116 protein-coding genes, 4 tRNA genes and 3 rRNA genes (2 of these 123 only partly in view) are annotated in these 111645 nt (G+C 62.2%); 74 read left to right on the forward strand and 49 right to left on the reverse strand.

Translation table 11 applies throughout. The features are described 5' to 3' along the window. From MUY37_RS04325 to MUY37_RS04350, 6 genes are all read left to right on the forward strand, one after another. A 16S ribosomal RNA gene (locus tag MUY37_RS04325) occupies positions 1–298 on the forward strand (it extends 1188 nt beyond the left edge of the window). Between the two features lie 204 nt (positions 299–502). Next, positions 503–579, forward strand: a tRNA-Ile gene (locus MUY37_RS04330). A gap of 13 nt (positions 580–592) precedes the next feature. Further along, a tRNA-Ala gene (locus tag MUY37_RS04335) sits at positions 593–668 on the forward strand. 271 nt (positions 669–939) lie between these two features. Then, positions 940–3731, forward strand: a 23S ribosomal RNA gene (locus tag MUY37_RS04340). A 118-nt stretch (positions 3732–3849) separates the two neighbouring features. Continuing rightward, positions 3850–3964 (forward strand): 5S ribosomal RNA (rrf, locus tag MUY37_RS04345). Together the 16S, 23S and 5S rRNA genes with 3 tRNA genes alongside form the textbook arrangement of a ribosomal RNA operon. A 277-nt stretch (positions 3965–4241) precedes the next feature. Further along, a tRNA-Met gene (locus MUY37_RS04350) sits at positions 4242–4318 on the forward strand. Positions 4319–4349: 31 nt separating this feature from the next. Here the strand turns inward: MUY37_RS04350 and MUY37_RS04355 are convergent. Then, entirely contained in the window at positions 4350–4913 is a 564-nt protein-coding gene (locus tag MUY37_RS04355; protein ID WP_499194171.1) for a PilZ domain-containing protein, read from the reverse strand. Between the two features lie 181 nt (positions 4914–5094). Continuing rightward, on the reverse strand, positions 5095–5919 hold the full coding sequence (locus MUY37_RS04360) for a flagellin N-terminal helical domain-containing protein (protein WP_115417532.1): 825 nt from the start codon (positions 5917–5919) through the stop codon (positions 5095–5097). 220 nt (positions 5920–6139) lie between these two features. Here MUY37_RS04360 and MUY37_RS04365 point away from each other — a divergent pair, with 220 nt between their 5' ends. The 19 genes from MUY37_RS04365 (at position 6140) to MUY37_RS04455 (ending at position 21292) form a co-directional block, all read left to right on the forward strand. Beyond that, positions 6140–7393 carry a sigma-54 interaction domain-containing protein gene (locus MUY37_RS04365; RefSeq protein ID WP_499194172.1) on the forward strand — a complete coding sequence of 418 codons (1254 nt, stop codon included), beginning with the start codon at positions 6140–6142 and terminating at the stop codon, positions 7391–7393. After that, entirely contained in the window at positions 7390–7752 is a 363-nt protein-coding gene (gene fliE / locus MUY37_RS04370; RefSeq protein WP_499194173.1) for a flagellar hook-basal body complex protein FliE, read from the forward strand. The genes MUY37_RS04365 and fliE overlap by 4 nt, the downstream gene beginning before the upstream one ends. A gap of 3 nt (positions 7753–7755) precedes the next feature. Further along, the gene (fliF, locus tag MUY37_RS04375) at positions 7756–9366 is read left to right on the forward strand and encodes a flagellar basal-body MS-ring/collar protein FliF (protein WP_499194174.1); all 1611 of its coding nucleotides are present in this window, start codon (positions 7756–7758) and stop codon (positions 9364–9366) included. Further along, on the forward strand, positions 9363–10382 hold the full coding sequence (fliG, locus tag MUY37_RS04380) for a flagellar motor switch protein FliG (RefSeq protein ID WP_499194175.1): 1020 nt from the start codon (positions 9363–9365) through the stop codon (positions 10380–10382). The genes fliF and fliG overlap by 4 nt, the downstream gene beginning before the upstream one ends. Then, entirely contained in the window at positions 10375–10956 is a 582-nt protein-coding gene (locus MUY37_RS04385; RefSeq protein ID WP_499194176.1) for a FliH/SctL family protein, read from the forward strand. The genes fliG and MUY37_RS04385 overlap by 8 nt, the downstream gene beginning before the upstream one ends. Next, on the forward strand, positions 10944–12275 hold the full coding sequence (locus MUY37_RS04390) for a FliI/YscN family ATPase (RefSeq protein WP_499194177.1): 1332 nt from the start codon (positions 10944–10946) through the stop codon (positions 12273–12275). Before MUY37_RS04385 ends, MUY37_RS04390 begins: the two co-directional genes overlap by 13 nt. Next, positions 12256–12651, forward strand: coding sequence for a hypothetical protein (locus MUY37_RS04395; RefSeq protein WP_499194178.1), 396 nt, complete (start codon positions 12256–12258; stop codon positions 12649–12651). The genes MUY37_RS04390 and MUY37_RS04395 overlap by 20 nt, the downstream gene beginning before the upstream one ends. Positions 12652–12831: 180 nt before the next feature. Then, positions 12832–14265 (forward strand): hypothetical protein, encoded by a 1434-nt coding sequence (locus MUY37_RS04400; protein ID WP_499194179.1) that lies wholly within the window; start codon positions 12832–12834, stop codon positions 14263–14265. 32 nt (positions 14266–14297) lie between these two features. Beyond that, complete coding sequence (locus MUY37_RS04405; protein WP_499194180.1) at positions 14298–14885, forward strand: flagellar basal body-associated FliL family protein; 588 nt, start codon at positions 14298–14300, stop codon at positions 14883–14885. Continuing rightward, complete coding sequence (locus MUY37_RS04410; protein ID WP_499194181.1) at positions 14882–15778, forward strand: FliM/FliN family flagellar motor C-terminal domain-containing protein; 897 nt, start codon at positions 14882–14884, stop codon at positions 15776–15778. Before MUY37_RS04405 ends, MUY37_RS04410 begins: the two co-directional genes overlap by 4 nt. A gap of 5 nt (positions 15779–15783) precedes the next feature. Then, a complete protein-coding gene (fliN, locus tag MUY37_RS04415) occupies positions 15784–16074 on the forward strand; it encodes a flagellar motor switch protein FliN (protein WP_115417514.1) in 291 nt (96 codons plus the stop codon). Beyond that, positions 16074–16355 (forward strand): flagellar biosynthetic protein FliO, encoded by a 282-nt coding sequence (locus MUY37_RS04420; RefSeq protein ID WP_417322808.1) that lies wholly within the window; start codon positions 16074–16076, stop codon positions 16353–16355. Before fliN ends, MUY37_RS04420 begins: the two co-directional genes overlap by 1 nt. Continuing rightward, positions 16352–17119 carry a flagellar type III secretion system pore protein FliP gene (gene fliP / locus MUY37_RS04425; protein WP_499194182.1) on the forward strand — a complete coding sequence of 256 codons (768 nt, stop codon included), beginning with the start codon at positions 16352–16354 and terminating at the stop codon, positions 17117–17119. The genes MUY37_RS04420 and fliP overlap by 4 nt, the downstream gene beginning before the upstream one ends. 5 nt (positions 17120–17124) lie before the next feature. After that, positions 17125–17397, forward strand: a complete 273-nt coding sequence (locus MUY37_RS04430) for a flagellar biosynthetic protein FliQ (protein WP_499194183.1) — start codon at positions 17125–17127, stop codon at positions 17395–17397. Positions 17398–17407: 10 nt separating this feature from the next. After that, complete coding sequence (gene fliR, locus MUY37_RS04435) at positions 17408–18193, forward strand: flagellar biosynthetic protein FliR (protein WP_499194184.1); 786 nt, start codon at positions 17408–17410, stop codon at positions 18191–18193. Beyond that, entirely contained in the window at positions 18190–19347 is a 1158-nt protein-coding gene (locus tag MUY37_RS04440) for an EscU/YscU/HrcU family type III secretion system export apparatus switch protein (protein WP_499194185.1), read from the forward strand. Before fliR ends, MUY37_RS04440 begins: the two co-directional genes overlap by 4 nt. A gap of 2 nt (positions 19348–19349) precedes the next feature. Next, positions 19350–20768, forward strand: a complete 1419-nt coding sequence (gene fliD, locus MUY37_RS04445) for a flagellar filament capping protein FliD (RefSeq protein ID WP_499194186.1) — start codon at positions 19350–19352, stop codon at positions 20766–20768. Between the two features lies 1 nt (position 20769). Then, a complete protein-coding gene (locus tag MUY37_RS04450; protein ID WP_499194187.1) occupies positions 20770–21150 on the forward strand; it encodes a flagellar protein FliS in 381 nt (126 codons plus the stop codon). After that, a complete protein-coding gene (locus tag MUY37_RS04455) occupies positions 21122–21292 on the forward strand; it encodes a LuxR C-terminal-related transcriptional regulator (protein ID WP_499194188.1) in 171 nt (56 codons plus the stop codon). The genes MUY37_RS04450 and MUY37_RS04455 overlap by 29 nt, the downstream gene beginning before the upstream one ends. Here the strand turns inward: MUY37_RS04455 and MUY37_RS04460 are convergent. The 9 genes from MUY37_RS04460 to MUY37_RS04500 form a co-directional block, all read right to left on the reverse strand. Next, on the reverse strand, positions 21287–21691 hold the full coding sequence (locus MUY37_RS04460) for a hypothetical protein (protein WP_499194189.1): 405 nt from the start codon (positions 21689–21691) through the stop codon (positions 21287–21289). The genes MUY37_RS04455 and MUY37_RS04460 overlap by 6 nt on opposite strands. A gap of 139 nt (positions 21692–21830) precedes the next feature. Then, the gene (locus MUY37_RS04465; RefSeq protein ID WP_499194190.1) at positions 21831–22556 is read right to left on the reverse strand and encodes a sigma-70 family RNA polymerase sigma factor; all 726 of its coding nucleotides are present in this window, start codon (positions 22554–22556) and stop codon (positions 21831–21833) included. After that, complete coding sequence (locus MUY37_RS04470; RefSeq protein ID WP_499195112.1) at positions 22553–24586, reverse strand: flagellar biosynthesis protein FlhA; 2034 nt, start codon at positions 24584–24586, stop codon at positions 22553–22555. The genes MUY37_RS04465 and MUY37_RS04470 overlap by 4 nt, the downstream gene beginning before the upstream one ends. A gap of 65 nt (positions 24587–24651) precedes the next feature. Next, a complete protein-coding gene (locus tag MUY37_RS04475) occupies positions 24652–25506 on the reverse strand; it encodes a transglycosylase SLT domain-containing protein (protein ID WP_499194191.1) in 855 nt (284 codons plus the stop codon). Between the two features lie 76 nt (positions 25507–25582). Next, entirely contained in the window at positions 25583–25918 is a 336-nt protein-coding gene (locus tag MUY37_RS04480) for a hypothetical protein (RefSeq protein WP_499194192.1), read from the reverse strand. Continuing rightward, positions 25915–26202 carry a flagellar biosynthesis anti-sigma factor FlgM gene (locus MUY37_RS04485; protein WP_499194193.1) on the reverse strand — a complete coding sequence of 96 codons (288 nt, stop codon included), beginning with the start codon at positions 26200–26202 and terminating at the stop codon, positions 25915–25917. Before MUY37_RS04485 ends, MUY37_RS04480 begins: the two co-directional genes overlap by 4 nt. A gap of 80 nt (positions 26203–26282) precedes the next feature. Continuing rightward, the gene (locus MUY37_RS04490) at positions 26283–26741 is read right to left on the reverse strand and encodes a flagella basal body P-ring formation protein FlgA (protein ID WP_499194194.1); all 459 of its coding nucleotides are present in this window, start codon (positions 26739–26741) and stop codon (positions 26283–26285) included. 111 nt (positions 26742–26852) lie between these two features. Beyond that, on the reverse strand, positions 26853–27272 hold the full coding sequence (locus MUY37_RS04495; RefSeq protein ID WP_499194195.1) for a hypothetical protein: 420 nt from the start codon (positions 27270–27272) through the stop codon (positions 26853–26855). After that, positions 27269–27925: a MotA/TolQ/ExbB proton channel family protein gene (locus MUY37_RS04500; protein WP_499194196.1), complete on the reverse strand. Its 657-nt coding sequence runs from the start codon at positions 27923–27925 to the stop codon at positions 27269–27271. Before MUY37_RS04500 ends, MUY37_RS04495 begins: the two co-directional genes overlap by 4 nt. A 182-nt stretch (positions 27926–28107) precedes the next feature. Here MUY37_RS04500 and flgB point away from each other — a divergent pair, with 182 nt between their 5' ends. From flgB to MUY37_RS04565, 13 genes are read left to right on the forward strand one after another with little or no spacing between them, the layout of a single operon-like run. Beyond that, the gene (flgB, locus tag MUY37_RS04505; RefSeq protein WP_499194197.1) at positions 28108–28455 is read left to right on the forward strand and encodes a flagellar basal body rod protein FlgB; all 348 of its coding nucleotides are present in this window, start codon (positions 28108–28110) and stop codon (positions 28453–28455) included. Positions 28456–28457: 2 nt separating this feature from the next. Continuing rightward, positions 28458–28862, forward strand: a complete 405-nt coding sequence (flgC, locus tag MUY37_RS04510) for a flagellar basal body rod protein FlgC (protein WP_499194198.1) — start codon at positions 28458–28460, stop codon at positions 28860–28862. Then, the gene (locus MUY37_RS04515) at positions 28859–29143 is read left to right on the forward strand and encodes a flagellar hook assembly protein FlgD (protein ID WP_499194199.1); all 285 of its coding nucleotides are present in this window, start codon (positions 28859–28861) and stop codon (positions 29141–29143) included. The genes flgC and MUY37_RS04515 overlap by 4 nt, the downstream gene beginning before the upstream one ends. Before the next feature lie 15 nt (positions 29144–29158). After that, positions 29159–29971, forward strand: a complete 813-nt coding sequence (locus tag MUY37_RS04520) for a flagellar hook-basal body complex protein (protein ID WP_499194200.1) — start codon at positions 29159–29161, stop codon at positions 29969–29971. A gap of 5 nt (positions 29972–29976) precedes the next feature. After that, the gene (locus MUY37_RS04525; protein WP_499194201.1) at positions 29977–30717 is read left to right on the forward strand and encodes a flagellar basal body rod protein FlgF; all 741 of its coding nucleotides are present in this window, start codon (positions 29977–29979) and stop codon (positions 30715–30717) included. 19 nt (positions 30718–30736) lie between these two features. Beyond that, positions 30737–31525: a flagellar basal-body rod protein FlgG gene (flgG, locus tag MUY37_RS04530; RefSeq protein ID WP_499194202.1), complete on the forward strand. Its 789-nt coding sequence runs from the start codon at positions 30737–30739 to the stop codon at positions 31523–31525. An 11-nt stretch (positions 31526–31536) separates the two neighbouring features. Continuing rightward, positions 31537–32190: a flagellar basal body L-ring protein FlgH gene (locus MUY37_RS04535; protein ID WP_499194203.1), complete on the forward strand. Its 654-nt coding sequence runs from the start codon at positions 31537–31539 to the stop codon at positions 32188–32190. 11 nt (positions 32191–32201) lie between these two features. Continuing rightward, positions 32202–33299 carry a flagellar basal body P-ring protein FlgI gene (locus tag MUY37_RS04540; protein ID WP_499194204.1) on the forward strand — a complete coding sequence of 366 codons (1098 nt, stop codon included), beginning with the start codon at positions 32202–32204 and terminating at the stop codon, positions 33297–33299. Continuing rightward, entirely contained in the window at positions 33296–33601 is a 306-nt protein-coding gene (locus MUY37_RS04545; RefSeq protein ID WP_499194205.1) for a rod-binding protein, read from the forward strand. The genes MUY37_RS04540 and MUY37_RS04545 overlap by 4 nt, the downstream gene beginning before the upstream one ends. Continuing rightward, on the forward strand, positions 33601–34941 hold the full coding sequence (gene flgK / locus MUY37_RS04550) for a flagellar hook-associated protein FlgK (RefSeq protein ID WP_499194206.1): 1341 nt from the start codon (positions 33601–33603) through the stop codon (positions 34939–34941). The genes MUY37_RS04545 and flgK overlap by 1 nt, the downstream gene beginning before the upstream one ends. After that, the gene (locus MUY37_RS04555) at positions 34938–35849 is read left to right on the forward strand and encodes a flagellin N-terminal helical domain-containing protein (protein WP_499194207.1); all 912 of its coding nucleotides are present in this window, start codon (positions 34938–34940) and stop codon (positions 35847–35849) included. The genes flgK and MUY37_RS04555 overlap by 4 nt, the downstream gene beginning before the upstream one ends. Positions 35850–35877: 28 nt before the next feature. Beyond that, positions 35878–36741 (forward strand): flagellar motor stator protein MotA, encoded by an 864-nt coding sequence (motA, locus tag MUY37_RS04560; protein WP_499194208.1) that lies wholly within the window; start codon positions 35878–35880, stop codon positions 36739–36741. Between the two features lies 1 nt (position 36742). Continuing rightward, a complete protein-coding gene (locus tag MUY37_RS04565) occupies positions 36743–37570 on the forward strand; it encodes a flagellar motor protein MotB (RefSeq protein ID WP_499194209.1) in 828 nt (275 codons plus the stop codon). A gap of 29 nt (positions 37571–37599) precedes the next feature. On the opposite strand, the gene MUY37_RS04570 is transcribed toward MUY37_RS04565, so the two are convergent. Continuing rightward, positions 37600–38226 carry a TetR/AcrR family transcriptional regulator gene (locus MUY37_RS04570; protein WP_499194210.1) on the reverse strand — a complete coding sequence of 209 codons (627 nt, stop codon included), beginning with the start codon at positions 38224–38226 and terminating at the stop codon, positions 37600–37602. Between the two features lie 71 nt (positions 38227–38297). Here MUY37_RS04570 and MUY37_RS04575 point away from each other — a divergent pair, with 71 nt between their 5' ends. Genes MUY37_RS04575 through MUY37_RS04590 form a run of 4 tightly spaced genes read left to right on the forward strand, consistent with a single transcriptional unit; the run spans position 38298 to position 42565 of the window. Next, the gene (locus MUY37_RS04575) at positions 38298–39431 is read left to right on the forward strand and encodes an ABC transporter permease (protein WP_499194211.1); all 1134 of its coding nucleotides are present in this window, start codon (positions 38298–38300) and stop codon (positions 39429–39431) included. Then, positions 39431–40174, forward strand: a complete 744-nt coding sequence (locus MUY37_RS04580) for an ABC transporter ATP-binding protein (RefSeq protein WP_499194212.1) — start codon at positions 39431–39433, stop codon at positions 40172–40174. The genes MUY37_RS04575 and MUY37_RS04580 overlap by 1 nt, the downstream gene beginning before the upstream one ends. Before the next feature lies 1 nt (position 40175). Next, positions 40176–41159 carry an efflux RND transporter periplasmic adaptor subunit gene (locus tag MUY37_RS04585; protein ID WP_499194213.1) on the forward strand — a complete coding sequence of 328 codons (984 nt, stop codon included), beginning with the start codon at positions 40176–40178 and terminating at the stop codon, positions 41157–41159. Further along, positions 41156–42565: an efflux transporter outer membrane subunit gene (locus MUY37_RS04590; RefSeq protein ID WP_499194214.1), complete on the forward strand. Its 1410-nt coding sequence runs from the start codon at positions 41156–41158 to the stop codon at positions 42563–42565. The genes MUY37_RS04585 and MUY37_RS04590 overlap by 4 nt, the downstream gene beginning before the upstream one ends. On the opposite strand, the gene MUY37_RS04595 is transcribed toward MUY37_RS04590, so the two are convergent. The 4 genes from MUY37_RS04595 to MUY37_RS04610 form a co-directional block, all read right to left on the reverse strand. Further along, positions 42562–43326, reverse strand: coding sequence for an SDR family NAD(P)-dependent oxidoreductase (locus MUY37_RS04595; RefSeq protein WP_499194215.1), 765 nt, complete (start codon positions 43324–43326; stop codon positions 42562–42564). The two genes, MUY37_RS04590 and MUY37_RS04595, sit on opposite strands and share 4 nt — an antisense overlap. A 77-nt stretch (positions 43327–43403) precedes the next feature. Continuing rightward, positions 43404–46226: a TonB-dependent receptor gene (locus MUY37_RS04600; protein WP_499194216.1), complete on the reverse strand. Its 2823-nt coding sequence runs from the start codon at positions 46224–46226 to the stop codon at positions 43404–43406. A gap of 157 nt (positions 46227–46383) precedes the next feature. Further along, the gene (locus MUY37_RS04605; RefSeq protein ID WP_499194217.1) at positions 46384–48423 is read right to left on the reverse strand and encodes a 3-hydroxyacyl-CoA dehydrogenase NAD-binding domain-containing protein; all 2040 of its coding nucleotides are present in this window, start codon (positions 48421–48423) and stop codon (positions 46384–46386) included. 10 nt (positions 48424–48433) lie between these two features. Beyond that, positions 48434–49669, reverse strand: a complete 1236-nt coding sequence (locus MUY37_RS04610) for a serine hydrolase domain-containing protein (protein ID WP_499194218.1) — start codon at positions 49667–49669, stop codon at positions 48434–48436. 176 nt (positions 49670–49845) lie between these two features. Here MUY37_RS04610 and MUY37_RS04615 point away from each other — a divergent pair, with 176 nt between their 5' ends. Together MUY37_RS04615 and MUY37_RS04620 are read left to right on the forward strand one after the other, a co-directional pair. Then, positions 49846–51582, forward strand: a complete 1737-nt coding sequence (locus tag MUY37_RS04615; protein ID WP_499194219.1) for a class I adenylate-forming enzyme family protein — start codon at positions 49846–49848, stop codon at positions 51580–51582. After that, complete coding sequence (locus MUY37_RS04620; protein ID WP_499194220.1) at positions 51579–52805, forward strand: TetR/AcrR family transcriptional regulator; 1227 nt, start codon at positions 51579–51581, stop codon at positions 52803–52805. The genes MUY37_RS04615 and MUY37_RS04620 overlap by 4 nt, the downstream gene beginning before the upstream one ends. Here MUY37_RS04620 and MUY37_RS04625 read toward each other — a convergent pair. The 3 genes from MUY37_RS04625 to MUY37_RS04635 are packed head-to-tail and all read right to left on the reverse strand — an operon-like array spanning position 52794 to position 56394. Continuing rightward, a complete protein-coding gene (locus tag MUY37_RS04625; protein WP_499194221.1) occupies positions 52794–54098 on the reverse strand; it encodes an MFS transporter in 1305 nt (434 codons plus the stop codon). The two genes, MUY37_RS04620 and MUY37_RS04625, sit on opposite strands and share 12 nt — an antisense overlap. Beyond that, a complete protein-coding gene (locus MUY37_RS04630) occupies positions 54095–55165 on the reverse strand; it encodes an acyl-CoA dehydrogenase family protein (RefSeq protein ID WP_499194222.1) in 1071 nt (356 codons plus the stop codon). Before MUY37_RS04630 ends, MUY37_RS04625 begins: the two co-directional genes overlap by 4 nt. A gap of 17 nt (positions 55166–55182) precedes the next feature. Next, positions 55183–56394, reverse strand: coding sequence for an acyl-CoA dehydrogenase family protein (locus MUY37_RS04635; RefSeq protein ID WP_499194223.1), 1212 nt, complete (start codon positions 56392–56394; stop codon positions 55183–55185). Between the two features lie 106 nt (positions 56395–56500). On the opposite strand from MUY37_RS04635, the gene MUY37_RS04640 reads away from it, so the two are divergent. Further along, a complete protein-coding gene (locus MUY37_RS04640; protein ID WP_499194224.1) occupies positions 56501–57394 on the forward strand; it encodes an HpcH/HpaI aldolase/citrate lyase family protein in 894 nt (297 codons plus the stop codon). Here the strand turns inward: MUY37_RS04640 and MUY37_RS04645 are convergent. Continuing rightward, on the reverse strand, positions 57391–58125 hold the full coding sequence (locus MUY37_RS04645) for a 3'(2'),5'-bisphosphate nucleotidase CysQ (RefSeq protein WP_499194225.1): 735 nt from the start codon (positions 58123–58125) through the stop codon (positions 57391–57393). The two genes, MUY37_RS04640 and MUY37_RS04645, sit on opposite strands and share 4 nt — an antisense overlap. Positions 58126–58339: 214 nt before the next feature. On the opposite strand from MUY37_RS04645, the gene MUY37_RS04650 reads away from it, so the two are divergent. The 6 genes from MUY37_RS04650 to MUY37_RS04675 all read left to right on the forward strand — a co-directional run bounded on the left by MUY37_RS04650 (position 58340) and on the right by MUY37_RS04675 (position 64189). Then, positions 58340–58930, forward strand: coding sequence for a flavin reductase family protein (locus MUY37_RS04650; RefSeq protein ID WP_499194226.1), 591 nt, complete (start codon positions 58340–58342; stop codon positions 58928–58930). 59 nt (positions 58931–58989) lie between these two features. After that, complete coding sequence (locus MUY37_RS04655; RefSeq protein ID WP_499194227.1) at positions 58990–59964, forward strand: NAD(P)H-dependent flavin oxidoreductase; 975 nt, start codon at positions 58990–58992, stop codon at positions 59962–59964. Positions 59965–60026: 62 nt separating this feature from the next. Further along, a complete protein-coding gene (locus tag MUY37_RS04660) occupies positions 60027–60836 on the forward strand; it encodes a CPBP family intramembrane glutamic endopeptidase (protein WP_499194228.1) in 810 nt (269 codons plus the stop codon). Between the two features lie 72 nt (positions 60837–60908). Next, positions 60909–62051, forward strand: coding sequence for an acyl-CoA dehydrogenase family protein (locus MUY37_RS04665; RefSeq protein WP_499194229.1), 1143 nt, complete (start codon positions 60909–60911; stop codon positions 62049–62051). Between the two features lie 332 nt (positions 62052–62383). Further along, on the forward strand, positions 62384–63406 hold the full coding sequence (locus MUY37_RS04670; protein WP_499194230.1) for an aldo/keto reductase: 1023 nt from the start codon (positions 62384–62386) through the stop codon (positions 63404–63406). A gap of 105 nt (positions 63407–63511) precedes the next feature. After that, a complete protein-coding gene (locus MUY37_RS04675) occupies positions 63512–64189 on the forward strand; it encodes a response regulator transcription factor (protein ID WP_499194231.1) in 678 nt (225 codons plus the stop codon). Positions 64190–64262: 73 nt separating this feature from the next. Here MUY37_RS04675 and MUY37_RS04680 read toward each other — a convergent pair whose 3' ends face one another. From MUY37_RS04680 to MUY37_RS04690, 3 genes are all read right to left on the reverse strand, one after another. Further along, positions 64263–65411: an AAA family ATPase gene (locus tag MUY37_RS04680; RefSeq protein ID WP_499194232.1), complete on the reverse strand. Its 1149-nt coding sequence runs from the start codon at positions 65409–65411 to the stop codon at positions 64263–64265. A gap of 209 nt (positions 65412–65620) precedes the next feature. Beyond that, positions 65621–68368 carry a TonB-dependent receptor domain-containing protein gene (locus MUY37_RS04685; protein WP_499194233.1) on the reverse strand — a complete coding sequence of 916 codons (2748 nt, stop codon included), beginning with the start codon at positions 68366–68368 and terminating at the stop codon, positions 65621–65623. A gap of 125 nt (positions 68369–68493) precedes the next feature. Next, on the reverse strand, positions 68494–70062 hold the full coding sequence (locus MUY37_RS04690; RefSeq protein ID WP_499194234.1) for a beta-helix domain-containing protein: 1569 nt from the start codon (positions 70060–70062) through the stop codon (positions 68494–68496). 268 nt (positions 70063–70330) lie between these two features. On the opposite strand from MUY37_RS04690, the gene MUY37_RS04695 reads away from it, so the two are divergent. The 10 genes from MUY37_RS04695 to MUY37_RS04740 all read left to right on the forward strand — a co-directional run bounded on the left by MUY37_RS04695 (position 70331) and on the right by MUY37_RS04740 (position 81798). Further along, a complete protein-coding gene (locus tag MUY37_RS04695; RefSeq protein ID WP_499194235.1) occupies positions 70331–70714 on the forward strand; it encodes a hypothetical protein in 384 nt (127 codons plus the stop codon). 155 nt (positions 70715–70869) lie between these two features. Continuing rightward, complete coding sequence (locus tag MUY37_RS04700) at positions 70870–71499, forward strand: lytic transglycosylase domain-containing protein (protein WP_499194236.1); 630 nt, start codon at positions 70870–70872, stop codon at positions 71497–71499. Between the two features lie 4 nt (positions 71500–71503). Beyond that, the gene (locus MUY37_RS04705) at positions 71504–71803 is read left to right on the forward strand and encodes a TrbC/VirB2 family protein (RefSeq protein ID WP_499194237.1); all 300 of its coding nucleotides are present in this window, start codon (positions 71504–71506) and stop codon (positions 71801–71803) included. A gap of 1 nt (position 71804) precedes the next feature. Then, positions 71805–72089: a VirB3 family type IV secretion system protein gene (locus MUY37_RS04710; protein ID WP_499194238.1), complete on the forward strand. Its 285-nt coding sequence runs from the start codon at positions 71805–71807 to the stop codon at positions 72087–72089. Next, complete coding sequence (locus MUY37_RS04715; RefSeq protein ID WP_499194239.1) at positions 72079–74517, forward strand: VirB4 family type IV secretion/conjugal transfer ATPase; 2439 nt, start codon at positions 72079–72081, stop codon at positions 74515–74517. Before MUY37_RS04710 ends, MUY37_RS04715 begins: the two co-directional genes overlap by 11 nt. Continuing rightward, positions 74514–75689 carry a TrbL/VirB6 family protein gene (locus MUY37_RS04720; RefSeq protein ID WP_499194240.1) on the forward strand — a complete coding sequence of 392 codons (1176 nt, stop codon included), beginning with the start codon at positions 74514–74516 and terminating at the stop codon, positions 75687–75689. Before MUY37_RS04715 ends, MUY37_RS04720 begins: the two co-directional genes overlap by 4 nt. Beyond that, the gene (locus tag MUY37_RS04725; RefSeq protein ID WP_499194241.1) at positions 75686–76459 is read left to right on the forward strand and encodes a TrbG/VirB9 family P-type conjugative transfer protein; all 774 of its coding nucleotides are present in this window, start codon (positions 75686–75688) and stop codon (positions 76457–76459) included. Before MUY37_RS04720 ends, MUY37_RS04725 begins: the two co-directional genes overlap by 4 nt. A gap of 3 nt (positions 76460–76462) precedes the next feature. Next, the gene (locus MUY37_RS04730; protein ID WP_499194242.1) at positions 76463–77593 is read left to right on the forward strand and encodes a TrbI/VirB10 family protein; all 1131 of its coding nucleotides are present in this window, start codon (positions 76463–76465) and stop codon (positions 77591–77593) included. 14 nt (positions 77594–77607) lie between these two features. After that, positions 77608–78633, forward strand: coding sequence for a P-type DNA transfer ATPase VirB11 (virB11, locus tag MUY37_RS04735; RefSeq protein WP_499194243.1), 1026 nt, complete (start codon positions 77608–77610; stop codon positions 78631–78633). Between the two features lie 204 nt (positions 78634–78837). Then, positions 78838–81798, forward strand: a complete 2961-nt coding sequence (locus MUY37_RS04740; RefSeq protein ID WP_499194244.1) for a TonB-dependent receptor — start codon at positions 78838–78840, stop codon at positions 81796–81798. A gap of 53 nt (positions 81799–81851) precedes the next feature. Here MUY37_RS04740 and MUY37_RS04745 read toward each other — a convergent pair whose 3' ends face one another. Then, complete coding sequence (locus tag MUY37_RS04745; protein WP_499194245.1) at positions 81852–82580, reverse strand: queuosine precursor transporter; 729 nt, start codon at positions 82578–82580, stop codon at positions 81852–81854. A gap of 61 nt (positions 82581–82641) precedes the next feature. Here MUY37_RS04745 and MUY37_RS04750 point away from each other — a divergent pair. The 4 genes from MUY37_RS04750 (at position 82642) to MUY37_RS04765 (ending at position 86980) form a co-directional block, all read left to right on the forward strand. Next, positions 82642–82718: transfer RNA gene (locus tag MUY37_RS04750), tRNA-Arg, on the forward strand. Positions 82719–83034: 316 nt separating this feature from the next. Next, positions 83035–83688 (forward strand): TetR/AcrR family transcriptional regulator, encoded by a 654-nt coding sequence (locus tag MUY37_RS04755; RefSeq protein ID WP_499194246.1) that lies wholly within the window; start codon positions 83035–83037, stop codon positions 83686–83688. Between the two features lie 90 nt (positions 83689–83778). Then, positions 83779–86064, forward strand: coding sequence for a TonB-dependent receptor (locus MUY37_RS04760; protein ID WP_499194247.1), 2286 nt, complete (start codon positions 83779–83781; stop codon positions 86062–86064). A gap of 16 nt (positions 86065–86080) precedes the next feature. Further along, entirely contained in the window at positions 86081–86980 is a 900-nt protein-coding gene (locus tag MUY37_RS04765; protein WP_499194248.1) for an MBL fold metallo-hydrolase, read from the forward strand. Positions 86981–87147: 167 nt separating this feature from the next. Here MUY37_RS04765 and MUY37_RS04770 read toward each other — a convergent pair whose 3' ends face one another. The 3 genes from MUY37_RS04770 to MUY37_RS04780 all read right to left on the reverse strand — a co-directional run bounded on the left by MUY37_RS04770 (position 87148) and on the right by MUY37_RS04780 (position 91985). Then, positions 87148–89109 carry a flavin-containing monooxygenase gene (locus MUY37_RS04770; RefSeq protein ID WP_499194249.1) on the reverse strand — a complete coding sequence of 654 codons (1962 nt, stop codon included), beginning with the start codon at positions 89107–89109 and terminating at the stop codon, positions 87148–87150. A gap of 62 nt (positions 89110–89171) precedes the next feature. Continuing rightward, positions 89172–90797, reverse strand: a complete 1626-nt coding sequence (locus MUY37_RS04775) for an AMP-binding protein (protein ID WP_499194250.1) — start codon at positions 90795–90797, stop codon at positions 89172–89174. A 9-nt stretch (positions 90798–90806) separates the two neighbouring features. Continuing rightward, the gene (locus MUY37_RS04780; protein ID WP_499194251.1) at positions 90807–91985 is read right to left on the reverse strand and encodes an iron-containing alcohol dehydrogenase; all 1179 of its coding nucleotides are present in this window, start codon (positions 91983–91985) and stop codon (positions 90807–90809) included. 120 nt (positions 91986–92105) lie between these two features. On the opposite strand from MUY37_RS04780, the gene MUY37_RS04785 reads away from it, so the two are divergent. Continuing rightward, positions 92106–93269, forward strand: coding sequence for a CaiB/BaiF CoA transferase family protein (locus MUY37_RS04785; RefSeq protein WP_499194252.1), 1164 nt, complete (start codon positions 92106–92108; stop codon positions 93267–93269). Between the two features lie 19 nt (positions 93270–93288). Here the strand turns inward: MUY37_RS04785 and MUY37_RS04790 are convergent, their stop codons facing one another. The 9 genes from MUY37_RS04790 to leuC form a co-directional block, all read right to left on the reverse strand. Further along, a complete protein-coding gene (locus MUY37_RS04790) occupies positions 93289–94071 on the reverse strand; it encodes an NUDIX hydrolase (protein WP_499194253.1) in 783 nt (260 codons plus the stop codon). A 396-nt stretch (positions 94072–94467) separates the two neighbouring features. Then, positions 94468–94797, reverse strand: coding sequence for a Grx4 family monothiol glutaredoxin (gene grxD / locus MUY37_RS04795; RefSeq protein WP_115417415.1), 330 nt, complete (start codon positions 94795–94797; stop codon positions 94468–94470). 37 nt (positions 94798–94834) lie between these two features. Then, on the reverse strand, positions 94835–95068 hold the full coding sequence (locus tag MUY37_RS04800; RefSeq protein ID WP_499194254.1) for a BolA/IbaG family iron-sulfur metabolism protein: 234 nt from the start codon (positions 95066–95068) through the stop codon (positions 94835–94837). 4 nt (positions 95069–95072) lie between these two features. Beyond that, the gene (locus tag MUY37_RS04805; protein ID WP_499194255.1) at positions 95073–95399 is read right to left on the reverse strand and encodes a DUF1476 domain-containing protein; all 327 of its coding nucleotides are present in this window, start codon (positions 95397–95399) and stop codon (positions 95073–95075) included. Positions 95400–95545: 146 nt separating this feature from the next. Continuing rightward, complete coding sequence (locus MUY37_RS04810; RefSeq protein WP_499194256.1) at positions 95546–96544, reverse strand: NADPH:quinone oxidoreductase family protein; 999 nt, start codon at positions 96542–96544, stop codon at positions 95546–95548. Then, complete coding sequence (leuD, locus tag MUY37_RS04815) at positions 96541–97146, reverse strand: 3-isopropylmalate dehydratase small subunit (RefSeq protein WP_499194257.1); 606 nt, start codon at positions 97144–97146, stop codon at positions 96541–96543. The genes MUY37_RS04810 and leuD overlap by 4 nt, the downstream gene beginning before the upstream one ends. Further along, entirely contained in the window at positions 97146–97982 is an 837-nt protein-coding gene (locus MUY37_RS04820; protein ID WP_499194258.1) for an N-acyl homoserine lactonase family protein, read from the reverse strand. Before MUY37_RS04820 ends, leuD begins: the two co-directional genes overlap by 1 nt. Positions 97983–98008: 26 nt before the next feature. Next, a complete protein-coding gene (locus MUY37_RS04825) occupies positions 98009–98167 on the reverse strand; it encodes an isopropylmalate isomerase (protein ID WP_115417406.1) in 159 nt (52 codons plus the stop codon). A gap of 13 nt (positions 98168–98180) precedes the next feature. Further along, entirely contained in the window at positions 98181–99632 is a 1452-nt protein-coding gene (gene leuC / locus MUY37_RS04830; RefSeq protein ID WP_499194259.1) for a 3-isopropylmalate dehydratase large subunit, read from the reverse strand. 91 nt (positions 99633–99723) lie between these two features. On the opposite strand from leuC, the gene MUY37_RS04835 reads away from it, so the two are divergent. Genes MUY37_RS04835 through MUY37_RS04845 form a run of 3 tightly spaced genes read left to right on the forward strand, consistent with a single transcriptional unit; the run spans position 99724 to position 101134 of the window. Next, complete coding sequence (locus tag MUY37_RS04835; RefSeq protein ID WP_499194260.1) at positions 99724–100149, forward strand: acyl-CoA thioesterase; 426 nt, start codon at positions 99724–99726, stop codon at positions 100147–100149. Between the two features lie 51 nt (positions 100150–100200). Further along, positions 100201–100719, forward strand: a complete 519-nt coding sequence (locus MUY37_RS04840) for a sterol desaturase family protein (RefSeq protein WP_499194261.1) — start codon at positions 100201–100203, stop codon at positions 100717–100719. 22 nt (positions 100720–100741) lie between these two features. After that, a complete protein-coding gene (locus MUY37_RS04845; RefSeq protein WP_499194262.1) occupies positions 100742–101134 on the forward strand; it encodes a hypothetical protein in 393 nt (130 codons plus the stop codon). Positions 101135–101161: 27 nt separating this feature from the next. Here the strand turns inward: MUY37_RS04845 and MUY37_RS04850 are convergent, their stop codons facing one another. From MUY37_RS04850 to MUY37_RS04910, 13 genes are all read right to left on the reverse strand, one after another. After that, the gene (locus MUY37_RS04850) at positions 101162–101320 is read right to left on the reverse strand and encodes a YqaE/Pmp3 family membrane protein (RefSeq protein WP_115417400.1); all 159 of its coding nucleotides are present in this window, start codon (positions 101318–101320) and stop codon (positions 101162–101164) included. Positions 101321–101392: 72 nt separating this feature from the next. Beyond that, positions 101393–101743, reverse strand: coding sequence for a YbaN family protein (locus MUY37_RS04855; protein WP_499194263.1), 351 nt, complete (start codon positions 101741–101743; stop codon positions 101393–101395). A 1-nt stretch (position 101744) separates the two neighbouring features. Further along, positions 101745–102152 carry a SufE family protein gene (locus MUY37_RS04860; protein WP_499194264.1) on the reverse strand — a complete coding sequence of 136 codons (408 nt, stop codon included), beginning with the start codon at positions 102150–102152 and terminating at the stop codon, positions 101745–101747. Between the two features lie 41 nt (positions 102153–102193). Next, positions 102194–102370, reverse strand: a complete 177-nt coding sequence (locus MUY37_RS04865; RefSeq protein WP_499194265.1) for a hypothetical protein — start codon at positions 102368–102370, stop codon at positions 102194–102196. Further along, complete coding sequence (locus MUY37_RS04870) at positions 102367–102606, reverse strand: hypothetical protein (protein ID WP_499194266.1); 240 nt, start codon at positions 102604–102606, stop codon at positions 102367–102369. Before MUY37_RS04870 ends, MUY37_RS04865 begins: the two co-directional genes overlap by 4 nt. Before the next feature lie 31 nt (positions 102607–102637). Then, the gene (locus MUY37_RS04875; RefSeq protein WP_115417394.1) at positions 102638–102910 is read right to left on the reverse strand and encodes a hypothetical protein; all 273 of its coding nucleotides are present in this window, start codon (positions 102908–102910) and stop codon (positions 102638–102640) included. Further along, positions 102907–103218: a hypothetical protein gene (locus tag MUY37_RS04880; protein WP_499194267.1), complete on the reverse strand. Its 312-nt coding sequence runs from the start codon at positions 103216–103218 to the stop codon at positions 102907–102909. Before MUY37_RS04880 ends, MUY37_RS04875 begins: the two co-directional genes overlap by 4 nt. Further along, positions 103218–103526, reverse strand: a complete 309-nt coding sequence (locus MUY37_RS04885) for a hypothetical protein (protein ID WP_499194268.1) — start codon at positions 103524–103526, stop codon at positions 103218–103220. The genes MUY37_RS04880 and MUY37_RS04885 overlap by 1 nt, the downstream gene beginning before the upstream one ends. Then, the gene (locus tag MUY37_RS04890; protein WP_499194269.1) at positions 103526–103834 is read right to left on the reverse strand and encodes a hypothetical protein; all 309 of its coding nucleotides are present in this window, start codon (positions 103832–103834) and stop codon (positions 103526–103528) included. The genes MUY37_RS04885 and MUY37_RS04890 overlap by 1 nt, the downstream gene beginning before the upstream one ends. 24 nt (positions 103835–103858) lie before the next feature. Next, positions 103859–104236, reverse strand: coding sequence for an envelope stress response membrane protein PspC (pspC, locus tag MUY37_RS04895; RefSeq protein ID WP_236926140.1), 378 nt, complete (start codon positions 104234–104236; stop codon positions 103859–103861). Next, positions 104233–104529, reverse strand: a complete 297-nt coding sequence (pspB, locus tag MUY37_RS04900) for an envelope stress response membrane protein PspB (RefSeq protein ID WP_499194270.1) — start codon at positions 104527–104529, stop codon at positions 104233–104235. The genes pspC and pspB overlap by 4 nt, the downstream gene beginning before the upstream one ends. Before the next feature lie 3 nt (positions 104530–104532). Next, positions 104533–105423, reverse strand: coding sequence for a phage shock protein PspA (gene pspA / locus MUY37_RS04905; protein WP_499195113.1), 891 nt, complete (start codon positions 105421–105423; stop codon positions 104533–104535). 2 nt (positions 105424–105425) lie between these two features. After that, on the reverse strand, positions 105426–105578 hold the full coding sequence (locus MUY37_RS04910; protein ID WP_174223752.1) for a hypothetical protein: 153 nt from the start codon (positions 105576–105578) through the stop codon (positions 105426–105428). A gap of 167 nt (positions 105579–105745) precedes the next feature. Between MUY37_RS04910 and pspF the strand changes: the two genes are divergently transcribed. From pspF to infB, 5 genes are all read left to right on the forward strand, one after another. Beyond that, entirely contained in the window at positions 105746–106774 is a 1029-nt protein-coding gene (gene pspF, locus MUY37_RS04915; protein WP_499195114.1) for a phage shock protein operon transcriptional activator, read from the forward strand. Positions 106775–106910: 136 nt separating this feature from the next. Further along, positions 106911–107468, forward strand: a complete 558-nt coding sequence (rimP, locus tag MUY37_RS04920; protein WP_499194271.1) for a ribosome maturation protein RimP — start codon at positions 106911–106913, stop codon at positions 107466–107468. Further along, positions 107468–109132, forward strand: coding sequence for a transcription termination factor NusA (gene nusA, locus MUY37_RS04925; protein WP_499194272.1), 1665 nt, complete (start codon positions 107468–107470; stop codon positions 109130–109132). Before rimP ends, nusA begins: the two co-directional genes overlap by 1 nt. Further along, positions 109113–109838: a DUF448 domain-containing protein gene (locus MUY37_RS04930; RefSeq protein ID WP_499194273.1), complete on the forward strand. Its 726-nt coding sequence runs from the start codon at positions 109113–109115 to the stop codon at positions 109836–109838. The genes nusA and MUY37_RS04930 overlap by 20 nt, the downstream gene beginning before the upstream one ends. Positions 109839–109859: 21 nt before the next feature. After that, positions 109860–111645, forward strand: partial view of a translation initiation factor IF-2 gene (gene infB, locus MUY37_RS04935; protein ID WP_499194274.1) — the 5' portion only. The gene runs 749 nt beyond the window's last position; 1786 of the gene's 2535 nt are visible here — the first part of the coding sequence; it begins with the start codon at positions 109860–109862; its stop codon lies off the right edge, out of view.

Genomic DNA, 111645 nt, shown 5'->3' on the forward strand with positions numbered 1-111645 from the left:
TCTACAGTGAGCAGCGATCCCGCGAGGGTTAGCTAATCTCCAAAAGATGTCTCAGTTCGGATTGTTCTCTGCAACTCGAGAGCATGAAGGCGGAATCGCTAGTAATCGCGGATCAGCATGCCGCGGTGAATACGTTCCCAGGCCTTGTACACACCGCCCGTCACACCATGGGAGTTGGATTCACCCGAAGGTGGTGCGCTAACCTTTTAGGAGGCAGCCAACCACGGTGGGTTCAGCGACTGGGGTGAAGTCGTAACAAGGTAGCCGTAGGGGAACCTGCGGCTGGATCACCTCCTTTCTAAGGATGATTGCGAAAGCGCCGGCGCCAGTCGCTGGAAGAGCTTCGCAGTTTTCTACAGAACATTGCCGTCGTCCTCATGTCCTTTCATCAATCGGATACAGCCTAGCGGGTTTTTGTCTGCTCGGGCTGTTTGCCTGAGCTGGCTCATGCCGAGTAGCGGCCGTGCCTTTTCGTATGAGAAGGGGGCCTGCGCTGGCGTTTAGGCCCGTAGCTCAGTTGGTTAGAGCGCACCCCTGATAAGGGTGAGGTCGGTGGTTCAAATCCACTCGGGCCTACCATTTGCCTGGATACGGGGCCTTAGCTCAGCTGGGAGAGCACCTGCTTTGCAAGCAGGGGGTCATCGGTTCGATCCCGATAGGCTCCACCAGGCACTAACTGATCCGATTGTATGAAACGAGAGCGGATCTCGCGGTTTGCGCGAGTAGGCGATTTCGATCGCCGTCTTTGACATTGTGAATGGGTTTTTAAATCGATGCCGTGGCGCATGGATTTGCAAAGGTTGGTCTTCGGGCCGATCGATGCGATCGATGCATCACAAACAAGATCAATCAAATTGATTTATCTGGCTGAGATATTCCTCCGCACTATCGTGAGACTTCGGACTTTTATGCAGGTCTGTCGTTGATGGTGTGGATTCTCAAGCGTGAGGTAAGAGCATTTGGTGGATGCCTTGGCATGTGCAGGCGATGAAGGACGTGGCACGCTGCGATAAGCGTCGGGGAGTTGTGAGCAAACTTTGATCCGGCGATTTCCGAATGGGGAAACCCACCCTCACCATTTCCTTTCGATTGTTTTCGGACAGTCGGAAAGAGGTGGATAGGGTATCACCGAAGTGAATATATAGCTTTGGTGAAGCGAACCCGGGGAACTGAAACATCTCAGTACCCGGAGGAAAAGACATCAACAGAGATTCCCGTAGTAGTGGCGAGCGAACCGGGACCAGGCCAGTGCCTTCATTTCAACTAGCAAAACACTTTGGAAAGAGTGGCCATAGCGGGTGACAGCCCCGTATGCGAAAGTGATGATGAAGGACTTGAGTAGGGCGGGACACGTGAAATCCTGTCTGAACATGGGGGGACCACCCTCCAAGCCTAAATACTCGCACATGACCGATAGCGAACACAGTACCGTGAGGGAAAGGTGAAAAGCACCCCGATTAGGGGAGTGAAACAGTACCTGAAACCGGATGCTTACAAGCAGTTGGAGCCCCATAGGGGGTGACAGCGTACCTCTTGCATAATGGGTCAGTGACTTAATCTACCATGCAAGCTTAAGCCGTTAGGTGTAGGCGCAGCGAAAGCGAGTCTGAATAGGGCGACTGAGTATGATGGATTAGACCCGAACCCCGGCGATCTAGGCATGGCCAGGTTGAAGGTGCGGTAACACGCACTGGAGGACCGAACCGGTGAATGTTGAAAAATTCTCGGATGAGCTGTGTTTAGGGGTGAAAGGCCAATCAAGCCGGGAAATAGCTGGTTCTCCGCGAAATCTATTGAGGTAGAGCGTCGGATGTATGCCGATGGGGGTAGAGCACTGGATGGGCTAGGGCTGCGCGAGCGGTACCAAACCTAACCAAACTCCGAATACCATCGAGTCTTATCCGGCAGACAGACGGCGGGTGCTAAGGTCCGTCGTCAAAAGGGAAACAGCCCTAACCTACAGCTAAGGTCCCCAAGTCATATCTAAGTGGGAAAGCATGTGGGAATCCCAAAACAACCAGGAGGTTGGCTTAGAAGCAGCCATCCTTTAAAGAAAGCGTAACAGCTCACTGGTCTAAATAAGGGTTCCTGCGGCGAAGATGTAACGGGGCTAAAGATATGCACCGAAGCTTAGGGTTCAGAATTTATTCTGAGCGGTAGCGGAGCGTTCCGTAAGCGAGTGAAGGCGAAGGGTAACCGACGCTGGACGTATCGGAAGTGCGAATGCTGACATGAGTAGCGACAAACAGGGTGAGATGCCCTGTCGCCGAAAGACCAAGGGTTCCTGCTCAACGCTAATCGGAGCAGGGTTAGCCGGCCCCTAAGACGAGCCCGAAGGGGGTAGTCGATGGGAACCACGTAAATATTCGTGGGCCTGAAGATGTGTGACGGATCGTGGAAGTTGTTTTCTCTTATTGGATTGAGAGGGCAGCCAAGCGGTTCCAGGAAATAGCCTCTTCACTATAGACCGTACCCGAAACCGACACAGGTGGTCAGGTAGAGTATACCAAGGCGCTTGAGAGAAGTATCCTGAAGGAACTCGGCAAATTGCCTCCGTACCTTCGGAAGAAGGAGGCCCCATATCGACGCAAGTCTTTGTGGGGGGCACAGGCCAGGGGGTAGCGACTGTTTAGCAAAAACACAGCACTCTGCTAAGTCGGCTTCAAGACGACGTATAGGGTGTGACGCCTGCCCGGTGCTCGAAGGTTAAGAGGAGGAGTGCAAGCTCCGAATTGAAGCCCGAGTAAACGGCGGCCGTAACTATAACGGTCCTAAGGTAGCGAAATTCCTTGTCGGGTAAGTTCCGACCTGCACGAATGGCGTAACGACTTCCCCACTGTCTCCAGGATATGCTCAGCGAAATTGAATTCTCCGTGAAGATGCGGAGTACCCGCGGTTAGACGGAAAGACCCCGTGCACCTTTACTGCAGCTTCAGAGTGGCATTAGGAAATTACTGTGTAGAATAGGTGGGAGGCTTTGAAACTCGGGCGCCAGTCCGAGGGGAGCCAACCTGTGAAATACCACCCTGTGATTTTCTGATGTCTAACCACGCACCGTTAGCCGGTGTTGGGACCCTCTGTGGCGGGTAGTTTGACTGGGGCGGTCGCCTCCTAAAGAGTAACGGAGGCGCGCGATGGTAGGCTCAGGACGGTTGGAAACCGTCTGCAAGAGTGCAATGGCATAAGCCTGCCTGACTGCGAGACTGACGAGTCGAGCAGAGACGAAAGTCGGTCATAGTGATCCGGTGGTCCCTCGTGGAAGGGCCATCGCTCAACGGATAAAAGGTACGCCGGGGATAACAGGCTGATGATTCCCAAGAGCTCATATCGACGGAATCGTTTGGCACCTCGATGTCGGCTCATCACATCCTGGGGCTGGAGCAGGTCCCAAGGGTTTGGCTGTTCGCCAATTAAAGTGGTACGTGAGCTGGGTTCAGAACGTCGCGAGACAGTTTGGTCCCTATCTGCCGTGGGCGTCGATTGTTGAAAGGAGTTGCCCCTAGTACGAGAGGACCGGGGTGAACGTGCCTCTGGTGTACCTGTCATCCTGCCAAGGGTGCCGCAGGGTAGCTATGCACGGACGGGATAACCGCTGAAAGCATCTAAGCGGGAAGCCTCCCTTGAGATAAGCAATCTTCGAACCGTCATAGACCATGACGTTGATAGGCCGGGTGTGGAAGCGCAGTAATGCGTGGAGCTAACCGGTCCTAATAGTTCTTTTCGCGCTTGTAGGATCCATACCATCAACGACAGCCCTGCGCTGTCTGCGATCGGAGGAAATCTCCAAAGCCGGATAAGCCCTTAGAAGCTCAACAGCATCGATTTAAACCCTGACCGCCCGCTCTATTGCTTGGTGGCTATAGCGTCTGTGACCCACCCGATCCCATCTCGAACTCGGCCGTGAAACCGGACAGCGCCGATGGTACTAGTGCTCAAGCACTGGAAGAGTAGGTCGTCGCCAGGCATTACAGCAGGCGGTCAAGGTCGGGCCCCATCGAAGTACCACTTCGATGGGCACCGTATAAACCCATTCACATGTCTCAAAAGCCGCTGCCGGGATACCCCGAGCGGCGGCTTTGTCGTCTCCGGCGCATGCGTCCAGAGGCGAAATGCCATCGAAGCCCAAGGGGCTTCGCAAGGCCGACCGGCCGTCCGCAGCGACGCGACCTTCAGGTCGCATGAGCGAGGATAGCCAAGCCGACATATGTCGGCGCCGGCGCTTGAGGCAGTCAAATAGGTACCGCGGGGTGGAGCAGTCCGGTAGCTCGTCAGGCTCATAACCTGAAGGTCGTTGGTTCAAATCCAACCCCCGCAACCAAAACCAAATCAACACACAACAAACCGCAAACCTAACGCAGCTGATCGGCGAGCTTGCGTAAGGTCTGAACCGCGATGTCCAGCGTTTGAAGTTTGGTCAGAAAGCGTGCGACCACCGCGGGATCCTCTGCCAGCGCATCGGACAATGCCTCCATCGCTGCCGCCGTGTGGAGAACGTCCTCGCGGCACAGCTCGCTGGAAAAGAGCGGCGCTGGGATCTTCGCTTCCGGCGCCGAGACGAGCTCCGCCTTGGTCATCTTCACCGCGATGTCGACTTCGGATTGCGTGCGGCGCCCGGAAGGCAGCCATTGCCCGACATCAGCGCCGTGCAGAAACCGCAACCCGGCGCGGCCAGGACGTGCCCATACAACGCTCGCCTCGAGCGAAATTTCGCCCCGATGGAGGAGGCAGGGAGTTCCCGCTTTCGGCAGCCCGGCTCCTTCGACCAGCGCGCCGCCTGCCGACATATTGCGAACCTTAACCGATTCACGCGAAGTGGCGGTAACGAGCGCGGCCATGACGAACATATTCGTTCGCGGCTCCGCGCGGGCGCAACTGGGATGAGCTTTCGGAGTGTCGTATGCGGCTGTCAACATATCGGGTTCCTGCAACTGTCTTGCGCCTGCGATCGGCAAGATTGACTGTCTTTCCTGCTAGGTAGAATTACGGTCGGGGCCGGAAGCGGTGCGAAAAGACCCGGCGTATTCCGTTCAAACGTAAAGGCCCGCCCCTCTTTCGAGCGGCGGGCCATCTTCCCGTTGCTGGGTTTTAGGAGGTTTAGCGGAGCAACGAGAGGACGTTCTGCTGACTCTGATTGGCCTGAGCAAGCATGGCGCTCGAAGCCTGGCTGAGGATCTGCGATTTCGCGAGCGCCGTCGTTTCCGCCGAGTAATCGGTATCTTCGATCCGCGAGCGTGCGTCCGACAGGTTGGTCGCCTTGCTGGCTAGGTTGTTGACTGCCGATTCCAGGCGGCTCTGGCCGGCACCCAGGTTGGCGCGGGCGGTCGAGATCGTCTGAATGCCGGTGTCGATCGTCGCGAGGACGGTGTTGTCGGCGGTGGTCAGGTCGACCCCGGTGACGGCTGTCACGTTTGCATCGCCAGCGACGTTGCCGAAGGTGAGCGTGATGGCGTCGGACGCATTCGCGCCGGCCTGGATGCTGACGGCGCCGGCGGTGCCCGCGGTACCATCGAACAGGTTAACGCCATTGAAGGTCGTGTTGGACAGCGTCGAGGTGATCTGAGCCGAAAGCTGCGTGACTTCTGCCTGCAGGTTCGATTTGTCTGTCGCGGAGTAGGTCCCGCTGGTCGACTGGACGGCCAGTTCGCGGACGCGCTGCATCATGTTGGTGACTTCGCCCAGAGCGCCTTCGGCGGTCTGCGCCATGGCAATACCGTCATTGGCATTGCGGATACCCTGATTCATACCGCGCACCTGCGAGGTCATCGAGGTGGCGATGGCGAGGCCGGCTGCGTCGTCCTTGGCCGAGTTGATCCGCTTGCCGGTCGACAGGCGTTCCATGGCAGTGCCGAGCGCCTTGCCGGCGGCGTTCGAAGCGTTCGACGCCTTCAGCGCGCCGATATTGGTGTTGATGACGTTCATGGCATTGTTCCCTTTGGTCTACGGTCACTGCCCCCCGGTCAGGATGTGGCAGTCGAAACCAGACCGGCAGAATTCTTCCGAGATTAAGTGGGCGATCAACGAAGCGGCAGGAATCCATTAACCATACTCGTAAATCTACCAGCCCTAAAATTATCCAAATTTTGGCCGTGGACCTGCCATTTCCCGGTTCGTCGATAAGGATTGCCATGTGGGGGCACTGATGGACGGGATTACGAAGACAACGAATTTTTCGCGGGCACACGGGACGATCGAGGCCCGGATGGCGGGAATCGCGTCGTCGCTGTTCATGGAACGACCGGTGACGTTTGCAGACGAGAGCGATCTGTCCTCCAGCCGGGATGCGCGCAGCATCACGCTGGCGCGGGGCGAGAAGCCTTCCATCGTGCTTGCAGGTGCCGGCGGCACGCTGACCTATACCGATCCGATTGCGGAAAGCAGTATCGCGGCGCTGGTGGCGATGACCTATGCCGGGCAGGGACCCGTGGCAGCGGACCCTGCCTCCCTATCGGTTATTGCCCTTGCCGACCGTCTCGCCCGCACGGAAATTCCCGTGCTGATCAACGGCCCCACCGGCACCGGCAAGGAAGTTCTCTCAAACTTCATCCACCGCCGCAGCCAGCGTGCGGACAAGCCGTTCATCGCGGTTAATTGCGCGGCGATCCCGGAAACCATGCTCGAAGCCATGCTGTTCGGTCATGAAAAGGGATCGTTCACCGGCGCCAACGCGGCGGGTGAGGGTTTCTTCCGCGCCGCAGATGGCGGTACGCTGCTTCTCGACGAGATCGCGGAAATGCCGCTTTCGCTGCAAGCGAAACTCTTGCGCGCCCTGCAGGAGGGCGAGGTGGTTCCGATCGGCGCCACCCGGCCGGTCAAGGTCGACGTGCGCATCATCGCCTGCGCCAACCGCGACCTTCCGCACGAAGTCGAGGAGGGACGGTTCCGCGCCGACCTTTATTATCGCCTGAACGTCTTTCCCATCGACATGCTGCCGCTGCGCGAGCGCCGCGCCGATATCGCGCCGCTCGCCTTCGCCATGATGCTGCGTCACGTAGCCAAGGGTGAACGCATGCCGTGGATCAGCGATGCCGCCATCGCCGCGCTGACCCATTATGCCTGGCCCGGCAATGTACGCGAACTGGAAAATGTCATGCGCCGCGCCTTGCTGCTTTCGCAGGGCAAGGACGTTATTGAAATCGAGCATATCGTCTTCGACATGACGGCCAAGGCTGTCGAGAAGCCCGTACAGCCCGAACCGGTTGCCGAAACCGGGGAGCCAGCCAAGCTTTCGAAGATCGTCCAGATATCCGAAGCCCGGGCGATTATGGAAGCGCTCGACAAGGTCGGTGGACACCGCGCCAATGCGGCGCGGGCGCTGGGGATCAGCGAACGCACGCTGCGCTACCGCCTGGCCTCCTTTCGTGAAGCCGGTATTGCAGTGGGAGCAGGCCGATGAACCCGGTAAGCTCAGTGGGCGGAGGCGGTTCGCTCGAACAGATCATCGCCTTGCGTCAGCAGATCATCGAGCGGTCGAAAGTTCTGCAAGACGTTCACCAGCCCAAGACAGAGGCTCCGACGGAAGCAGCGTCGCCGACCCCCAGCTTCGGCGATTCGCTGCGCACCGCACTGGACAACGTCAATGCCGTCCAGGCTGAGTCCGGCCGAATGACCGCCGCATACGAACGCGGCGAGGAAACCGATATCGCGAAGGTGATGCTTGCCCGGCAAGAAGCCGGAGTCGCCTTCGAAGCAACCCTCCAGGTCCGCAACAAATTGCTTGCTGCGTATCAGGAAACCATGCGGATGGGGATTTAATCCATGAACGGTCTGGTTCCTGCTGATAGCCCCGGGGGCGGCGGAATGCTCTCGCCGCTGACAAACGGGACGGGTTCGTTTGGCGAGCGGCTGCGGGCCTTCACTGCGCAGCCGGCGGCCAGAAAAGTGCTGCCCTGGTTTGCCGGAACGGCCGGGCTCGGCCTGATGGCGTTGACCTGGGCGACATTGTCCCCCGCACCGCAGCGTATGCTCTACTCCTCGCTCGGCGATGCCGAACGCGCGAGCGTGGTGGCGACACTGGACCAGGCGGGGATCGACTATACGATCGACAACAATACCGGCGCGCTGACCGTCGGGGAGGACGATGTCTATCGTGCGCGTATGCTCGTCGCTTCGGACGGCTCGCTCGCCGCGCCTGAAAGCGGCACGGAACTGATCGAAAACCTCCCTATGGGTGCCAGCCGCACGCTTGAAGGGGACCGATTGCGCGCCGCGCAGGAGCGCGAGCTCACGCTGACGATCATGGAAATCGACGGCGTGGAAGCGGTCCGGGTCCATATCGCCAAGGCCGAACGATCCGTGTTCGTACGCGAAGACGTCGCGCCCTCTGCGTCGATAATGGTCCGCATGGCCCGTGGTCGCCAGCTTTCCGATGGACAGGTCACCGCGATCGCCAACCTCGTGGCAGGTTCGGTCCCCGGCCTTGCGATCGATGCCGTGAAGGTGGTCGATCAACATGGCAAACTGCTCAGCCAGGCGCGCGATTCCAATAGTGGTCGGATTGATCTGCAGGCCCAGATGGAGGCTAAGCTCAACGCGCAGCTCGATCAATTGCTCGCGCCGATGTTCGGCAGCAATGCCTTTTCCTCACAGGTCCAGGTCGAGCTCGATATGAACGAGGTCACATCGGCGCGCGAGAGTTACGACAAGGATGGTACGGTCCGCCGCGAAACGACGCAGCAATCGCAGAGCGGGGCAACGCAGGCGGGAGGGATCCCCGGGGTGCTTGCCAATACGCCGCCAGCCGATGCCGAAGCGCGTGAAGGAGCACCCGAGGATACGCAGGCGACCACTGCGGGCGGCGTGGGCGAAAGCAGCGCGACGAGGGTTTACGAACTCGGCCGCGAAGTCTCGGTCTCCAACCTGTCGCCCGGTTCGATCAAATACCTTTCGGTGGCAGTGGCCATCGACCAGGCAGCTCTCGAAAAGGCGAGCGCGGCCGACATCAACAAAGTGAAGGAACTGGTTTCGGCGGCGGTGGGCGCGCGCGAAGATCGCGGCGACACGGTGACCGTCGTCATGCGCGCCTTCGAGAAAACCGAAGCCGAAGAAATTCCGTTCTACGAGACGAGTTGGTTCGGCATGGCCGTCCGCAACGGCGTCGCCATTCTCGCGGTCCTGCTCGTGCTGCTGCTCGCCGTACGCCCCGCGATCAACGCCTTGCGGCGTCCTGCGAAGGATGACGCGCAAGGGCGGGACCTCGTCCCGGTGTCGGACGCGGCGGCAAGGGGCACGGATACATCCTTCGATCGGCAAGCGCTCGATGGCCAGATCGAGCTTGCCCAGCGCATTGCCCGCGAAAATCCCGATGATGCGGTACTGGCCCTGCGCCGGTTGCTGGCCGAAGATACGCGTCAGGGAGCTTCGGCATGACCGCGCCGACGCAAAAGCTCATGGGCGGCACCGACAAGGCTGCCATTATGGTCATGCTGCTCGCCGAAGAGGACGCATCGAAGATCCTTGGCCAGCTCACGCCCGACGAATTGCGCCAGCTTGCCGGTACGATGTGCGCCATAGGCGAGGTGGAACCCCAGGCGATTGCGGAAGCCATTGCGGGCTTTTCGCACTCGACCGAGAGCGGAGGCATCTCCGGGCATGGACGGGTCGACAATGTCCGCCGACTGCTCAACGACGCCGTGGGCGAAGTCAAAACCGACAATCTCATGCGCCAGGTCGCCCCCGAGGGGGAGGAGGAAAGCCTGCCCGCACTGGGGCTTCTGCGGTGGCTGGACCCCAAGATCATAGGCGAAATCCTCGCCGACGAACATCCGCAGGCGATCGCGGTGCTGTTGCTGCAACTCGATACCGATGTCGCTGCTGCCGCCCTGGCCGCGCTGCCCGAAGATCTGCATACATCCGTGCTGCATCGGGTGGCTCGCCTGGGGCCGGTATCGCGCCAGGCAATCGAGATTCTCGAGGAAACGCTGAATTCCAAGATCGAGAAGCTTCACGGGACCATCCCACTCACCATGGGCGGGATCCGGCATGCGGCGGAAATCATCAACCAGTCGCACCGCAGCCTCGAAAAGCGGGTCCTGCCTACGATCGGCAAGATCGACAAGAAGCTCGCCAAGGAACTCGAAAACGAGATGTTCAAGTTCGAGCATCTGTTCGCGCTCGATACGAAGATGACCGGTGTGCTTCTTCGCGAGGTCGAAAGCGACACGCTGATCCTGGCGCTGAAAGGCCTCGAAGAAGAGCAGCGCGAGCAGTTCTATGGAGCGATGTCCTCGCGCGCAGCCGATGGTCTTCGCGACGAGCTCGAAATGCGCGGCCGCGTCAAGAAGGCCGATGTAGAGACAGCGCAGAAGGAAATCGTAGCCATTGCGAAACGGCTGATTGCCGAAGGCGAGCTGGTGATGGGCGAGGGCGACGAAGATTATGTCTAGAATCGCCTATGCCGCGCTCGGCAAGCGCGGGAGTTTCGCGCGCAATGGTCGTTACACGATGCCGGTGGCCGAAGATCTGTCGGCGCCGGTCGAGGCCGAGGATGCGGCTGAAAAGGCTTATCGCGCCGGCTATGAGGACGGGCAGGTTTCGGCACGCGCAGATTTCGAGGCGCAACTCAAGGCGGAACGGGCGGAGAGATCGGCCATCGAACTCGCCTTTGCCCGTTTCGATGCCGACAGTGGCCGCGTGTTGCGAGACCGGATGCTCGCCACGGTCCAGGCGTTATGCGAAGAAGCTGTCCTGCCGCTAGCGCTCGACGCGGAAGGGCTTGCCCGGCGTGTCGAAGCGGCTGCCGCCATGCTCCAGCGCAAGCAGGACCAGCGCATCATCCATATTCATCCCGACGATCTGGAGCTCGTCCGCGATAATCTGTCGCAGGATCTCGAACTCGTGCCCGACGGTAGCGTCGAACGCGGCGGTCTGCGTGTCGAGACAGACGATGGCGGGGTGGAGGATGGCCCGCAACAATGGCGGCGCGCGCTCGCCGAAATCTTCGATACATGCAAGCCCTGATCGACACCACGTTCGCTGCCGTTGAAACGGCATCGCTCGATCTGGCTCCGCGCCGGTTCGGCCGGGTGGTGGCGTGCGACGGTGGCTTGATCGAGGTGTCCGGGCTCGGCGTGCCGATCGGATCGATCTGCACCATCGCCCAGGGCGCCTCGACCGAACACCGCGCAGAAACCATCGGTTTTCGCAACGGCCATACGATGATGATGATGATGGGCGACACGGTGCTGCTGCGACCGGGCGCCATCGTTCGCCCCGAGGGGCGACCCGGCATGCTCAGCGTCGGGACAGAATATCTCGGGCGCGCGGTCGATGGATCGGGCGAACCGATCGATGGCGGCGGCCCGGTCATGGCCACCTCCAGCTGGCCGGCCGGGGGCTACCGTGTGGGGGCGCTCGACCGCTCGCGCGTGACGCAAGTGTTCGACAGCGGTATCCGCTCGCTCAATGCGCTGACGACGTTCGGCGTCGGTCAGCGCATCGGCATCATGGCGGGATCGGGTGTCGGCAAATCGGTGCTAATGGACATGATTGTCGACGGCGCGCAGGCGGATGCGATTGTCGTCGGCCTGATCGGCGAACGTGCCCGGGAAGTCTCCGATTTCGTGACCCGTCATATGGCGGGAGAACGCGCGGCACAGACCGCGATCGTTGCCGTGCCTGCCGACTATGCGGCCAATCTGCGCCTGCGCGGCGCGATGCTGGCAACCTCGATTGCCGAACATCTGCGGTCGCAGGGCAAACGCGTCCTGCTCATCCTCGACAGCCTGACCCGCGTGGCCCACGCCGCGCGCGAGATCGGCATCCTGCTTGGGGAACCGGGCGCGGCGCGCGGTTATCCACCCTCCGCTCTCGCAACGATCACCAAACTGATCGAACGGGCAGGCAATTCCGAAGAATCCGGCGGCGCAATCACGGGGGTCTATACCGTACTTGCCGATGGCGACGACCAGAACGACCCCGTAGTGGATACCGCACGCGCCATTCTCGACGGTCACATCGTGCTCTCGCGCGAGATTGCGCAGCGGGGCCAATATCCGGCGGTCGATGTGGGCGCGTCCCTCAGCCGCGTGATGAACGATATCGTTTCTGCCGAACATGCGGTCGCTGCGCGCCGGTTTCGGGCACTGAGTTCGACCTATGAGGCCAATCGCGACCTCGTCATGATGGGGGCATACCGGCAAGGTGCCGATCCGCTGCTCGACGAAGCGATCGCCCTGCATCCGCGAATGTGCCAGTTTCTCTCGCAAGGGTTCAGCGAGAGCGTCGATCTGGCGACAGCGTTCGCGCAGATGACCGAGCTTGTCGGCAGTGACGCCTGAACGTCGCAAACTCAAGCGTGCGCACCTGATCCAGCGGATCCGTACCGTCGAGCGCATGCAATCGGCACTCGCCGCGAGCGAGGCCGAAGCCACGCGGACCCGATTGCTCGGTGTGGCCGAACGCACCCGCAGCCTGGCAGCGCATTACGCCCATCGGGAAGGCGATCTGGTTGGCGCCGACTTGCGCAGCGGCAAGGCGATGCGCGACCAATTGCAAAAGCTCACCGAATTGAGTGCGAAGCAGGCCGAAGAAGCGGAAGCGCAATCGCAGGCCAGGCGCGAAGTGCTGGCCCAGTCCGACATGCGCCTGCGCAAGGCCAAGGAAAGCACCAGGGATCTGGTGCGCACGATCATTGCCGGTCTGGAGAAAGGCTGATCCACACAAAGTTTGGCACGCTTCTTGATAGAGAGTCGGTAAATCAAAAACGGACACCCAATGACCCTCTCCTTTGCCCTGCCGAATGCTTCCGACGCTCAAACGCCGACCCCCGGCCTGGAAGGTGGTAGAGGGCGGAAAAACCTAGGTTCCGCAGGGGGGGACGGCTTTGCCGATTTGGTGAACGATCTCGAAATCTTGGCCCCCCTGGGCAAAATCGCCGCGAATAAGGCGGAAGTTGAACTGGGGGTGCGGCAAACCGGCAATTTGCCGACCGGCAAGAGTTTGCCGGTCGGGTTGCAGGACTTGCCGCAGACCACGCCGGGAGACCCGGAAGACGAGGGCGCTGATGCGCCTCAAGGCGCTCCGGTGTCAATGCTTCCCCTGGCCCCTCCCATGCTTGCCACCGGACCGGTGCCGCTCGCTGAGGCCGCCGTCACCGGCACGGTGAAATCGGCGATTGCCCATACCGCCGAACCTACTGTTTCGCGGCTCTCCACTTCTGCTGACATGGTGCGCGCTGAGCAGGGACAGACGGGACCGACCGCGCGCGGGCAAAGCGATGCTGCTACCGAAGCGACGTCGGCACGCGAAGCTCGGACCAAGGGGCTTTCCGTCAGCATCGCGGCAGCCACAACTCCGCGCGAGGTCGGTGGCGCGGCCATGAGCCCTTCGCTGCAAAACGGAATGGCCCGTATCGATCTTCCGACTGCTGGCACCGCAACAGCTCCGTCAGCGGACGGAGGCACGCGCTCTAAAACCCCGGCAAGCCCGCTGATGAGCATGCGTGACGGTGCAGCGGTTGGTGCTTTGCCGCCAAGCGCAGCGAAACCGGCTGCCAAACCAGCCCCGCCGGGCGGCCCTGATCTCGCTTCGAAGCGGCGCGACCCGCAAACCACCCAGGCGCAGCCCAGCACCCCCGTCATGCGTCCCGCAGCGCCAATCGATCAATCAGCCCGTATCAAAGCGGTTGAGACGAGCAGTATGGAAATCGCGCGCAACGCACAGGACGACAAGACGTCAGCCGACAAGCCTGTCCTCACGTCGCGGGCAAGCCTGACTGTCGAGACCGCGAAAGCCATGCCGCAAACCCTCGTTTCGCCGGTCGAGGATCCTTCAGCCGCGCTGCGTCCGATGACAGTCGCCCCGCGCCCGGTCGTAAGCGACCCGTTCGCCGATGTCGAACGCGTGGTCGAACACATTATGGCTGCCCGCCAGGTGGATCTCGCGAAACCTGCGGCCATCGCCGTGGCGCATCGTGAGTTCGGCGCGCTGACGGTGACCTTCGATCAATCGGCAAACGGTATGAATGTCGAAATCGCGGCAGAGAACAGCGAGGCGCAGCGTGCCCTGGCCGCCGCGATTGCGAACGATCGCACGACACACCGCCAGCAGGACCCGGCCACACAGGCGAATACGATTCAGAACCAGTCGGCGGCAACTGGATCGGATCGGGGCGGCTCGGCTGGTCACACCGGTTCGGGTCCGGGGCAGAGCAATGCCGACGACCAGCGATCGGCACATTCGGACCAGCGCGGTCGCCATGGTGAACGTGGCCCGAGCCCCGATCAGCCCTCCTCGCAGACACCTTCCGACGACGCGCTGTACGTCTGAACATCCAGTTTTAATTCAACCAGGAAACCACCATGTCGACTGAAAACGCTCCGCAGGAAACCCCGCCGAAGAAGAAGGGAGGCAAACTCAAGCTGGTGCTTTTCGCGGTCCTGCTCCTCGCTGCGGGCGGTGGGGGCACGTATGCCGCCTTCGCCAGTGGAATGCTGGGCGCTCACGGGACGCAGGAAGAGGACAACAATCCGAAGCTGGTGCGAAAGGGCGATGAAGACCCCTATCCCTTCACCGGCGGCGGAGAGACGAAGGATAAGGCACCGGTCGTCCACGGAGCGGGCGGCGGTGAATATCGGACCGCCTATTATAATTTCACCGAGGAGTTCACGTCGAACCTCGCCAACGGAAATGCTCTGGTTCAGGTGAGCATCGCCGCATCGACGCACTATGATGGACGCGTGCTGATGTGGCTCGCCGAACATGAGACGGCGCTGCGCTCGCGTATTCTGGCCGAACTCGCGGCGACCAGCGAGGAGGACCTTGCCAGTATCAAGGGCAAGGAGGAACTGCAGCAACGCCTGACCAAGGCGCTGAACGAGGTGCTGGAAGAGCGCGAAGGTTTCGGCGGCGTCGACAGCGTCTATTTCCGGTCGTTCATCGTCCAATGATCACCGGCCCCATCCCCGAAGCGGCGGCGCGGGCCGCGTGCCACTGCGAAGAGCTGCTGAGCAGGGCCGCGACACCGCCCGATCTGGACCTGGAATTCGCGCGCTTTGCCCGCAGCTTTACCGAACAGGCTGGCGCCGAGCTCGCGGTGCTATGCGACGACAGGGGGCTTTCGGCGGAGCTGGTCGAAACCGAATTGCTCCCCGTGGGCGAGTGGTACGCGCAGATCGGTGCCGCGCATCGCCACAGTTTCTTCGCTCTGGGTCAGGAACGCCGCGGGCTGCTGGTTTCGGTCCGCATCGGCGAGCTGATCGCGCAGTTCGAACGCATTCTGGGCGGTACGGGTGAAATCGACGAGACCTGTACTGCGCTTCCGGCATCGTCGAAACGTTTCGCACAGCAGTTCGAAGACCGTATGACAGCAGTCCTGCGCCGCGCCAGCGATCGCCGTGCCATCGCGGCAACGACGAATGGCGACGAAGTGGAGCAGGTTGCACCTTTCGCCGCCGATGAACGGATCTGGACCGCGACGCTGGCCATCTCCTCCGCGAAAAGCGCGCAGGTATGGAAGGTTCGTCTCGCTGCCTGCCAATCGATGATCGCCGAGATCGTCGGTACTCGCGCCGTTTCTCCTGCCACCGGGCGCACGATCGGCGCGCGCGGGATCGACGGTTCGGCCATCGCCGATGTCGATCTTCCGCTGCGCGCGGTGCTGGTCGATGTCCCGATGTCGGTTGCCCGGCTGGCCAGTCTCGAACCCGGCGCCGTTATCCCGGTTGCCGTCAATCGCAACGTCCCGCTGCTGACCGGCAACCTTACAATCGCACAGGGATGCGTCGGTGAACTCGACGACCGTGTCGCCCTCGAACTTACCCAATCCTTTCTTTCGGAGTAGAACACATGGCCTCGCATGCAGATGGCTTCGGCCTCATTCAGGATATCGATGTCCGCCTCACCGTGGAACTGGGGCGCAAATCGATGCGCCTGCGCGATGTGCTGGCGCTGGGCGAATCGAGCGTCATCGAACTCGACCGCTTGACCGACGAACCGCTCGACATGTTCGTCAATGGCAAACTGATCGCGCGCGGCGAAGTCATTGCGCAGGGTAATCGCTTCGCCATTCGCGTTCTGGAAATCGTGGGCGCCAGCGGTACCGCATCCGAGATGCCGCGTATCGAGGTGGCCCAGTAATGTTCTGGTACATTCTCAAGCTGCTGATTCTGCTCCCGCTCATCGGGGCGATGATCTGGGGTAGCCTTAAGCTGGCCAAGAAGATGCAAGGTCAGTTTGGCGGGCCGGAGAATGGCAGCAAGGCTGTGCGCGTTGTCGAAACCACCATGCTATCGCCGACACTGCGGCTCGCCGTGATCGAATTTCACGGGCGCGAAATCCTCGTGTCGACCTCGCGCAATGGCCTCACACGGCTGGCAGAGGCTCCGGCGCGGCCGCAAACGCAGGACATCGTCCAGTGATCGCTCGCCTTGCCAAATGCGCCGCCGGGATCGCGGCACTCGCCTATCCCGCACTGGCGCGCGCACAGACCGGCGAAGCGGCGGTGTCGGGCGCGCTCGACCGTGCCTTCGGCCAGATGGCCGGGGCGGGGGGCGAACCGCTGAGCCTCTCGCTCCAGCTCCTGCTGGTGATGGGGCTGCTGACAATTCTGCCAGCGCTCCTGCTGATGATGACCAGTTTCACGCGCATCATCGTTGTGCTGGCGATCCTGCGCCAGGCTTTGGGGCTGCAACAGTCACCGCCCAACCAGGTGTTGATCGGCATCAGCCTGTTCCTTTCGCTGTTTATCATGGCGCCGACACTGGAGCGCGTGAACGAGGCCGCCATCGCCCCCTATTCTTCGGGCGAGATCGGCGCCGAAGTCGCGATCGAACGCGCCGGGGATCAGTTTCACACCTTCATGATCCGCCAGACGCGCGAATACGATCTCGAAATGTTCGCGGATATCGCGGGGGCGGGCCAATTCGCCAGCCCGCAGGACGTGCCCTTTTCGATCCTGCTGCCCGCTTTCGTCACCAGCGAACTGAAAACCGCCTTCCAGATCGGTTTCATGCTGTTCCTGCCCTTCCTGGTCATCGATCTCGTCGTCTCCAGCGTGCTGATGAGCCTGGGCATGATGATGATGAGCCCGATGATCGTTTCGCTGCCTTTCAAGCTGCTGCTCTTCGTCCTCGTTGACGGGTGGGCGCTGCTGATGGGCTCGCTCGCCTCAAGCTTCGGATAGATATCATGGACGAAAGCGCCATCCTCCTTTCCATGGCCGATCGCATGTTGTGGATCGCCGCCCTTGTCGCTGCGCCGATCCTTCTGGCAAGCCTTGCCATCGGTCTGGTCATCGGTCTCGTGCAGGCCGCCACCTCGGTCAACGAACAGACACTCACCTTCGTCCCAAAACTGGGCGCAGTGGCTCTCGTGCTGGTCATCCTCGGCGCATCGATGATGGCGTTGGTGGGCGATTTCACACACGATATCTTCACCGAAATCGCGCGGATCGGCGACTGAGATCAACACGGTGAACGGTCTCGATCTCGGACTTGGCGCGCTTGAGCAGGATATGTGGCGGGTCGTTTTCCTGATGACTCGTCTTGGCGCCGCGCTGCTTGCCGCGCCTTTCTTCGGGGCGAGTTCGGTTCCGGCATCGGTACGCGTGTCGATTACCGGCGCACTTGCGATCTTCGTCTCGATCTGGATGCCCGCCATCGCCACGCCCCCGGCCTTGCTGTCGTTGGAGGGGATGCTCGCCATCGCAGGCGAAGTGATTGTCGGGCTGGCGCTCGGTTTCGTGCTGCAGCTCGCCTTTGCCGCCCCGACCGTGGCCGCCGAACTGATCGGGGGCGGGATGGGAATGAGCATGGCGGTTTCCCAAGACGCGATGGGTGGCGGCACGACCACATCCTTCGGCCAGTATTTCGTGATTGTACTGACGCTGATTTTCCTGGCGACTGGCGCGCACCTGCATTGGATCGCGCTGGTCGTGGAAAGCTACAATGCCTTCCCGCCGGGGCAGACCTGGCTCGGTGGGGACCGTTTTGCCGCCATCGCCGGGTTTGCCAGCTTCATGTTCGAAACCGCTTTGCGAATTGCCCTGCCGGTCACTTTGATCCTGCTGCTGGTGCAGGTGCTGACCGGTATATTGAGCCGCTCGGCCCCGTCGCTCAACCTTTTCGCGCTGGGCCTACCTGCCGGCGTGCTGGCGGGCATGGCCGCGCTGATCATTTCAGCGCCGTTGATCTTCGACCAGTTCACGGGCCTCGTCAGCGAGGCGCTCGACCAGACCGAAAGCGTGTTGGTCCGATGAGTGAAGAGACCGCCGGCGAAAAGACCTTTGCCCCGACAGAGAAGCGGCTGGCCGATGCCGCGAAGAAGGGCGATGTCCTCCGCTCGAAAGATGCCGGGACGGCAGCGGTCATGCTGTTCGGGGGCGCCTGGCTGGCGCTTGGCGGACCCTGGCTGCTCGATGGTCTGGCGCGGCTCGCGCGCGACGCCTTCCTGTTCGATGCGCGCGACATGAATGATTTCGGGGTCGAAGACCTGTTCATGCAGGGGCTGTTGCTCGGCGTGCCGGCGATCCTCACTCTCGCAGTACCGGTCATCATCGTCACGCTGATAACCCAACTTGGCTTCGGTCGTGGCCGATGGGTTGCCGACAATCTCAAGGCCAAGGGGCAGCGGATCAACCCGCTTCAGGGCTTGAAGCGTATGTTCGGTCCGCAGGGCCTGATCGAAATGGGCAAGGGCATCTTAAAGATCATTCTGCTCGGCGCTATTGCCGCTGCCTGGTGGTGGACCAGCATGGAAACCGTGATCGGTCTGGGTCGCGGCAATCTGTCCGCCCAGCTCACGGCTGCATGGCAGGCGATCGTTTCGCTGATCTTTGCCCTTAGCGCGGGACTGGTGGTGATCGCTTTCGTCGACCTTCCGATCCAATGGCTGCGCCAGCAAAAACGCCTGAAAATGAGCCATCAGGAAATGCGCGACGAGAACAAGGAAACCGAAGGCTCGCCCGAAATGCGCGCCGCCCGCCGTCAGCGCCAGCGCGATATCGCCACTGGTTCGGTTGCGGGCGCCATGCGCGAAGCCCAATTCGTCATCACCAATCCGACTCATTTCGCGGTGGCGATGACATACGATCCGGCCAAAGCTTCCGCGCCGATCGTGCTGGCCAAGGGGCGCGGCGACAAGGCTCTGGCGATGAAGGATTTGGCCCGAGAGCTCGACCTGCCGACGCTTGAAATTCCGCAGCTTGCCCGTTCGGTCTATTATACCACGCGCGAGCGGCAGATAATCTGCGAGGACCTCTATGGCGCAGTGGCTTCCGTGCTCGCTTACGTATTTTCGCTCAAGCGCGGCGAGACCCCGCTGCTGCCCGACATCGAAGTCCCCGCAGCTCTACGTTTCGACGCCGAAGGCCGACTGGCTGTTAATTCCGGCCCTCTTCAGTCGTTATCATAGCGATGAGTATTTCGACCACCTCCATCGCCACGACCCTCGGGATCGGCAGCGGCATCGATATGGCGGGGCTGGCCACACAGCTCGCCGAAGCCCAGTTCGAGGGCCGCAATCAGCGCCTGACCAACCAGTCGGAAACGCTCGAGCGCCGGATTTCGCTGGCGGGGTCGATCCGTAGCAGCTTCTCGACATTCGCCAGTGCTTTGGGCGATCGCCTGCGCAGCGGCGATCTTGCGCCATTGCCTTCGATCAGCAATGCGGCAGTGGCTGCCGTCTCCAGCCCTCTCGGTTCGATCGGCAAGGGAAGTTACTCGCTCGAAGTCACTCAGCTGGCCAGCTACCAGACACTCGCCGGGCCGACTTACGCCAGTGCCGAGGATACGGTCGGTACGGGAACCCTGACGATCCGCTTCGGCGAGACGACCAATGCGAGCTTCACCGAGGATACGGGCAAGACCCCGTTGACGATCGATGTCGCTGCCGGGGCGACGCTAAACGATGTCGCTGCCGCGATTAATGGGAAAAATGCAGGGCTCAATGCCTATGTCGCGCAAACCGACACCGGGGCTCAGCTCGTCATCAAGGGGGGCGAGGGCCTGCAGAACGGCTTCACAATCGAAGCAACCGAAGATGCCGGTGATCCGGGTCTCGCCGCCCTCGCGTGGCAGCCTGGTGGCGATCCGTCACGCCTTATCAAGACCTCGGCGGATGCGGCATTCACGCTTGATGGTCTTGCCCGCACCAGCGAGACGAACAAGATCGACAATCTCGCGCCAGGCCTTTCGCTGACGCTCACGGCCACCAATGCGGGATCGCCAGCAACCATCACCTTCGCCAACCCGTCCAGTGCGATTTCAAGCGTTATGCAGGATATCACCGGGGCGCTAAATGAGATAATCAACGAGCTGCGCACGGCGACCGATCCAAAAACCGGCGATCTCGCCAGAGACAGCGGAGCGCGGGCTCTTAGCCGTACGCTTTCAGGCCTGGGCTCTGTAGTCATCATGCCGGATGCACCCGAAGGGGCGCCGAGAACGCTGGCCGAACTCGGACTCGCGATTGAGCCCGATGGCAGTTTCCGCTTTGATAATGCGACGCTGACAGAGGTCATGAACCGCGACCCGTCATCTGTTGCGGCCATGTTTACGACGGGGCTCAACGGGGTTTACTCGACGATCGATCGTATGGCTCGTTCGAACAGCATATCCAGCGATCCCGGATCGCTTGCCGGGTCGATAGCCCGCTACAAGAAGCAATCGCTCCAGATCACGCGCGATCTGGAGAAACTGGCAGACCAGCAAGAAGACCTGCGGGCGAGCATGGTTGCACGCTTCGCCAAGGCCGATAGCCAGGTTGCGGCTTCCAAATCGACCCTGTCTTTCCTCCAGTCCCAGATCGACATCTGGAATTCGCAGGGAGACTGATATGCTGGCGCGTGCCCAACCCGGCGAAGCCTATCGGCAAAGCAATTTCGATGCGCGTTTGATGGTGAGCGAACGCGACGACCTCGTGCTGTTCTGTCTGGACGATCTGGTCGAAAACCTCGGTGGATTGGAAATCGCGGAATCGCGTGGCGACCGTGCTGCTCGCAGCCGATCGCTGACGCGATGCGTGACCGCGTTGACCGCTCTCGAGATCGGCATCGACCGCGAGGCGGAAATGGCGTCCACCCTGATGCAGTTTTATGGTGCGGCCAAGGGCCTGCTGCTCGATTCCGTTCGCACTGTCGATTTGGAAAAAATCGCGCAATTGCGGGCTGACATGCGGGAAATAGTCAGTGCGTTCCGGGCAGCGCGGATCGGGTGATTATTGGAAATACGCGCTCGACCGGGGGCAATTGTCGATCAGCACACGCACCGTCGAGAACCATCGACGCAACTTGATCGCCAAGCTCGAGGTGGAAAGCCGCATCGGGGCAGGGCGTGTCCCCGTGGAAGCGGCGCTATAGAGCCGTTCCCCCTGTGATCCTGACCGTGGCGAGAATGGCGACCAGCGCCCGGCCATACGCGCCCAACAGGGCTATTGCAGGGTCCGAAGCGAAGAAGTTGCCCTCTTCGACCTCGTCGATGATCTTGACCAGCCCCGACGAAGAACCGATCGGCGACGAGGTAAGCAGAATACCGCATGTTGGCCCAACCAGTTCGATGGCCGCGTTGATCTGAGCATCGACATCCAGCAGCTCTGCCAGGCGGTCGTTGTCGGCCCTTTGCGAAACGATAGGTGCGACTTCGGGCGGAGCCTCGTCGAGAATGGCAGCCAGTGCCCAGATTGCCTCATCGGAAGTCTCGAAACTTCCCGCAGAGCAAGAATCGACGAAAGTCAGTATTTTGGTTTCCCAAAGGGACATTTGGTCGGTCCTCACGAAGCACGCGAGCCGTGGCACACGTTATGGTGCGATTACACAGTATACACGATGAATGTCATCCGTATCGACGCGTACATTGGGTGGTTTTCCGCGTGAAACCCATCGCCTGGGCGCTCGGGGTCTAATTGCCCTCGTTTTCGACTATGGCAATACGCAGTTTCGCAAGGGCCGCCGATTTGAGCTGGTGGACCCGTGGAACGCTGACATCGAGAATTGCGGCAATCTCGGTGAGATTGAGTTCTTCGATGAAATGCAGTTTGGTGATGAGCTGCAACCGTTCGGGGAGGCTGGCAATGGCCTCGGCCAGCATGGCGCGATCACCCTGTTCGAGCAATCTCGTTTCGGCATCAGGTTCTTCGGTTCCGAACGCCGGATTGGAATCCGAATAGCAGTCTTCCAGGTCGACGACCCGTGTGGCCAGTTGTGCACGCATTTCGTGATATTCCTCGAGGGACATCTGCATGGCCCGGGCCATGTCCTGCGCGGAGGGATCATGCCCCAGTTCGCCGCGTAGCCGGTCCATCGTATTTTCCATTCGCCGGCGCTGGGCTGCGGCTCCACGGGCATGTGGCGATTGCGAACGCAGCAGGTCGATCATGGCCCCGCGCACCCGCATTTTCGCATAAGCGGCAAAGCCGTCTTCCCCCGGCCGGTCGTGCCGCTGCGCGCATTCCGTGAACGCGATCATCCCGGCTTGCAGCAGATCGTCGACATCGACCGAGGCCCCGCAACTGGCTTCGTAATACCATGCGAGCTTGCGCACCATGGGAAGGAAATTGCCGATGCGCTGGTTGATTTCGCTCGTATAGGCGCGCTGCGCATTGAAATGGGAGTGGTCGTATCTCATGCCGCAAGGGCCTCCGTTTCATGGCCGAGTTCAGCAGGTGGTTCGGAAGATTCGTCGCCCACCACCGCGATCACTTCGATCGGCTGGGCGGCGGGCAGTTCGTTGATCGACAGCACCAGGCATTGCGGCGCGCGCAGGCGCAGCAGGGCGGTCAGCGCACGCCGTGCGCGCGGTTGGACGATGAGGGCGGGACGCGTCGCCGAAGGGTCGCGCTGCGAGACGATGGCGGCGATGCGTTCGCCGATCGACCGCGCAAGGTCGGGTTCGATCACGATCTCGCCCGATGCAGGGTCCTGCAGCCCGCCGACGACCATGTCCTCTAGCCCTGCCGCCAAGGTGATTACCGGCAGTTTTGCGTCGGGCGGGCAGGCTTCGCCCACGATCATCGCGCCAAGGTCGGCGCGGACGATGTCGACCATGCGATCGTGCTCCGCGGTCTGCTGTGCGGCGAGCGAGATGCTCGAGAAGACACGCAGCGAATGGCGCAGCGAGATGCCGTCGGCGAGCAGCGCCTTGAGCAGGCGGGTCACGGCGGCAAGCGTCAACGGCTGCGGGGTGAAGGATTCGATTAGCTGGCCATGGCGCGCACGCAGATGGTCGAGCAGGTCGCGGACCTGGTCGGGGCCGAGCAGGTCCTGCGCCCGCGCTGCCAGCAATTGGTGGATCTGCGTGGCTATAACGCTTTCCGGATCGACCGCGAGGTAGCCCTCGGCCACCGCCAGGTCCCGGGTGCCCGGATCGATCCACAGCGCCGGGCAGCCGAAGCTCGGATCGACCGTCGCCTCGCCGGGGACGGCCTGGGAATGCATGACCTCGCCCGTGTCGATCGCCAGCAGGTGATCCGGCTTGACCTTGCCGCCCCCGATCGTCGCACCGCCCAGCGTGATGCGATAGGCGTCAGGTTCCACCTCGAAGCTGTCCTCGATGCGGAACTGGGGAACGATGAAGCCGAAGGTCTGGCACATCTGCTTGCGCAGACCGGTCAGCCGGGCAACCAGTGTCGCACCGCGTTTCTCGTCGGTCAGATGGATCAGGCCGTAGCCGAGCTGGATCGTCACCAGAGTCTGGTCGGAAACCTCGTCGATCGCGATATACGCCGGATCCGGCGTGACGACGGGTTCGGGAATATTGGCGGCCGCTTCCTGGCGCTTGCGCAGATTGAACCACAACCAGAACGCCCCCGCCGATAGCGGGAGGATGATCGATTGCGGCATCGCCGGAATACAGCCGATCACGAACAGGATGCAGGCGACGGGCAACCAGATCTTGGGATCGGCGAGCTGGCCGCCGATCTGGCCGGTCAGGTCGCGCGCATCGGATACGCGGGTGACGATGACGGCGGCGGCGATCGACAACAGCAGCGCGGGCACCGAGGCGACGAGCGCATCGCCGACTGCAAGCGTAACGTAGAATTCGGCCGCTTCGCCTGCGGAAAGGTCGTGTGTCGAAACACCCAGCACCAGGCCAGCGATGACATTGATCAGCAGGATCAGAAGGGCAGCGACGGCATCGCCTTTCACGAATTTGCTGGCACCGTCCATCGACCCGTAGAAATCGGCTTCGGTGGCGATTTCGCGCCGACGTGCCTTGGCCTCGTCGGCCGTCAGCAGGCCGGCGGCGAGATCGGCGTCGATCGCCATCTGCTTGCCGGGCAGGGCGTCGAGCGTGAAGCGGGCGGAAACTTCGGATACGCGCCCGGCACCCTTGGTCACCACCATCAGATTGATGATCATCAGGATAAGGAAGACGAAAATACCGACCGCGAAATTGCCGCCGATGAGGAAGGCGCCGAAGGCTTCGATCACCTTGCCCGCAGCGGCTCCGCCCTCATGCCCATTGAGCAAGACAATGCGCGTCGAGGCCACGTTGAGCGCAAGCCGCAATAGCGTGGCGAACAGCAGCACCGAGGGGAAGGATGAAAAGTCCAGCGGCTTCTGCGCATTCATGGCCGCCATCAGGATCGACACCGACAGCGCGATGTTCATCACGAAGAACACATCGAGCAGCATTGCCGGGATCGGCATGACCATCAGCAGAATGATGGTCAGAATACCGATCGGCAGGGCGAGTCCGGGGTTGAAGAACTGACGCGCGCTCACAGGCCGAGCGCCTTGAACTTGCCATAGGCGGAAGCGATGTGCCGGTTCGCCCGGCTGTCGGCCACGCCCGCATCACCGAAGGTAGAGCGCAGTGTATCGGCCATGGAGGGGCGCTGGACGGCATCGGGTGGCAGCAGTTGGGGAGAGAGCCTTCTGCGATTGGGGCTGGCAGGCTGAAATTCCGGCCGCGCTGCAACGTTGGCGAATTCGGCAACGATATCGGGCGTCCTGCCAGGTATCGATGGTGCGCCATAGGCCGCATCGACCTTGCCGCGCATCAAGGACATCACTTCGCCGACCGAACGGGGCGCGCCATCGGCGTAGAAGATCGGGCGGTTGGCCCTTGCGGCTTGCGGCATCAAGGCAGCAGCCGATTGATCGGGATTGCTGGCAAGCGCGCCGAGGAATTTCCGGGCTCCGCCAAGACCGAGAAAGTGGGCGAGATAGAGTTCGGCGGGTTCCGGTTCGCGGCCCAGCGTCGTGCGCAGCCCATCGGCATTGTCGCGCGTGAGCTCGGCCGCCATCAGGGAAGATGCATCGGCATCATAGCGCAGCGAGAGCAACTGGTCGCGGGTCGCTGCATCGGCAACGCGACCATTGGGCGCGATGGCGGCGTCGGCCCAGTCCATCCCGTGTTTCGCCCCGTGCCTGTCGAGCGTGCGCAGCCAGGTGGAATCGATGAACTGATAAAGGCCGGTGGCGCTCGACGTCCGCGCCTTGGCGCTGGGGTCCAGGCCGGATTCAAGCCGTGCCTGGGCCAGCAGGTAATCGAAGTCGACACCTGTCCGCGTTGCAGCGCGGGCGATGGCACCCTGCACTTCGGCGGTCTGGACGGGGCTGATTGTAGGCACGAAACCTCCGGGATTGGTTGTCCCGGTGTTTCAGCAAGAGGCGTGCCAAATTTGAAAGGTAATGCGACCCGAGGGGTCAGGCGAGTGCTACGCTCATCTTATTTCGGGGGAGAGCGGAATAGGGGGAGCTATTCCCGCTCAATGTGCCGAGCCGGTTCTGCACGTTGCTGGCGATAAGGTTCCGCAGGCGGCGATTGATCTCGTTGAGGCGGCGCACCGCGTCGAGAATACCAAGGCACTCTTCGTCGAGGCTCGCCTGATCGACGGTTTCCAGCTTGCTGCACAAATCGATTTTGCCGGTTGTACAGGTGACGATCCGATCGAGATCGAGGGCGGCAAGAGCCTGCCGCTCACCCTGCAAAAGTGCGAGCAATTGTTGCAGGGTAGAAAGAGTGTCCTGTTTGCGGGTCATTTCCCGACCTTTCCGTACAGGCCCGCCGCAATGATCGCATCGGCGATCTCGGTGGGGATCAGCGGGTAGGAGTTGGTTTCAATAGCCTTGCGGATCTCGGCCACGCGGTCATGATCGACGGGGATGTCCTGGCCTGCCGATACGCGCATGGTCGACATCGGCGCTTCCGCTTCGCGCGGCCCGATCGCAACCTTTTGCGTGGGGGTGATTTCCCCCGCAGGCGTCACACCGGCACTTGGGCGCACAATAGACCCCTGAAATTCCGGCAATCCGACAATACGCATCGTTTCGCTCCATAAGCTGGTTGTCCAACAGAACGGCGAAACATGCGCGGGTTTAACTCCCCGGCAATGTTTTTTGCCGGTTACGGCAAATCGATGCCGACCTGCCCAGGCCGGATCACCCTTGCGCGCAGGGCTTCGGCTCTTTTTCCGTTGGCGCGGACCTTGATCCACTCGCCTTGCGCACCGTCTTCCACGGCCGAACCTTGCCGGGTCAGGGTGAAGCCGTTGCCGCGCACCAGAATACTGACGTTTTCCCCGCGCTTGACGATCGTTTCCCCGTGGCTCTGACCGAAACGGCTGGCCGCGCCCATCCGACTGTCTACAGCGACATAAATGCGCCAGCCGGCAGTCGGACACGCAATCTGCACCGATCGCTGGTCGCGCCCAAACCACTGGAGGTCGAGAGGAGTCTGGCAATCGTCCAGGCGCAGGCGCCGATCCACCGGCAGTTTCGCGCCGCCCGGCTGGCCGATGCCGGCTCCGGTGAAATCGGCGACGGCACGATCGATGATCGACAGGTCCATGGGAGACGCCGCCATCGCGGATGTCGCGAAAAATGCGGCTGCAATCGATCCTAGAAACTGTTGGCGCATGGTTGGTACTGGCTCCGGTTCACGATAATCGCCTCCTGAAAGAGAGGCTCGTACCCGTTATTCAGCAAAATCCGTGCCATTCATCGGGGTGCGGAGGTAATCGACCGAAATCACGATTTCGTCCCTGATATTCGGCATGGCGATGAGCCGGGCGGCAACGCCCGCATCCTCCGCGTCTTCCAGCAGCCTTTCGCCTTCGGCCAGCGCCTCGGCCCGCCGGGTGGGTGCATAGCCGACCGATATGGTCGCAACCTGTCGATCATCGCTGGCGGCGGCAAGCAGCCATTCGCGAGTGCTTTCGCCCGACCCCGGCCTGTGCAGGGCGAGGGCCGAAGATCCCTGCGCCGCAGACTGTCGCGGTTCGGGTGGCGCCGCCTTTTCCGGCGTTTCATTCGCAGCCTGAGCGGTAATGAGAAACAGAATGAGGGCGAGATCGGCGGTAATCGTCTGCCACCCCGACGCGGCGCGCAAAATCATGCTGCTTCCTTTTCGGGTTCCGGTGCCATGCCGGGCGCGCCCGCGCGCCGAATACCATGGGCCAGCCATTCTAGCACTTCGTCGCGGTCGATTTCCTCGCGGCGCGATCTCCGCGCGATCGCGCCCCCCAGGGGCGAGAAAAGAAAGTTGGCCGCGACGAGACCATAGAGCGTCGTCACGACGGCCATGGAAATCGCTCCGACGATACCGGCGTCTTCGGGGGCGGCGCCCCGCGCATGCCCCAGCGCGACAAGAGTGCCTGCCAGGCCCAGAACCGGGGCGAGATCGGCAGCGCAATCGAACACGCGTATCGCGGTCTTCGCATTGGCAAGCCGTGCTTCCTTGAACTTGGAGTGTTCGCCATGCAGCGACTGGATCGACCGCTGGCTGATCATGAGATCGGAAAGGCTGTCGAACTCATTATCGCCGAAGTGGCGCGGTTCTGCGCGGATGAAGCCGTCATCGGCGATTTCGCGGATCTGGATGGCGAGGCTGGCCTTGGCCTTCGCCACATTGAAAGGCGCACCAAGCAGCCCGCGCAGGGCGCCGGCGGCAACACGGCTGTCCGCGACCCCGCAGCGCAGGATCGTCGCGGCGATCGTGCCGACAAGGACGATGGTAATGGCCATCGGATCGTACCAGGTGTCCAGCATGAATTTGCTACTCCTTGCCGCCAAGAACGACCGGCATGGGGCCAGATTTATCCGGCGGACGAACTTTGCCGCATCCCGGCAAGGGCTTGCCACATTCTGCCGGTTTGCCCTGTTTCCGCCCTCCAGATCGATTTTGGCACGCCCCTTGCTTAACATCTCCCGTAATTCTTGCGGAGGCTCAGATGAGCGACAGATTGTTCGGCATTCACGGGGCAGCACTGGAAATCCGGTCGCAGCGCATGGGTGTGCTCGGCTCAAACATCGCCAATGCGGCAACGCCTGGCTACAAAGCACGCGACGTGGATTTTTCCGCCGCGTTGCAGGCCCGCCTGGGGGGTGCCGATAGTGCGCGCGCCGCCGATAGCGCGGTCCAGTATCGCGTGCCGACCATGGCGAGTCTCGACGGGAACACCGTCGAAATGTCCACCGAACAGGCGGCATTCGCCGAAAACGCGGTCGCGTACACGGCCACTCTCAACTTCCTGCGCGGGCGGGTCGAAACCGTAACCCGCGCGATCAGGGGCGAATGACGATGGCCGGTCCGACTTCCTTCTTCGACATCGGCCATCGTGCCATGTCCGCGCAGCTCGTGCGGATGAACACCGCCGCCTCCAATCTCGCCAATGCCGGTTCGGTGTCAGGTACCGAGGAAGAGGCCTACCGTCCGATGCGCACAGTCTTCGAGCAAGAGCTCGACCGTGCGAGCGGCCTTTCATCGGTCCGTGTGGGCGGAGTGGTGCGCGAAGATGTCGCGCCGATCCGCCGTCACGATCCGGGCCACCCGCTCGCCGACGAGAACGGCGACGTGTGGGAGGCTCCCGTCGATGAGAACGCCGAAATGGTCGAGATGCTCGAAGCATCCCGCCAATACCGCAACATGGTTGAGGCCATGTCCACCGCCAAGCAGCTCATGCTCGAAACGATGAGAATGAAATGATTACTTCGACCACCAACCAGGCGGCCAACCCCGCTACACCGAATGCGCCCGTTGCCGGTCGTGGAATGAGTTCGCTGGGGCAGGGTGACTTCCTGCGCCTGCTGACTGTCCAGATGCAGCAGCAGGACCCCTTCAACCCGGTCGATAACAAGGAAATGCTGGCGCAGATGGCGCAGTTTTCCTCGCTCGCGGGTGTCACCGAAACAAATGCCATGCTCGAGCGGATCGCGGACAAGCTCGACCAGTTGATCGTCACTTCCCAGTCCGCGTCCGATACCTGACCAAGGAGACTTTTCATGTCCTTCTACACCTCACTCAACGGTATGAAAAACGCGCAGACCTCGCTCGGCGTCATCGCGCATAACATCTCGAATTCGGAAACCTACGGTTTCAAGCGCAGCCGGACCGAATTTTCGGAAATCGTTGCCGGATCTGCGCTAACCAACCCCCGGATGATTAAGGGCATCGGTGCATCGGTGGAATCGATCACGCAGAACTTTGCCCTTGGCCCGGTGGAGCAGACCGGTTCGGCACTGGATCTTGCGATTACCGGTGACGGCTTCTTCACCACGCGCTCTGCGGTGGACGGAACGACCCTTTACACTCGTGCAGGATCGTTTTCGATGAGCGATACCGGCCATATCGCCGACAGCGCCGGCAATCGGCTGCAAGTGTTTCCGGTCGATGCTAATGGCCAGGTGACCGGCAACGGTATTTCCGATGCGCAGGTGCCCGCGGTCAATGCAGCCGGTTCGGAATTCGCGGGCGTTACCATTACCGAGACGGGCCTTGTTCAGGCGTCCTATGCCGATGGATCAGTCGAACCGATCGGTGCGGTGGCGCTCGCCAGCTTCATTTCGCCAAACGGGCTCAAGAAGGTCGGTTCCGCCAATTGGGAAAGCACCGGACTGTCTGGTGCTGCGAGCTATGGTTCCCCGGGATCGGGTGCCTATGGATCGCTGCTTTCGGGCGCACTCGAACGCTCGAATGTCGACATCGCCGAGGAACTGGTCGGTCTGATTACCGCGCAGCGTAATTTCCAGGCCAATGCCAAGGCTATCGATACCGCCACCCAGATCTCGCAGACGGTCATCAACCTGCGGAGCTGATTGCCATGGATCGCCTCATCCATACCGCGCTATCGGGCATGCGGGCGTCGATGGACAGCCAGCGCGTCATCGCGAGCAATATGGCCAATGCCAATACGCTCGGGTTTCGCGCGGAAATGCTCGATCAGCGCGCCGTCACCATCGAGGGGCAACCCAACGAGGCGCGCGCGATGCAGACTGCCAGCGTGCGCGGTGCGAACATGGTTGCGGGCGAAGTCGTCGATACCGGCCGCGATCTCGATATCGCGATCGAGACCGATGCGCTGATGGCAGTGCAGGCGGCCGATGGTACGGAAGCCTATACCCGCCGGGGCGATCTTTCCGTCTCGGCTACCGGCCTGCTCGTCAATGGCGAAGGACGACCGGTATTGGGAGATGGCGGCCCCATCACCATTCCGCCGGTCGGCATCCCGGCGATCGCGCCCGATGGCACGATCACCATCGCCGATCCGGCCGCGCCCGAGCAGGCCCCGACCGAAATCGGACGGATCAAGCTGGCGGCGTGGGAAGGCTCGCCGGTCAGCAAGGGGCTGGATGGCCTGTTCCGCGTCGAAGGCGGTGGCATCTTGCCGACCGACGAAGCGGCCACGGTCAAATCCGGCGCGCTCGAACAATCGAATGTGAAAACCACCGAAGTCCTGGTCGACATGATCGATGCGCAGCGGCTCTTCGCCATGCGCAGCAAGGTCATCTCCACCGCACGCGAAATCGACGAAAGCGGCGCGCAGCTCATGCGCCTCGGATGATCAGGGGAAAGGATAAGCCATGCCCACTTCAGCCCTTCAGGTCGCCCGCACCGGGCTCGAGGCACAGGATGCGCGCATGCGCGTCATCGCCAACAACCTGGCCAATGTCGGCACCACCGGCTTCAAGCGCGACCGCGCCAATTTCGCCACCCTCGCCTATCAGGACGCGCGCGTTGCCGGACAGCGTTCCTCTGGCGAAACCGCTTATGCCACCGGGCTCAACCTCGGCACCGGCGTGGCGGTCCAGTCGACCAGCCAGATCATGACGCAGGGCGCGCTCAACAACACCGACAACGCTTTCGATCTGGCGCTCGACGGCGATGGATACTTCCAGATCGAGATGCCTGGGGGCCAGATCGGCTACACCCGCGCGGGCAATTTCACCCTTTCCGCCGAAGGGCAGTTGGTCACCCAGCAGGGGTATGCCGTGCAGCCCGCGATCACCGTCCCCCAAGGCGCCACCGCGATTGCGGTATCGCCCGATGGCATCGTGTCGGCCACGCTGGCCGGGGAGGCCGAACCGGCCGAGCTGGGTCAGATCCAGGTTGCCCGCTTCACCAACCCTTCGGGCCTGCAGGCGATCGGCGATAACTTCCTCGTCGAAACCGCAGCCAGCGGCGCGGCCGAATTGGGAATCGGCGGCGAGAATGGCCGCGGTAATATCCGCCAGGGCATGCTCGAGGCGTCGAACGTCAACATCGTCCAGGAACTGGTCGACATGATCGAAGCCCAGCGCGCTTACGAGATCAGCTCGAAGATGGTTTCCGCCGTCGACGAGATGCTGCGCAACGCCAACCAGACGCTGTGAGGACCACTCCCATGAAACCCGCACTCTATCTCGTCCCTATGACGCTCGCCCTTGCAGCGTGCGGTGGGGGCTCCGCGCGGCCCGAAGGCTTTTCGGCCGCGCTCCCACCAGCCCCGCAGGCGGTCCCAACGCAGCATCGGGACGGCGCGATCTATCAGGCCAGTCACGGCTATGCGCCGCTTTATTACGGCAATCGCGCGGCGCGGGTCGGCGATATCGTAACGATCGTGCTGGTCGAGCGCACACAGACATCGAAATCCACCAGCGGATCGACCAAGCGCGACGGCAATATCGGGCTCTCTCTTCCGCAATTTGTCGGCATCGACGACGCCGATCTTAATGCCTCCGGCGGTTCGTCGTTCAAAGGGTCGGGTGATGCATCGCAGGCCAGTTCGATCCGGGCAGACCTGACCGTGACCATTGCCGAGGTTCGTCCGAACGGGACGGCACTGGTGCGCGGAGAGAAGGTCATGCAACTCAGCCAGGGCGAGGAATGGGTCCAGCTTTCCGGCATCATCCGCCTTGCCGATATCGATCAGGACAACCGCATCCCGTCGATCCGGGTGGCCGATGCGCGCATTTCCTATTCGGGCGCCGGCTCGGTCCAGCGCGCAAGCCGCGAAGGCTGGCTGTCGCGTTTCTTCGGCGCGATTTCGCCTTTCTGAGGATGTCGATCATGATCCGCCGCCTCGCTATTTTCTTCCTCGCGCTGCTTGCGTCGCTACCGGTTCCGGCAGCGGCCGAGCGGGTTCGCGACCTCGGCCAGTTTCAGTCTGTCCGCTCCAACCAGTTGACTGGCTATGGCATCGTCGTCGGCCTGGACGGTTCGGGCGACGACAATTTCGCCTATCTGACCCAGGCCATGCGCGGCGTATCGGGCCGTCTTGGCCTGCAACTGCCGCCCGGTGTGAACCCGGCGCTCAAGAATGCCGCGGCAGTCATCATCACCGCCGAACTGCCTGCTTTCGCAAAGCCCGGTCAGCGGATCGACGTCACGGTTTCGACCATGGGCAAGGCCAAGTCGCTGCGCGGCGGCGCGCTGGTGATGACACCGCTTTACGGTGCCGACGGCCAGATATACGCCATGGCGCAGGGCAACCTCGCCGTGGGCGGGCTCGGCATATCGGGCAAGGATGGTTCGAAGCTGACGGTCAATGTGCCGACAGTGGGACGGATTGCCGATGGTGCGACCGTCGAACAGGCGGTGACCAGCAATTTCGATTTCAGCGAAGTCCTGCGCTGGAACCTCTATTATGCCGATTTCCTGACCATCTCGCGCGTGCGCGATGCGATCAACGGTGCCTATCCGGGCATGGCGCAGGTCGAGGACGGAGTCACGCTGGCGCTGATGCTGCCGCCGGGCGCCAATACCCGCGCGGAAATCATGGCCCGTATCGAAATGCTCGAAATCAACCCGGCCGAGCGTGCTGCGAAGGTCGTCATCAACAGCCGGACGGGCACGATCGTCATCTCCAGTGCCGTGCGGCTGGCCCCTGCAGCGATAAGCCACGGTAGCCTGGTGGTGCGGATCGACGAGAACCCGATGGTGGTTCAGCCAGCGCCTTTCTCGCGCGGACGCACGGCGCTGGAACCCGACAGCACCATATCGGCGAGCCAGCAGGACAACGTCGTCTCACGCATTGGCCCCGGTGCATCGCTGGCCGAGGTTGTCGACGCTCTCAACGCACTCGGTGCGAGCCCGGCCGATCTCGTCGCCATTCTCGAAGGCCTGAAGCAGGCCGGATCGCTGACGGCGGAGCTGGTAATCATATGACCCTCGACCCGATCAATCTCGGTGGCGCCAGGCCACTGGCGGACCGCGAACCCGCGCCCGCCCGCAATGAACTGCGCGATGCCGCGCAGCAATTCGAGGCGATCCTGCTGCGTCAGATGCTGGCGAGTGCGCGAAGCACCGATTTCGGCGGCGAGGATCTGTTCGGCGGGCAGGGCGAGGAGACGTTTCGCGAGATGCGCGATTCGCAATTCGCTGACATGGCGGCAAAATCGGGCCAGCTCGGTTTCGCCGCGGCGATCGAGAACCAGCTCGCACGTTTTCTTCCGCAGGGTGACGGCTGATGGCATCCGACCTCCTCTCCATTGCCACAAGCGGGGCGCGTGCCGCGCGCGGTGCGCTGGATGTCACGGCGCAGAACATCGCCAATGCGTCGAGCGATGGCTATGTTCGCCGCAGCCTGCGTATCGAGGAAGTCTCGGCCTCGGGCGGGGCCGGACGGATTGGCGACATCTCGCTGTCGGGCGCGCGTATCGCGGAAATCCGCCGCAATGCGGATTCCTTTCTGCAGGGCGAGGTTCGTCGTACATCGGGCGACCTTCAGCGGGCCAATGTCGAATTGTCGGGGCTGCGCAACATCGAAAGCGCGGTCGAGCAATCGGGCGCCTTTTCCTCGGCTGTCGAATTCGAGGCGGTGCTCCAGCAGCTCGCCAGCGATCCGGTGGATCCTTCCCGGCGCGCGGCGGTGATCGCCGAAGCCTCCACGCTGGCGGACAAATTCAACATCGCGGCGTCGAGCTTCGATGCCGTGGGCAATGGCCTGCGTTTCGAAGCCGATGCGCAGGTTTCCGACGCCAATGTCATCGGCGCCGAGCTGGCCCGGGTGAACCTGCGTCTGACGCGGGCAGGCACCGGCAGCAGCGACCGCGCCGCCCTGCTCGACCAGCGCGACCAGATGCTCGAACGGTTGGCGGGGTTCAGCTCGTTGACCACCAGTTTCGCCAGCGATGGCACCGTAGTCGTATCGCTCGGCTCCAACCCGCCCCGCAGCTTCGTGCAAGGCGGCACTGCGGGAACCCTCACATCGTCTGTCGCAGCCGATGGAACCCTGAGCTTCGCTGTCGATGGTCAGGCGATGCAACCCGGATCGGGCAGCCTGGCCGGTGCTTCGCTGGCCCTGACGGAACTGGCATCGACCCGCGGCCGGCTCGATGCGATCGCAGCCGGGCTGGCCGATGCAGTCAACAATGCGCAGATGGCGGGCGTCGATCTCGACGGGGCTCAGGGGCAACCGATCTTCGCCGGAACGACGGCGGGAACTCTGCGCGTTGTCATGACCGAGGGCCGCGGGATCGCGACAGCACCTGCCGGTGCAGGCGTCGGTAGTCGCGACGATGCCAATCTCAACGCGCTGCGCCAGTCGCTGGCGGGCCTCGATCCCGCGCAAAAGCTCAGCGGGCTGTTGTTCGACGTTTCCAGCAAGGTCGCCGGGCGGGACGTGACACAAGGCGCGCTCGAAACGATCGCATCTTCTGCGCGCGTGTCTCTCGAAGCGCAGTCGGGAGTCGATCTCGACCAGGAAGCCGCCAATCTCATTCGCTTCCAGCAGGCTTTCCAGGCCTCGGGCCGGGCCATGCAGACAGCGAGCGAAATTTTCGACACTCTCTTGGGGATCGGGCGATGATCAATCTCAGCACCGGTGCATTCTATGAACGCGGCTCTCGCCAGATCGGGGCCTTGCGTGCGCAAGCAGAAACGCTCCAGCAGCAGATCGGTACCGGTGAGCGCCTCGAACGCTCCTCGGACGATCCCGTGGCCGCCGCGCGTCTGCGCATGCTATCGCGCACCGAGCGCATCGCCAGCGTTGATACGCGCAACTCGCAACTCGCCGAAGCCGATCTTTCCCTCACCGACCAGACGCTGACATCGATCGGTGATCTCGTGGTGCGTGTGCGCGAACTGGCGGTTAAGGCTTCCTCGAGCACGCTGAGCGATGAACAGCGTGGAGCCATTGGAGTGGAAGTCGCCAGCCTGCGCGAAAACCTGGTCCTGCTGGCGAACAGCCGCAATATTTCGGGCCATGCGCTACTCGGCGGACAGACGAGCGGATCGGCTTATGTCGAAAACGGCGCACAAGTGGATTTCGTCGGCACGACAACGGTTACCCCGCTGGAAATCGGCGAGGGGCAGTCTGTCGAAGCGGCGCTCACCGGACCGGAAGTCTTCGAGTTCGAAGCCCCGAGCGGTCCGACCGATCTCTTTGCCGTTCTGGGCGGCCTCGCCGCCGCGCTTGCCAGCGGCGGTCAGGCGGCAGCCGACGCGAGTTCCGCAGCCCTGGCGGATATCGATGCTGGCCTCGAAAAGGTGACTACCGCGCAGACGGTGGTCGGTGCCCGTCTCAACTGGATCGACCTGATGAGCGAGCGGCGGGAAAACAACGCCGAACGTATCGCGGAGGAACGCTTGAATGTCGGGGGGGCAGACATCGCCACCACGATGACCCGCCTCCAGGAAACGATGACCGTTCTAGAAGCAAGCCAGGCCAGTTTCGTTCGTCTCGCCAACCTTTCGCTGTTTTCAATGCTGCGCTGATCGCGCACCCTATCGGAGGAACTGCCCTATGTACGCGATCATCGGCATCGTAGTCCTAATCGTCATGGTTTTCGGCGGGTTCATGCTCAGCGGCGGCGCTATGGGCCCCGTTTTGGCGGCCATGCCCTATGAAATGCTGATCATCGGGGGTGCTGCGGTCGGCGCAATGGTTGCAGGCAATTCGCTTGATGGGCTCAAGGCGCTGGGCGGGGCGTTCAAGAAAATTTTCAAGGGGCCGCAGCACAACAAGCAGGACCATATCGATGCCATCGCGCTGACCACGCAATTGATGCGCATGCTCAAGAACGACGGACCCGTGGCGCTGGAAAGCCATCTCGACGATCCGGCCAATTCTACCGTGTTCAGCGAATATCCGAACCTGCTCAAGAATACTGCGCTCATCGCGCTGATCTGCGATACGCTGACCCTGCTGGTGGTGTCTTCCGGTACGCTGGAAACGCATGCCGTCGAAGAGGTGATGGACAATGCGATGAAGACGCATTTTCACGAACTGCACGAACCACAGCACAACCTTCAGACCCTGTCGGATGCGCTGCCCGCGCTCGGTATCGTCGCGGCGGTTCTGGGGGTGGTCAAGACCATGGGCTCGATCGACAAGCCGCCCGAAATCCTGGGCAAGATGATCGGTGCGGCGCTGGTGGGCACCTTTCTCGGGGTATTGCTCGCCTATGGGATCGTCGGCCCGCTCGCCGGGCGTCTCAAACAGGTGCTCGAACAGGACGAACAGATATTCCATGCGGTCAAGCAGGTAATCATCGCTTCGCTCTACGGGCATCCCCAGCCGCTGGTGGTGGAAAGCGCCCGGTCGAGCCTGGGCCATGCGGTCAGGCCCGGCTTGAACGAACTTCTCGACGCGTTGCGGGGGCGCTAACATGGCCAGCAAGGCAGACGGCCGCAACGATCCCGTTCCGATCATCGTCAAAAAGGTGACCGTCGTGGAGGCGGGGCATCATGGCGGTGCGTGGAAGGTGGCCTATGCCGACTTCGTTACCGCGATGATGGCCTTCTTCCTGTTGCTCTGGCTGCTCGGCGCGACGACGGAGGATCAGCGCAAGGGGTTGGCGGACTATTTCACGCCGACGCTGGTCAAGACCAAGGAACAGAGCGCGGGCGCCGATGGCGTGTTGGGTGGATCCTCGCTGGTGGATGTGGACAATTACCCGCATGCCGCCGGGCAGACCGGAACGAAGACGCTTACCGTGCCGCGCGACGCCACCGGCGGCCCGAAGGAAGGCGCCGCGACCATCAAACGGATACAGATCCGCGTTACCGAGGCGATCGCCGACAAGGAACGGCTCAAACGGCTGATGCGCCAGGTGCGGATGATCGATACCACCACGGGTATCAGGATCGACCTGGTCGACGATGCGGATTTTTCGATGTTCGCTCTGGGCACCACGGTGCTGACCCCGGACGCACGCGATCTGCTCGATATCGTGGCCGAAGCCATCGGACCGGAAGGTGGCCAGATTACCGTTCGCGGTCACACGGATGCTCTGAAATACCGCGATCCGACCAGGGTCAACAACTGGTCGCTTTCGGCCGGGCGCGCCGAGGCCACTCGCCAGACGCTGATCCGCCATGGCATTTCACGCGGCCGTTTCCGCCGGATCGAAGGCGTCGCGGATACCGAACCGCTGATCTCCGATGACCCCGCCGATCCGCGCAACCGCCGGATTTCGATCTCTCTCGAAGACTGAGCTGACGCAGGAGTAGGGCGGGCGCCCGACTAGCTGCGCGCATAGGCGCGGCAAAAAACCTCGACGGCGCCATCGATGCGGCGGCGGTCACACGCCGGATCGGCGGGTTGGCCGAAGCGGCGCTCCAGATCGCCCATGCCCTTGCACATCGAGACGAATTGTTCGACCGCCAGCTCGGTATCGGCGATATCGAGTTCGCCACCTGCAACCATGGTGTCGAGCAATGCGGCGAAGGCAGAGCGCATGCGGTGCGGCCCTGCGGCAAGAAACGCCTCGCCGATTTCGGGCTCGGTTTCGGTTTCCGCGGCAATCCGGCGGTCGAAACGCACCATTTCCTCGCGCGACAGGAAGGCGACCATCGCCTCTGCGATTGCCGTAAGGCGTTCGCGCAGCGTACCGGTAGGCGCGGGCTCGAGCGCGAAACTCGCCCGCATGGCAGCGCATTGATCGTCGACCGACGCCGCGAACAACGCCCGTTTGTCGCCGAAATGATTGTATATCGTGACCTTCGAAACACCCGCATCCGCCGCGACCTGTTCGATTGACGTTGCTGCGAAACCTTTGGTGAAGAAAGACTCCGCCGCCGCCGCGATGATCGCGTCGCGCTTTGCCGTGACTATCGGCCGACCTGGTTTTTTCGAGCTGTCGCTTGACAAATTGAACGGTCCCGTTCAGTTGAACGCTATCGTTCACTAATGGACGAGTCGAAAGGCGAAGGCAAGCAAGCATGCTCTGGATTGCGATCAGAATGCTTACCGGGGACGCCCAGAAATTTTACGGACTGGTGTTCGGCATTGCGTTCTCCACTTTGCTCATCACGCAGCAATTGACCATTTTCGTCAATCTGATCGAGCGCGGGGCGAGCGGCGTTTACAACGTCTCCAGCGCGGATGTGTGGGTGATGGACCCGGTCAGCCGGACGAGCGATGTCGCTTACGCCCTGCCGTCCACCGCGCTCGACAAGGTGCGCAGCGTACCGGGCGTGGAATGGGCGGTGCCGCATATCCGTGCGCAGGCCAGCGTTCGTACCAAGGATGGCGATCTCGAAGGGGTGGCGGTCATCGGGGTCGACGATGCGACGCTGATCGGCCTGCCCAAGCGCATGCTCGAAGGGTCGTCGGACGTTCTTTCACGGCCTGACAGCGTGATTATCGACGATGTCGGCACCACGCGCATGTTTCCCGGCCAGTCCCCGATCGGCGAACGTTTGGAGCTGAACGATCAGCGCGCGGTGATAAGGGGAATTGCCGATGCGATCCCCAGTTTCACCAGCACCGTCGTGCTCTACACCAAATACAGCCAGGCGCTGAATTACGTGCCGGGCACGCGCAATCGCCTGTCCTTCGTGCTGGTGGGTGCAGAAGATCCGATGCAGGCCAAAGCCCTGTCGGAACGGATCGAACGCGAAACCGGCCTCAAGGCCCGGACCCGCGACGAATTCGCGCAGGACGGGATCGATTTCATTATCGAGAACACGGGTATCCCGCTGAATTTCGGGATTACCGTCGCGCTCGGCTTCATTGTCGGCGTGGCAATCGTGGGGCTGACCTTCAGCCTGTTCATCCGCGACAACATCAAGCAGTTCGGCGCGCTGAAGGCGATCGGCGTCACCAATCGGAAAATCCGCCGGATGGTCGCGGTGCAAGCGGGGCTGGTGGGCCTGGTCGGTTACGGTCTCGGCGTGATCGGAACGGTGTTCTTCATCTGGGGTTTCTCGAGCAATCCGACCTTCAAGGGATTTTACATTCCGTGGCAGATCCCGCTGGTCAGCCTGGTTGCGGTATTTCTCATCCTCGCGTTGACCGGCTGGCTGGCGCTGCGCAACGTGCTCAAGACCGAGCCGGCATCGGTGTTCCGCTGATGGGCACGCCGATCGACACCAGCGCCATCGGCGGATGCAAGCCCGAAGCGGCGATCTGCACACGCGGTGTGACGCGCGATTTCCAGGCGGGGCAGCAGACGATCACCGTGCTGCACGGGATCGATCTCGATATCCGCGCGGGCGAGCTGACTTTCCTCGTCGGCGAAAGCGGTTCGGGCAAGACGACTCTTATCTCGATCATGTGCGGCATCTTGTGGCCGACGCTGGGCGAGGTGAAGGTATTCGGGACCGACATCTACGAGCTGGGCGATACCGAGCTGGTGGAATTCCGCCTGCAAAACATCGGCTTCATCTTCCAGCAGTATAATCTGATCCCCTCGATCGACGCTGCAAACAACGCGGCGGTGCCGCTGATCGCCCAGGGGATGGATCGGCTCGAGGCGCGCGAAAAAGCGGTCGCCATGCTGAAAAAGCTCAATATCGCAGACCAGGCCGACAAGCTGCCGCGCCAGCTATCGGGCGGGCAGCAACAGCGCGTCGCCATTGCCCGCGCCTTGGTTCACGAGCCACGCCTGGTGGTCTGCGATGAACCGACGGCGGCGCTCGACGCGTCATCGGGCCGTCGGGTGATGGACCTCCTGCGCGATGTCGCGGTCGCGGAAGACCGCGCATGCATAATCGTGACTCACGATAACCGGATTTTCGACCTCGCCGACCGTATCCTCGTGCTTGAGGACGGGCGGATCACCCACGACGGCACGGACGTGCCCGAAGGACACTGACATGGCATTCAACTGGAAAAACCTGAGCTTTTCGCGCCAAATTCTCCCGGTGATTGCCTTGCTCGGTTTGCTCGCGGCGGTGCTGTTCATCTTCGTCGGCCTGCCCGACCGGGAACTCAGCGAACCCGGGCGCGAGCCCCCGCGCGCACCGGCAGAGTTGGCGGCGCAGGCGCGTGTCGCGGGCGCGGGCGTGGTCGAACCCTCGAGCGAGACGATCCAGATCGGCTCGGCGCTGTCCGGTCTCATCACAGGCCTGTCCGTTCAGCCGGGTGACCGCGTGAGCGAGGGGCAGGTGCTGTTCACCGTCGATGACCGCGCCGTGCGGGCACAGCTACGCGAGGCCAATGCGGCGATTGCCGAGGCGCGCGCTGCGATTGCCGAAGCTCGCACTGCGCGGGCCACCGCAGAGCAGCAACTCGCGCTCTATCGCAATGTCGACGACCCCGCAGCGGTCAGCCGTGCCGAAGTGATCCGCGCGGAGGGTGACGCCTCCACCGCACGCGAGCGGCTGAGACTGGCGCAGGCGCGCCTGCAGGCCGCACAGGCTCGCGCAGGTTCGGCGCAGACCGAGATCGGCCGGCTGACCGTGCGCGCGCCTATCGCGGGCGAAATTCTGGCGGTGAACATCCGCAAGGGCGAATATGTCAGCACGATGGGCGGCGGCGGATCGCAACCCTTCATCGAGATGGGGCAAACGCAGCCGCTGCATGTGCGTATCGATATCGACGAAGAGCAGGCGCCGCGCGTTGCGCTTGGAGCCCCGGCAACAGTCAGCCCGCGCGGTGCATCCGACCGGCGGGTCAAAGCCAAGTTCGTCCGGGCCGAGCCGCTCGTGGTGCCCAAACGCTCGCTTACCAACAGCGCAGCGGAACGCGTCGATGTGCGTGTGCTGCAGCTTATCTATGAACTGCCCGAAACCAACGGCCTGTTCCGCGTCGGCCAGCAGGTCGATGCCTATATCGCCGCGAAGGGGGATGGGGAATGATGCCGCGCGCATTCTTCCTGACCGCTAGCGCGCTGGCGCTTGCGTCCTGCGCGGCCGGTCCGCCGCCCGAGATCGCAACACCGGTGCCGGTCCTGCCCGACAGTTTCCTTTTCGCGCCCGATACGCAGCAGGAAACGACCCTGGCCGGATTGCTTCCGGTCGACGATCCCGCGTTCGATACGCTTGCCGCACAGGCGCTCGCCTCTTCGCCCACTTTGGCAGAGGCAGCGGCGCGGGTTGAACAGGCCCGTGCCGGAGCCGCTCGTGCGGGGGCTGAGCGCCTGCCCGATATCGGCGCGAACGCCTCGGTAACCGGAACGCGCACCAACCCGGCCTCTTTCGGCGGCGATCTGCCGCCGGGGGTGACGTTCGACACCGAGCGCGTGTCCTATGCGGCCAATCTCACGGCACGCTGGGACCTCGACCTGTTCGGTCGCCTGCGCGCGCAGGAACGCGCCGCACTGGCCCGGATCGATTCCGCGAATGCCAGCCGGCGGGCAGTGCGCAACGCGCTGCTCGCGGAGATTGCGGCGAGCGTGATCGACTGGCGGACCGTCGAAGCACGCGATGCCGAAGTGCGCAGCGATCTGGCTTCGGCCCGGGAACTTGCGCGGCTTGCCGACGTGCGCGAACGCGCCGGGATCGCGCCTGGCTTCGATCGGGTGCGTGCGGAAGGTTCCGCAGCCAGTTCGCGCAGCCGCCTGGCGGCCCTGGAGAGCGAGCGGACGCGGCTGTTGGGACGGCTCGTAACGCTGACGGCCCAAAGCGGGGCGCAGGTTCGCGCCGCGCTGGCGCAGGGCGAAGCCGATGCGGATCTGCCCGCTCCGCCCGAAACGCTTCCTTCCGCGCTGCTCGCCAACCGCCCGGACGTGCTTGCGGCGGCCGCTACCCTGGCGGCGGAGGATGCGGAGCTTGCCGCAACGGCGCGCAGGCGGTTTCCGACCTTCGACCTGTCGGGTGCGATCGGCCTGCTGGCGTTCGGGATTGGCGATTTGTTCGACAGTGAATCGGTGGTCGGCTCGCTCGCCGCGACGATTGCCGGTCCACTGCTCGATTTCGGGCGGATACAAGCCGAAATCGATGGTGCCGCAGCGGAAAAGAAGGCCGCTTTCGAGGCCTATCGGGGCACGGTCTATACTGCTTTGGGCGATGCCGAGGCGGGTTATGGCCTGGTGTCCGCCGCCGATATCGAAGCACAGGCCGCAGCGGCGGAGGCTGCAAACCTGCAACGCGCGGCGCGGCTCGCCAATACGCGCTATGAAGCCGGGTTGGCGGATTTCCTGACCGTTCTCGAAGCGCGGCGGGCGGCCGATGCCAGCGGAGAACGCGCGGCGGCTGCGCTTGGCCGCGCCCGCCGTGCGCGTGTTCTGTTGTGGCAGGCGCTGGGCGGAAGCGATCTCCCCTAGATCATCGCTCCGCCATCGACCACGATGGTCTGACCGGTGGTCCATTTCGCTGCGGGTGAGGAGAGATAGATGGCCGCACCGGCGATATCCTCCGGTTCACCGATCCGGCGCATGGCAAGCCGCTTTTCGGTCGCGGCGAGCGCTTCGGGATTGTCCCACAGCGCTTTGGCGAAGTCGGTCTTCACCAGTCCCGGCGCGATTCCGTTGACGCGGATGCCGTGCTTGCCATTCTCTGCGGCATAATTGCGCACGAGCTGGAAATCGGCGGCCTTCGAAACGCAATAGGCCCCGATCGTGGTCGAGGCGCGCAGGCCCCCGATCGAACTGATGACGACGATTGCTCCATCGCCCTTCTCGCGCATGGCAGGCAGGGCCAACTGGATCAGCCAGTGGTTCGACAGGATATTGTTATCGAGGACCTTGCGGAATTGATCGTCGGAGATCCCGTCCATCGATCCATAATGGGGATTGCTCGCCGCATTGCAGATAAGGATGTCGACCGGGCCGAGTTTCTCCCTGGTCTGTGCGAACAGATCCTCGAGCTGGGCTTTCTCGGAAATGGAAGCGGCGATCGCCACCGCGCTGCCTTGGCCATGCTCGGCATTGATTGCCGCGGCGACCTCCTCGCAGGCATCCTGCTTGCGGCTGGAGATCACGACACGCGCGCCTTGCGCCGCAAGGCCTTCGGCAATGGCACGGCCGATCCCACGGCTCGATCCGGTTATGACAGCAACCTTTCCGGTCAGATCGAATGACGACATGGCTTTTCCCCTTGGCTCAAGAAAAAGGGTCCGGCATCGCGAGACGCCGGACCCCTCTGTGGCTCAACCGATATGTATCAGAAGCCGGCGCGAACGGTCACGCCGTAGGTGCGCGGTTCGGCGAGGAAGGCCGAATAGGTCTGCTGCGGAGCCACGAATGGTGTGTTGAACGCCACCTGAGTGTAGTCCTTGTCGAACAAATTGTTCGCCCAGAACTCCAGACCCCAGCGCCGGTCGGGACCGGTGATGCCGATGCGGCCGTTGACGATGACATAGGAATCCTGTTCCTTGCCGAAGAGCAGATCGGAACCGGTGTTGAAATCGTCGGTCGCGCGGGCATTGACGAAGAACAGGCCCGACAGGCCGGAATTGCCGATCGGCGGAGTCCAGCTGAGCGAAGCCGTGCCGACCCATTCGGGCGCGTTCGACAGGTTGTCGCCCGGCAACAGGCGCAGCGCCGGATCGAGCGGGGCGCCCGTATCGGTCCCGATCAGGTTGTCTTCGTAGCTGGTGTCCGAATAGGTGATCCCCATCGTCATGGTCAGATCGCGGACCGGGCTGAGCGAGGTTTCGAACTCGAAACCCTGCGCGATCACGCCGGGTGCCACGTCGTCGACCGCACAGGCCCCGGTCGCCGGATCGCCATCGCGATCACCGCCGCCAAGATCGGTGTCGCAGCCATTGACATTCTGCACCAGGAAGACCGAACCGTTGAAGGTGTTCAGTTGGAAGTTGCTGAATTCCTGGCGGAAGGCCGCGATGCTGAAGCCGAATTTGCGGCTCGAATACTTCACCCCGACCTCGAAGGCGTCGACCGTCTCCGCGTCGAACTGAAGGTTCGCCGTATTGAGGTTGGTCACATCGAGGAACAGCGGGTTCGACAGCGCCGAGCGGTCGAGATTGAAACCACCCGCCTTATAGCCCTTCGAATAGGAACCGTAGAGCAGCCAGTCGGGATCGGGCTTCCAGCTCAGGATCGCCGTGCCGGTGAACTCGTCTTCGTCCCGCGTATCGGAAATCGACACACCGTTGAGTTCGGCAGTCGAGTTGCCCTGGCAGGACAGCGCCAGCAGACCACCGCCCAGCGCCTGAAGCGTACCGCGACTTGTGGCAGGGAAATTGGCCAGGAAAGCAGGGTTCAGTAGCGTTGCACCCTGCAAGGCCCGCTGCTGAGGGCAGAAGACATTGTCGTTCCCGAAGGTCGCATCAAAATCCTTGGTTTCGCTGGTGTAGCGTACACCCAGGGTCAGATCGACCGTATCGGTCAGATGGACGATGTTGTGCGTGAAAACCGCGAAGTTTTCGCTCTTCTGATTGTAGATGTCGCCGGTTCCACCGACGTCCTTGACCTGCGACAAGATGTTGAGGCCATTGACGACGACGTCACCAGCCGGGCCAAGGGCGCCGTCCAGCGGGTTGGCGGGATCGCCAATCAGGGCTCCTTGTCCACCAGCGCTTAGGCAATTGGCATTGCCAGGATTAACCGCGGTCGGCCCCAGAAGACCCGCCAAGGCAAGCGCCACGCGGCAACTGGCGAAGGTGCCGTAATCGTTGCCGAACCGCAGATTGTCGCGGGTCTCGAGTTTTTCGTTGGCGTAATAGGCGCCCACCAGCCAGTCGAGCCGGTCGTTGAAGGCGGTGCCGTTGACGCGGAATTCCTGCGTGAAGGTCTTGAACTCGCGCGCGCCGGCATTGGGGCCGGGGGCACGGTACAGCAGGTCGACCTGCGTGTAGTCGGTATCCGATGCCTGGTTGTTCGAATATTCGCGATACCCCGTGATCGAGGTGAGCGTGACATCGCCGAGCGTCCAGTTGAGCTCGCCCGAGATACCGTAATCCTCGGTTTCACCCTCATAGCTGCGTCCTGCCGTGGGATAGATATTGCGGTTGAACGTCGATTGCGAAAGCGCGCGCGGATCCTGCCCGAGGCCGAGCAGGATCGGAACGATCGGGTTCGACGTGCTGGTCAGCGCCGGGCCGCCATTGGGGCGATTGAAAAGATCGAGATTGGGGCGGCCCGTAAGCGGATTTATGCTCGTATCGATACGCGCAAGCGGAGCGAAGTCAGGCTGCACGAAGGTCGCTGCGCAGCAGGCTTCGTCCTTCTTCGAATAGTCGCCGACCAGGCGGAAGCTGACGTCTTCGGTCGGTTCGAACAGAACTTGGGCACGAACCAGGTAGCGGTCGCGATTGTTGACGTCGGTGTTGTTGGTCACATCGTTGTAAAAGCCGTCACGCTTGAAATACACGCCGTCGATACGCGCCGCTACCGTTTCGCCGAGAGGGGCATTGATGCCCCCTTCGACCTTGATCGCATCGTAATTGCCATAGGTGAAAGCGCCGTAGCCGGAGAATTCGAATTCGGGCGGGGCGGTGTAGATGTTGATCAAGCCTGCGGAGGAGTTGCGCCCGCCCAGCGTGCCTTGCGGGCCGCGCAGGATTTCCACACGATCGATCGGGCCGAGTTCGGACAGGGCATTGCCCGAACGCGAACGATATACGCCATCCACGAAGACCGCGACCGAGCTTTCGAGGCCCGGATTGTCGCCGACCGTTCCGATACCGCGGATACGCGCAGAGCCATTGGCTTCGTTGCCGGTCGAGGAGACGAGCAGGGACGGGGCAACCTGATTGAGGTCGCGAATATCGGAAACACCGGATTTCTCCAGCAATTCGCCCGAAACGGCCGACACGGCGACCGGTACGTCGGCCAGTGCCTGTTCGCGGCCCTGGGCGCGCACGATGATGACATTGCTGTCATCGACATCCGCGGCATCGACAAGACCGGTTTCCTGATCGGTTTCCGCCTGGTCCTGCGCCTGCGCCGCAACGGGCACGAAGGCAAGCGCCCCTGCCAGTGCTCCCAGCGCACATTGATGACGTAGTCCGAATCTCTGCATGGGTTTCTCCTCTCCTTTGGGTCGCCCGCTCTGGGTGCATACCCTTGCATCGAATTTGAATGCGTATTGCCCGATTATGTCAAGGGACAACGGTCAAACGTGTTATTGCAATCGTCGAATTGCGTACCGATGTTTCGAAAATGCCGCAGTTTCGCGCTTACTGATTGAAGCGCTTGCCGGTTTCGGCTTTCTCACGCAGAAATTCGCTCACGGGCAGGCCATGGCGCTCCAGTCCCGCGACGACCGTGTCGAGCCCGATCGTATCGGCCCAGAACATCGGGCCTCCCGTGTAGAGCGGCCAGCCATATCCGTTGATCCATACGACATCGATATCGCTCGCACGCTGCGCCATGCCTTCCTCGAGGATCTTCGCGCCCTCGTTGACCATGGGATAGAGCAGGCGTTCCCGGATCTCGTCCTTGGAGATTGCGCGCTGCTCCCTGCCTTCCTTGGCGGCGAAATCGGCGATGATCGCCTTCACTTCGTCCGAGGGCGTGCGATTGCGCGCTTCGTCGTAGTCGTAGAAGCCCTTGCCGTTCTTCTGGCCGAAGCGCTCCTTGGCGCAGAGCGCCTCGCGGATCGTGGTGACCTTTGTCGGGTCGCGGTGCCAGCCGATGTCGATCCCGGCCAGGTCGCCCATCTGGAACGGTCCCATGGGGAAACCGAATTCGAGCAGTACGTCGTCGACTTCCCAATAATTCGCGCCTTCCATGATCAGCTCGTTCGCCTGCTCCTGACGCTTGGAGAGCATGCGGTTGCCGATGAAGCCCGGGCACACGCCCGAAACGGCGGCCACTTTGCCGATTGTTTTCGACAGCTTCATCACCGTCGCCAGCACATCGTGGCGCGTTTCCTTGCCGCGCACGACTTCGAGCAGCTTCATGATGTTGGCGGGCGAGAAGAAGTGCATGCCCACGACATAACCGGGGCGCCCTGTCGCCGTGGCGATCTCGTCCACATCGAGATAGCTGGTGTTGGAGGCAAGGATCGCGCCCTGCTTCACCACTGTGTCGAGCTTGGCGAAGACCTCTTTCTTGACGTCCATGTTTTCGTAGACCGCTTCGATCACGAGATCGCAATCGGCGAGGTCGCCATAGGACAGCGTGGGCGTCAGCAGGCCCATGGCCTGTTCGACCTGCTCGGCCGTCATGCGGCCTTTCTTGGCCGTGTTTTCATAGTTCTTGCGCATTACTCCCGTGCCCCGGTCGAGCGCGTCCTGCGTCATTTCGAGGATCGTCACCGGAATACCGGCGGAGAGGAAATTCATCGCGATCCCGCCGCCCATCGTTCCGGCACCGATCACGCCGACTTTCTTGATCGGGATCAGCGGCGTATCCTTGGGCACGTCGTCGATCTTGTTGGCCGCGCGTTCGGCGAAGAAATAGTGGCGCATCGCCGCGCTTTGCGTGCCGCTCATCAGTTTCATGAACAGCTCGCGTTCCTTTTGCACGCCTTCGGCATAGGGCAGTTCGCCAGCCGCCTTGACCGCTTCGATCGCCGCATTGGGGGCATCGAAACCGCGAATCCGGCGGGCTTGGCTGGCGCGGAAGCGGTCGAACAGGTCGGGATCGCGCACGCCATCCTCATTGGCATTGCCTTCCGACGCACGCGGGACCGGCTGGCCGATCTTCGACCTGGCGAAGGCGATGGCATCGGCCTCGAGGCTGTCTTCACCTACGAGTTCGTCGAGCAGACCGATGGCCTTGGCTTTCTTGGCCGGGATCGGATTGCCGCCGACGACTAGGGGCAAGGCGGCTTCCGCCCCAACGAGGCGCGGCAGGCGCTGCGTGCCCGCAGCGCCGGGGATCAGGCCGAGCTTTACTTCGGGCAGGCCGAGTTTGGCACTGGGCACCGCGACGCGGTAATGGCAGGCCAGCGCCACCTCGCAGCCGCCGCCAAGCGCGGTGCCGTGGATCGCGGCGACCACAGGCTTGTCGCTCGCTTCCATTGCGTCGAGCGTTTCGGGCAGGCTCGGGCCGACCGGCGGCTTGCCGAATTCGGTGATGTCCGCACCGGCAAAGAAAGTCCGTCCGTCGCAGCGAATGACCACTGCCTTGACCGCGTCATCGCCGATCGCTTCTTCGATCGCGTCCTTCAGCCCGGCGCGCACGGCCTGTCCCAGGGCATTGACCGGCGGATTGTCGGAAATGACGACAAGGACATCGTCGTGGCGCTGTGTGCGGATGGGGGAGGTCATCGGTGTCTCCTCAGACGTAGGTTTCGGTGAGGGCGGAATAGATCAGCGTCTTGAGCTGACGGCGGATGGGATAGGTCGACGAGGGATAGACCTGCGTCATGAAAACCATGGTGATGCGTTCGACCGGATCGACGAAGAAGGCGGTCGAATAGGCGCCGCCCCAGTAATACTCGCCCAGACTCGACGGGATCAGCGTTTTTGCCGGATCGATCACCATCGCGAATCCCAGGCCGAAACCCGTCCCGGCATTGTTCGCTTCGGAAAACAGGCTGCTCGACATCTCGGTGAGATCGGCATTGCCCGGCAAATGGTTGGTTCGCATCAGGCGCAGGGTCTTGGGGCTGATGATGCGCGCGCCGTCCAGCTCGCCGCCGTTCAGCAGCATGGTCGCGAAGCGATGATAGTCGGCGATGGTGCCGACCAGCCCTCCGCCGCCGCTGTCGAAACTCGCGGGCTTGGCAAGCTTGCTCGTCGCGCCGGCGCTGATCATGCGCGGCGACTGGCCGGGGCGATAGGCGTAGGCATCGACCAGCCGATCGAGATCGCCTTCGCGAACGCCGAAGCGCGTATCGGTCATGCCGAGCGGGGCGAAAATGTGCTTCTCGAAATAGTCGCCCAGCCGCATTCCGCTGATCCGTTCGACCGCAATGCCCAGCACATCGGTCGAGACCGAATAGTTCCATCCCTGCCCGGGCGCGAATTCGAGCGGGAGCTGGGCCAATTTGTCGATGAACCCGTCACTATCCAGATTGTCGCGCGCGAAATCGAAATTGTGCTCGCGGTAGACCGCATCGATATTGTTGCGGTTCTGCAAGCCGTAGGTGAAGCCCGACATATGCGTGAGCAGATCGACGAAGCGCATCGGATGCGCGGGCGCGCCCGGCGCGAAGGGGATCGAGCCGCCGCCGCCCGCATAGACATGCAAATTGGCGAATTCGGGAAACACTTTGGTCACCGGCTCTTCCAGCGCGACCTTGCACTGTTCGACGAGCTGCATGAAGGCGACCGAGGTCACCGGCTTGGTCATGCTGGCGATGCGAAACAGCGCGTCGTCGCGAAGCTCGCGGCCATCGTCGCCCATCGTGCCGAGCCTGGTGTAATGGACCGGTTGTCCGTCGCGCGCGATCAGCAATTGTGCGTTAGGCAGGCGGCCATTGTCGACATACGTCTCTGCCAGGAACGGAGTGATTCGCGATAGCCTCCCGGCATCGAAACCCAGTGCTCCGGCGTCTGCCAGTTCGACCATTCCGTTCTCCTCTCCCGTACATACCTATGCTTCGGTTTTACACGAATAGCGAATTCATCTGTTCTTGCCACCCTCATACCTTTCCTTCGAAGGCGGCTTGCACATCCATGACAAGCAGGGTTAGATCGCGGGTGGAGAGAGTCGCCCCGGAAGTGGCGGCAGATGAGGGGATACCCATGAACGACCTCGCGCAAGCGATCGATTTCGTGCCGCCGGCAAATTGGCCAGCCATGTCGCGGCAGGAGTGCGTCGAGCGCCTGACTGCACCGGGGCAGCGCTTCGAAATGGAAACGATCGACATTCGCGGTGTGCCCACGCGTGTGTGGAAGAACGCGCCCGGCAATTTGCGTCAGGTCGCCATGGCCGGGCGCGTGCATGGCGACCGCCTTTTCGCCATCTATGAGGATGAGCGCGTCACCTATGATGCCTGGTTCCGCGCGGTCGTGCGGCTGGCCGCCGAATTCCGCGCGCGCGGCATTACCAAGGGCGACCGGGTGGCCTTGGCGATGCGCAATCTGCCCGAATGGCCGGTCGCCTTCTTCGCTGCGACCGCGATCGGCGCGATCTGCGTTCCGCTCAATGCGTGGTGGACGGGGCCGGAACTGGCCTTCGGGCTCGCCAATTCGGGCTCGAAACTGCTCGTCTGCGATGCCGAGCGGTGGGAGCGGCTGGCCGACCACCGCGCCGAGTTCCCGGGATTGGAAACGGTGTTCGTCGCGCGCAGCGGAAAACCGGTGGAGGGAGGCGAGCGGCTCGAGGATGTCATCGGCACGCCTCACGACTATGCTGCGCTGCCGCAAGGCGAATTGCCGCACGAGGAGATTGCACCCGAGGACGAAGCGACGATCTTCTACACCAGCGGCACCACCGGCCAGCCCAAGGGCGCGTTGGGAACGCATCGCAATCTGTGCACCAATATCATGTCGAGCGGCTTCAACGCCGCCTATGCCGCTCTGCGACGGGGTGACGTTCCGCCCGAGCCGGTGCAGAAGGTGGGGCTGATGGTTATTCCGCTGTTCCACGTCACTGCCTGTTCGGCCGGGCTGATGGGTTATGTCGTGGCCGGGCACACAATGATTTTCATGCACAAATGGGACCCGGTGAAGGCGTTCCGGCTGATCGAGCGCGAGAAGGTGAATCTGACCGGCGGCGTGCCGACCATCGCCTGGCAATTGCTCGAGCACCCCGAGCGCGGAGAGTACGATCTCTCGAGCCTGGAAGCGATCGCTTATGGCGGCGCGCCCGCAGCCCCCGAACTGGTGCGCAAGATCCACGAGGAATTCGGCGCGCTGCCCGCCAATGGCTGGGGCATGACCGAAACCATGGCGACGGTGACGGGGCATTCGTCCGAGGATTATCTCAACCGCCCCGACAGTTGTGGGCCGCCCGTTGCCGTGGCCGATCTCAAGATCATGTCCGAGGATGGCGAGACAGAGCTGCCCACCGGCGAAGTCGGCGAGTTGTGGGCGCGCGGGCCGATGGTGGTCAAAGGCTATTGGAACCGGCCCGAAGCGACGGCGGAAACCTTCGTCGACGGTTGGGTCCGCACCGGCGATCTGGCCCGGCTGGACGAGGAGGGGTGGTGCTATATCGTCGACCGCGCCAAGGACATGGTCATCCGCGGCGGCGAAAACATCTACTCCTCCGAGGTTGAAAATGTGCTCTACGATCATCCCGCAGTGACCGATGCGGCGCTGGTAGGCATCCCCCACCCGACCTTGGGCGAAGAACCCGCTGCCGTCGTCCATCTCGCGCCCGGCACTTCGGCGAGCGAGGAGGAACTGCGCGAGTGGGTCGCCGCGCGGCTGGCGAAATTCAAGGTGCCGGTGCGCATTGCCTTCGTCCGCGACACTTTGCCGCGCAACGCCAACGGCAAGATTCTGAAAAAGGATCTGAAGGGCTTTTTCGCGTGAACGTTCCCGCCGCCACCCGCAAATTCGGCGAGAAGCGCGAGGCGATCGTTCACGCAGCCGCCGTGCTCATCAATGAAGTCGGCGTGCAGGCGACCACGCTGGCAGAGGTCGCGCGCGCAATCGGGCTGAATGCGACCAGCGTCACCTATTATTTCCCGCGCAAGGAACAATTGGTCGTCGCGGTCTATGACGAGACGCTGGCCCTGATGGAGCGCATGGCGCGCGAGGCGCTCGAACAGGCGGAGCCTGCCGCACGGTTGCGGCATTTCATCGCCGCCCATGTCGCGCTGAGAAAACGCATCCGGGCTGGCGAGCGTGGCCTCGTTACCGCGCTGTCGGAAATCCGCACGCTCGAGCCCGAGGTGCAGGACCCGCTGATGGCGCATTATCTGCGGATCGTCGACCTCGTGCGGCGCTTCTTCGGCGAATGGCGCGACAAGGACGAACGGGCGCTGTTCTCGGCCCGCGCCCATATCCTGCTCGAGGCGATGATGTGGTGGCCGGTATGGTCGATACGTTACTCCGTTCTCGATTTCCCGCGCATTGAAGAGCGGCTGTTCGACGTGCTCGCTCATGGTCTGCCCGCCCGGCGGGGGGCCTTCGATCCGCAACAACTGGTGGGCAATTGGCGCACGCCGGAAGAGGAGGAGGCCGGGCAGAACGAAGCCTTTCTGCGCGCCGCGACGGTGACGATCAACGAACGCGGCTATCGCGGCGCATCGGTCAACCGTATCGCCGAAAGCCTCAACGTCACCAAAGGCAGTTTCTACCATCACCACCAGGCGAAAGACGATCTGGTGCTGGCCTGTTTCCAGCAGAGCTACGATCGCCTTTCCGCAGTGCAGATCGCGGGGCGCGATATCGAAACCGATTACTGGACCCGGTTGTCGAGCGTGCTGGCAGAGCTGGTCGATGTGCAGTTCTTCGACCGCACGCCCCTGCTCAGAACAACCGCGCTGCAGGCGCTTGATGCGGAACACAAGATCAACGTAGTCACCCGGTCCAACCGGCTGGCGCGGCGCTTTGCCGGGATGCTGATCGACGGCATCGCCGACGGTTCGGTGCGCGCGATCGACCCGCTGGTGGCGGGACAGGTAATCATGTCTACCATCAATTCCGCCTATGAGGCGCGCCATTGGGCGGCCCGCTTCGAACGACCCGACCAGGCGATCCAGACTTATCTGTCGGTCATGTCCGAAGGGATGCTCGCCTCATCGGATTGAGGCGCGCGGCTCGCGCACGCGCCAGGTCATCAGCGCCAGGCTGGCGATGAGCGAGGCGAAGGCCGCGACAATCAGCGGAGCATAGCCCAGCGCGGCGATGCTCAGGCCCACGAGGATCGGACCGATCGAGGATACGCCGCCCTCGACCGTAGTGGTCAGCGCAAGGCGCATGGGAATGTCTTCGTGCTCGCCGAATTCGAGCACCAGCGTGACCGCCGCCATCATCCATCCCGAAAAGCCGAAGCCGAGAAAGGCGAAGCTGGCATAGATCAACCAGCCATCGCCGAACACCAGCAGCAATATGCCCGTCAAACTGCTTGCCAGTGCTCCGAGATAGACGGCGCGAAAGCCGATCCGGTCACCGAGCGAGCCCCAGACGAGATTGGACATCGTGTCCGCAGCAAGGAAGGCGAGGCTCAAGCTGCCGATCAGCGCCCCGTCGAGGCCCAGCCGGTCGCCGACATAGAGCGTCCAGAAGGGCAGGCCGACACGTGCGACCGCGGCGAGGCCGTGGGCCATCAGAAAGGCGCGAAAATCGCGGTGCTGCAACAGCTCGCCGAATTGCCCGATCCGCTCGCGCAAGGGCATGACCGGGCGCAGGCGCGGCGCATCGGGTTCGCGAATGCCGAGCTTCAGGACCACGAGACCGATCGATGTCAGCATGAAGGCGAGCAGGAAGGTCGTGGCATAGCCATTCCCAAGCCATTCGCGTTCGATAAAATAATGCCCCGCGACCCAGGCGAGACCGGCGGCGATCAACCCGCCCACCATGTTGCGGATGCCCTGCAGCCGCCCGCGCCGGTCGATCGGGATGAGCTTGGCCATCAGCATCTGGAACGCCACACGCTGCGCGCCGCTGAAAAAGCCCAGCAGCAGGAAGCTGGCGAGCGTCACCACCAGCAGCGCCGTGCCTTCCAGCATCCATGCCGCAAGGGCCAGCGCCAGCACCATAACCCGCATCATCGAACCGACGCTGATGGCATAGGGCAGGATGCGCTTGCGGCTTTCGACCTGCGCGCCCGACAGGATCGGAGAGACCGTGCCTCCCAGTTGCAGCAATGCGGTGCCGAGCCCGACCGCCGCTGCGCTGCCGGTCAGCAGATAGAGATAGGCAGGGATGATGGTGGGGGCATAGATCAGACGGAAGCCCGTCATCCCGAAGACGCCATGCGTCAGATTGGTCGCGTAATTGCGCTTGAGGTTCGCCTCCATAAAGGCGTGATGGCGCCCCCAGACATCGGTGTCCGGGAGCGCCTCATTATCTTCGCCCGCTGAGGCGAATATTTCGCTCAATAGCTGGCGAGCTTGGCGTATCGATCCTTAAGATAGCTCGAAGAGCCCCAGGCCGATTCCAGCACGCGGGCGCGCTTCAGATAAAAGCCGACATCGTATTCGTCGGTCATGCCGATGCCGCCATGCAGTTGGATGCCCTGATTGCTGATCGTGTGCAGCACGCGGTTGGCCTCTGCCTTGGCGATGGTCGCGGCGTGCGCGACGCCGAAACCGCCATCGACCGCCTGCAGCCCCGCCTCGACCGCGCTGCGCATCTGCGCGAGATCGGCGAACAGATCGGCCATGCGGTGCTGCAACGCCTGGAAGGTGGCGAGCACTTGGTTGAACTGCACGCGCTGCTTCAGATAATCGAGCGTGGTGTCGAACACCTGCTGCGCCATGCCGAGCATTTCGGCCGCAGTCAGCACGCGCGCCCGGTCGAGCACATCGTCGAGCAGGCTGTCGCCGCCACCTTCGAGCTTCTCCGCCGCAGCGCCGTCGAAATTCATGTCGGCATGACTGCGCTGATCGGTGAGCTTGCGCGTCGTGAGCGAGACGCCGTCACCCTTTTCGACGAGGTAAAGCCCGTCTTTGGCCGCGACCACGAACAGGTCGGCCCCGTGCGCTTCGTGCACGAAGGCTTTCTTGCCGGTCAGCTTGCCACCCGAAACGCTCGTTTCGATGGCCGAGGGATCGTGATGCGCCCCTTCGTCGATGGCGAGCGTCGCTACCGTCTCGCCGCTGGCGAGCTTCGGCAGCCACTTGGCCTTCTGCTCATCGCTTCCGCCGAGCACGATCGCGCTGGCCGCGATGGTCGTGGCGACGAGTGGGCTGGCGGTCAGCGTCTTGCCGAGTTCCTCGACGACGAGCCCGGCCGATAGGAAGCCGAAGTCCGATCCGCCGTGCTCCTCGGGAATGATGACCCCGGCCCAGCCCATCTCCGCCATCGTGGCATAGGCGTCCGTGTTGTAGGCATGCGGCTCGCCGCTGGCGCGGACCTTGCGAAACTCGGTCACCGGGCTTTCATTGGTCGCCCAGTCGCGCGCCATATCGCGCAGCATTTCCTGTTCTTCGTTGAGAACTGCCATTTTCCGTGCTCCCTCTCTTACTGGTGGTCGAGCATGCCGAGCACGCGCTTGGCGATGATGTTGTTCTGGATTTCGGTGGAGCCGCCATAGATCGTGGTGGCCTTGCCGAAGAGCCAGCCGCGCACCGCCTCGAGTTCGCCGTCGGTGAACTCCTCGCCTTCCCAGCCGAGGCCCTGAAGACCGCGGATTTCGATCAGCAGCTCGCTGCGTTCCTGGCTCAATTTGGTGCCGAGCTTTTTCAGCACCGAGCTGATTTCGGATACGCCGCCCTGCGCCTTGCTCTCCTCGACGGCGCGGCGCGCGGTGAGCAGGAAGGAATTCCAGCGGATCTCGAAATCGGCGATCTTGTCGCGCAGAACCTTGTCGGCGAGTTCGCCCGCCGCATCGGTTTCGCCATACTTCTTGGCGATATCGCCCAGGCTCTGGCCCATCATGCTGGCCAGACGTCCGCCGCCCGATATATTGGTACGCTCGTGCTGGAGCAAGCGTTTGCCGATGGTCCAGCCCTGGCCTTCCTCGCCGACGAGGTTGGCCTTGGGCACCTTCACATTGTCGAAGAAGGTTTCACAGAACGGGCTGGTGCCGCTGATCATGGTAATCGGGCGGACTTCGACGCCGGGTGCGTCCATGTCGATCAGCATGAAGCTGATGCCGCGGTGCTTGTCGCTCTTGTCGGTCCGCACGATGGCGAAGCACTTGTCGGCCCACTGGCCGCCGCTGGTCCAGGTCTTCTGGCCGTTGACGATGTAATGATCGCCCTTGTCCTCGGCGAAGGTCTGCAGGTTCGCAAGGTCGGAGCCGGCATTGGGTTCGCTATAGCCCTGGCACCAGCGGATTTCGCCGCGGCAGATCGGCGGGATATGCTCCATCTTCTGCTCTTCACTGCCATATTCGAGCAGGGTGGGGCCGAACATCATCACGCCCATGCCGCCGATGGGATTGTAGGCCCCGGCCTTGGCGAATTCCTGGTCGATGATCTTTGCCTGCGCCTTGGTCAGGCCGCCGCCGCCATATTGTTTGGGCCAGGTGGGCGTGCCCCAGCCGCGTTCGCCAACCGCCTCGCGCCATGCAGTCATCGCGGGGGTTTCATCGGTCGGGCCATCGACACCGGCCAGCGCATTACCCTTGTTTTTGAGCTCGTCGGGGAAGTTGGCGGCGAGGAATTGCTGCACTTCGGTGCGGAAGGCATCCTCGTCGGCATGGATGTCGGGTTCTAACTGGGTTGCCATGAGTCTCTCCTGAATCTCGGCGACAGGCATACCGCAAAGTTTACGTGCACGGAAATACGCTAGGGCATGCTTGACGAATACCGGCCTTTGCGTCTCAAGCACGCGTATGAGCGAAAAAACAGAACCGACATTGCGGATGCGCAGCTGGCTGTTCGCCCCCGGCGATAGCAACAAAAAGATGGCCAAGGCCGCCGAGGGCGAGGCCGATATCGTGATCTTCGATCTGGAAGATGCGGTGGTCGAAAGCGGCAAGGCGGATGCCCGCGCTGCGATCGCGGAATTCCTTGGTTCGAAAAGCGAGCAGGAACGCGCCCGGCTATGGGTCCGGGTCAATCCGCTCGATGGCGAGTGGACGGCCGATGATCTCGCGGCGATCATGCCCGCGCGCCCCGGCGGGATCATGCTGCCCAAATCGCGCGGGCGGCACGATGTCGAGGAACTCGATCGCCGGATAACCGCGCTGGAGGCGGAGCACGGGATCGAGCCGGGTTCGACACCGGTCATCGCGCTGGTCACGGAAACGGCGGCGGCCATGTTTACCACCGGCGATTATGGCGGCGCACCGCGACTGGCGGCGATGACCTGGGGTGCCGAGGACCTCGCCGATTCGCTGGGGGCGCAGAGCAATCGCGATTTCGATGGCGATTTCGCCTTTACCTACAAGCTGGCGCGCAGCCTGTGCCTGCTCGGCGCGGTGGCGGCGGATGTCATGCCGATCGAGACGATCGACACCAATTTCCGCGATCTGGAAGGATTGCGCAAGCGCGCCATCGAGGTTCGCCGTCAGGGTTATCGCGGAATGCTGGCCATCCATCCGGCGCAGGTGCCGGTAATCAACGAGGCCTTTTCTCCAAGCGAGGAAGAGATCGCCGAAGCGCGGGAAATCATCGCGCTGTTCGAAGCCAAGCCGGACGCGGGAACGATCGGCTGGAAGGGCGGCATGCTCGACCGCCCGCATCTGTCCCGCGCACGCCAGCTTCTGGCGCAGGTCGAAACCTAGGCCTGGAGCTTCGTGACCTCGGTCAGTACCCGCTCGGCCCATTCGGGGCGGCAAATCAACAGATCCGGCATGTAGGTATCGGAATTGTTGTAGATCAGCGGGCTGCCGTCGACACGGCTGGCGTGAAGGCCGTGCGCCAGGGCCACGGCGGCGGGGGCGGCGCTGTCCCATTCGTACTGCCCGCCGGTGTGGAGGTAGATTTCCGCTTCGCCGCGCACCACCGCCATGGCTTTCGCACCGGCCGATCCCATGCCGACCAGTTCCGCACCGATGGCTTCGGACACGGCGACGGCTTCGGCTGCGGGCCGCGTGCGGCTGACGACCATGCGCGGCTTTTCGGCGGCGGGGGGCACCGCGATCGGTGCGTCGGTCCGCAGCACGGTGCCGAGGCCGGGTAGGGCGACCGCGCCGATCTCGGGCTTGCCGTTCACGCACAGCGCTACATGGACTGCCCAGTCGGTACGCGCTTCGCCATATTCGCGGGTGCCGTCCACCGGGTCGACGATCCACACGCGTTCCTTGGAAAGGCGCTCGGCGGTATCCTTGCTTTCTTCGGACAGCAGGCCGTCTTCGGGCCGCTGTTCGCGCAGCGCGTGAACGAGAAACTGGTTGGCGGTCTGGTCACCCGCCTGGCCCAGCGCCTTGCCTTCGAACATGCAGCTTTCGCGGACTTCGATCAGAATCTTGCCCGCCACTTGGGCGAGGTGAGCGGCCAGTTCGGCGTCGGTCATGCTGGAGTATGTCCCCTATTCACAATGCTTGCGGCCCGCATGACAGAGACGGGCCGCCTTGCGAACCCCCGATTTGTTGCGAGTGCGAAATCGGGCGGCGGGGAGCCCTTGCGGTCCTCGTCGATCGCATGGCCGCGCATGACATCGCTCGAAATGCTGTTCGGTGCCCGCCTGGCACTTGCCCTTGCCCGCCCGCACGCCTAGCCAGCCGGGGATGTTCGATCCTCAGGCTTTCCGCGATGCGCTCGGCAGTTTCGTTACCGGCGTCACGATCGTGACCGCGCGCGATGGGGAAGGTCGCCCTTTTGGCCTCACCGCCAACAGCTTCAATTCGGTCAGCCTCGATCCGCCAATGGTACTGTGGAGCCTTTCCTTGCGGTCGCGCACGCTGCCCGTGTTTCGCGACGCGACGAGCTGGGCCGTCCATGTTCTTGCCGCGGACCAGCAGCCTATGTCCGATCGCTTCGCACGACCGGGTGACGACAAGTTTGCCGGACTGGCGGTGATGGATGGGCCTGAAGGGGCGCCTCTGATCGAAGGCTATGCGGCCCGCTTCGGCTGTCGCGCCCGCTTCGAATACGAAGGCGGCGATCATGCGATTTTCCTCGGCGAGGTCGTCGATTTCGACCGTCGCGAAGCTGCGCCGCTGATCTATCACGGCGGGCGCTATGGGCGGGTCATGCGCGCGCCCACGGGCGAGGACCTGGAGCGCGAAGGCCTTGCCGAAACGCTTGGTGGAGAGCTTTCCCTTACGGCGAGCGGTGCCGAGCTGCTGGCGGCGCTCGAGAGTTTGGCGAAGCGCTAGACACCGGGCCTCCGCGCCGATACCCGTTGCGAAAAGCAACCAAGGGAAGAGGCAGCATCATGAAGACCCGTATCACCGAAATGTTCGGCATCCAGCATCCGATCATCCAGGGCGGCATGCATTATGTCGGCTTTGCGGAAATGGCGGCGGCGGTGTCCAATGCGGGCGGTCTCGGTATCATCACCGGCCTGACGCAAGGCACACCCGAAAAGCTGGCCGACGAAATCGCGCGCTGCAAGGACATGACCGACAAGCCCTTCGGCGTGAACCTGACCTTCCTGCCCACCGTCAATGCGCCAGACTATCCCGGGCTGGTGCGCGTCATCATCGAAGGCGGGGTGAAAGTAGTCGAGACCGCCGGCAACAATCCCGCGCAGGTGCTGCCCTTCTTCAAGGATGCCGGGGTCAAGGTGATCCACAAGTGCACCAGCGTGCGCCATAGCCTCAAGGCGCAGTCGATCGGCTGCGACGCGGTCAGCGTCGACGGCTTCGAGTGCGGCGGCCACCCGGGCGAGGACGACATCCCCAATATGATCCTGCTCCCGCGCGCGGCGGACGAGCTGGAAATCCCCTTCGTCGCCAGCGGCGGCATGGCCGATGCGCGCAGCCTCGTCGCCAGCCTCGCAATGGGCGCGGAGGGCATGAATATGGGCACGCGCTTCATCGCCACCAAGGAAGCGCCGGTGCACGAGAATGTGAAGAAGGCGATCGTCGCTGCCAGCGAGCTGGACACCCGCCTCGTCATGCGCCCGCTGCGCAATACCGAGCGTGTGATGACCAATGATGCGGTCGAGGAACTGCTCAGGATCGAGAAGGAAAAAGGCGCCGATCTCAAGTTCGAGGATATCATCGAGCAGGTGGCGGGCGTCTATCCGCGGATCATGATGGAAGGCGACATGGATGCAGGTGCCTGGTCCTGCGGCATGGTGGCGGGCCTCATCAACGATATCCCGACCTGCCAGGAACTGATCGACGGCATCATGACCGAAGCGGAAGAAATCATCCGTGGCCGCCTTGCCGGTTTCCTGAACTAGGGGGCGGATACCGCCATGCTCGACGGCTGAGACGTCTTTTTCAGTACAAGGATACGATCCGGATGAATTCGATTGCTTCGGCCGACCGGCCCGCATGGGCGGCGCTGGTTCTGCCGATCGCCTTGCTGGCGGCTAGCATGCTGTTGTTAGTCGCCGTCGGGGCGGCGGACTATCCCGGAAAGATTGCCAAGAAGATGGGCCACAGCACCGCGCAGGTGGCGATCGCTGCTGCGCTGGTGGTGCTGCTGCACCGGACCGGACTTGCCCGCGAGGCGGGGCTCACGCGGCCCGTGCGTGAGTGGCCACGTGCCTGGCCGCTTGCAGTAATCCCCATGGCGCTCATCGGGCTGATCAATGTGCTGTCGGTCGACTTGCAATCGCTCACGTTCGACCTGCCGAGGACCGCGGGTTGGCTCTACAGCAGCATATCGACCGGTCTGTTCGAGGAAATCCTGCTGCGAGGGTTCTGTTTCTATTACCTCTATCGTGCCTGGCAGGCGCGGCCCAATGCGCTGCTCAAAGCGGGGCTGGCGCAGGCGCTGATCTTCGGCCTCGCGCATGCCTACAACATCTTCCAGGCGCCGCTCGGCGATGTTGTCCCGCAGGTCATCTATGCCACCTTGCTGGGGATCGGCTTCGCCGGGATTGCAGCCTATACGCGCAGCCTGTGGCCGGTGATCGGCATCCACGCCTTTATCAACGCGATGGGCGATCTCGATGTGTTCTTCGGCGTCGAAGCACCCGCGGAGGCGGGCAGCGCGTCAGGCTATCTCGCCGCGATTGCGGTTATGTTCGTCGTCTCGACAATTCCCGGCCTGGCTATGCTGCGCCGCCGCCAGGCGCAGATGAATGAGGCACCGCACCATGCATGATTTACTGGCTCGTCGGCGTCGGCCATTGTCGGCCACGGCCCGCTACCCGCACCAGAATTGAGGAGCTCTTCCATGCTCGATACCAGCTATCGCACCGCCTATAACGAGGACCACGAGGCGTTCCGCGACACCGTGCGCAAGGTCTTCGCCGAGCACATGACGCCCTATCTCGACCAGCACGAGGAAGAGGGCATCGTCCCCCGTTCTGCTTGGAAGGCGCTCGGCGAGGCGGGGATGCTGTGCCCGACGGTCAAGGAAGAGAATGGCGGTCTCGGCCTCGACTTCGGCTTCAACTGCGTGCTTTGCGAGGAACTGTCCTATCTCGGCAGTTCGGCCGGTTTCACGTTGCAGAACGATATCACCGCCAACTACATCGAACGCCTCGGCACCGAGGAGCAACGGCAGAAATATCTTCCCGGCATGGTTTCGGGCGATGTCATTTCCGCCATCGCCATGACCGAGCCGGGGGCGGGCAGCGATTTGCAGGGTATCCGCACCACGGCGGTGAAGGACGGCAACCATCTGGTGGTGAACGGGTCCAAGACCTACATCACCAATGGCCAGAACGCCGATGTCATCATCGTCGTCGCCAAGACCGACCCCACGCAGGGTGCCAAGGGCACGACGCTGGTGCTGGTCGATGCCGATACGCCGGGGTTCGAGCGCGGACGCAATCTCGACAAGATCGGGCAGCATTCTGCCGATACCTCGGAACTGTTCTTTACCGACTGCCGTGTGCCGATGACCAATATCCTGGGCGGCGAGGGGCGCGGTTTCATCCACCTGATGGAGGAATTGCCGCAGGAACGGCTTGGCATAGCCGTGGGCGCACAGGCGGCGGCGCAGCGCGCTTTCGACGAGGCAGTGAACTTCACCAAGGATCGCAAGGCTTTCGGCAGAACCGTGTTCGAATTTCAGAACACCAAATTCGTCCTCGCCGATCTAAAGGCCAAGCTGCAGGTCGGCTGGGCGCATCTCGACTGGGCGATCTCGAAACACCTGCGCGGCGAGCTGACCACCGACGAGGCCAGTGCCGCCAAGCTGTGGCACACCGACCTCCAGTGGGAGGCCTGCGACACGGCCCTTCAGCTGCATGGCGGCGCAGGCTATATGAACGAATATGCCATCGCTCGTCTGTGGCGCGATGCGCGCGTCACCCGCATCTTCGGCGGCACCAACGAAATCATGAAGGAAGTGATTTCACGCTCCATCTGAGAAGGCTCCGCCACTGACCGATCCGTTCGGCTGTTCCGGCAAGAGGGGCTTCGTCCGCGGCGGGACGAGCGGTATCGGCAAGCGTTTCACACATGGCTTTCGCCCGCGGGGCGGGGGGCGGGCTTTCCTACAGGACGCCCGTCTGCGATAACCATGGTGCAGGGCCGCCGATCGCGCCCCCCCCCCCCCGCGGGCAGCCCGGTGTCACCCGCCGATTATGTGAGATATACCCTTTGAATCAATAGGTAAGCGACGAAAGATGCGGGTGACACACTGTCGCCTTTGTCACCCGGACAAGGCATGGATCGCGGACTTGCAGGAAGGATTTGCCAATGGACTACGTCAATCTCGGTCTTTCCGGCCTCAAGGTCTCGCGCCTGTGCCTCGGCTGCATGAGCTATGGTGACACGACACGCGGCTGGCATGGCGACTGGGTGCTGTCGGAGGACGAGAGCCGGCCCTTTATTCGTGAGGCGCTGGAAGCCGGAATCAACTTCTTCGATACGGCCAATATGTATTCGCTCGGCGCATCGGAGGAAGTCGTCGGCAGGCTGCTGGCCGAACATGCCAGGCGCGACGAGATCGTGCTGGCGACCAAGGCTTTCCTGCCCTGGCGGCAGGCGCCCAACACCGGCGGCAATTCGCGCAAGAGTCTGATTCAGGCGCTGGACGACAGCCTGACGCGGTTGAAGATGGATTACGTCGACCTGTTCCAGATCCACCGCTGGGACGACACCACGCCGATCGAGGAAACGATGGAGGCGCTCAACGACATCGTGAAATCGGGCAAGGCGCGCTATATCGGCGCGTCGAGCATGTGGGCGTGGCAGTTCGCCAAGGCGCAGGAAGTCGCCCGGGCAAATGGCTGGACCCGCTTCATTTCGATGCAGAACCACGTCAACCTGCTCTACCGCGAGGAAGAGCGCGAGATGCTGCCGCTGTGCGCCGATCAGGGCGTGGGCGTCATCCCGTGGAGCCCGCTCGCACGCGGCAAGCTGGCGCGCGCCTGGGACGAGAGCACCGTGCGCAGCGAGACCGACGGGTTCGGCAAGACGCTCTACCGCCAGCATCGCGATGCCGACCGCGCGATCGTCGAGGCGGTGGGGACGATTGCCGAAGAGCGCGGCGTGTCGCGCGCCACGGTCGCGCTAGGCTGGCACTTCGCCAAGGGCGTGACCGCGCCGATCATCGGGGCGACCAAGGACGGGCATATCGCCGCAGCCGTCGCCGCGATGGACCTCGGACTGTCCGAGGAAGAAGTGGCCTGGCTGGAAGCGCCTTATCTCCCCAAGGCGCCCGTCGGCGTGGAAACCACCGCGCCGCGCAACTGGTCGCTTTCTGTACTGGACGGCTGAGCGCACGGCCGCTTTCCTACCGAGTGTTACAATCGCGCGCCGGGGGTCACAAACAAGTCACATCACTGCGCCATCGCTCCCCGAGACAGGGTGGGGCGAGACCACGTGCGAACGATCAATATCTTCCTGACCGATCCGATTGTTGGCGAATGGACCGATTTCGAGAACGGCGATATCCGCTATGCTTTCGGGCGCCTCTATCCCGACGGGCCACGGCGCCTTGTCGAAGGGCCGGTCTGCGTCTTTGTCGACTGGGTGATGGACGACCTTTCGGGACTGGAGATGTGCCGACGCCTGCGCTCGGACGGGCGGATGGAAGATGCGCATGTCACCATCCTGCTCGAAGAGGACGATCCCGACGACAAACGCCGGGCCTTGCGCGCGGGCGCCGACGATTATCTGATCGGGCCGATCGACCGCACCACCATTCTCGACCGCGTGATGGCCCTGGAGTCCGGCGGCGGAAGGACGCGCGTGACCGAACGCCTCGAACTCGGACCGCTGCTGGTCGATCTCGCCGCGCTGCAGGCACGGTGGAACGGCCATCCGCTGAACCTTCGCCCCAATGAGTTTCGCCTGCTGCATTTCCTGGCCCAAAATCCCGACCGGGTCCTGTCGCGCGCGGAACTGATTGCCGCCCTCGGCAAACAGGAACCGCCGATCGACGAGCGCACCGTCGATGTCTGGATCGGCCGCCTCCGCCGCGCGCTGCGGTCGGTATCGGCAGGCGAAAGGGTGCGAACCGTCCGCTCGCTCGGTTATGTCTATGACAGCTACGACTGAGCGGCGTTAGAAGCCGAAACCGGTTCGTCCGGTAACGCCCCTCTCTTGGGGTGTTTCTTGTCGAGCAGACGATTCAACGGGTCGGCCACTTCCAGTCGATATCTTGCGAGCCTGCAATGAAGGTTTCGCCCAGATCCTTGTGAAGTTCGATCGATGTGCTTGCCGGGCCTTTTTCGAGTGCCGACACAAGATGTGTCGAATGAGACACCACGAGGATCTGGCTTCGCTCGGCCGCCTTGCAAAGCAGACGCGCCAGCGGCGCAAGCAGTTCGGGATGGAGGCTGCCTTCCGGCTCGTTCAAAATCATCAGTTCTGGAGGACGCGGCGAGAGAAGTGCAGCGACGAGCAAGATATATCGGAGTGTTCCGTCGGAGAGTTCTGCCGCATTCAACGGGCGGAGAAGCCCATATTGCCGCATCTCCACTTGGAAATGTTCGTTCACCTGTAGCGATGCCCCATCGAAAGCATCCGAAATTGCTTCTTCAAGCGCAGCGGAATCGCCGATCTCGACAATGGTCTGTATCGCGGCTCCTACATCCGAACCGTCGCTGGCCAGGATCGGGGTAAACGTTCCAATTCTTGGACGGCGCGCCGGAGCATCGCGGTCCGTGCGCAGATCGTCATAGAAGCGCCATGCACGCATGCGCTCGCGCAAGAGTAGAAGTTCGAGGCCATCGACGGGGTCGGCGCAGTGCGTCATCATACTGTCGCAGGCGGACAAGTCCTTCATGCTGTCCCGCCACACGCCGCTATCGTTGCTGCGAATGCGGACAAGAGAGGCACGCCGATCCGCCAGCAAGTTCGAGGGTTTCAGGTGCGACCCTGTCCAAAGAGCTTCGCTCTTTATCTCGGGATCGTGGCCAAATCGCGTGGTAGACGGCCTCGGCAATCCGAGGTCGATAGCGTATCCGTAATCCTCCGACGAAAAGCCGAGCTTAAGGCTTACCGGGTCGCGCCTTACCGTTCCCTGGACCGGCACTTCGCCCGTACGCATCCGGGAGCTGATTTTTTCCGGGCCGGCCCATAAGGTTGAAGCTAGTCCACCCTCCGCCGCCAATGAGGCGATCGCTCGGCCCTGCGCGATTTCCGATAGCAGCCGAAGCGAGCGATAGAGACTGGACTTGCCGCTACCGTTCGCTCCGGTAACGATGTTCAACGGTCCCAGCTCCAGCTTTACGTCTCGAAGCGAGCGATAGCCAGAAACAGCAAGGCAGGTAATCATGCCATTGAGCTAGCGCTTCATGCCCGGTTGAGCCAGCGTCAAAGAGCCTGTGAAGTCGCGGCGGGAGTGTCTGCCTAGGCGATGGGCGTTTCGATGGTGGTCCGGCCGCTTCCAACCCACAGGGCAGACAGTTCGCGCAGCTGATTTCCGCCTTATATCAAGAAGGGCCGCCCCCCGGCGGCCCTTCCAGGTGTGAAGTCCAGTTCGGCCTAGAATTCGGCGGAAAGTGACACTGCGAAGCTGCGGCCGACGTCGTAGCTGTTGATCTCGATCCGGTTGGTGCCGTTGGTCTGGAACTCGAAATGATCGCGGCCGGTGATGTTCCGGGCTTCGAATTTAAGCTCCATATCGGCTCCCGCCAGTTCGAAACCCTGACGTACCACGAAATCCAGGCGCAGGCCCGGATCCTCGACGATATCGGGCAGCGCGGCGGTTCCGCGGCTGGTCACGCGCTCGCTGGCATAGCTGAGCAGCAACGTCGCTTGGCTGACCTTGTCGAGATCTTCGATCCCCAGTTGCAGGTTTACCAGGTGGTCCGACTGGCCGGTCAGCGGCACACCGTCGCGGAAGAAATTGGTCGCGGGCTGGTCCGCGAAGGGGAACACCCTGGCAATGTCGTCGGCCCCGACCTGCAGATCGGACTTGGTGTAGGTGTAATTGGCAATCGCCACGAGACGCTTGCTGTCCCACCAGTCACCCAGGCTGTAGAGGTCCTTGTTCCACTGGAATTCGAACTCCGCACCATAAAGCTTGGCCGATGGTGCATTGGCGAAGCCGCTGATCTGGTCGTTGTCCGAAAAGCTGGAGAAGACTTCGATCGGGTTCTCGATATCCTTGTAGAACCCGGCAAGGCTGGCCTTGCTGCCCGACCCCCAGTAATATTCGGCGCGCGCCTCGTAGTTCGTCAGCTCGCTGTCGATGAGCGAGGGGTTGCCGTTGAACTGACGGTTGGTTTCCGGATCGAAATAGGTCTGGAAGATCAGTTCACGGAATTGCGGGCGGGCAATGGTCCTCGATGCGTTGAACCGCAACTGGAAGCTGTCGGTTACTTCCCAGGTGAGGGTTGCGCCCGGCAGGAAATAATCGTTTTCGAGCAGGGTCGAATTGCCGGACCCGCTAGGCGCTCCGTCGAGCCCGAGGGGAACCACCTGCTGCGTGGCATCTTCGTAGCGCACGCCGAGATCGAGCGAGACGCCCAGCGTCGGCTCGATCCGCGCCTGAGCGTAACCGGCGACGATTTCCAGGCCAGCTTCGAAGGCCGGGTCCGAGCCCGTGGTATCGAAGATGGTGTAAGTGAACGGCCCGATACCCGCCGCGTCCTGCGCATCGGGATCGTAGCCGAGTTCGATCAGCGAATCGCCGAGCAGGGCATCGGGACGGAACGCACCGAAAACGTCGGGGTAACCGCTCGATGCGCGGATATCGAATTCGCGGCGCGAGGATAGACGCTGCGTGTCCGTATAAGCACCGCCGACCGTCACACCCAGCCAGTTGGCGAACTGGTAGCTGAGGTCGATCCCGCCGTAATAAAGGTCTTCCGTCAGGTCCGAGAGCGCGACGACCGCGCCGCCGCGCTGTGGATCGAGCGTGTTAAGGAAGAGATTGCCGAGCGGATCGTTGTCATTGTTGGTACGGGTATAGGTGAACTCCCACTCATACGGGGCTTCACGCTGTGTCTGGGCATATCCGGCTCGCAGGTCGAGCGAGAGGTCGCCGAATTCCATTTCTCCGGTGAACTGGGTGTCGAATAGCTGCCGTTCGTACCAGCCGGTGTTCTGCACCTGATCGGTATCGTCGTTCTGGAAGTCGGTTCCTTCCGCGAGCGAGGCGCGCTTGAGACTGTCGCGAATGAACAGGTTGACCACGCGGAAGCGATGCTCGCCAACTTCCAGGCCGAAGCCCAGCATGGCGTTGGCAAGAATGCGCTGGTCGGTGGTGAACTGGCGGAAATCGGTGTCGAGATCGAGATCGGTGTTGACCGCAGTCTGACGGGTAATGAAGCGGTTGCGCCACTTATTGCTGAGCGATGCCGTTGCGATGATCCCGAAGCGGCCATCGGAAAAGACATCGAAACTGGTGCCTGCGGTTATGCCCGCCGACCAGTTGACGGGAACAGCATCCGTGCTCTGGAGCAGGATCAGGTTGGGATCGCCCAGCTCGAGCAGGATCGCCTTCTGATCAACATTCGGATCGGACAGGGCAAGGCCGCTGTCGAGATAGTTCTGCAAGGCCGGGCGCGTGGTGCGCCGACCGTCATCGAAACCGAACCAGTCGTAGCTCGATCCGTAATAGCTGTAGCCGGTCCCCAGGGTCGTTTCGCTGTCGCCGGAAATTCCGGCACTGATCTTGACGAAGCTTTCGTCGGGAACGGCGCGGGTGGTGAGGTTGATCACACCGCCGCCGAATTCGCCGGGGAAATTGGCCGAATAGGTTTTCTGAACCAGGCTGGAGGCGATGATGCTGGTCGGAAAGATGTCAAGCGGCACCACGCGGCTCAGCGGCTGGGGCGAGGGGAGCGGGAGGCCGTTGAGCAGCGCGAGCGAATAGCGATCGCCCAAGCCGCGAACATAGACAAGGCCATTGCCCACGGTCGAAAGACCGGTGACGCGGGTCAGCGCGCCGGCAATGTCGCCTTCACCCGTGCGGGCGATGCTGGCGCTGTCGAGCACCGAGACCACCTGCGAAGAGGCACGGGTCACATCCTGCCTGCGGCGGCCGGTCACGACGATGGCTCCGCCGGGAACCGAGATTTCGGGCTCTTCGAACTGCTCCTCTTCGGGCGTATCCTCGATGCCTTCGACCTGTTGTGCCTGAACGGCATCGGTCGCGGGATCGGCTTCGGCGGGAACGCCTTCGGCGCCAGTGCCCACACCGGTATCCTGGGCGAAAGCGGTCCCGGGAATAGTGAGCGCGGTGGTGAGCAGGAGCAGCGCGGTAAGCTGCTTGCCGGTCGACATGATACGAGACCCCCTCATGTTCAGGCCTGGAAAACTGATGCGGAGCCCAGCGATGGCTCCTGTGCGAAAAGCGAATGAGACCGCGGGGTGCGCCGTGGTGCGCATCCCGCGGCCTTTGGAACCGATCAGTAGACCGGCAGGCTCGAGCAGTCGGTGACGTTCGAGTCGAAAGTCACCGTGGCCGAGTTGCAGGTCCAGCCCTGAACCCAGGTGTCGTTGCCCGGATAGGCGGCGCCGATATTCGTCGGGGTGTTGAAGAATGCAGCCAAGGCCTTCGGATCGAAGACCGCGACACCGTTTTCGTTCGAACCGTTGACGAAGGTCATCGTCAGCGTGTTGGTGAAGGCTGCATCGTTGTTCGAACCGCCATCGAAAATCGACTGGGTCTGTGCAGCAGTGACACCGCCGCTACCGTCACGGAAATCGGCGGCACAATCCATCACGAAGCTTTCGAAGACCGGCGGGCCGTCTTCGTCCGGACCGGCACCGGCCGCACGGATCGTTTCCGGAAGGTCGAGACGCAGGCAGGGTGTGCCGCCCGTTGCATCGACCAGAACCGAGTTCACGATCGCGAAATCGGTCCCGCCACGGATACGGATGGCCTGGTCCTGCTCGGCACCGTTGTGGATGAAGGTCGCATTCGAGATTTGCGTTTTCTGGCGTGGGGTCTGCTCTTCCAGGCCGTTATTGGAATCGGCCTCGATGATGGTATCGCCAACATTGGGGCGCTGGACGGCGATCACGTTCTGCATGTTGATCTTCACGCCGGTATCGGTGTCGAGGCTGTCGTCTTCCGCCCCGACGACGATCAGGTTGCGGACGTTGAAGCTACCACCGAAGAATTCGACGCCGTCATCCGAGCTGTTGTAGCTCATGATGTTGTTGATCGTCGTACCGCTGCCGACGCCGCCTGTGGTCAGCGCCTGCAACTCGTTGTCGCCCGAGAGAACGAAGCCGGAATAGCGGAGCTGGACGAATTGCAGGCTGCCCGAGCTGTCGTCCGAGGTTGCGCCGCCGAACAGGGCGGGTTGTACCGCGCCTTCCACCTGGCGTTCGCAGGCTGCCGTGCCCGGCGTCGCGCCCGGAGCGACACAATCCGTAACCGGAGCGCGACCGGAGAGAACGAGACCGCCCCACTGGCCGGACGAGTTGATCGTGTTGAGACCCTGGACATTGTCGCGGCTGGTGAAAATGATCGGACGCGATGCGGTGCCGTTGGCCTGGATCGTGTTGCCACGGTTGACGTTCATCCAGCCCGAACCCTGCGAGAACAGGATCACGCCCGGTTCGATGGTCAGTTCGACATCGGTATCCGCACCGGTGTCGACCGGGCCGCCATCGGTGCCGACATCGACACGGCCGTCAATGCGGTAGAGCAGGCCTTCGATATAGGGCAGGGTCGACGACGCGGTGAAGCGCGAAGGCAGCGTGCAGACGCGGTATTCACCGGTCGGACCATTGATCGTGCCGCTGTCGGTCAGGCCGACCGGATCGGAAATGGTCGGGCAACCGGCCGCCGGGGTGACCAGCGTGGCCGTGGGCGTCGGGGTCGGGGTCGGCGTGGGTGCAGGCGTATTGGTGTTGTTGATGGTGATGTTCCCGCCGGTGCCCGGCGAGACGATTTCGTCGGCGCCGCAACTGGCGAGAGCCAGAGCCGAGCAGCCGAGGACGAGCGAACGATGAAGATTGGTCACGGGTAACGGTCCCCTCAAAAACCGGATGAACTGGATTCGCGAATTCGTTGATCGCGACTCGTCCGCTAGGGGGGCTTCGTGACAGTTTTTGTCGCTTCATGACCGTTGTGTTGCAGTTTCGACCACTAATGCGACGAGACCTGGGGGTTTCGTTGAAAACCGCATCCCAAGCCCATGGATTGCAGAAATATGACAATGTTACAGTTTTGTTGCGGAATGCGGCGAGGCAGGGCACCCATAGTCGCAGAACAGATATGGGAGAGCCGAGATGGCGATCATCGCAAGTGTAACATTGGCGCTTCTGGCGCAGGGTCCGGTCGAGGCAGTCGCAGGCCCGCATTCGGACTACGACGTCGGCTATGAAGAGCTGGTCGCGAACGACAATGCCGCCGCCCGTGCGGCCATTGAGAAATGCGACGAGCTGGCTGCGGACGACCCGGCGCGCCTGATCAATCACGGCATCGCGCTCGCGCGCACGGGCAATTATGAGGCGGCGCGCGCCGATTTTGCGGCTGCCGCGAATGCGCGTGACAGCGTCGAACTCGAGACCGCCAATGGGAAATGGGTGGATTCGCGCCGTCTCGCGCGCAAGGCCCTGGCCATGCTCGACAAGGGCGAATTCGCTCGCTATTATGCATTATCGCTCCGCTAATTCTTCGCAAGACTGCAGAGCCACCCGGCCCGCCTCCTTTGGAAGGCGGGCTTTTTTTATGCGTGTTGTAACCTAGCGACAGTTCGACAGCACAATGCCCTTCCTGTCACTCGCTTGTCATGTATCATCGCCATCGGGACCGGACGGAGGGTGCAATGATTCTCGCACGCTTGGCGCTGGTGATGGGATTGTCCTGCGCGGCGCTGACTGCCTTCCCGGTGAAGGCGGATGTCATGGAAGTCGACGCTGACGGAGCGCGCTGGATAACCGGCGGGGGCACCGCGTCGGCTGCCGCCCAAACCGAATTGGCATCCGCAGGACCGCTGACCGAAGTCCCTGCCGAAATCGTGATTCCGGATGCCGCGGTCGCCGATCCGGGGGAACATGCGCGCCTGGTGCCCGAAAGCTACAAGGCCAAGGTGGCCGAACTCGCCGCTCGCTTCGACCTCAGTCCGACACTCATCGAAGCGCTGGTGTGGCAGGAGAGCCGCTGGCGCGCGAACGCGGTTTCGCCCGTTGGCGCACGCGGGCTCGCCCAGTTGATGCCGGGCACAGCGCGTGATCTCGGTGTCGATCCGGATGATCCCTTCGCCAATCTCGAAGGCGGCGCACGCTATCTACGCGAACAGCTCGACCGGTTCGACGGCGATCTCGAAAGGGCTCTGGCAGCCTATAATGCGGGGCCGGGGCGCGTCATTCGAGCGGGCGGCATTCCCCGCATTCGCGAAACACAGCATTATGTGGCGGCCATTATGGGCCGTCTATCCGACCATTCACGGGAGTAGTTACTTGAGTCGCAAAATCACCCTTCCGGCGGCGCTTGCCGCACTGATGACCCCGAGCGTCGCTATTGCGCAAGGTACCGATCCGGCCGGATCGGGTCCGATCGTCGCCGCGCTTGGCTGGCTACAGGGTACCCTGCTCGGCAATGTCGCCACCGCCGTAGCTGTCATGGCTGTTGCCGCAGTCGGCTTCATGATGCTGACCGGACGCCTCAACTGGCGCTTCGGGGCGACCGTCATTATCGGTGTGTTCATCCTGTTCGGCGCGGCATCGATCGTCGCCGGCATCCAGGGCGTGGCGGGCTGACATGACCGCGCTGGTCCGCCATCCCGTTCACCGCGCGCTGACGCGACCGCAGATGTTCGCGGGGGTGACGTATAATTACTTCATCATCAACGGGATGGTGACGACCGAGGCATTCCTTATCACCGGAAGCTGGCTGGCCTTGCTGGTTTTCGCCGTCATGCACGGCATCGGCTATTTCGCCTGCCTGCGCGAACCGCGGGTCTTCGACTTGTGGATCACCAAGGTCAGCAAATGCCCGCGGGTGGCAAACAACAAGCGCTGGGGGTGCAATTCCTATGCCGCGTAAGGAGAAGTGGAAGGGCGCCGCTGCCTGGAGCGCGAAGGAAGCGCGGGCGGGCGATCGCCTTCCCTATCTTCGCCTGATCGATGAAAGCACCATGCTGCTGCGCGACGGCAGCGTGATGACCGCGATTCAGGTTCCCGGACTCTTGTTTGAGACCGAGGACAGCGAAGCGCTCAACGCCCATGCGGCAACGCGCGAGGTGGTGCTGCGCTCCACGCTCGATGCGCGTTTCGTTCTCTACCACCACGTCATCCGCCGCCGCGTTTCGGTGGAGCTGGAGGCGCAGTATCCCGATCCGATCAGCCGCCATATCGACGAGCGCTGGCGCGAGCGGCTCGGCTCGGGCCAGCTATTCGTGAACGACCAATTCATTACGCTGATCCGCCGGCCCGCACGCGGCAAGGCGGGGCTGGCCGAACGCATGAGCAAGAAGTTCAAGCGCGGTGGCGGCGAACGGCTCGAAGCCGATCCCAAGGATTTGCGATCCTTACGCGCCGCCTCGCAAGGGCTGGTGGCTTCGCTATCTGCTTACGGTGCGACCCCGCTCGGCGATTACGTCGGACCGCAGGGTCATACCAATTCGGAAATGCTCGAGCTCTTGAGCGCGCTCTACAACGGCGAAATGCGCCCCGTGCGCAAGCCTGCCGACGATGTCGACCTGGGACACATGCTGCCCTATCGCCGGGTCAGCTTCGGCCTCGATGCGATCGAGATGCGCGGCTCGGGCGCGCCCGATTTTGCCGCGATCCTGGGCCTCAAGGACTATCCCGAAGCGACCTCGCCGGGGTTGCTCGACAGCCTGCTGCGCCTGCCGTTCGAAATGGTCGTGTCGGAAAGCTACGCGCCTGCCGAGCGCCAGACCGCGCGCGAACGCATGGATCTGGCCATCCGGCGCCTGAAAAGCGCGGACGAGGAAGCTGCCGCCGAGCGCGCCGACATGATGGCCGCGCGCGATGCGCTGGGCAATGGCGCGGTCGGTTTCGGCGACCATCACCTGACTGTCATGGTCAAGGAACAGGGTCTCGGCCGCCTCGACGACGCCATGGCCGCCTGCGCCGCCGCACTCGCCGATACCGGCGCGATCGCGGTGCGCGAGGATACCAATTGCGAGCCCGCCTTCTGGGGACAGTTCCCGGGCAATGAGAGCTATCTCGTCCGCCGTGCGCTGATCTCCTCCGCAAATATGGCCAGCTTCGGTAGCCTGCACGGCTTCGCGCTCGGTCAGGCCCAGGGCAATCACTGGGGCGAGGCGGTGACGCTGCTGGAAACAACCAGCGCGACCCCGTTCTTCTTCAATTTCCACCACGGCGACCTGGGCAATTTTTCGGTCATCGGGCCGAGTGGGTCGGGCAAGACCGTGGTGATGAACTTCCTCGCCGCGCAGGCGCAGAAGTTCAGCCCCCGCACCATCCTGTTCGACAAGGACCGCGGCGCGGAGCTGTTCGTGCGCGGGATCGGCGGACGCTACGACTCCATCCGCGCGGGCGAACCGACCGGCTTAAACCCGCTCGCGCTGCCCGATACTCCCGGCAACAAGGCTTTCCTGCGCGACTGGCTGGGCGTGCTGCTCAAGGCCGAGGGGCCGGAGGAAGAGGCGACCATCGCGGGAGCGGTGGACGCGACCTATGCCAATGATGCGAGCTTGCGCCGCCTGCGCCACTTCAAGGAACTGCTCTCGGGCAGCCGCCGTCCGCAACCGGGCGACCTTGCCGACCGCTTGAGCGCATGGATCGGTTCGGGTGAGAATGCCTGGCTGTTCGACAATGCCGACGACAAGCTCGACCTGACCGCGCGCGTGCTCGGCTTCGACATGACTGCGCTGCTCGAGAACCCGAAGCTGCGCACGCCGACCATGATGTACCTCTTCCACAGGATCGAGGAGCGGCTGGACGGCAAGCCGACCATGATCCTGATCGACGAGGGCTGGAAGGCGCTCGACGACGAGGTTTTCGCCGCGCGCATCCGCGACTGGCTCAAGACGCTGCGCAAGCGCAACGCGCTGGTCGGTTTCGCCACGCAGTCGGCGCGCGATGCACTCGAAAGCCGCATTTCGACAGCATTGGTCGAGCAGACCGCGACCATGGTCTTCATGCCCAACAGCCGTGCACGGCCGGAAGATTATTGTGACGGCTTTGGCCTCACCGAGCACGAGCTGGCGCTGATCCGCACGCTACCCGCGCACAGCCGCTGTTTCCTCGTGCGTCAGCCGGATGCGAGCGTGGTGGTGCGGCTCGATCTGTCGGGCGCGCCCGAAGTGCTGACGCTGCTTTCGGGCCGGGAAAGCTCGGTTCGCCGCCTCGACCTGCTCCGCGAAGCATTGGGCGATGCGCCCAGCGAATGGTTCCCCGCGCTCACCGGCACAAAGTGGCCGGGTGGCGCTAACGACGAAGGGGAGGCGGGGGTCGAAGCCCTCGGCCTCGCCGCGGAGTGAGCGTGAATTGCCAGCAGGCCGCCGAAGGGGTCGGCAATGGCGTCGCCGCCGCGCTGCGCGGTGTCGACTGCATTGCGGGTGAAGCGAGCGCTGCCGCGTTCGGCCGCCTGTTCGCGCCGGGCGGATCGCTCGGCACGGTGCTGACGCTGGTCCTCACGCTGTTCATTGCGCTGTTCGCCTTCGCCCTGCTGACCGGGCGCACCAATATCGGCATTCGCAGCCTTGTCCCGCGCATGATGACGCTTGGCCTCGTACTCACTTTCGCGACGAGCTGGATCGCTTATCAAAGCGTGGTCTGGAACCTCGCGGTCGCAACGCCCGATTATCTCGCTGGCATCCTGACTGGAATGAGGGGGTCGGCGACCGATACCTTCGCACAGAAAATCGACGTGGTTTTCATTGCGATTCAGGAAGCGAGCGGCGCGAATGAAGAATTCTCCGCCTTCTCGCCCGAAGGCATGATGTGGCTGGGCGCGATGCTGTTCATGCTCGGCACGGTCGGGCTGCTGGTGACGACCAAAATCGCACTCGGCGTCCTTGTCGCGCTGGGTCCGATCTTCGTGGTCATGGCGCTGTTCAACGGCACGCGCGGATTGTTCACCGGCTGGATCAAGGGGCTGACCATGTGCGCTCTGGCCCCGCTGTTTGCAGTGCTTGGCGGTAGTATCATGCTTGAACTCGCCGTGCCGATCCTCACCGCATTGACCGCCACGCCCGGCCAGGTCGATCCGCAGGCCGGAATGGCCTTTTTCATGATCGGCGCGGTCCATGTCGCTTTGATGGTCCTCGTCCTCAAGGTGGCCGGGGCCATGGTTGCGGGCTGGACTGTCTTCGGCCTCGTCTCCGACCGGGATGAGAAATCGGCCCCTGTCGCGGTGCCGCAGCAGGCAGCACCTGCCGCCGCGCTTACGCAGGCGCAGGCGGCCAGCCAGGCCAGCTCGCAGGCGCGCAGGATCGACGTTTCGGCAGTGCCGACCGCGCATGCCGCTAATGATGGCGCTTCCCCGGGCGCAGGCGGAGGCGCGCGCGTGACCAAGGTTTATGCGACGTCTTCGGGTTCCGCCCAGCAATCACCCACCAGCAAGGCCCGCGCCCGCGGGTCGGGCATTGGCAGCCGGTTCAAATCCGCATCGCCCAAGGCCCTGGACCGTTCGATGGAGAAACACGCATGACCCGCGCGCTCATTCCCGCGCTTGCTCTCGCTCTGCTGGCCGCGCCCGCCGCAGCCCAGGACCCCCGCCTCGTCGAGTTGCTGTATGACGAGGCCAAGGTGGTTCGCGTCGAAGGCCGGGTGACCGTGCAGGCCAGCATCCTGTTCGGTGACGACGAAGTGATCGAAAACGTCGCGATCGGCGACAGCGCGAGCTGGCAGGTCACCCCAAACAAGCGCGCGAACATCCTGTTCGTGAAGCCGCTGGAGGCGCGGGCTTCGACCAATCTCACGGTCATAACCAGCAAGCGGACCTATCTGTTCGATCTCGTCGCCAATCCCAATGCCAAGCCGCTCTACCTGATGCGCTTTGCCTATCCGGACGAGCCGGAAGAGGAACAGGACGTGCAGATGGCTGCCGGGCCGAATTCGCTCGAAGCGCAAGCTGCGCGCGATCCCTATGCGGTGGTCGATCCGGCGGGTCTAAATTTTGGCTGGAATGCCTCGGGTGCTCCCGAATTGCTGCCTGAAAACACCTATGACGATGGGACCGCCACCTTCCTTACGTGGCCCAATGGCAAGGATGTGCCCGCCATTCTCGTTACCAATAGCGAGGGTGTGGAAGGCCCGGTCAATTTCACCGTGCGCGGCGATACCATTGTGGTCGATGGCGTTCCGCGCAAGATCGTGCTGCGGTCGGGCAAGGACAGCGCCCAACTGGTCAATACGGGGCCAGAACGGCCCGCAACTTCCGCGAGCGGTAAGCCCGCTCTCGCCTCGAAGGGGAGGTAAACGATGCGTCTAGCCATGCGACTGCCCGAAAAGAACGCGGGCGATACCGGGATCGCCAACGATGTCGACCCGCGCGACCAGACCGATGCGGAGGTCATCGATCTGGCGCAGCGCAACGCCTTCCCGGCGGTGTCGCGTCCTGCGGGCAAATCCGATGCTCTTGGTCTGGTCGCGGGCATCGCCATCGTCGCCGGGCTAGGCTTGGTGACGCTGTGGAGCATGAATTCGGCGCGTGTCGCCCCGCCCGAGGGCATTGGCGGGCAGCAGGCTCCGGTCCAGGCCGCGCCTGCAGTGCCTCCCCAAGCCGCGACGCCGGTGGCCCCAGTTGCCGCGATGGCCGCGCCCGCTCCGCGCCCGGATCCAGCCCCGCAGCCGGTTCTGGCCGCGCAGCCCCAGCCGGGCCTTGCGGCCAATCCCTATGCCAATCCCACGGTGGTCTTCGATGCGGGCAATTCGCCCGCAACGCTCGCCATAACCGAACCGGGAGCAACGGGCGGGGCGGAGTCCGCCAGTACCACGGGCAATTCGGCCAGTGACTTCGCCAGCCGTATCGGCGGCGTTGGTGGCGCTCCGGCGCAGGCGAGGGCGATGGTCAATCCGGCGACCACCGTCACCCAGGGCACACTGATTCCCGCGATCCTCGAGACCGCGATCGATACCAATGTACCGGGCTATGTTCGCGCGGTGGTCAGCCAGGACGTGCGCAGTTTCGATGGGACGAAAATTCTGGTCCCGCGATCCAGTCGGCTGATCGGGCAATACCAGTCGGGGCTGCAGAACGGCCAGAAGCGCGCCTATGTCATCTGGACGCGGTTGATCCGCCCGGATGGTGCCTCGGTCAATCTCGCCTCGCCAGCCATCGGTTTCGACGGAACGACGGGTCTTGCGGGCAAGGTTTCGGGCAACAGCTTCTTCAAGCGCTTCGGCTCGGCCATGCTGCTCTCGGTCGTCGGCGGTGTAGGCTCGCTGGCCACGGGTGGCGCGGCAGGCGTGCTGATCGGCGGGGCCAGTTCCTCGGCGGCGGCCACCGCCGCGCAGCAGGACGGACAGCGCGGACCGACCGTCAGAGTGCGGCAGGGCGAACCGATCCGCATCTTCACCGCGCGCGACCTCGATTTCTCCTCGGTAAGCTGAGCAGGGCCGAACCGTTGAGCGCCGACATCCATCCTTTCCAGCCGGACGGCCAAACCGGAGAAGACGCGCCGAACGTGGACCTCCACGGCGAACGCAGCGTCTATCTCGATGCTTATCTGGCCCCGTTTCGCGAATGGCTCGACCGCGACACGGTGACCGAAATTCTCGTCAATCGGCCGGGTGAGGTGTGGGTGGAGGACGCCGCGGCGGGCGGGATGCAAAAACTCGCGCGGCCCGATATCGACGACCGGCTGATCCAGCGGCTCGCCGAACAGGTCGCCCGTGTCAGCCACCAGGGCATCAACCGCGAACACCCGCTGCTTGGTGCTACCCTGCCCGGCGGGGCGCGCGTCCAGTTCTGCGGACCTCCTGCCGCGCGCAAGCACTGGGCAATGGCCATCCGCCGCCATCGCCGCCTCGACCTGCCGCTCGATGCCTACGACGCCGGGCCGCTGACACCGTCGCAGCGCGGCGTCATGCCGGACTCCCAGGCGGAACCGGTGGCTTTCCTGCGCGAAGCGATCCGCCAGCGCCGGACGATTCTGGTTTCGGGCGGCACCAGCACCGGCAAGACGACCTTCCTCAACGCTATGCTGGGCGAGATACCGAAGCACGAGCGCGTGGTTCTGGTGGAAGACACACCCGAGCTCAAGCTGCCCGGCGAAAATGGCCTCGGCCTCGTCGCGGTTAAAGGGGAGCTGGGCGAAGCCAAGGTCACGGCCAACGAATTGCTGCAGGCCGCATTGCGGCTGCGGCCCGATCGCATCGTGCTGGGCGAATTGCGCGGGGCGGAAAGTGTCAGCTTCTTGCGCGCGATCAATACCGGCCATCCGGGCAGTTTCTCGACCATTCACGCGAACTCGCTGCGTGGTGCGCTCGAGCAGCTTTCGCTGATGGTCATGCAGACGGGAATCGGCCTTACCCGCAGCGATACCATTGCCTATGCCGCGAGTGTGATTGACGTGATCGTACAACTCGGACGCGACGGATCGGGCAAGCGCGGCATCGCGCAGATAGCCGAAAGCAGCGCGCTGATCTGATTGGGGTAGATCCGGATCGACTCTTCCGAAGCCCGCATGCCGTAGCGTCAATCGCGCACGCAATGGCCCCGATCGAACAACACTTGCTAAAATTCCGGGTGTGATTGCGCAACAATCATGCGCAAACCCTTGCGCGCATACGAATGTATGATAGCTTCGAGCGCACAGGCCGCAAAAGACGGCCACATGGAGAGGAGAGGGTTAATGAGGGTAAGGGCTTCCCTGCTTGCGGGCATCTGTGCGAGCGCGATTTCGTTTCCGGCATTTGCGCAAGAGGCGACCGATGACGATGTCGAAGATCCGCGGCTGAGCAGCAATGTCATCATCGTTACCGCGCAGCGCCAGGCACAAAGCCTGCAGGAAGTGCCGATCGCGGTCAGCGCCTTCGACGCTGAAGCGCTCGAAGCGCAGCAGATCGAAAATGCCAGCGATCTACAACTGACCCTGCCCAACGTATCCTTCACCAAATCGAACTTCACCAGTTCGAGCTTCACCATTCGCGGTATCGGCGATCTGTGCGTCGGCGTGACCTGCGACAGCGCTACGGCAATCCACACCAATGGATCGCCGCTGTTCGGTACGCGGCTATTCGAAACCGAATATTTCGATCTCGAACGCGTCGAGGTGCTGCGGGGGCCGCAGGGCACGCTGTTCGGACGCAATGCGACCTCGGGCGTCGTCAACGTGGTCACTGCCAAGCCCGAACTCGGGACCTTCAGTGCCGCGGCCGATTTCGAATACGGCAATTACAACAGCATCAAGGCAAGGGGCATGGTCAACGTGCCCTTGGGCGATGCTATCGCCTTCCGCGCGGCGGGCTTTTACCTGAACCGCGATGGTTTCACGACCAATCTATATGATAACAGCGATATCGACGGGCGCGATATGTATGCAGTGCGCGGTTCGCTGCGCTTCGAACCCACGGCCAGCACGACGCTCGACCTCATGGCCTTCTACTTCCGTGAGAATGACGATCGTCTGCGTATCCAGAAGCAGACCTGCCAGCGGGATCCGACGGGTGTTCTGGGTTGTCTCAACACCCGCCGCGATTTCGACAGTACCAATGCCGATTCCACGTTGGCGAGCGTGCTGACGTCTGTCGAACTGTTCCGCATTCAGGGACTGCCCGAAGCGCTCGCCCTGGGCAGCGTGTACGACACCGATGGCGATGGCTATTCCAACTTCGTAGAGCCCAACGACGTGCGGACGGTGAATACCGCATTCACGCCGGAATATTTCGCCGACGAACTGCAATTGCAAGCTCATCTCGACCAGGGGCTGGGCAACATGAACCTGTCGCTGACGGGTATCTACCAGGAAACCACGGTCGATTCACGGCAGGACTACAATCTCGGGATACTCGACCGGTCGGCATATGCGACCGGGCTCAACACGCTCGCTTTCTTTGCCGCCAACGGCATTCCTACCGGTCTGCCGGCTCCTGCCCCGGCTTTCGTTCCGGGCTCGAGCGCCTATTTCGCACCGATCGCGGCCGCATTGATCCCCAATGGGCCGAACGGCGTGCTTTGCACCTCCGATAATGACGATGGCAATCTCGGTGCCTTCGAAGGAAACTCTATCTGCTCGGATGTGCCGCTCAGCTTCGACCGTTCGGTGCAATACCAGACTGCCTGGTCGGGCGAGGCGATCCTGTCGAGTGACTTCGACGGGCCGTTCAATTTCCTGGTCGGCGGCATTTATGCCGAGACCGATGTCAGTGAGAACAGCTACTACGTCAATTCCTTCGGTCTGGATTACGCGACGGCCTTGCTGGGAACATTCGCTGCCTTCGCCAATGTCGATGGTGACGGAAATCCCGCGCCGCTGCCTCCGTCTTATCTGGCGACATCGATGTACCGGAACAATACGACGGATTTCAAACTCAAGAGCTTCGGCATTTTCGGCGAAGTCTATATCGACATCACCGATCGCCTGCAGTTCACCGGTGGTTTGCGCTACAATGACGACAGCAAGAGAGTATCCGCGCGCACTACGCTGGCAGATTTTCTCAACCCCTTCGGCAATGGTGATCCGTTCACATCGCCCTTCGTCGGCGGCTACGATGCCGATGACGCCCTGCCGGGGAATCAGCTCTTGCAGGAACGCGAGGTCAGCTTCGATGCGATCACCGGGCGCGCGGTGCTCGATTACGAAATTTCGCCCGACAACACGCTCTATGTCTCCTATTCGCGGGGCTACAAATCCGGCGGCATAAACCCACCGCTTTCGCCCATTTTCGCCGTGACGGATAGTTTCGGGTCGGAACAGATCGACGCGTTCGAAATCGGCTCCAAGAACACGTTCCTGAACGGGGCCGCGCAGATCAACCTCACGGGTTTCTATTATAAATACAAGGACCTTCAGCTTAGCCGCATTGTTGCGCGTACCTCGGTCAACGATACGATCGATGCCAATATCTGGGGGCTCGAGCTGGAGACGATCCTGCGTCCCAGCTACAACTGGCTGATCAATATGAACATCAGCTACCTCAATGCGAAGGTGGCGGGCGATCAGTTCTTCAGCAACCCGCGCGATCCCGGTGGCGGCGATCCGAATGCCGTCATCATCAAGGACATTTCGAACGGCTCGCTATGCGCGGTTACCGGCGCGGGCGCCAATGCCTTCGTTACTGCGGTGAATGCCAATCTCGGCCTCCGCGCACCGGGAGCGTTTCCGTCTGATGGCGGGATCGCTTCAAACGGGGCGTTCAGCATCTGCAGCGTGCTCACCGCGCAGACGGCCAACCCGGCCTTCGCTCCGCTCGGGCCGATCGATGTTCTGAGCCCCGGTGTCGAAGTCAACCTGCGGGGCAATCGCTTGCCTCAGGCGCCTGAGTACAAAGCATCGATCGGGGTTCAGTACACGGCCGAATTCGACAATGGGATGTCGCTCGTGCCGCGATTCGATCTCGCCTATACGGGGGAACAGTACGGCAATGTCTTCAACGGCAACGTCAATCGGATCGAACCCTTCGTTCAGGCGAACGCATCGATCCAGCTCAATGGCACCGACAATCGCTGGTTCGTCCGTGGCTTCGTCCAGAATATCTTTGACAGCAATTCCGTGACGGGTCTCTATGTGACCGACGCCTCGTCGGGCAATTTCACCAACATTTTCACGCTCGACCCGCGGCGCTACGGCATCGCGGTTGGCGCGAAGTTCTGATCACGCCTTCATTGGGGGAGGGAGGGGCGGCCTGCGGGTCGCCCCTTTTTGTTCTACCTGGCCGATGCAAAGGGAGAAAAATCGGTGTCGGTATCGAAGACCTCTACGCCCTCCGCGCGCTTCAGGGCGCCGACCACCGCGTAAGTCACCGGGGTGAGCAGCGCTTCCCAGGCCGTCTTGATCGCCCATTGCGAGAGAACAACCTGCCACAGCAGCTCGACCGGCCAGCCGGCGAGGCCCCAAAAGGCCAGCGGGTAGAAAATCATGCTGTCTAGCCCTTGCCCGACCACTGTCGAGCCGATCGTGCGCATCCACAGGTGTCGCCCCTGCGTCCAGACCTTCATTTTGGCGAGCACGTAGCTGTTGGCGAATTCGCCCGCCCAGAAGGCGACCATTGAGGCGAGTACGATGCGCCAGGAATTGCCGAAGACGAATTCATAGGCCTCTTGTCCCGGCCAGCCATCGGCAGGGGGCAGTTGCACGACCACCCAGGCCATGAAGGCCATGAACAGCAGGGCGGCAAATCCGGTCCAGATAACCCGACGCGCGCGGGCATAGCCGTACACCTCGGTCAGGATGTCGCCGATGATGTAGCTGACCGGAAAGAACAGTACGCCTGCGCCGAACGACCATTCGCCGATGATCGGCAAGGTGACGTAGCTCGGTTTGGAGGCGCCGATCAGGTTGGACAGCAGCAGAATGGTGACAAAGGCTGCCATCACCAGATCGTAGTAACGGAAACGGGGTGCGGTGGTCGCGGGGGCCTGCGATGGGTTTTCCATGACAAAGTGGGTTAGAGCCGATTGGCCACTGGCGAAAGGCACGTTATGGCACACCCAGCGCGCGCCCGTAGTTCAACTGGATAGAGCACGAGCCTTCTAAGCTTGGAGTTGCAGGTTCGAGTCCTGCCGGGCGCGCCATTTCGGGCAATTTTGGGCAGCCGCACATCGGAGGCGAGCGTGTCCGGGATGGTTCTCGGCGGCTGGCCTTCTCTTCGATGCGCGGAGCGCCCATGCTTCGGGTCATTTCGATCTGCCGAAACAAGGGCCGATCGGCCTCGTCGATCGGGGCGCCTACACCCTGTAGCCCATCGGCTCGAACGCTGCATACCGATAAACTGAAAAAAATACTGGCCAGTATATCCTTTTTTTGCCATCATCTTCTCGATGGTGGAGGAAAATCCACCGCACGGGAGATGGAATTGCTCGAACGCTCCAGATCAGCGATGGTACGGCTATGTCAGCTGTAGCCAGAAAAACGCGCAGGGCCGTGGGCGCGGACAATGTCTCTCTCAAGAGCGAATTCGTAGCCTTCAAAACCAATCGCATTATCGAGGTTGCGAGCCGATTGTTCTACCAGAGCGGCTACAGTAGCTGCACGCTGGACAACGTCGCCGAACAGCTCGGCGTCACGAAGCCGTTCCTTTATTCCTACTTCAAGAACAAGGAAGCCATCCTCGCCGCGATCTGCGAAGTGGGGATCAGCGAAGCGCTGGCGGTTCTCGAGGCCACCTTGGCCGGCGATCACAAGAACCATCGCGACCTGCTTGCCGAGGTCGTGCGGCAGGTCGGCAGGATCGTGATCGATCGGCAGGAATACGTCGTCGTTTACCAGCGCGAGATGAAGCATCTGAGTGCTGACGACCACGAGCGTATTTTGCGGCTGAGGCACTCTTTCGATCACCAGATTGCGGAATTGATCCGCGAGGGTATCGAGGCCGGCGAGTTTCGCGAGGATACCGACTCCTTCGTTGCCGTCTGGATCGGGGGGCTGATCAGTTGGATACCGACTTGGTATTCGCCGGGCGGCCAGCGATCAGCGGACGATGTGATCGACCAGTTGGTCACGGCGGCCTTGCGTCTAGCGGGTGCCGAAAAACCCACGAATTAACACGATATGAGAAACGGAATTGGTCCGAATTTTACAAATCTATACTGGCCAGTAGAAATTAAGAGGCTTGGTATTTTGGGAGAGAAGAGAATGAAGAAGAGCACCAAGTGCGCATTGCTGGCGGCCACCGCCGTCGTTTCGCTCGCCTCTGCGGGTCAGGCAGTGGCGCAAGACGGGGATTCGCAGACAGCATCGAGCGGTAGTTCGGAAAATGTGATCGTCGTCACCGCGACGAAGTCGGGTAAATCGCTGGAAGATACCGCCGCCGCCATCTCCGTGATCGACGCATCTGCCGTGGGCGCGGGCGGCATTGAGAATGCGGGCGATCTTGCGGCGGCCATACCCAATGTCTCGGTCGGAGATCAGTTCGGCGTCAACCGGACCTTTATCCGCGGCATCGGCCTTACCAGCATCGATCTGGGGGCCGACGGCGCAGTGGCGTTTCTTCAGAACGGCGCGATCAACAGCCGACCGGCGGCCCAGTTGAGCGGATTCTACGATATCGCGCAGATCGAGGTCCTGCGTGGTCCCCAGGGCACGACCTATGGACGCGGCGCGACGGGCGGCGTGATCAACATCGTGACGGCTCGGCCGACATCCTATTTCGAAGGCTATGCGCGGGCGACCTATGGGAACTACGATGCCATAACGCTCGAAGGCGCCGTGGGCGGACCGATCGCCGGAGACGCATTGGCATTCCGGGTGGCTGGCAAATACGAAAGCCGTGATGGTTACGGGGCCAACCTTGTCACCGGAAACCCGGTCGACGACAGGGACGCCTATGCCTTGCGCGGCTCGCTTCAGGCAAATGTCACACCGGATCTCGAACTGCTGGTAGTGGCCGACCATTTCCGGGAAGACGATTACAATTACGCGTTCCACTATTTCGGCCCGACGGTGGCACCCGAGGCGGTATTGCCCGGTCCCCTATTGGGCGGAGAGACGATCAACGATTACTATACCAATCTCGGCCAGCGGGTCGACAACCGGAATGTCTATTCGAACGAAGACGCGATCAACGATCGCAAAGGCACCAGCGTCCAGGCTATCGCGACACTCGACAAGGGCAGCTTCACGCTCACTTCGACCACGGCCTATCGCAAGTTCGAACGTTTCAACCGGAACGATCTGGATGTCACCAATGTGAATGCGTTCGGTCAGAACAACTATACGGAGGACAGCGAATCCTTCAGCCAGGAGCTGACCTTCACAGCCGATCTGGGCAGCGTCTCGCTCCTGGGTGGGGCGATGTATTTCGAAGAGGAGCTGTTCGGCGAGGTCAGGGTGCCGACGGTCAATCTCGCCCGGTATTTCAATATCGTTCTCGGCACCAACCTGCCGCCCGATCTTTTCGATGGCGGCAACTATCTCCAGCGTGGGACGGTGGATACGAAGGCCGTCGGCGTCTATTTGGAAGGGACTGTCGATATCACCCCCAGCCTGTCGTTCACGGCTGGCGCGCGGTACAATTGGGAAAAGCGATCGGGCACCGGGCGCTTCACCTTCGATGCCCAGGGTATCGACATCCCGACCGACAAGAGCGGCGACTGGGATGCGATTACGCCAAAATTCGTTCTCGAGTATGAGACGCTTGGCGGGACGCTGCTCTACGGCAAGGTCACCAAGGGTTTCAAATCCGGTGTGGTGAACATCGGCAGCTTGAACGCCGTCATCGATCCGGAAGACGTGTGGAGTTACGAACTGGGTCTGCGGGGCGAGACTGCCGATGGAACCTTCGGCTACAGCGCCGCGGCCTTCTATTACGACTACACCAATCTGCAGGTCGGTTTCGTCAACGAAAACAGCATCGTCGAAACGATCAATGCCGCTTCGGCCCGCAATTACGGGCTCGAGGTCGAGGCGACGATCCGTCCCGCTCCCAACACCACCTTCCGCCTGTTCGGGACATATCTGAATGCGGAATACACCGATTTCTGCAATGGCTATTATGCCGCCGGCGATACGACGCGCAGGCAGTTCCCCGTCTGTGCGGACAATCCCGCCTTGTCCGACCTTTCTGGCAACCGCCTGGCGAATGCGCCAGAGTTCACGGTGGCCCTGTTTGCCGATCACACGATCGACATGGGCGGCAATGGGGCCATCGATCTTTCGGCGGATCTGAACTTCCAGGACGAAGTCTTCTTCACCGAATTCAACAATGACGATGCAAGGCAAGAAGCTTTTGCCATGGCGAATGCCAGCGTCACGTATCGTTCGCCGGGCGATACATGGTCGGTATCCGTTTGGGGCAAGAACATCTTCGATAAATACGCCTTGGCGAACACGATCATCACCGCGCCGCTTTACGGCTTCGTGTCAGTCGGATCGCTCAGGCCGCCGAGAACCTACGGAGTGACCGTCGGCTTCGACTTCTGAGTCACGGGAACATCGGATGTTGGAGGCATTCAGGATAGGCCGCCACAAGGTCTATCGGATCGAGGAATGGCAGGGCGGGTTCAGCCCGCCCGAAGCTCTCTTTGCGGAATACGATCCCGGCGTCTTCGCCGGAGGATGGACCGGGATCGTACCGGATTTTCAGCGCACCGGGCTCGTTTATGGCTATTTGCAGAGCTGGGTGATCGATACCGGAACCGAGCGGGTGCTGGTCGATACCGGAGCGGGAAACCGCAAGGAGCGGCCAGGAATCCCGATTTTCGGCGACCTGGAAGGCGACTTTCTCGACCGGTTGGGCGAGGCAGGCTTTACCCCCGAGGACATCGACAAGGTCTTCTGCACCCATCTTCATATCGATCATGTCGGTTGGAACACCAGGCTGATCGGGGATGCGTGGGAACCGACATTTCCCAACGCGACCTATTTTTTCCCCACTCTGGATGAAGAGGCGTGGAATCCCGAAAAGGAAACCTACCGCTCGCTGACCGGGGCGGCGGTAAACGCCAATGTTTTCGAAGACAGTGTGGCCCCGATCATCGCTGCCGGACAGGCAGAACTGATCGAAAATGGTGCGACGATCGCCGAGGGCATGATCGCGCATGATTCGCCCGGCCACACGCCGGGACATATGGTCCTGGAAGTGGAGAGCGAGGGCGCAATCGCGCTGTTCACGGGGGACATACTGCACCACCCGGTTCAAATTCAGCGGCCTGACTGGAACAGCGTGTACTGCGAGAACCGGGAGGAAGCCGTGCGGACGCGGCGCGCGATACTGGGTCGTGCCGCCGACCGGGGCGCCCGCATCGTGCCTGCGCATTTCGCGGCACCGCATTCGGTTTTCGTCGAGCGTATCGGCGGGAATTTTCGCCCGCTCTTCCGTGCCGGATCGAGAACCTGACCTCCTAACGCGTCATCGGTTCAATCCTGTGCCGACATAGCCCCGAAGACGTTTTGCAACCGGAGCTGCGTTCGCGCAGCTCCGGGATGCTGCCGCATCCGACGGGTCGGCCCGGCGGGATGCCGGTTCGGGGCCGGTTTGCGGGTGCAGGACGCGTCGACGGGATTTCAGCCTGTCTTCGCCGTGTGGGCCGCCCCCGCGCCATCGCTGCTGAAAACGAGATCGCTTTCCTTCGGTTTGCGCGTCATTCGCCAGAAGGCATCGTTGCGCCAGGGGGTGATGGCGATCACGCGGCCTTTCGAATTGCGATACCAGTTCTCGGTTCCCGGATGGGTCCAGACCAGCTTCTCATGGGCTTCGTCGATCCGGTGGAGGTAATCCTCATAGACCGCGTCGCGGACTTCCACGGTTCGCGCGCCGTGCTCACTTGCGGAAAGCACCACTTCTCCCGCGAAGTGCATCTGGTTCTCGATGTTGCGGATCATGCTGCCGCCGTGGCCAGAGCCGACATTGGGGCCGAGAAGGATGAAGAAGTTGGGAAAGCCGGGTACCAGCGTTCCCAGATAGGCGGCGGCGTCGTCCTTTCCCCATTTGTCGTGCAGAAGCTGCCCTTCACGACCGACGATGGCGTAGGATCCAAGCACCTGGGTCGTTTCAAAACCCGTGGCGAGGATGATGACATCGGCATCCACGCTCTTGCCGGAAGACGAATACAGCGTCTTGCCCTCGATTTTCGCGAGATGCTCGGGAATGAGCTCCACGTTATCTTTCTTGATGGTGCGGTACCACCCATTGTCCAGCAGCATGCGCTTCGCGAAGGGGGGGTAATCGGGCAGCACATGTTCGATGAGATCGGGCCTGTCCGCCAACTGCTCCTTCACATAGCGCGTGAATGCACGGCGATGACCGTCATTGATCTCGTTGACCGCGCGGTCGGGGTGGGGCCATTCGGGATCGCGGAACAGCGTGCCATGCACACGGTCGTTGAAGGTCCAGGACAAACGCTGTTCCAGCCACGCACGATATAATGGGACCACCTGCATGAGATAGCGGACACCTTCCGGAATGGTCTTGCGAAACTGCGGGAAAGGTGCCGCCCATTGTTTGGACCGGGCGAAGATGGTCAGATTTTCCACCTCATCGGCAATCGCGGGGGCGACCTGCATGCCCGAGGCGCCATTGCCGATTACCGCCACCCGCTTGTCCATTAGGTCGACATCGTCCGGCCAGCAACTGGTGTGGTAGACATCGCCCCGGAAATCATCGAGGCCGTCGATCTTCGGATATTTGGGAATGTTGAGGATGCCGACCGCGCTGAACAAATAGTCGGCGCTATGGGTTTGGCGGTTGCCCTGCGGCGTGGTGACGGTCACATCCCATTTGCCGGTTTGCTCGTTCCAGCGGGCCTCCTCCACATGGGTCTGGAACCGCGCGCTTTCATAGAGGCCGAACTCTTTCGCCGTGTCGAGCAGATACTCCTCGATTTCATCGCGCAGCGGGAAATACATCGACCAGTCGTTCGGTCGGCATGAGAAGGTGTAGGTCAGGGACGGCGTGTCGACGCCGCAGCCGGGATATTTGTTTTCGAACCATGTCCCGCCGAAATCCTCGTTCTTTTCGAACAGAATGTAGGGAACGCCGAGCTTCTGAAGCTCGATACCCGCGCAAATGCCCGAGACGCCGCCGCCGATGACGATCGCGCTCTTATCGGCAGCGATGACAGTATCTGCCTCGTTGTCCGCTTCGTCGAACTCCATGCCCGCCGCGATGATGTCGCCATATTCCTGCGGCACTTGCTCGGTCATGGCGACGGTCAACATTTCCGCGAGGCGCCGGTTGTCGGGGCGCGGAACGGCGAGCTCCCGTCCTTCGAGCCATGCGTCGATGGCGGTGCTTGCGGCATCGCGAATTTCGTTCTGGATATTCTCGGGCAACTGGCCGCTGTCATTGTCGTCGAGCCCAGGCGAACGCTTGGGGGCATAGGGTTCGTTCAGCCAGCGCTCCTCGCCCGTCATCTGGTAGAGGACCAGCAGAAGAGCCGGAATATTGGCCTTGGCGATACCCTTTCGCAGGAGATCTCGATCCGCATCGGCTGAAGAGACCGGGCGGTGCGTGAAAGGATGGTTCATGAAAGGAATGTCCTATGGTTTTGGGCAGCCTGCTGCTGTCTGGATTTCGGTGGTGAGACTGTTCATTCGCCGAAACTTTCACGCCTGACGCGCAGACCCGCGGCTTCACGGTCCCAAGTGTCCTCGGTGATCCCTTCCGCCCTCAGTTCGGTTTTCATCACCTTCGCCGAAGGCGTTTTGGGCAATTCGTCGAGCAGACGAATGTATCGGGGCACCATGAAGTACGGCATAGTATCGATCAGGAATTCGGCCAGTTCGCGCGGATCGATCGCTTGGCCGGGAACCGGTGCGACGACCACCATGACCTCGTCTTCGGAATACTCGCTGGGGACGGCAATGGCAGCGGCTTCACGCACCGCCGGGTGGCGACACACATCGGCTTCGACTTCGAAAGAGGAGATATTCTCCCCCCTGCGGCGGATGGCGTCCTTCACGCGGTCGACGAAGTAGAAATAGCCATCTTCGTCGCGGCGAAAGGCGTCCCCGGTGTGGAACCACCCGTTGCGCCAGGCCTCCGCGGTGGCCTCGGGATTGGCATTATAGCCGCTGTTCATTGCCCATGGGCGATCGGTGCGGACCAGCATTTCGCCGATTTCGCCGACCGGAACTTCGCAATCGTTCTTGTCGACCAGCCGCACCTCGACGCCACTCCGGGCTTTCCCGCAGGTGCCGATCTTGGTCGGGTTCGCTTCCGACACGACCGGAGATGAAATCTCCGTCATGTTGAAGATCGTATAGATGTCGATGCCAAACCGTTCGGTGAAGGCGGGCGCGTCTCCGGTCAGTGGCACCATGAAGGCCTTCTTGACCATGTGATCGCGATCTGCCGGTCCCGGTTCGGTTTTCAGCAGGAACGTGGCCATGACACCCAACAGAAAGACAACGGTCGATCTGGTCGATTTGGCCACCGCCCAGAATTCGTCGGTCGAGAAATTGTCGATCATCGCCACCGAACCGCCACGGGCGAGCATGACGAAGGGCGGCCCCATCCCGCCGATATGGAAGATGGGGGCAACGCACATATAGCGATCGTCCTCCCCCACCATCGGCCAGGATTCGGGGCCGGCATTGGAGAACATGTGCAGATAGGATGACAGGACCCCCTTGGACGGCCCCGTGGTGCCGGAGGTGTAGATGATAGACTGGATGTCCCACGGTTCGATCGGCCGTTCCAGCGGGAGGGGGTCTTGCGGATCGCCCGAAAGGCTGTCGAACGCCGTGATCGGCCGCGGTGCGGAAGATGGCTGATTATCCGTCGTCACCACCAACCTCTCCACCTTGGCGAGATCGATTTCCGACAGGCGAGGAAGCAAGTCCGGATGTATCAGGAGGAAGCGGGCACCCGAATTCGCGATCACGTGCTGCAACAGGTTGCCGCGATAGGCCGTGTTAAAGGGCACGAACACTGCGCCGATGTAGTTGATCGCATAAAAGGCGATCAGCGCGTCCCGTCCGTTGGGCAGCCATACGGCAACGTGTTCTCCCTGCCGAACGCCGAGTTCGCGAAGGCCGGCGGCCTTGGCGCGGACCTTCTCCTGCAATTCGCCGAAGGTCCATTCCTCTCCGTCCGCAAAGACGACATGCGCCTTGTCGGTCCGTTCGTCCGCCCATTTGTCGAGCAGGTATCGCAGGACACATTCGTCGCGGTTCGGAATGCGTGGATCGGTGAAATCGCGTTGTGTGGTCATACCGCCCCCTCAAGCTGCAAGATTCAGAATTTGCATTACGTCGTCGGCGGTTCTCACCGGGCGCGGATTGGTCCGGCCCCAGATGTCGAGCAGCGTGTATTCCGCGATCTGCCGGAACTGCGCCTGATCCACTCCGACCTCGCCCAGCGTGCGCGGCATGCCGAGCCCGCGAATGAAGGCGTCCAGCGCTTGTGCCGCGGTGGAATGCGTGTTGCCGAGAATGGCCAGCGTGCGATGCTGGCGGCTATCGTCATATTCCGCATTCCATTGGAGTACGTAAGGCGCCATGACGCACGAACAGTGGCCGTGCGGCACATCGCACGTCCCGCCCAGGATGTGGCCGATCGCGTGACTGGCCCCCATCGGCACGCCCCCGATGATACTGATCATCGATTGCCAGGCGCCAATCTGGCATTTTAGGCGCGCCTCCAGATCATTCGGATCGGCTTTGACCCGGGGGAGGCCTTCGACCAGCAGTGTGAGCGCGCTTTCGGCAAGCCCATCGGCGAAATCGTTCGATTTGTCGGAGGACAGTGTTTCGATGGCATGATCCATCGAACGAACGCCGGTGGAAAGCCAGAGCCATGCGGGGGTGTGCACCGTGATCGCGGGGTCCAGCACCACCATGACCGGTGCCATGTCGCGATGTTCGTAGGCCTGCTTGTGCTGGGTGCCTTCGTCGGTACAGCCCGAAAGAGCGTTGAATTCGCCGCCGGATAATGTGGTCGGCACGCAGATGACCGGAATGTCGGGGCCGACCGTAACCGGATTGATGACCTCGCCCTCTTCGCTGACATAGGTGCGCAGGGGTTCGAAATCCTCCACCGTGCGGACTTCATGCTTGGCAAGCAGGCTGACGATCTTGGCCGCATCGGTCGCCGATCCGCCGCCGATCGATACGATAAGATCGGCCCCGGCATCACGCGCGGCGTTCGTCGCTGCGAGCACATCTGCGCGCGGGGCGTGCGGCGCTATGCCGCTGAACGTCCCCGCATGGCGCGAGCCGAGGACCTTCTCGATCTTCGAGATTTCCTCGGTCTTCTCCCTCAGGGTAGAGGAAGCGATGAGAAATACCTTCCGGCAATTCATCGCCTGCGCTTGATCCAGCAGGGCATCTGCCGCCGGTTGGCCCATGGTGACACGTTCGGTTCGGGTGAACCGTAGCTCGCTGGGTTTGATGCTTCCCATCTCGAATCCTCTCCTCTGTCGATGCCCGCTTTTCGCGGGTCGTCTTTTGGAATAGTGACAGGCAAAGCATATACTGGCTAGTATATTTTTCAACTTACGGGAATATTCTTGGGAGACGACATGAGCGAAATGCAGGCCGATGTGGCAAATTCGGAGGTGAACGGGGCGATGCCTCTGGCCGGGGTCAGGGTTCTCGAATTCTCCGGGCTGGGGCCGACCCCGTTCGGGGCGATGCTGCTCGCCGACCTCGGAGCCGAAGGCATTCGCATCCAACGCGCCGGAACGATCAATCCATTGGGCGGAGATACCAAATTCGATTTCATTTTCCGGGGAAGACCCACCATCTCGCTCGACCTCAAATCGGAAGGGGGGCGTGATCTGGTCCTCGACCTCGTCCGCAAAGCCGATGTTCTCATCGAAGGCTACCGCCCCGGCACGATGGAGCGCCTCGGGTTGGGTCCCGAAGAATTATGCAGCCTGAACGAGCGGCTGATCTATGCGCGCATGAGCGGGTGGGGGCAGGATGGGCCGCTCCGCCGGAAAGCCGGGCACGACATCAACTATCTTGCTCTGAGCGGCGGGCTATTTCCGATCGGGCCGTTTGACGGCCCGCCGACACCGCCACTCAATCTCGTCGGGAATTTCGGCGGCGGCGGCATGTTCCTTGCCATGGGAGTGCTGGCCGCGCTGCAAGAACGCCAAAGGTCCGGCATGGGCCAGGTGCTCGACGTCGCCATGATAGACGGAATCAGCGTCCTGATGACGCAATTGGCCGGCTGGATGCAGATGGGCCAGTGGTTTCCGGGTCGAGGGGGAAACCTCCTCGATGGGAGCGCCTATTTCTACCGCTGCTATGAAACCGCCGATCAACGGCACATCGCGGTTGGCGCGCTGGAAAAACCGTTTCACGATGCGTTCATTGCGGGTCTCGGCTTGCGGACGGAGGATTTCCCCGACCATCTGAATCCACGGCATTGGCCCGACCGCGCCGCATCGATCGCGTCCATCGTCAAGAGACGACCGATGCGGGAATGGGAAACGCGGTTTGCCGATCGCGATGCCTGCGTAACACCCGTTCTCACGCTTCAAGAAGCGGCGACCAGCACGACGAATGATGCCCGTGGCTCGCTGATTTCCGGAAAGGCGGCTTTCCAGCCGCGTCCTGCACCGCGATTTTCCCGATCGCCTGTGCGAACACCGCCGGAAACGGTCGAGGAGGCCGCGGATGTGCGGGCCGTTCTCGAACGGTGGGGTGTGGCCGGGACGGCGAACCTGCCCGCCTAGGGGCTGATATATTCGCTCTTCAGCTACGCGCGACCGTTGTCAGGGGTTCTGCCGTAACAGGATAGCCGAGATCTTCGCCGATCTCGAGCCAGGTCTTCCCGTCGCGTTCGCCCATATGGGGCGTGATCGTGCGCACTGGGATAGCCTCGGCCTGCGCCTTGGCCTCGGCGAAGCTGTCGAACTGCGCGAGCCGCTCGAGATTGCGGCGGGTAGGGAAAATGATCTTGATGTCGCCCTTCTCTGCCGCCTCGAGCGCCCCTTGAGCGGTGGTCCAGAAAAGATGCGTGTTTTCCGAAAGATCGGCCTCGATCTCGACCGCGCCGGTGCCCAGATCGGCAAGGTAGAAACGCGTATCGTACACGCGGGGAATATTCTCGTTTTTCGGAAACCAGCGGGCGAAAGGCACAAGCTGGTCGAGCTCCAGTTCCCAGCCGAAATGATCGAGCACCGGCGAGAGTTCGCCGGTCTCCTGTAGGAAATTGCGGGCCGCACGCGCCTTTGCAGCGTCGATCTCGCCGGACAGGCCGATAACCAGCCCCGTTTCTTCCAGCGTTTCGCGCACCACCGCCACCTGGTGCGCGGCTTCTTCCGGGTCCAGCGGGCCGCCCAGTGCGGCACCGAGATCGAAATCGGCCGGATCCACCCGCCCGCCGGGAAAAACCGCCATACCCCCGGCAAAGACCATTTCGCGCGAACGGATGGTCATCAGGACCTGCGGCGGCCCGCCTTGCGGGGCATTGCGAAAGATGACCACAGTTGCTGCGGGGATGCCCTCTGCCCCGGTATAGCTTTGCTCACTCATATTCACGTAGTGGCCGGAGGCGGGCGCCTTGCCAAGCGGAAAGGCATCGCGACACTGTCGGCATTCTTTACATTAAGCGATACGCCGAAAAGAGCGTTAAGCATGTAATTCGCAGAATTCGTCGGACTTCTCGATCTTGGCATACCCTGTGCATACTATGGTATGTCCCGTTCAGATCTTCAAACGGGGGTGTCAGCCCAAAGGTCTCCAAACCCGACACCCGAGACGCATAAAGGCCCGCACGGAAGTCTCACCGTGCGGGCCTTACCCGTTTGGGTTTCAGGGCGAATGGTTCGAAGGGAAACAGAGGCGAGGCGTGCCGCCACTCATGGGACCCTTACGAAGGCTATTACCCCATATCGCTTTGGATCGAGCCGCCTCGCGGGGCGAAAAAGATCAGGACGCTTTGGCGACCTGCTTGTCGTCCATCATCTGCTGAAGCTCGCCAGCCTCGAACATCTCCATCATGATATCGCTACCGCCGACGAATTCGCCCTTCACATAGAGCTGGGGAATGGTCGGCCAGTCCGAATAGCTCTTGATGCCCTGGCGGATTTCCATGTCCTGAAGGACATCGACACTGTCATAGGCGACACCGCAATGGTCGAGAATCGCCACCGCGCGGCTCGAAAAGCCGCATTGCGGAAACAGCGGGGTGCCCTTCATGAAGAGGACGACATCGTTGCCGCCGACGATATCGGCGATGCGCTGGTTGGTGTCGGACATCGGGTCCGTCCTTTTTATAGAATTTGACCTGTCGGGTTCAGGTGGGGGCTTGAGTTGTCAGTTGCAAGGCGTGCAGTTCGCCGCCCATGCGCTCTCCGAGGGCATCGTAAACCAGCTTGTGCTGCTTAACTCGGGTGAGGCCCGCGAATTGCGGAGCCGTGACCTTCGCAGCCCAGTGATCGTTATCGCCTGCCAAATCCCGCATTTCCACGATCGCGCCCGGCAGCGCCTCTTCGATCAGGGTCACGATGTCGTTCGCAGCCATCGGCATGCTATCAGTTCCGATCGCTCATGAACTGGCGGCGCGCTTCGATGGCGCATTCTTCCAGCTTCGTGCGAATGTCGGATTCGCTTACATCGCATTCGGCAGCAGTGAGATCGCCCAGCAGTTTGCGGATCACGTCTTCGTCGCCCGCTTCCTCGAAATCTGCCTGCACGACCGCCTTCTTATAGGCGTCCGTTTCTTCCTGGGTCAGGCCCATCTTCCCGGCAGCCCATTCACCGACCAAGCGATTGCGGCGGGCGGCGATCTTGAAGGCATTTTCCTCGTCGAAAGCGAACTTGGCTTCCTCGCCGCGCTCGCGATCCTTGAAATCGGTCATGTCAGTCCTCTCGGGATGGAATCTTGCGAGGCCGGAATAGGCGCGGGCGGCGTGTGAAACAAGAGATGAGTCCCCGCCAAGGCGCGGCATGCAACAATCCCGCGCCATGCGAACCGGATATTCCCCCGTCGCAGCAGCGGAAACCGCTATTCCATCGTGACGACGAGCTTGCCGATAGCGCCCCGGTTCTCCAGCTTCGCGATGGCTTCATGCGCGCGCTCGATGGGGTAGGTTTCGCTTACCAGCGGCTCGATCTTGCCGGCCTTCCACAGATCGAAGAGCTCCTCGATATTCGCCTGGTTGCGTTCGGGTTCGCGCGCCGTGAAGGCGCCCCAGAACACGCCCCGGATGTCGCAGCTCTTCAACAGGGTCAGGTTGAGTGGCATCTTGGCAATTCCCGCCGGAAACCCGACGACGAGGAAGCGGCCTTCCCAAGCGATCGAACGCAGCGCGGGTTCGGAATAGTCGCCACCAACGATGTCGTAGACGATATCGGCGCCGTTCGGACCGACCGCCGCCTTGAAGTCGCTTGCGAGCTGTTTGGAAGTGCCCTTGTCGAACGGTGCGCGTGGGTAGATCACGACTTCGTCGGCCCCCGCCTTCCTGGCAACTTCGCCTTTCTCCTCGGTCGAGACCGCTGCAACCACACGGCAGCCATAGGCCTTGGCCAGTTCGACCGCCGACAGGCCGACTCCACCCGCAGCACCCAGCACGAGTACGGTATCGCCCTCCTTGATCTCGCCGCGATCCTTGAGCCCGTGAATGGTCGTGCCGTAAGTCATCAGCAGGGCGCTGGCCTTCACCAGATCGATCCCCTCGGGCACCTTGAACAGGCGCGCGGCTGCCACGGCGACCTTTTCCTGCAAGCCGCCATTGCCGACGCCGCACATGACCTTGTCGCCCACGGCGAAGCCTTCGACTCCTTCGCCCAGCGCTTCGATGGTGCCGGAAATCTCACCCCCCGGCGCGAAGGGGCGGGGTGGCTTGAACTGATACAGATCGCGAATGATCAGCGTGTCGGGAAAATTGATCGCGCAGGCGACGACCTTGACCAGGACTTCGCCCTTGCCGGGGGTAGGCTCGTCGATTTCTTCCACCACGAGGGTTTCGGGGCCACCGACTTCCTTCGAAAGGACTGCCTTCACGCTGCATCTCTCCTGCTTGGTTTATCGAGCCAGGGCATGGCGCCCTGGCGCATTTGTTCGTGTTTCGTAATCGCGCTTTCGCTGCCGAGCGTCAGGCCGATTTCGTCGAGGCCTTCGAGTAGGCACCGCTTGCGGAACGGGTCGATCGCGAAAGTGAACCGGTCCTGGAACGGTGTGGTGACGACCTGGTTTTCGAGGTCGATCGCGATTGGCTGATCCTTCGCGACCTCGAGCAGGCGATCGACCTGTTCCTGCGGCAATTCGACTGCAAGGATGCCGTTCTTGAAGGCATTGCCCGCGAAGATGTCGGAAAAGCTCGGCGCGATGACTGCGGTCAGACCCATGTCGAGCATGGCCCATGCCGCATGTTCGCGGCTCGACCCGCAACCGAAATTGTCGCCCGCGATAAGGATCGGCGCATGTGCGAAATCCTCCACGTCGAAGGGATTGCACGGCGCCGCGCGGATGGTTTCGAACGCACCCTTGCCCAGGCCTTCGCGGCTGACGGTCTTGAGCCAGTGCGCAGGAATGATCACGTCGGTATCGATATTCTTGAGGCCGAGCGGGATCGCGCGGCCTTCGATGGTCGAGACAGCTTTCATTATCTGGCGCTCTTGGGAAAGGTGGGTAGTCGGCCGAGGTGACGCGGGTCGTGCTGGATTACCACGGTCGCATCGAGATTGTCGGCCATCTGGTCGAAGCGGTGAAACGATGCCAGCGTGTCCGCCCGGTCGGTATTGAACACAGGGACACCCTTGTTTTCGATCTGCTCTTCGAAATGGTAGAGATCGCCGGTGAGCATGAAGGTGCCCGATTGCGGCAGCTCGACCACAAGCGATTTGTGTCCCGGCGTGTGGCCGTGCATCGCCACCATGCGCACGGAACCATCGCCGAACACGTCGTGATCGGCGGTAATACGCGTCACTTTACCACTGGCACCGTCGGCAAGCCATTGGGCGAGCTGGGCACGGGTTGCTTCCATCTGGCCCGAAGCGACGGCTTCCGCATCGCCGCGCCCGATCAGCAGCTCTGCATCGGGAAAGCCCGCTGCCTGGCCTATGTGATCGTCGTGGTAGTGGCTGATCCCGATATAGGTGACATCGGCCGGGGCCACATCGATCTGGGCGAGTTGTTCCGCAATGGTCTTTTCGACGCTCAGCGTGAATACCCACTGGGTCGCGCTGGTGCCTTTCAACGCAGCAGGCAGGCCGGCATCCCAGAGCAGATATCTGTCGCCATTTCGGATCAGGTAGCAGCTATCGGTCAGCGTGCGCGGCTCTCCATCGTAGAGATGTGTGTCGGAGAAGGGCGCCGCGTCGCTCAACTCGATCGTGCCGCAATCGAGCCGCCACATTTCGATATCGGCCGTTTCCTGAGCTGCGGTGGGCACGGCAAAGCCCGCCAGCAGCGTGGCCAGCAAAATTGATTTCGGCGACATGTTTCTCTCCCCCTTGGCGTGCGAACTCAATCGGTTTCGGGATTCTCCCCCGAGGGAATAGGCCCCGGCTGTTTCGGGGCGTTCTTCCTTTCCTTGCGCTTGTTCGCATAGAGCAGGGCTGCGGCGACGGCGGCGGAGCCGATGGCTCCGGCGATAGCGGCTTTTCCGGAGAGCTTTTTGGTCATGTTCCCTCAATGGTTAGCAGTCATCGGCTTGGCAAGGGGGCAGCTTGCGTACATCGGTGAGACGCCCGGTGACAGCGGCGGCGGCGGCCATGGCGGGGCTGACGAGATGCGTTCGCGCCCCCGGCCCCTGGCGGCCCACGAAATTGCGGTTGCTGGTCGAAGCGCAGCGTTCGCCCGGCGGTACCTTGTCCGGGTTCATAGCAAGACAGGCGGAACAGCCCGGTTCGCGCCATTCGAACCCTGCATTCGTGAAAATGCGATCGAGTCCCTCGGCTTCTGCCTGTCGCTTCACAAGACCCGAACCGGGCACGACAATGGCCCAGCGCACGCTTGGCGCCTTGGTGCGTCCGTTCAGCACTTCCGCGGCGGCGCGCAAATCTTCGATCCGGCTGTTGGTGCAGCTCCCGATAAAGATGTTCTCGACCGCGATGTCCTCGATCAGGGTCTCAGGCGCGAGGCCCATGTAATCGAGGCTTTTCCTGGCCGCTTCCTGCTTGGACGGATCGGCGAAACTATCGGGAGAAGGGACGCGACCGCCCACGGGCACTACGTCTTCGGGGCTCGTGCCCCAACTGACCGTAGGCTCGACATCGGCGGCGTCGATGACGATCGACTTGTCGAAGGCCGCCCCCTCGTCGGTGGCAAGCGAACGCCACCATTCCACGGCACGATCCCAGTCCTCGCCCTTGGGTGCGTAGGGCTTGCCTTGGAGATAGGCGAACACCTTGTCGTCGGGCGCGATCAGGCCTGCGCGCGCACCGCCTTCGATGCTCATATTGCAGACGGTCAACCGGCCCTCGACGCTCATCTCTTCGAAAACGCGCCCGCGATATTCGATCACATGGCCCGTACCGCCGGCGGTTCCGATCACGCCGATGATGTGCAGGATCAGATCCTTCGGGGTGACGCCGGGGCCGAGCGTGCCTTCGACGCGTATCTCCATCGATTTCGACTGGCGCAGCTGGAGAGTCTGCGTGGCCAGCACATGCTCGACTTCGCTCGTTCCGATGCCGAAGGCCAGCGCCCCCACGCCGCCATGCGCGGCGGTGTGGCTGTCGCCGCAGACGATGGTCGCGCCCGGCAGCGAAAAGCCCTGCTCCGGCCCGACGACGTGAACGATACCCTGCTCGGGCGCGATCGCATCGATATAGTCGATGCCGAAAGACGGTGCGTTGCGTTCCAGCGCGGCAAGCTGCGCGGCGCTTTGCGCGTCCTCGATCGGAAGCCGCGATCCGTCCGCCGCCACGCGCGCCGTCGTGGGCAGATTATGGTCGGGAACGGCAAGGGTAAGATCGGGACGCCGCACCTTGCGGCCTGCGAGGCGTAGCGCCTCGAAGGCTTGCGGGCTGGTGACCTCGTGAACGAGGTGGCGGTCGATATAGATCAGGCAGGTTCCGTCATCGAGCCGTTCGACAACGTGGCTGTCCCAAATCTTCTCGTAGAGTGTGCGCGGTTTGCTGGCCATCGGGGCGGAGTGTGCGGCAGCTTTGCCACGCCTGCAAAAAGGCAAATCCAGAGTCTTCCAAACTTAACCTATCTCTGCTCTATTAACAGGCATGTCAGCAAAGCCATTTTCCTTCCCGATCAAAGTGATTCCCTCGGACATCGACTTCATGGGGCACGTGAACAATGCGCGCTATCTGAACTGGGTGCAGGATACAGTTCTGGCGCACTGGCAAAAGCTGGCCCCCGCAGAAGAGGTGGCCAGCAAGGCCTGGGTCGCGCTGAAGCACGAAATCACCTACCGGAAACCTGCGTTCCTCGATGACGAGGTGATCGCCGAAACGGTGCTCGAGAAGATCGCCGGCGCGCGCAGTTTCTACAATACGGTGATCCGCCGCGGGGAGGATGTGCTCGCCGAGGTGAAAAGCATGTGGTGCTGCATCGATGCCGAAAGCCTGCGGCCTGCGCGCATCAGCCGCGATGTGGCGGAAACCTTCTTTGGCCTTCCTCGCAAGCAGGAACCCTTTGCCGGCGAATAGTGCCTGCAAGTGGGCTTTGCCTGCGATGCGATAGCCTTTATACCGAGCATCATGGATTTTCTGGTTCCCGCCCTTCTCGTCCTCGCCACCATCTTCGCGATGGAATGGGTGGCGTGGGCAAGCCACAAATACATCATGCATGGTTTCGGCTGGGGCTGGCACCGCGACCATCACGAACCGCACGACAAGATGTTCGAAAAGAACGATCTCTACGCCATCGTCGGCGCGGCAATGAGTATTTCGATGTTCGCGCTGGGGAGCGAATGGGTGATGGGTGAAAACGCCTGGTGGCCGGGCACGTGGATCGGCCTCGGCATCCTGTTTTACGGGGTCATTTATACCTTGGTTCACGACGGGCTCGTCCATCAGCGCTATTTCAGATGGGTCCCGAAAAAGGGATATGCCAAGCGCCTGGTTCAGGCGCACAAACTGCATCATGCCACTGTCGGCAAGGAAGGCGGGGTGAGCTTCGGCTTCGTCTTCGCGCGCGATCCGGCCAAGCTGAAGGCGGAACTCAGGCGACAGCGCGAAGCAGGGATCGCCGTGGTCCGCGAAAGCGCCGGAGCCTGAGCCCATCTCCGATCCGCTCGACTTGTCCGGCGATTGGGATGGCAGCTTCAGCTATCCCGGAGGCCTGGCAATCACGCCGTTTCGTGTGCGTATATCGGACAAGGGCGGACGGTTTTCCGGCTCGGTGATCGAACCGGATTTGTTCCAGCCAAAACGGACAATCGGTGCCGAGATTTCCGGCCATCGCGATGGCCGATCGGTCGATTTCACCAAGACCTACATCGATCCTGTGGAAGGCTACGAAAATCCGGTCGACTATGTCGGGCAGCTCTCCGGCGATGGAATGGTCGTCTCGGGAGTGTGGAGCCTGTTCGATATGAACGGGACATTCGAAATGCATCGCGAGGAGAAGGCGGCCTCCATGGAAAAGGCCGAGACCGCGCAAACGGTCCCGGCCTCGGGAATGCTCTTCTAAGTTTAACCGACCATATCTGGCGCGGGGTTACTTCGCGTAATTGACGTACAGCCCGTGAATCAGGCCCGGAATGAAGCCGAGCAGCGTGAGCACGAGGTTCAGAAGCGTCGTCCCGCCGAGGCCGTGTTTCAGGGCAACACCGAGCGGGGGCAGCAAGATGGTCGCGATCAGAATGAGAATTGCCATTGAGGGTGTCCTTTCGTCTACCCTCCCGTCGTTCGTCAATTCAACGGCTTAGGACCTGCCCGGTTCCGAGAGTCACTCGTTGCGCGTCGCGATCCAGCCCCCGCAGATGACGAGTATGGCTATCGATATCCAGTACCAGGGATGGCCCAGCGTGTACCACGTGAACACCGCACCGGTCGCCATGGCGCCGATCGCCATGGTCTTGGCGCGGCGACTGATCGCGCGGCGTTCGCGCCAATCCTGCACCTGCGGTCCCCAATGCGGATGGTCGAGGATTTTCTGTTCCAGCTCCGGGCTCGACCGGGCAAAGAAATAGACGGCGAGCAAGAGGAACGGCACTGTCGGTACGATCGGCAGCGCTGCCCCGATCGCGCCCAATCCCAGCGCAACGAAGCCCAGACCCTTATAGACCGGGCGCTTCATATCATCCCGCTGCGATGCGCGCGGCGTGTTCTTTCACCAGTGCGATCATATTGGGCACGCCTTGGGTGCGGTTGCTGGAAAGCTGGTTCTTGAGATCGAAGGGTTCGAGCACCGCGGCGATATCCATTTGTGCGACTTCACGCGCAGGCTGGTCCTGCACGGCGGAAATCACCAAGGCTACGATCCCTTTCGTGATCGCGGCATTGCTGTCGGCCAGGAAATGCAGCTTCTCTTCGGCGCCGGTGGGATAGACCCAGACCTGCGCGCTGCAGCCCCGCACCAGAGTGGCATCGGTCTTGAGCGCTTGCGGCATGTCTTCAAGCTCGCGGCCAAGCTCGATCAGAAGCCGATAGCGTTCGTCGGCGTCGAGAAATTCGTATTCTTCGGCAATGTCGGAAAGTGTGCGCATAGCGCGCCCTTAGCGGGCTGGTCGGCAAGCGTCCATCGACCTCAGCCGGACAGGCCGCCGGGACGGGTAAACGCGTAATATACGACATAGAACCAGCCGAAAAAGCCGTGGATCGCGGCCCAGATAATCGACTGGTGCAAACCCCAACTGATCGCGACCGCGATGGCGCTGCCGAGGCCGATCCCGGCCCGCGCCGCATCGGTTCGCGCGACGCTCACAGATCCACTCCGCTCGCGATCGCTTCGAGCTTCTTGATCCGCTCCTTCAGGTCGGAAAGCTCGATGCGTGCGGCACCGATCGATGAACCGCCATCGTGTTCCTCACTGCCGCGCGCGCGTTCCAGTTCCTGGCGTTTCAGGGCAAGCCAGCCATGCCAGGCCCTGAGCAGCGCACCCGCGACGATGGTCAGACCGACCAGCGATGCGCCTGCGATTATCATTGTCGGTTCGAACATCACCTCATGTCCTCCTTGAACCCTGCCGCCCTCAATCCGCCTGCTTGTCGCGCAGGGCTTCTATTTCGGCGGCGATCCTCTTCGTTTTGCGGGCATCGAGCGAATTGCTGTCGGTCGCAATCCGTTCGAGCACCTTGATCCGTTCGCGCAGTTCCTCGATCTCGCGCCTTGTTTCGGCGTCGTCGGATGCTGCACGGCTTTCATTGCCGTATTCATCGGTCACGATACCGTGCCTTGCGCGATTCCATTGGGTTACACCCCAGACCAGGATCGCGATGATCGCAACGATTACCCAACCGCTCATTGCGTGTACTCCTGCGGCGCGGTGCGGTCTTCGATCTCCTGCAGGTCGCGCAATTCCTCGATCTGCGAAGCGAGCGCGTGATTGCTGTCGGTCGCGATCCGTTCGAGCACGCGGATGCGTTCTTCAAGCTTGCGATGATCGGCCGCGGCAATGCCGCCTCCGCTTTCGGCTTCGGCCTTGCGCGCCCTCAGTTCGGCCATCTTTTCCTCGTGAGCATTGGCGCGCCGGTGCGTGACATTGGCGAAGGTGAGGATGATGATGCCCGCAAGCAGGATGAAGGCGAAGATCAAGAACAGATCGCCGTCCATCAATTGGCCTCCCTGTCATCGCGCAGGCGATCGAATTCGGCGGTTAGATGATAACCGCTGTCGGTCACGATGCGTTCGACATTACCGAGCCGGTCCTTGAGCGCGCCGAGCTCTGCGCGCAGTTCGGCGTTCTCTTGCGTCAGCAGCTTCACGCGTTCCACGGCCTGATCGTTTTTCGGGTAGACAGCCTTGCCCCAGCTGTTTTCGAGCGGGTAGCCGTTCTTGATCCGCATCCAGGTGGTAACCACCCAGCCCGTGGCCATTATGGCGACGCCGGAGATGATCGCGGTTTCGGTCAGGAGTTCCATTACGCTCTTTCTCCCTGCTTGATGTCCAAAGCTACACCGCCATCGCGTTCCTCGACCGAGCGCTGGTCGCGCAGCGCTTCGATCTGGGTCGCCACGTCGTAGCCCTTGTCGGTCACGATACGTTCGAGGACGCGAACCCGATCTTCAAGGTCCTGCACCTTGCTGGCGTATTGCGCGGCCTTTTCGGCGGTAGCCTGGGCGGTGGTCTGGACGTTCATTTGCGCGAGCTTCTGCTGATGCTTGGTCCAAATCGCCACGATCGGGATCATCAGCGCGATGATCGGGACAAATACGCCGATATTTTCCATGGTTCCTCCCCCCTCCTGATGGCCTTAGCGGAGGCGTTCGATTTCAGCGGTCAGCCGCGGATTGCTGCTGACGTAAAAGGTCTCGACATCGGCCAGACGGCGATCGACATCCTTCATCCGGGCGCGGATTTCGCGGGCCGTGCGCTTCGGATTCTGACGGACGCGCTGCCAGTATTTGCTCTCGTCATGATCGACATAGAGGTGCGATGGCTTCTTGTTCAGCAGCAGACCGGCAATGAAGTAGAACGGTATGGTCGAACCGCCGGACATGAAGGTCAGGCCGAGGAAGCCCAGGCGGACCCAGAAAACGTTGACGCCGGTATAGTCCGCGATGCCCGAGCAGACACCCATCAGTTTCGCATTCTGCTTGTCGCGGTAAAGCGTGGTACGGGGGCTGTTCACTTGGTTGCTCCTTTTTTCTCGGCCATCAGCTGTTCGAGTTCGCGCAGCTGCTGATTGTCCTGTTCGCTGTCATGAACGAGGCGGGCGGGACGAAATTCGGGATTGTCGCTGGCGACCAGGCGTTCGACCGTGTCCATGCGGTCGTCGAGGCGCTTGGCGAGGCTGTAGAGCTCTTCGAGCAGAGCTTCGTCATCGGTGGTGATGGTGGCCGAAGTCTTCCACTTGGTGATATAGTGGAGGATGATCCACGGCAGGCCGATGAATATGGCAACGATTGCAAAGATCTCTTCCACGGATCAGTCCTCCTTGTCGGCGCTGCTTTTGCCGAGCGCCCTTTTCATCTGTTCGAGTTCGTCGTCGATCGCATCGGCGCCTTCCAGCGCGGCGATCTCGTCCGACAGGCTCGGCTTGTCCGATTTGTCGGCAATGCTCAGCGCATCGGCGCGACCTTCGGCATAGTCGACCCGGCGTTCCAGCTGATCGAAGCGCGATAGGGCATCGTCGACGCGTTCATTGGTCATCAGGCTGCGCAGCTTCACGCGGTTCTCCGCACTTTCGAGCCGGGCGGCGATGGCCGTCTGACGGCTGCGCGCTTCGCGCAAGCGGTTCTGCAGCTTCTGAATGTCCTGTTCATAGGCACGCAGCGCATCGTCGAGCACGGCGATTTCCTGCTTGAGCTGTTCGCTCATATCGGCCGCCTTCTTTTTCTCGACCAGCGCGGCGCGGGCGAGGTCTTCGCGATCCTTCGAGATGGCAAGCTGCGCCTTCTCGTTCCAATCGGCCTGAAGCTTATCTAGTTTGACCGAATGACGGTGCATTTCCTTTTGATCGGCGATCGTGCGCGCAGCACTGGCGCGGACCTCGACCAAAGTTTCCTCCATTTCGAGGATGATCATGCGGATCATCTTCTGGGGGTCGTCCGCCTTGTCGAGCATGTCGTTGAAATTGGCGGCGATGATATCGCGAGTACGGCTGAAAATGCCCATCAATGGTGCTCCACTGGAAAAAAAGTCCGATCCCTTGGACCGTCCGCCGTCGCGGGTCGGAGTCGGGGAGCGGCGTAGCCGTTCTACCTCTTCCTCGATACGCGACAAGCGGGGGCGGGCCGAAGCGCCTTCGGCAATGTTGCCGTTGGGACTGTCGGGGGAGATGCGCTCCGGCCCTAGGGGATCGTGGTCGGGAGGCAAAGTCATGCGATCTCGACCTGTTCGTATGCCGCCACGACGGGTGTGGGTGTGGTAACCGCGATCTGCGAACTCAGCAGAACGAAAGTGGCCATTGCCGCAATGCTGGCAATGGCAGCCTGTCCAAGCTGGCTGCGGAAAAAGCTGCGGTTGTACATTTGGGTTACCTCCCTGGGGCCATGTGGCGGTGTTGCTGTTGTCCAATATTCAGCAAAGCTCGTGCCAAACTGGGAAAGTCACGGAAAACCAACGGTTAAAGGGTTTTTCCGAACTCACGGATTGGTTTTTATTGCCAAGCATTGGGAAATTTCCCTATATCTTGGCCATGGAGCGGGAAAATCAGTTTATCGGCCAATCGGGCGCCTTTCTCGATGCAGTCGAACGGGCAAGTCGTGCGGCGCCCATGCGGCGGCCGGTTCTCGTCATAGGCGAACGGGGGACCGGCAAGGAACTGATCGCCGAACGCCTTCATCGCCTATCCACCCGGTGGGACGAACCCCTCGTGGTCATGAACTGCGCCGCCTTGCCCGAAACACTGATCGAGGCCGAATTGTTCGGTCACGAAGCCGGGGCTTTTACCGGTGCTACCAGAGTGCGGGCGGGACGGTTCGAAGAAGCCGACAAGGGGACGCTATTTCTCGACGAACTGGGCACTTTGTCCATGGGCGCGCAGGAAAGGCTGCTGCGCGCCGTGGAATATGGGGAAGTCACTCGGATCGGATCGAGTCGTCCTACGCGGGTGGATGTGCGTATCGTTGCGGCCACCAATGAGGATTTGCCCGCCAAGGCGGCGCGCGGGGATTTTCGCGCCGACCTGCTCGACCGGCTCAGCTTCGAAGTCATCACCTTGCCCCCCCTGCGTGTGCGGGATGGGGACGTTGCCGTCCTGGCCGACTATTTCGGCCGTCGCATGGCGGCGGAACTCGGCTGGGAAGGGTGGCCCGGATTCGCGCCGCACGTTGCCGAGCAGCTCGAAAAGCATGACTGGCCCGGCAATGTTCGCGAGCTTCGCAATGTGGTCGAACGGGCAACATATCGCTGGGACGATTGGGGCCAGCCTATCGGACATGTCGTGTTCGATCCCTTTGACAGCCCCTGGAAACCCGCAGGACTTCCATCAAGCAGCGAGAGGGCGGGCATTGCGGCGACTGCGGTACGGCCCGCGCCGCAAGGCACCGATTACGAAAGTATCGACGACCTGCGCGCGGCGGTGGATGCGCATGAAAAGCAGATCGTCGAATTTGCGCTGGGCAAGCATCGCTGGAACCAGCGACAGACCGCCAAGGCGCTGGGGCTGACTTACGACCAACTGCGCCATTGCATCAAAAAGCATGCTCTCGCCGATGATGGCTGATCGTCGCTTGCTTTTCGAGGGACTCGCGCCTATCTGACTTCCCATCCCGACATTGTCGCGACACTGGAGGGGCTGGCGCCGCGAGGGGCCGGCACGAAACCCCGTAGGCGCATTGAACGCGTATTCTGGAGATTGAATGGCCGATCTGGCACGCTTGACCGAAGTGATCGAACCCGAGGCAAAGGCGCTCGGCTTCGAGCTCGTGCGCGTCAAGATGATGCCCTCTGAAGCCGGTGACGGCGGTGAGGCGCTGCAGATCATGGCCGAAGATCCGGCGACCGGCCAGCTCGTCATCGATCAATGCGCCGCGCTTTCGCGCCGTGTATCCGATCGGATTGATGCGCTCGAGGAAGCTGGCGAGGTTCTCATTAAGGGCGCCTACCACCTCGAAGTTTCCAGCCCCGGCATCGACCGCCCGCTGACCCGCGCGAAGGACTTCGCGAATTGGGCGGGGCACGAGGCCAAGATATCGATGGCCAAGGGCTATGACGGCCAGCGCAATCTGCGCGGTCCGCTTCAGGGTATCGAGGGCGACACAGTGATCATCGACGATCGCAAGGCGGGAGTGGTTTCTATCCCCCGCGACCAGATTCATTCGGCTCAGCTTGTCTTGACCGACGCGCTGATCGCCGCCACTCAGCCGCTCGACACGAGCGGTGCCGACGACATCGAAGAAGAAAAGGCAGACGACTGATGGCCAGTGCCATTTCCGCCAACAAGGCTGAACTCCTCGCGATCGCCAACTCGGTCGCCTCGGAAAAGATGATCGACAAGGCGATCGTCATCGAGGCGATGGAAGAGGCGATTCAGAAATCTGCCCGCAATCGTTACGGCGCGGAAAACGATATCCGCGCCAAGCTCGACCCGCAGACCGGCGATCTGCGCCTGTGGCGTGTGGTCGAGGTGGTCGAAGAAGTGGAAGACTACTTCAAGCAGGTCGACCTCAAGCAGGCGCAGAAGCTTCAGGACGATGCCAAGATCGGTGATTTCATCGTCGATCCGCTGCCGCCGGTCGATCTGGGCCGTATCGACGCGCAGAGCGCGAAGCAGGTGATCTTCCAGAAGGTCCGCGATGCCGAGCGCGAGCGTCAGTACGAAGAATTCAAGGACCGCGCGGGCGAAGTCATCACCGGCGTGATCAAGTCGGTCGAATTCGGCCATGTGATCGTCAATCTCGGCCGCGCCGAAGGCGTCATTCGCCGCGATCAGCAGATCCCGCGCGAAGCCGCCCGTGTCGGCGAGCGTGTCCGCGCGCTCATCACCAAGGTCGAGCGCAACAATCGCGGCCCGCAAATTTTCCTCTCCCGCGCGCATCCCGACTTCATGAAGAAGCTGTTCGCGCAGGAAGTGCCCGAAATCTACGATGGCATCATCGAGATCAAGGCCGCCGCCCGCGATCCGGGCAGCCGCGCCAAGATCGGTGTCATCAGCCATGACAGCAGCATTGATCCGGTCGGCGCCTGCGTCGGCATGAAGGGCAGCCGCGTCCAGGCCGTCGTGCAGGAATTGCAGGGCGAAAAGATCGACATCATCCCCTGGTCCGAAGACGGTGCGACCTTCATCGTGAACGCGCTGCAGCCGGCTACCGTGAGCCGCGTGGTGCTCGACGAGGAAGATGGCCGCATCGAAGTGGTCGTGCCCGACGATCAGCTCAGCCTCGCCATCGGTCGCCGCGGCCAGAACGTGCGTCTCGCCAGTCAGCTGACCGGCAACCAGATCGACATCATGACCGAGGAAGAGGCCTCGGAGAAGCGCCAGAAGGAATTCGCCGAGCGTTCGAAGATGTTCGAAGAGGAACTCGACGTCGATGAAACGCTCTCGCAGCTACTCGTCGCCGAAGGCTTCGCCGAACTGGAAGAAGTCGCCTATGTCGAGCTGGAAGAACTCGCCGGGATCGAAGGTTTCGACGAGGAACTGGCCGAAGAACTCCAGAGCCGTGCGCAGGAAGCGATCGACCGCCAGGAAGCTGCGCACCGCGAGGCACGCCGCGAGCTTGGTGTCGAAGACGATCTGGCCGAATTGCCGCATCTTACCGAGGCGATGCTGGTCGTGCTCGGCAAGGCGGGCCTGAAGACGCTCGACGATGTGGCCGATCTGGCGACCGACGAGCTGATCCAGAAGAAGCGCGAAGCGCCGCGCCGCCGCAACAATCCCGACGGCCCGCCGATGCGCCGTGACCGTCCCATGCGCGAGCAGGACAAGGGCGGCGTGCTGGGCGAATTCGGGCTGACCGAAGAGCAGGGCAACGAGATCATCATGGCTGCCCGCGCGCATTGGTTCGAAGACGAAGAGGAAGCTCCGGCCCCCGCCGAGACGACCGATACGCAGGAGGCCGCCGATGCGGACTCCACCCAATGAGCGCCTGACGTCCGACATCGCTGAAGCCCGACGGCCCCGTAAAACGGAGCCCGAGAGGCGCTGCATCCTCTCCGGGGAGACGGCCCCGCGCGAAACGCTCGTGCGGCTGGTTGCCTCGCCCGCTGGACTGGTGCTGCCTGATGCGCAGGAGAAGGCGCCCGGACGCGGTGCCTGGATCGGCGTTTCGCGCGATGAATTTGCCGAGGCACAGGCCAAGGGCAGGCTGAAGGGCGCACTTTCGCGAGCGTTTAAGACGGGCGATCTCGAACTGGCGGGCAACCTGCCCGAACTGGTCGAGAATGCGCTCACGCGCGTACTGCTCGACCGGCTGGGTCTCGAAATGCGCGTGGGAAGTCTTATCTTGGGTACCCAGCGCATCGCCGAAGCGGCGCGCGGCGGGGCGGTCGCACTGCTGTTGCATGCCAGCGATGCGAGCGAGGACGGGCGCAAAAAGCTCGACCAGGCCTGGCGCGTGGGACGCGAATTGGAAGGGTCTGGCGAGCGCGGTGTCGAACTGCCTCTGGACCGGGACGCTTTGTCTGTGGCATTGGGCCGCGACAATGTCGTCCATCTGGCGCTTGCCGATGAAGCCGCGGCAGCGAGGGTGATGAAGGCCCTTACGCGCCTTACGCATTATTTGGGGCACGACCTGCCCGCCGCTGATGGGCGCGTTTCCGCACGCGCCGACGACGAATTGAACGATTGAGACGAAGAGAAACGAGCCAGAATGAGCGACGACGACAAGAAGCCAGCCCGCAAACCGCTGACCCTGAAGGGCGCTCAGCCGGGCGAGGTCAAGCAGACCTTCAGCCACGGCCGCACCAACAAGGTCGCGGTCGAGGTGAAGCGCCGCCGCAAGCTTGTGAAGCCGGGCGAGGCAGCGCCCCCGCCTCCACCGCCGCCGCCGCCGGAACCGGCCCCCGCCCCGGTGGCGCAGAAGCCCGCACCGAAGAAGAAGGCCGTTCCTGCCGGTGAGACGCCGCAGGAACGTGTTGCCCGCCTTCAGCGCGAGGCCGAGGAAGAGCGTCTGCGTCTCGCCGAGGAAGCGCGCAAGCGTGAGGAAGAGCAGGCTCGCAAGGCCGCCGAGGACGAGAAGAAGCGCGCCGAGGAAAACCGCAAGGCCGAGGAAGACGCTGCAAGGCAGGCTGCCGAACAAGCCAAGAAGGCCAAGGAAGCACTCAAGGACGCGCCGAAGGAAGACGTTGCCGCCACTTCGAAAGAGGCTCCTCCCAAACAGGAGGAGAAGCCGAGCGGCACGCCCGCACCGGCCCCGCGCCGCTTCACACCCGTGGCACGCCCTGAGCCCAAGAAACCGGAGCGCAAGAAGAAAGAAGAAAAGCCCGCGCGCGGAGCAGAGAAACCCGACAAGCGCCGTTCGGGCAAGCTTTCGGTCAAGAAGGCCCTGAACGAGGACGAAGGCCGCCGCGCCCGCAGCCTCGCTGCGCTCAAGCGTGCGCGTGAAAAGGAACGCCGCATGCAGGGCGGTGGCTCCAGCAAGCCGCGTGAAAAGCAGGTGCGCGACGTGGTCGTTCCCGAGGCCATTACGGTTGGCGAACTGGCCAAGCGTATGGGCGAGAAGGGGGCCGACCTCGTCAAGGAGCTCTTCAATCTCGACATGATGGTCACCGTCAACCAGACGATCGACCAGGATACCGCGGAACTGCTCGTTGATCAGTTCGGCCACAATATCCAGAAAGTCTCCGAAGCCGATGTCGATATCGCCGCCGAGGAGGATGTCGATCCGGAAGAAACGCTCAAGCCGCGTCCGCCGGTCGTCACCATCATGGGCCATGTCGATCACGGCAAGACCAGCCTGCTCGATGCGCTGCGCGGTGCCAATGTCGTGAAGGGCGAAGCCGGCGGCATCACCCAGCATATCGGCAGCTATCAGGTGAAGACGAAGGGCGGCGATCTGGTCACCTTCCTCGATACGCCGGGTCACGCCGCCTTTACCGAGATGCGCCAGCGCGGTGCCAATGTCACCGATATCGTGGTGCTGGTGGTGGCCGCCGACGATGGCATCATGCCGCAGACCATCGAGGCCATCAATCACACCAAGGCTGCGGGCGTCCCGATGATCGTGGCGATCAACAAGATGGACAAGCCCGAAGCCAATCCGGACAATATCCGCACGCGCCTGCTCGAACACGAAGTGATCGTCGAGAAAATGTCGGGCGATGTGCAGGACGTCGAAATTTCGGCCAAGACCAAGGCCGGGCTCGACGAACTGCTTGAAAAGATCGCGCTGCAGGCTGAACTGCTCGAACTAAAGGCCAATCCCGACCGGATGGCCGAAGCCACCGTGATCGAAGCGCAGCTCGACAAGGGCCGCGGCCCGGTCGCCACCGTGCTGATCACGCGCGGTACGCTGGAGCGGGGCAACACCTTCGTGGTGGGTACCGAAAGCGGCCGTGTTCGCGCGATCGTCAACGATCAGGGCAAGCAGATCAAGAAGGCCGGGCCGTCGATGCCGGTCGAAGTCCTCGGTCTTGGCGGTGTGCCGTCTGCCGGCG

Source organism: Qipengyuania sp. ABI-127-1, from assembly GCA_022953095.1.
In the GTDB taxonomy this organism is placed as follows: domain Bacteria; phylum Pseudomonadota; class Alphaproteobacteria; order Sphingomonadales; family Sphingomonadaceae; genus Qipengyuania.

What these genes read in the sequence shown, in the direction of transcription:
- MUY37_RS04355 (WP_499194171.1), bottom strand. Translation starts at nt 4,913, where the DNA reads ATGTTGACAGCCGCATACGACACTCCGAAAGCTCATCCCAGTTGCGCC.
- MUY37_RS04360 (WP_115417532.1), bottom strand. Translation starts at nt 5,919, where the DNA reads ATGAACGTCATCAACACCAATATCGGCGCGCTGAAGGCGTCGAACGCT.
- MUY37_RS04365 (WP_499194172.1), top strand. Translation starts at nt 6,140, where the DNA reads ATGGACGGGATTACGAAGACAACGAATTTTTCGCGGGCACACGGGACG.
- fliE (WP_499194173.1), top strand. Translation starts at nt 7,390, where the DNA reads ATGAACCCGGTAAGCTCAGTGGGCGGAGGCGGTTCGCTCGAACAGATC.
- fliF (WP_499194174.1), top strand. Translation starts at nt 7,756, where the DNA reads ATGAACGGTCTGGTTCCTGCTGATAGCCCCGGGGGCGGCGGAATGCTC.
- fliG (WP_499194175.1), top strand. Translation starts at nt 9,363, where the DNA reads ATGACCGCGCCGACGCAAAAGCTCATGGGCGGCACCGACAAGGCTGCC.
- MUY37_RS04385 (WP_499194176.1), top strand. Translation starts at nt 10,375, where the DNA reads ATGTCTAGAATCGCCTATGCCGCGCTCGGCAAGCGCGGGAGTTTCGCG.
- MUY37_RS04390 (WP_499194177.1), top strand. Translation starts at nt 10,944, where the DNA reads ATGCAAGCCCTGATCGACACCACGTTCGCTGCCGTTGAAACGGCATCG.
- MUY37_RS04405 (WP_499194180.1), top strand. Translation starts at nt 14,298, where the DNA reads ATGTCGACTGAAAACGCTCCGCAGGAAACCCCGCCGAAGAAGAAGGGA.
- MUY37_RS04410 (WP_499194181.1), top strand. Translation starts at nt 14,882, where the DNA reads ATGATCACCGGCCCCATCCCCGAAGCGGCGGCGCGGGCCGCGTGCCAC.
- fliN (WP_115417514.1), top strand. Translation starts at nt 15,784, where the DNA reads ATGGCCTCGCATGCAGATGGCTTCGGCCTCATTCAGGATATCGATGTC.
- MUY37_RS04420 (WP_417322808.1), top strand. Translation starts at nt 16,074, where the DNA reads ATGTTCTGGTACATTCTCAAGCTGCTGATTCTGCTCCCGCTCATCGGG.
- MUY37_RS04430 (WP_499194183.1), top strand. Translation starts at nt 17,125, where the DNA reads ATGGACGAAAGCGCCATCCTCCTTTCCATGGCCGATCGCATGTTGTGG.
- MUY37_RS04440 (WP_499194185.1), top strand. Translation starts at nt 18,190, where the DNA reads ATGAGTGAAGAGACCGCCGGCGAAAAGACCTTTGCCCCGACAGAGAAG.
- fliD (WP_499194186.1), top strand. Translation starts at nt 19,350, where the DNA reads ATGAGTATTTCGACCACCTCCATCGCCACGACCCTCGGGATCGGCAGC.
- MUY37_RS04450 (WP_499194187.1), top strand. Translation starts at nt 20,770, where the DNA reads ATGCTGGCGCGTGCCCAACCCGGCGAAGCCTATCGGCAAAGCAATTTC.
- MUY37_RS04460 (WP_499194189.1), bottom strand. Translation starts at nt 21,691, where the DNA reads ATGTCCCTTTGGGAAACCAAAATACTGACTTTCGTCGATTCTTGCTCT.
- MUY37_RS04465 (WP_499194190.1), bottom strand. Translation starts at nt 22,556, where the DNA reads ATGAGATACGACCACTCCCATTTCAATGCGCAGCGCGCCTATACGAGC.
- MUY37_RS04470 (WP_499195112.1), bottom strand. Translation starts at nt 24,586, where the DNA reads ATGGTCATGCCGATCCCGGCAATGCTGCTCGATGTGTTCTTCGTGATG.
- MUY37_RS04480 (WP_499194192.1), bottom strand. Translation starts at nt 25,918, where the DNA reads ATGACCCGCAAACAGGACACTCTTTCTACCCTGCAACAATTGCTCGCA.
- MUY37_RS04485 (WP_499194193.1), bottom strand. Translation starts at nt 26,202, where the DNA reads ATGCGTATTGTCGGATTGCCGGAATTTCAGGGGTCTATTGTGCGCCCA.
- MUY37_RS04490 (WP_499194194.1), bottom strand. Translation starts at nt 26,741, where the DNA reads ATGGCGGCGTCTCCCATGGACCTGTCGATCATCGATCGTGCCGTCGCC.
- MUY37_RS04495 (WP_499194195.1), bottom strand. Translation starts at nt 27,272, where the DNA reads ATGATTTTGCGCGCCGCGTCGGGGTGGCAGACGATTACCGCCGATCTC.
- MUY37_RS04500 (WP_499194196.1), bottom strand. Translation starts at nt 27,925, where the DNA reads ATGCTGGACACCTGGTACGATCCGATGGCCATTACCATCGTCCTTGTC.
- flgB (WP_499194197.1), top strand. Translation starts at nt 28,108, where the DNA reads ATGAGCGACAGATTGTTCGGCATTCACGGGGCAGCACTGGAAATCCGG.
- flgC (WP_499194198.1), top strand. Translation starts at nt 28,458, where the DNA reads ATGGCCGGTCCGACTTCCTTCTTCGACATCGGCCATCGTGCCATGTCC.
- MUY37_RS04515 (WP_499194199.1), top strand. Translation starts at nt 28,859, where the DNA reads ATGATTACTTCGACCACCAACCAGGCGGCCAACCCCGCTACACCGAAT.
- MUY37_RS04520 (WP_499194200.1), top strand. Translation starts at nt 29,159, where the DNA reads ATGTCCTTCTACACCTCACTCAACGGTATGAAAAACGCGCAGACCTCG.
- MUY37_RS04525 (WP_499194201.1), top strand. Translation starts at nt 29,977, where the DNA reads ATGGATCGCCTCATCCATACCGCGCTATCGGGCATGCGGGCGTCGATG.
- flgG (WP_499194202.1), top strand. Translation starts at nt 30,737, where the DNA reads ATGCCCACTTCAGCCCTTCAGGTCGCCCGCACCGGGCTCGAGGCACAG.
- MUY37_RS04535 (WP_499194203.1), top strand. Translation starts at nt 31,537, where the DNA reads ATGAAACCCGCACTCTATCTCGTCCCTATGACGCTCGCCCTTGCAGCG.
- MUY37_RS04540 (WP_499194204.1), top strand. Translation starts at nt 32,202, where the DNA reads ATGATCCGCCGCCTCGCTATTTTCTTCCTCGCGCTGCTTGCGTCGCTA.
- MUY37_RS04545 (WP_499194205.1), top strand. Translation starts at nt 33,296, where the DNA reads ATGACCCTCGACCCGATCAATCTCGGTGGCGCCAGGCCACTGGCGGAC.
- flgK (WP_499194206.1), top strand. Translation starts at nt 33,601, where the DNA reads ATGGCATCCGACCTCCTCTCCATTGCCACAAGCGGGGCGCGTGCCGCG.
- MUY37_RS04555 (WP_499194207.1), top strand. Translation starts at nt 34,938, where the DNA reads ATGATCAATCTCAGCACCGGTGCATTCTATGAACGCGGCTCTCGCCAG.
- motA (WP_499194208.1), top strand. Translation starts at nt 35,878, where the DNA reads ATGTACGCGATCATCGGCATCGTAGTCCTAATCGTCATGGTTTTCGGC.
- MUY37_RS04565 (WP_499194209.1), top strand. Translation starts at nt 36,743, where the DNA reads ATGGCCAGCAAGGCAGACGGCCGCAACGATCCCGTTCCGATCATCGTC.
- MUY37_RS04575 (WP_499194211.1), top strand. Translation starts at nt 38,298, where the DNA reads ATGCTCTGGATTGCGATCAGAATGCTTACCGGGGACGCCCAGAAATTT.
- MUY37_RS04580 (WP_499194212.1), top strand. Translation starts at nt 39,431, where the DNA reads ATGGGCACGCCGATCGACACCAGCGCCATCGGCGGATGCAAGCCCGAA.
- MUY37_RS04585 (WP_499194213.1), top strand. Translation starts at nt 40,176, where the DNA reads ATGGCATTCAACTGGAAAAACCTGAGCTTTTCGCGCCAAATTCTCCCG.
- MUY37_RS04590 (WP_499194214.1), top strand. Translation starts at nt 41,156, where the DNA reads ATGATGCCGCGCGCATTCTTCCTGACCGCTAGCGCGCTGGCGCTTGCG.
- MUY37_RS04595 (WP_499194215.1), bottom strand. Translation starts at nt 43,326, where the DNA reads ATGTCGTCATTCGATCTGACCGGAAAGGTTGCTGTCATAACCGGATCG.
- MUY37_RS04600 (WP_499194216.1), bottom strand. Translation starts at nt 46,226, where the DNA reads ATGCAGAGATTCGGACTACGTCATCAATGTGCGCTGGGAGCACTGGCA.
- MUY37_RS04605 (WP_499194217.1), bottom strand. Translation starts at nt 48,423, where the DNA reads ATGACCTCCCCCATCCGCACACAGCGCCACGACGATGTCCTTGTCGTC.
- MUY37_RS04610 (WP_499194218.1), bottom strand. Translation starts at nt 49,669, where the DNA reads ATGGTCGAACTGGCAGACGCCGGAGCACTGGGTTTCGATGCCGGGAGG.
- MUY37_RS04615 (WP_499194219.1), top strand. Translation starts at nt 49,846, where the DNA reads ATGAACGACCTCGCGCAAGCGATCGATTTCGTGCCGCCGGCAAATTGG.
- MUY37_RS04630 (WP_499194222.1), bottom strand. Translation starts at nt 55,165, where the DNA reads ATGGCAGTTCTCAACGAAGAACAGGAAATGCTGCGCGATATGGCGCGC.
- MUY37_RS04635 (WP_499194223.1), bottom strand. Translation starts at nt 56,394, where the DNA reads ATGGCAACCCAGTTAGAACCCGACATCCATGCCGACGAGGATGCCTTC.
- MUY37_RS04640 (WP_499194224.1), top strand. Translation starts at nt 56,501, where the DNA reads ATGAGCGAAAAAACAGAACCGACATTGCGGATGCGCAGCTGGCTGTTC.
- MUY37_RS04645 (WP_499194225.1), bottom strand. Translation starts at nt 58,125, where the DNA reads ATGACCGACGCCGAACTGGCCGCTCACCTCGCCCAAGTGGCGGGCAAG.
- MUY37_RS04650 (WP_499194226.1), top strand. Translation starts at nt 58,340, where the DNA reads ATGTTCGATCCTCAGGCTTTCCGCGATGCGCTCGGCAGTTTCGTTACC.
- MUY37_RS04655 (WP_499194227.1), top strand. Translation starts at nt 58,990, where the DNA reads ATGAAGACCCGTATCACCGAAATGTTCGGCATCCAGCATCCGATCATC.
- MUY37_RS04660 (WP_499194228.1), top strand. Translation starts at nt 60,027, where the DNA reads ATGAATTCGATTGCTTCGGCCGACCGGCCCGCATGGGCGGCGCTGGTT.
- MUY37_RS04665 (WP_499194229.1), top strand. Translation starts at nt 60,909, where the DNA reads ATGCTCGATACCAGCTATCGCACCGCCTATAACGAGGACCACGAGGCG.
- MUY37_RS04670 (WP_499194230.1), top strand. Translation starts at nt 62,384, where the DNA reads ATGGACTACGTCAATCTCGGTCTTTCCGGCCTCAAGGTCTCGCGCCTG.
- MUY37_RS04680 (WP_499194232.1), bottom strand. Translation starts at nt 65,411, where the DNA reads ATGATTACCTGCCTTGCTGTTTCTGGCTATCGCTCGCTTCGAGACGTA.
- MUY37_RS04685 (WP_499194233.1), bottom strand. Translation starts at nt 68,368, where the DNA reads ATGTCGACCGGCAAGCAGCTTACCGCGCTGCTCCTGCTCACCACCGCG.
- MUY37_RS04695 (WP_499194235.1), top strand. Translation starts at nt 70,331, where the DNA reads ATGGCGATCATCGCAAGTGTAACATTGGCGCTTCTGGCGCAGGGTCCG.
- MUY37_RS04700 (WP_499194236.1), top strand. Translation starts at nt 70,870, where the DNA reads ATGATTCTCGCACGCTTGGCGCTGGTGATGGGATTGTCCTGCGCGGCG.
- MUY37_RS04710 (WP_499194238.1), top strand. Translation starts at nt 71,805, where the DNA reads ATGACCGCGCTGGTCCGCCATCCCGTTCACCGCGCGCTGACGCGACCG.
- MUY37_RS04715 (WP_499194239.1), top strand. Translation starts at nt 72,079, where the DNA reads ATGCCGCGTAAGGAGAAGTGGAAGGGCGCCGCTGCCTGGAGCGCGAAG.
- MUY37_RS04725 (WP_499194241.1), top strand. Translation starts at nt 75,686, where the DNA reads ATGACCCGCGCGCTCATTCCCGCGCTTGCTCTCGCTCTGCTGGCCGCG.
- MUY37_RS04730 (WP_499194242.1), top strand. Translation starts at nt 76,463, where the DNA reads ATGCGTCTAGCCATGCGACTGCCCGAAAAGAACGCGGGCGATACCGGG.
- MUY37_RS04740 (WP_499194244.1), top strand. Translation starts at nt 78,838, where the DNA reads ATGAGGGTAAGGGCTTCCCTGCTTGCGGGCATCTGTGCGAGCGCGATT.
- MUY37_RS04745 (WP_499194245.1), bottom strand. Translation starts at nt 82,580, where the DNA reads ATGGAAAACCCATCGCAGGCCCCCGCGACCACCGCACCCCGTTTCCGT.
- MUY37_RS04755 (WP_499194246.1), top strand. Translation starts at nt 83,035, where the DNA reads ATGTCAGCTGTAGCCAGAAAAACGCGCAGGGCCGTGGGCGCGGACAAT.
- MUY37_RS04760 (WP_499194247.1), top strand. Translation starts at nt 83,779, where the DNA reads ATGAAGAAGAGCACCAAGTGCGCATTGCTGGCGGCCACCGCCGTCGTT.
- MUY37_RS04765 (WP_499194248.1), top strand. Translation starts at nt 86,081, where the DNA reads ATGTTGGAGGCATTCAGGATAGGCCGCCACAAGGTCTATCGGATCGAG.
- MUY37_RS04770 (WP_499194249.1), bottom strand. Translation starts at nt 89,109, where the DNA reads ATGAACCATCCTTTCACGCACCGCCCGGTCTCTTCAGCCGATGCGGAT.
- MUY37_RS04775 (WP_499194250.1), bottom strand. Translation starts at nt 90,797, where the DNA reads ATGACCACACAACGCGATTTCACCGATCCACGCATTCCGAACCGCGAC.
- MUY37_RS04780 (WP_499194251.1), bottom strand. Translation starts at nt 91,985, where the DNA reads ATGGGAAGCATCAAACCCAGCGAGCTACGGTTCACCCGAACCGAACGT.
- MUY37_RS04785 (WP_499194252.1), top strand. Translation starts at nt 92,106, where the DNA reads ATGAGCGAAATGCAGGCCGATGTGGCAAATTCGGAGGTGAACGGGGCG.
- MUY37_RS04790 (WP_499194253.1), bottom strand. Translation starts at nt 94,071, where the DNA reads ATGAGTGAGCAAAGCTATACCGGGGCAGAGGGCATCCCCGCAGCAACT.
- grxD (WP_115417415.1), bottom strand. Translation starts at nt 94,797, where the DNA reads ATGTCCGACACCAACCAGCGCATCGCCGATATCGTCGGCGGCAACGAT.
- MUY37_RS04800 (WP_499194254.1), bottom strand. Translation starts at nt 95,068, where the DNA reads ATGCCGATGGCTGCGAACGACATCGTGACCCTGATCGAAGAGGCGCTG.
- MUY37_RS04805 (WP_499194255.1), bottom strand. Translation starts at nt 95,399, where the DNA reads ATGACCGATTTCAAGGATCGCGAGCGCGGCGAGGAAGCCAAGTTCGCT.
- leuD (WP_499194257.1), bottom strand. Translation starts at nt 97,146, where the DNA reads ATGAAAGCTGTCTCGACCATCGAAGGCCGCGCGATCCCGCTCGGCCTC.
- MUY37_RS04820 (WP_499194258.1), bottom strand. Translation starts at nt 97,982, where the DNA reads ATGTCGCCGAAATCAATTTTGCTGGCCACGCTGCTGGCGGGCTTTGCC.
- MUY37_RS04825 (WP_115417406.1), bottom strand. Translation starts at nt 98,167, where the DNA reads ATGACCAAAAAGCTCTCCGGAAAAGCCGCTATCGCCGGAGCCATCGGC.
- leuC (WP_499194259.1), bottom strand. Translation starts at nt 99,632, where the DNA reads ATGGCCAGCAAACCGCGCACACTCTACGAGAAGATTTGGGACAGCCAC.
- MUY37_RS04835 (WP_499194260.1), top strand. Translation starts at nt 99,724, where the DNA reads ATGTCAGCAAAGCCATTTTCCTTCCCGATCAAAGTGATTCCCTCGGAC.
- MUY37_RS04840 (WP_499194261.1), top strand. Translation starts at nt 100,201, where the DNA reads ATGGATTTTCTGGTTCCCGCCCTTCTCGTCCTCGCCACCATCTTCGCG.
- MUY37_RS04850 (WP_115417400.1), bottom strand. Translation starts at nt 101,320, where the DNA reads ATGGCAATTCTCATTCTGATCGCGACCATCTTGCTGCCCCCGCTCGGT.
- MUY37_RS04855 (WP_499194263.1), bottom strand. Translation starts at nt 101,743, where the DNA reads ATGAAGCGCCCGGTCTATAAGGGTCTGGGCTTCGTTGCGCTGGGATTG.
- MUY37_RS04860 (WP_499194264.1), bottom strand. Translation starts at nt 102,152, where the DNA reads ATGCGCACACTTTCCGACATTGCCGAAGAATACGAATTTCTCGACGCC.
- MUY37_RS04870 (WP_499194266.1), bottom strand. Translation starts at nt 102,606, where the DNA reads ATGTTCGAACCGACAATGATAATCGCAGGCGCATCGCTGGTCGGTCTG.
- MUY37_RS04875 (WP_115417394.1), bottom strand. Translation starts at nt 102,910, where the DNA reads ATGAGCGGTTGGGTAATCGTTGCGATCATCGCGATCCTGGTCTGGGGT.
- MUY37_RS04880 (WP_499194267.1), bottom strand. Translation starts at nt 103,218, where the DNA reads ATGGACGGCGATCTGTTCTTGATCTTCGCCTTCATCCTGCTTGCGGGC.
- MUY37_RS04885 (WP_499194268.1), bottom strand. Translation starts at nt 103,526, where the DNA reads ATGGAACTCCTGACCGAAACCGCGATCATCTCCGGCGTCGCCATAATG.
- MUY37_RS04890 (WP_499194269.1), bottom strand. Translation starts at nt 103,834, where the DNA reads ATGGAAAATATCGGCGTATTTGTCCCGATCATCGCGCTGATGATCCCG.
- MUY37_RS04910 (WP_174223752.1), bottom strand. Translation starts at nt 105,578, where the DNA reads ATGTACAACCGCAGCTTTTTCCGCAGCCAGCTTGGACAGGCTGCCATT.
- pspF (WP_499195114.1), top strand. Translation starts at nt 105,746, where the DNA reads ATGGAGCGGGAAAATCAGTTTATCGGCCAATCGGGCGCCTTTCTCGAT.
- rimP (WP_499194271.1), top strand. Translation starts at nt 106,911, where the DNA reads ATGGCCGATCTGGCACGCTTGACCGAAGTGATCGAACCCGAGGCAAAG.
- nusA (WP_499194272.1), top strand. Translation starts at nt 107,468, where the DNA reads ATGGCCAGTGCCATTTCCGCCAACAAGGCTGAACTCCTCGCGATCGCC.
- MUY37_RS04930 (WP_499194273.1), top strand. Translation starts at nt 109,113, where the DNA reads ATGCGGACTCCACCCAATGAGCGCCTGACGTCCGACATCGCTGAAGCC.